The sequence below is a fragment of the Lysinibacillus sp. NPDC086135 genome, assembly GCF_044746345.1.
Lineage (GTDB): Bacteria > Bacillota > Bacilli > Bacillales_A > Planococcaceae > Lysinibacillus.
This window is the reverse complement of sequence record NZ_JBIVCA010000004.1, coordinates 57672-173014: the sequence shown is the minus strand read 5'-3', so window position 1 is coordinate 173014 and position 115343 is coordinate 57672. Positions and strand designations below refer to the sequence as shown.

At 34.3% G+C, this 115343-nt stretch carries 101 protein-coding genes, 1 tRNA gene and 4 pseudogenes (2 of these 106 cut by a window edge); 50 read left to right on the top strand and 56 right to left on the bottom strand.

Annotated elements, in window-relative coordinates; all coding sequences use genetic code 11:
- The 3 genes in view from ACIPKN_RS07710 to ACIPKN_RS07700 are tightly spaced (at most 23 nt apart) and all read left to right on the top strand, a layout consistent with a single transcriptional unit that may run on beyond the window.
- On the top strand, positions 1-16 hold the 3' end of the coding sequence (locus ACIPKN_RS07710; RefSeq protein WP_400934754.1) for a DMT family transporter. Its footprint begins 410 nt before the window's first position; the window shows 16 of its 426 coding nt (coding positions 411-426); its start codon lies beyond the left edge, outside the window; it ends in the stop codon at positions 14-16.
- Between the two features lie 20 nt (positions 17-36).
- Complete coding sequence (locus tag ACIPKN_RS07705) at positions 37-729, top strand: Crp/Fnr family transcriptional regulator (protein WP_400934753.1); 693 nt, start codon at positions 37-39, stop codon at positions 727-729.
- A gap of 23 nt (positions 730-752) precedes the next feature.
- Positions 753-1205, top strand: a complete 453-nt coding sequence (locus ACIPKN_RS07700; protein ID WP_400934752.1) for a DMT family transporter — start codon at positions 753-755, stop codon at positions 1203-1205.
- Positions 1206-1549: 344 nt separating this feature from the next.
- On the opposite strand, the gene ACIPKN_RS07695 is transcribed toward ACIPKN_RS07700, so the two are convergent.
- The 4 genes from ACIPKN_RS07695 to ACIPKN_RS07680 form a co-directional block, all read right to left on the bottom strand.
- Positions 1550-3043, bottom strand: a complete 1494-nt coding sequence (locus ACIPKN_RS07695; RefSeq protein ID WP_400934751.1) for a methyl-accepting chemotaxis protein — start codon at positions 3041-3043, stop codon at positions 1550-1552.
- A 155-nt stretch (positions 3044-3198) separates the two neighbouring features.
- Positions 3199-4296, bottom strand: coding sequence for a hypothetical protein (locus ACIPKN_RS07690; protein ID WP_400934749.1), 1098 nt, complete (start codon positions 4294-4296; stop codon positions 3199-3201).
- Positions 4297-4618: 322 nt separating this feature from the next.
- Complete coding sequence (locus ACIPKN_RS07685; protein ID WP_400934748.1) at positions 4619-4783, bottom strand: hypothetical protein; 165 nt, start codon at positions 4781-4783, stop codon at positions 4619-4621.
- A 33-nt stretch (positions 4784-4816) separates the two neighbouring features.
- Positions 4817-5260: a hypothetical protein gene (locus tag ACIPKN_RS07680; protein ID WP_400934746.1), complete on the bottom strand. Its 444-nt coding sequence runs from the start codon at positions 5258-5260 to the stop codon at positions 4817-4819.
- Positions 5261-5905: 645 nt separating this feature from the next.
- Between ACIPKN_RS07680 and ACIPKN_RS07675 the strand changes: the two genes are divergently transcribed.
- Positions 5906-6175: a hypothetical protein gene (locus tag ACIPKN_RS07675; protein ID WP_142506970.1), complete on the top strand. Its 270-nt coding sequence runs from the start codon at positions 5906-5908 to the stop codon at positions 6173-6175.
- 371 nt (positions 6176-6546) lie between these two features.
- Here ACIPKN_RS07675 and ACIPKN_RS07670 read toward each other — a convergent pair whose 3' ends face one another.
- The 7 genes and pseudogenes from ACIPKN_RS07670 to ACIPKN_RS07640 form a co-directional block, all read right to left on the bottom strand.
- The gene (locus ACIPKN_RS07670; RefSeq protein WP_400934744.1) at positions 6547-7245 is read right to left on the bottom strand and encodes a hypothetical protein; all 699 of its coding nucleotides are present in this window, start codon (positions 7243-7245) and stop codon (positions 6547-6549) included.
- A gap of 908 nt (positions 7246-8153) precedes the next feature.
- Positions 8154-8849: a hypothetical protein gene (locus ACIPKN_RS07665; protein WP_400934743.1), complete on the bottom strand. Its 696-nt coding sequence runs from the start codon at positions 8847-8849 to the stop codon at positions 8154-8156.
- A 797-nt stretch (positions 8850-9646) separates the two neighbouring features.
- Entirely contained in the window at positions 9647-12919 is a 3273-nt protein-coding gene (locus ACIPKN_RS07660; protein WP_400934742.1) for a S8 family peptidase, read from the bottom strand.
- A 520-nt stretch (positions 12920-13439) separates the two neighbouring features.
- Positions 13440-13736, bottom strand: a pseudogene (locus ACIPKN_RS07655) (lysostaphin resistance A-like protein); the annotation flags it as partial.
- Between the two features lie 60 nt (positions 13737-13796).
- A complete protein-coding gene (locus ACIPKN_RS07650) occupies positions 13797-14195 on the bottom strand; it encodes a nuclear transport factor 2 family protein (RefSeq protein WP_400934741.1) in 399 nt (132 codons plus the stop codon).
- Positions 14196-14199: 4 nt separating this feature from the next.
- Entirely contained in the window at positions 14200-15021 is an 822-nt protein-coding gene (locus tag ACIPKN_RS07645; RefSeq protein WP_400934739.1) for an MBL fold metallo-hydrolase, read from the bottom strand.
- Positions 15022-15180: 159 nt separating this feature from the next.
- Positions 15181-15801 carry a DsbA family protein gene (locus tag ACIPKN_RS07640; protein WP_142506977.1) on the bottom strand — a complete coding sequence of 207 codons (621 nt, stop codon included), beginning with the start codon at positions 15799-15801 and terminating at the stop codon, positions 15181-15183.
- A gap of 1053 nt (positions 15802-16854) precedes the next feature.
- Here ACIPKN_RS07640 and ACIPKN_RS07635 point away from each other — a divergent pair.
- The gene (locus ACIPKN_RS07635; RefSeq protein WP_400934738.1) at positions 16855-16986 is read left to right on the top strand and encodes a hypothetical protein; all 132 of its coding nucleotides are present in this window, start codon (positions 16855-16857) and stop codon (positions 16984-16986) included.
- 218 nt (positions 16987-17204) lie between these two features.
- On the opposite strand, the gene ACIPKN_RS07630 is transcribed toward ACIPKN_RS07635, so the two are convergent.
- The 5 genes from ACIPKN_RS07630 to ACIPKN_RS07610 all read right to left on the bottom strand — a co-directional run bounded on the left by ACIPKN_RS07630 (position 17205) and on the right by ACIPKN_RS07610 (position 23160).
- Positions 17205-18470: an MFS transporter gene (locus ACIPKN_RS07630; RefSeq protein WP_400934736.1), complete on the bottom strand. Its 1266-nt coding sequence runs from the start codon at positions 18468-18470 to the stop codon at positions 17205-17207.
- Positions 18471-18833: 363 nt separating this feature from the next.
- Positions 18834-20021 carry an MFS transporter gene (locus tag ACIPKN_RS07625; protein WP_400934735.1) on the bottom strand — a complete coding sequence of 396 codons (1188 nt, stop codon included), beginning with the start codon at positions 20019-20021 and terminating at the stop codon, positions 18834-18836.
- Positions 20022-20393: 372 nt separating this feature from the next.
- Entirely contained in the window at positions 20394-21065 is a 672-nt protein-coding gene (locus ACIPKN_RS07620) for an ATP synthase beta subunit C-terminal domain-containing protein (protein ID WP_400934733.1), read from the bottom strand.
- Positions 21066-21658: 593 nt separating this feature from the next.
- A complete protein-coding gene (locus ACIPKN_RS07615; protein WP_185903355.1) occupies positions 21659-21814 on the bottom strand; it encodes a hypothetical protein in 156 nt (51 codons plus the stop codon).
- A 392-nt stretch (positions 21815-22206) separates the two neighbouring features.
- Positions 22207-23160 carry a bile acid:sodium symporter family protein gene (locus ACIPKN_RS07610; RefSeq protein ID WP_400934731.1) on the bottom strand — a complete coding sequence of 318 codons (954 nt, stop codon included), beginning with the start codon at positions 23158-23160 and terminating at the stop codon, positions 22207-22209.
- A gap of 125 nt (positions 23161-23285) precedes the next feature.
- On the opposite strand from ACIPKN_RS07610, the gene ACIPKN_RS07605 reads away from it, so the two are divergent.
- On the top strand, positions 23286-24311 hold the full coding sequence (locus tag ACIPKN_RS07605; RefSeq protein WP_400934730.1) for an S-layer homology domain-containing protein: 1026 nt from the start codon (positions 23286-23288) through the stop codon (positions 24309-24311).
- A gap of 351 nt (positions 24312-24662) precedes the next feature.
- On the opposite strand, the gene ACIPKN_RS07600 is transcribed toward ACIPKN_RS07605, so the two are convergent.
- Together ACIPKN_RS07600 and ACIPKN_RS07595 are read right to left on the bottom strand one after the other, a co-directional pair.
- On the bottom strand, positions 24663-24788 hold the full coding sequence (locus ACIPKN_RS07600) for a hypothetical protein (RefSeq protein ID WP_400934729.1): 126 nt from the start codon (positions 24786-24788) through the stop codon (positions 24663-24665).
- A 74-nt stretch (positions 24789-24862) separates the two neighbouring features.
- Positions 24863-25753 (bottom strand): LysR family transcriptional regulator, encoded by an 891-nt coding sequence (locus ACIPKN_RS07595; RefSeq protein ID WP_400935052.1) that lies wholly within the window; start codon positions 25751-25753, stop codon positions 24863-24865.
- A gap of 113 nt (positions 25754-25866) precedes the next feature.
- Between ACIPKN_RS07595 and ACIPKN_RS07590 the strand changes: the two genes are divergently transcribed.
- Positions 25867-26424: a flavodoxin family protein gene (locus tag ACIPKN_RS07590; RefSeq protein WP_400934727.1), complete on the top strand. Its 558-nt coding sequence runs from the start codon at positions 25867-25869 to the stop codon at positions 26422-26424.
- 502 nt (positions 26425-26926) lie between these two features.
- Here ACIPKN_RS07590 and ade read toward each other — a convergent pair.
- Both ade and ACIPKN_RS07580 read right to left on the bottom strand, forming a co-directional pair.
- A complete protein-coding gene (gene ade, locus ACIPKN_RS07585) occupies positions 26927-28678 on the bottom strand; it encodes an adenine deaminase (RefSeq protein ID WP_400934726.1) in 1752 nt (583 codons plus the stop codon).
- A gap of 127 nt (positions 28679-28805) precedes the next feature.
- Positions 28806-29228 (bottom strand): pyridoxamine 5'-phosphate oxidase family protein, encoded by a 423-nt coding sequence (locus ACIPKN_RS07580; RefSeq protein WP_400934724.1) that lies wholly within the window; start codon positions 29226-29228, stop codon positions 28806-28808.
- 156 nt (positions 29229-29384) lie between these two features.
- Between ACIPKN_RS07580 and ACIPKN_RS07575 the strand changes: the two genes are divergently transcribed.
- The 3 genes from ACIPKN_RS07575 to ACIPKN_RS07565 all read left to right on the top strand — a co-directional run bounded on the left by ACIPKN_RS07575 (position 29385) and on the right by ACIPKN_RS07565 (position 31041).
- Complete coding sequence (locus ACIPKN_RS07575) at positions 29385-30014, top strand: YczE/YyaS/YitT family protein (RefSeq protein ID WP_400934722.1); 630 nt, start codon at positions 29385-29387, stop codon at positions 30012-30014.
- A 144-nt stretch (positions 30015-30158) separates the two neighbouring features.
- Positions 30159-30446, top strand: coding sequence for a PadR family transcriptional regulator (locus ACIPKN_RS07570; protein WP_185903372.1), 288 nt, complete (start codon positions 30159-30161; stop codon positions 30444-30446).
- On the top strand, positions 30433-31041 hold the full coding sequence (locus tag ACIPKN_RS07565; RefSeq protein ID WP_400934720.1) for a DUF2812 domain-containing protein: 609 nt from the start codon (positions 30433-30435) through the stop codon (positions 31039-31041). The genes ACIPKN_RS07570 and ACIPKN_RS07565 overlap by 14 nt, the downstream gene beginning before the upstream one ends.
- A 47-nt stretch (positions 31042-31088) precedes the next feature.
- Here the strand turns inward: ACIPKN_RS07565 and ACIPKN_RS07560 are convergent, their stop codons facing one another.
- The 31 genes and pseudogenes from ACIPKN_RS07560 to ACIPKN_RS07410 form a co-directional block, all read right to left on the bottom strand.
- A complete protein-coding gene (locus ACIPKN_RS07560; RefSeq protein WP_400934718.1) occupies positions 31089-31721 on the bottom strand; it encodes a 50S ribosomal protein L25/general stress protein Ctc in 633 nt (210 codons plus the stop codon).
- A 303-nt stretch (positions 31722-32024) separates the two neighbouring features.
- Positions 32025-32942, bottom strand: coding sequence for an S-layer homology domain-containing protein (locus ACIPKN_RS07555; protein WP_400934716.1), 918 nt, complete (start codon positions 32940-32942; stop codon positions 32025-32027).
- A gap of 123 nt (positions 32943-33065) precedes the next feature.
- Positions 33066-33770, bottom strand: a complete 705-nt coding sequence (locus ACIPKN_RS07550; RefSeq protein WP_400934714.1) for a YjjG family noncanonical pyrimidine nucleotidase — start codon at positions 33768-33770, stop codon at positions 33066-33068.
- A 474-nt stretch (positions 33771-34244) separates the two neighbouring features.
- Positions 34245-35204 carry a thymidylate synthase gene (thyA, locus tag ACIPKN_RS07545; protein ID WP_400934712.1) on the bottom strand — a complete coding sequence of 320 codons (960 nt, stop codon included), beginning with the start codon at positions 35202-35204 and terminating at the stop codon, positions 34245-34247.
- The gene (locus ACIPKN_RS07540) at positions 35204-35851 is read right to left on the bottom strand and encodes a sigma-70 family RNA polymerase sigma factor (RefSeq protein WP_400934711.1); all 648 of its coding nucleotides are present in this window, start codon (positions 35849-35851) and stop codon (positions 35204-35206) included. Before ACIPKN_RS07540 ends, thyA begins: the two co-directional genes overlap by 1 nt.
- 47 nt (positions 35852-35898) lie before the next feature.
- Positions 35899-36627: a pyrophosphohydrolase domain-containing protein gene (locus tag ACIPKN_RS07535; RefSeq protein ID WP_400934709.1), complete on the bottom strand. Its 729-nt coding sequence runs from the start codon at positions 36625-36627 to the stop codon at positions 35899-35901.
- 151 nt (positions 36628-36778) lie between these two features.
- Complete coding sequence (nrdF, locus tag ACIPKN_RS07530) at positions 36779-37789, bottom strand: class 1b ribonucleoside-diphosphate reductase subunit beta (RefSeq protein ID WP_400934708.1); 1011 nt, start codon at positions 37787-37789, stop codon at positions 36779-36781.
- Positions 37790-37808: 19 nt separating this feature from the next.
- Positions 37809-39902, bottom strand: coding sequence for a class 1b ribonucleoside-diphosphate reductase subunit alpha (nrdE, locus tag ACIPKN_RS07525; RefSeq protein WP_400934707.1), 2094 nt, complete (start codon positions 39900-39902; stop codon positions 37809-37811).
- On the bottom strand, positions 39899-40282 hold the full coding sequence (gene nrdI, locus ACIPKN_RS07520) for a class Ib ribonucleoside-diphosphate reductase assembly flavoprotein NrdI (RefSeq protein WP_400934705.1): 384 nt from the start codon (positions 40280-40282) through the stop codon (positions 39899-39901). The genes nrdE and nrdI overlap by 4 nt, the downstream gene beginning before the upstream one ends.
- On the bottom strand, positions 40279-40503 hold the full coding sequence (locus ACIPKN_RS07515) for a glutaredoxin family protein (protein ID WP_400934704.1): 225 nt from the start codon (positions 40501-40503) through the stop codon (positions 40279-40281). The genes nrdI and ACIPKN_RS07515 overlap by 4 nt, the downstream gene beginning before the upstream one ends.
- A gap of 39 nt (positions 40504-40542) precedes the next feature.
- Positions 40543-40953 (bottom strand): nucleotide modification associated domain-containing protein, encoded by a 411-nt coding sequence (locus tag ACIPKN_RS07510; protein ID WP_400934702.1) that lies wholly within the window; start codon positions 40951-40953, stop codon positions 40543-40545.
- A 23-nt stretch (positions 40954-40976) separates the two neighbouring features.
- Positions 40977-41165, bottom strand: a complete 189-nt coding sequence (locus ACIPKN_RS07505) for a hypothetical protein (protein ID WP_400934700.1) — start codon at positions 41163-41165, stop codon at positions 40977-40979.
- A gap of 363 nt (positions 41166-41528) precedes the next feature.
- A complete protein-coding gene (locus ACIPKN_RS07500) occupies positions 41529-41858 on the bottom strand; it encodes a hypothetical protein (RefSeq protein WP_400934698.1) in 330 nt (109 codons plus the stop codon).
- Positions 41859-42581: 723 nt separating this feature from the next.
- Positions 42582-42800: a hypothetical protein gene (locus tag ACIPKN_RS07495; RefSeq protein ID WP_400934696.1), complete on the bottom strand. Its 219-nt coding sequence runs from the start codon at positions 42798-42800 to the stop codon at positions 42582-42584.
- A 59-nt stretch (positions 42801-42859) separates the two neighbouring features.
- The gene (locus ACIPKN_RS07490) at positions 42860-42982 is read right to left on the bottom strand and encodes a hypothetical protein (RefSeq protein ID WP_400934694.1); all 123 of its coding nucleotides are present in this window, start codon (positions 42980-42982) and stop codon (positions 42860-42862) included.
- 458 nt (positions 42983-43440) lie between these two features.
- Entirely contained in the window at positions 43441-44193 is a 753-nt protein-coding gene (locus tag ACIPKN_RS07485) for a 3D domain-containing protein (protein WP_400934692.1), read from the bottom strand.
- Positions 44194-44337: 144 nt separating this feature from the next.
- A complete protein-coding gene (locus ACIPKN_RS07480) occupies positions 44338-48375 on the bottom strand; it encodes a PHP domain-containing protein (RefSeq protein ID WP_400934690.1) in 4038 nt (1345 codons plus the stop codon).
- Positions 48376-49818: 1443 nt separating this feature from the next.
- Positions 49819-51594 carry a DHH family phosphoesterase gene (locus ACIPKN_RS07475; RefSeq protein WP_400934689.1) on the bottom strand — a complete coding sequence of 592 codons (1776 nt, stop codon included), beginning with the start codon at positions 51592-51594 and terminating at the stop codon, positions 49819-49821.
- A gap of 262 nt (positions 51595-51856) precedes the next feature.
- A complete protein-coding gene (locus ACIPKN_RS07470) occupies positions 51857-52969 on the bottom strand; it encodes a hypothetical protein (RefSeq protein ID WP_400934688.1) in 1113 nt (370 codons plus the stop codon).
- 45 nt (positions 52970-53014) lie between these two features.
- Positions 53015-54643, bottom strand: a complete 1629-nt coding sequence (locus ACIPKN_RS07465) for a DnaB-like helicase C-terminal domain-containing protein (protein WP_400934686.1) — start codon at positions 54641-54643, stop codon at positions 53015-53017.
- A 12-nt stretch (positions 54644-54655) separates the two neighbouring features.
- The gene (locus ACIPKN_RS07460; protein ID WP_400934684.1) at positions 54656-55387 is read right to left on the bottom strand and encodes an RING finger protein; all 732 of its coding nucleotides are present in this window, start codon (positions 55385-55387) and stop codon (positions 54656-54658) included.
- 76 nt (positions 55388-55463) lie between these two features.
- Positions 55464-56441 (bottom strand): ATP-binding protein, encoded by a 978-nt coding sequence (locus tag ACIPKN_RS07455; RefSeq protein ID WP_400934682.1) that lies wholly within the window; start codon positions 56439-56441, stop codon positions 55464-55466.
- A gap of 137 nt (positions 56442-56578) precedes the next feature.
- Positions 56579-57559, bottom strand: coding sequence for a hypothetical protein (locus ACIPKN_RS07450; RefSeq protein ID WP_400934680.1), 981 nt, complete (start codon positions 57557-57559; stop codon positions 56579-56581).
- 150 nt (positions 57560-57709) lie between these two features.
- The gene (locus tag ACIPKN_RS07445) at positions 57710-58225 is read right to left on the bottom strand and encodes a hypothetical protein (protein ID WP_400934678.1); all 516 of its coding nucleotides are present in this window, start codon (positions 58223-58225) and stop codon (positions 57710-57712) included.
- A 570-nt stretch (positions 58226-58795) separates the two neighbouring features.
- On the bottom strand, positions 58796-59581 hold the full coding sequence (locus tag ACIPKN_RS07440; protein WP_400934676.1) for a hypothetical protein: 786 nt from the start codon (positions 59579-59581) through the stop codon (positions 58796-58798).
- 86 nt (positions 59582-59667) lie between these two features.
- A pseudogene (locus ACIPKN_RS07435) lies at positions 59668-59775 on the bottom strand (DUF2179 domain-containing protein); the annotation flags it as partial.
- A 1678-nt stretch (positions 59776-61453) separates the two neighbouring features.
- Positions 61454-61900, bottom strand: coding sequence for a hypothetical protein (locus ACIPKN_RS07430; protein ID WP_400934674.1), 447 nt, complete (start codon positions 61898-61900; stop codon positions 61454-61456).
- A 1023-nt stretch (positions 61901-62923) separates the two neighbouring features.
- Positions 62924-63319 (bottom strand): hypothetical protein, encoded by a 396-nt coding sequence (locus ACIPKN_RS07425; RefSeq protein WP_400934672.1) that lies wholly within the window; start codon positions 63317-63319, stop codon positions 62924-62926.
- A gap of 350 nt (positions 63320-63669) precedes the next feature.
- On the bottom strand, positions 63670-64692 hold the full coding sequence (locus ACIPKN_RS07420; RefSeq protein WP_400934671.1) for a phage lytic cycle repressor MrpR family protein: 1023 nt from the start codon (positions 64690-64692) through the stop codon (positions 63670-63672).
- A gap of 3 nt (positions 64693-64695) precedes the next feature.
- Positions 64696-66009: a ParB N-terminal domain-containing protein gene (locus ACIPKN_RS07415; RefSeq protein WP_400934669.1), complete on the bottom strand. Its 1314-nt coding sequence runs from the start codon at positions 66007-66009 to the stop codon at positions 64696-64698.
- A gap of 1491 nt (positions 66010-67500) precedes the next feature.
- Positions 67501-69945 (bottom strand): AAA family ATPase, encoded by a 2445-nt coding sequence (locus tag ACIPKN_RS07410; protein WP_400934667.1) that lies wholly within the window; start codon positions 69943-69945, stop codon positions 67501-67503.
- Positions 69946-70181: 236 nt separating this feature from the next.
- Between ACIPKN_RS07410 and ACIPKN_RS07405 the strand changes: the two genes are divergently transcribed.
- The 39 genes from ACIPKN_RS07405 (at position 70182) to ACIPKN_RS07215 (ending at position 111600) form a co-directional block, all read left to right on the top strand.
- Positions 70182-70694, top strand: a complete 513-nt coding sequence (locus tag ACIPKN_RS07405) for a hypothetical protein (protein ID WP_132359695.1) — start codon at positions 70182-70184, stop codon at positions 70692-70694.
- 73 nt (positions 70695-70767) lie between these two features.
- Positions 70768-71112 carry a hypothetical protein gene (locus ACIPKN_RS07400; RefSeq protein WP_400934665.1) on the top strand — a complete coding sequence of 115 codons (345 nt, stop codon included), beginning with the start codon at positions 70768-70770 and terminating at the stop codon, positions 71110-71112.
- Positions 71113-71215: 103 nt separating this feature from the next.
- A complete protein-coding gene (locus ACIPKN_RS07395; RefSeq protein ID WP_132359699.1) occupies positions 71216-71599 on the top strand; it encodes an HU family DNA-binding protein in 384 nt (127 codons plus the stop codon).
- Between the two features lie 455 nt (positions 71600-72054).
- A tRNA-Arg gene (locus tag ACIPKN_RS07390) sits at positions 72055-72131 on the top strand.
- A gap of 98 nt (positions 72132-72229) precedes the next feature.
- Complete coding sequence (locus ACIPKN_RS07385) at positions 72230-72484, top strand: hypothetical protein (protein ID WP_400934663.1); 255 nt, start codon at positions 72230-72232, stop codon at positions 72482-72484.
- Positions 72485-73159: 675 nt separating this feature from the next.
- Positions 73160-73414, top strand: coding sequence for a hypothetical protein (locus tag ACIPKN_RS07380; RefSeq protein ID WP_400934661.1), 255 nt, complete (start codon positions 73160-73162; stop codon positions 73412-73414).
- Complete coding sequence (locus ACIPKN_RS07375; protein WP_400934659.1) at positions 73414-73668, top strand: YonK family protein; 255 nt, start codon at positions 73414-73416, stop codon at positions 73666-73668. Before ACIPKN_RS07380 ends, ACIPKN_RS07375 begins: the two co-directional genes overlap by 1 nt.
- A 3-nt stretch (positions 73669-73671) precedes the next feature.
- Positions 73672-74856 (top strand): metallophosphoesterase, encoded by a 1185-nt coding sequence (locus ACIPKN_RS07370; RefSeq protein WP_400934657.1) that lies wholly within the window; start codon positions 73672-73674, stop codon positions 74854-74856.
- Between the two features lie 14 nt (positions 74857-74870).
- Positions 74871-75107 carry a hypothetical protein gene (locus ACIPKN_RS07365; protein WP_132359709.1) on the top strand — a complete coding sequence of 79 codons (237 nt, stop codon included), beginning with the start codon at positions 74871-74873 and terminating at the stop codon, positions 75105-75107.
- 260 nt (positions 75108-75367) lie between these two features.
- Positions 75368-75676 (top strand): hypothetical protein, encoded by a 309-nt coding sequence (locus ACIPKN_RS07360; RefSeq protein WP_400934655.1) that lies wholly within the window; start codon positions 75368-75370, stop codon positions 75674-75676.
- A 347-nt stretch (positions 75677-76023) separates the two neighbouring features.
- Positions 76024-76545, top strand: coding sequence for a hypothetical protein (locus tag ACIPKN_RS07355; RefSeq protein ID WP_400934654.1), 522 nt, complete (start codon positions 76024-76026; stop codon positions 76543-76545).
- Positions 76545-77300, top strand: a complete 756-nt coding sequence (locus ACIPKN_RS07350) for a hypothetical protein (protein WP_400934653.1) — start codon at positions 76545-76547, stop codon at positions 77298-77300. Before ACIPKN_RS07355 ends, ACIPKN_RS07350 begins: the two co-directional genes overlap by 1 nt.
- A 37-nt stretch (positions 77301-77337) precedes the next feature.
- Complete coding sequence (locus tag ACIPKN_RS07345) at positions 77338-78105, top strand: hypothetical protein (protein WP_400934651.1); 768 nt, start codon at positions 77338-77340, stop codon at positions 78103-78105.
- 94 nt (positions 78106-78199) lie between these two features.
- The gene (locus tag ACIPKN_RS07340) at positions 78200-78682 is read left to right on the top strand and encodes a hypothetical protein (RefSeq protein WP_400934649.1); all 483 of its coding nucleotides are present in this window, start codon (positions 78200-78202) and stop codon (positions 78680-78682) included.
- Between the two features lie 15 nt (positions 78683-78697).
- Positions 78698-79156, top strand: coding sequence for a hypothetical protein (locus ACIPKN_RS07335; RefSeq protein WP_400934648.1), 459 nt, complete (start codon positions 78698-78700; stop codon positions 79154-79156).
- 13 nt (positions 79157-79169) lie between these two features.
- The gene (locus ACIPKN_RS07330; RefSeq protein WP_400934647.1) at positions 79170-80129 is read left to right on the top strand and encodes a tyrosine-type recombinase/integrase; all 960 of its coding nucleotides are present in this window, start codon (positions 79170-79172) and stop codon (positions 80127-80129) included.
- Positions 80130-80235: 106 nt separating this feature from the next.
- Complete coding sequence (locus ACIPKN_RS07325; protein WP_400934645.1) at positions 80236-87273, top strand: phage tail tip lysozyme; 7038 nt, start codon at positions 80236-80238, stop codon at positions 87271-87273.
- Positions 87274-87873 carry a distal tail protein Dit gene (locus tag ACIPKN_RS07320; RefSeq protein WP_400934644.1) on the top strand — a complete coding sequence of 200 codons (600 nt, stop codon included), beginning with the start codon at positions 87274-87276 and terminating at the stop codon, positions 87871-87873.
- Positions 87873-88532, top strand: a complete 660-nt coding sequence (locus ACIPKN_RS07315) for a hypothetical protein (RefSeq protein WP_400934643.1) — start codon at positions 87873-87875, stop codon at positions 88530-88532. Before ACIPKN_RS07320 ends, ACIPKN_RS07315 begins: the two co-directional genes overlap by 1 nt.
- A 4-nt stretch (positions 88533-88536) precedes the next feature.
- Positions 88537-89178, top strand: coding sequence for a hypothetical protein (locus tag ACIPKN_RS07310; protein ID WP_400934641.1), 642 nt, complete (start codon positions 88537-88539; stop codon positions 89176-89178).
- A 15-nt stretch (positions 89179-89193) separates the two neighbouring features.
- Positions 89194-93201 (top strand): phage tail protein, encoded by a 4008-nt coding sequence (locus tag ACIPKN_RS07305; RefSeq protein ID WP_400934639.1) that lies wholly within the window; start codon positions 89194-89196, stop codon positions 93199-93201.
- Positions 93202-93212: 11 nt separating this feature from the next.
- Complete coding sequence (locus tag ACIPKN_RS07300; protein ID WP_400934637.1) at positions 93213-93692, top strand: PAAR domain-containing protein; 480 nt, start codon at positions 93213-93215, stop codon at positions 93690-93692.
- A 13-nt stretch (positions 93693-93705) separates the two neighbouring features.
- A complete protein-coding gene (locus ACIPKN_RS07295; RefSeq protein ID WP_400934635.1) occupies positions 93706-94863 on the top strand; it encodes a hypothetical protein in 1158 nt (385 codons plus the stop codon).
- Positions 94864-94880: 17 nt separating this feature from the next.
- Positions 94881-95639 (top strand): hypothetical protein, encoded by a 759-nt coding sequence (locus ACIPKN_RS07290; RefSeq protein WP_400934633.1) that lies wholly within the window; start codon positions 94881-94883, stop codon positions 95637-95639.
- A 124-nt stretch (positions 95640-95763) separates the two neighbouring features.
- The gene (locus tag ACIPKN_RS07285) at positions 95764-96363 is read left to right on the top strand and encodes a hypothetical protein (protein ID WP_400934631.1); all 600 of its coding nucleotides are present in this window, start codon (positions 95764-95766) and stop codon (positions 96361-96363) included.
- A gap of 21 nt (positions 96364-96384) precedes the next feature.
- Positions 96385-96717, top strand: a complete 333-nt coding sequence (locus ACIPKN_RS07280; protein WP_400934629.1) for a hypothetical protein — start codon at positions 96385-96387, stop codon at positions 96715-96717.
- 23 nt (positions 96718-96740) lie between these two features.
- Complete coding sequence (locus tag ACIPKN_RS07275) at positions 96741-97832, top strand: hypothetical protein (RefSeq protein WP_400934627.1); 1092 nt, start codon at positions 96741-96743, stop codon at positions 97830-97832.
- Between the two features lie 5 nt (positions 97833-97837).
- Positions 97838-99094: a discoidin domain-containing protein gene (locus tag ACIPKN_RS07270; protein ID WP_400934625.1), complete on the top strand. Its 1257-nt coding sequence runs from the start codon at positions 97838-97840 to the stop codon at positions 99092-99094.
- Complete coding sequence (locus ACIPKN_RS07265; protein ID WP_400934623.1) at positions 99095-100315, top strand: discoidin domain-containing protein; 1221 nt, start codon at positions 99095-99097, stop codon at positions 100313-100315.
- Between the two features lies 1 nt (position 100316).
- Positions 100317-101774, top strand: a complete 1458-nt coding sequence (locus tag ACIPKN_RS07260) for a discoidin domain-containing protein (protein ID WP_400934621.1) — start codon at positions 100317-100319, stop codon at positions 101772-101774.
- Between the two features lie 17 nt (positions 101775-101791).
- Positions 101792-102901 (top strand): discoidin domain-containing protein, encoded by a 1110-nt coding sequence (locus ACIPKN_RS07255; protein WP_400934619.1) that lies wholly within the window; start codon positions 101792-101794, stop codon positions 102899-102901.
- A 40-nt stretch (positions 102902-102941) separates the two neighbouring features.
- Positions 102942-103706, top strand: coding sequence for a hypothetical protein (locus ACIPKN_RS07250; RefSeq protein WP_400934617.1), 765 nt, complete (start codon positions 102942-102944; stop codon positions 103704-103706).
- A 1-nt stretch (position 103707) separates the two neighbouring features.
- Positions 103708-105105, top strand: a complete 1398-nt coding sequence (locus ACIPKN_RS07245; RefSeq protein WP_400934616.1) for a LamG-like jellyroll fold domain-containing protein — start codon at positions 103708-103710, stop codon at positions 105103-105105.
- Between the two features lie 44 nt (positions 105106-105149).
- Positions 105150-107459, top strand: a complete 2310-nt coding sequence (locus tag ACIPKN_RS07240) for a LamG-like jellyroll fold domain-containing protein (protein WP_400934615.1) — start codon at positions 105150-105152, stop codon at positions 107457-107459.
- Positions 107460-107490: 31 nt separating this feature from the next.
- A complete protein-coding gene (locus ACIPKN_RS07235; protein ID WP_400934613.1) occupies positions 107491-109419 on the top strand; it encodes a DNRLRE domain-containing protein in 1929 nt (642 codons plus the stop codon).
- 135 nt (positions 109420-109554) lie between these two features.
- Positions 109555-109995 carry a hypothetical protein gene (locus tag ACIPKN_RS07230; RefSeq protein ID WP_400934612.1) on the top strand — a complete coding sequence of 147 codons (441 nt, stop codon included), beginning with the start codon at positions 109555-109557 and terminating at the stop codon, positions 109993-109995.
- A 166-nt stretch (positions 109996-110161) separates the two neighbouring features.
- Complete coding sequence (locus ACIPKN_RS07225) at positions 110162-110347, top strand: hypothetical protein (protein WP_400934611.1); 186 nt, start codon at positions 110162-110164, stop codon at positions 110345-110347.
- A 30-nt stretch (positions 110348-110377) separates the two neighbouring features.
- Positions 110378-110788 (top strand): hypothetical protein, encoded by a 411-nt coding sequence (locus tag ACIPKN_RS07220; RefSeq protein WP_400934609.1) that lies wholly within the window; start codon positions 110378-110380, stop codon positions 110786-110788.
- A 53-nt stretch (positions 110789-110841) separates the two neighbouring features.
- On the top strand, positions 110842-111600 hold the full coding sequence (locus tag ACIPKN_RS07215) for a peptidoglycan recognition protein family protein (protein ID WP_400934608.1): 759 nt from the start codon (positions 110842-110844) through the stop codon (positions 111598-111600).
- A 52-nt stretch (positions 111601-111652) separates the two neighbouring features.
- Here ACIPKN_RS07215 and yfkAB read toward each other — a convergent pair whose 3' ends face one another.
- From yfkAB to ACIPKN_RS07200, 3 genes and pseudogenes are all read right to left on the bottom strand, one after another.
- A complete protein-coding gene (gene yfkAB / locus ACIPKN_RS07210) occupies positions 111653-112756 on the bottom strand; it encodes a radical SAM/CxCxxxxC motif protein YfkAB (RefSeq protein WP_400934607.1) in 1104 nt (367 codons plus the stop codon).
- Positions 112757-112843: 87 nt separating this feature from the next.
- Positions 112844-113101, bottom strand: a pseudogene (locus tag ACIPKN_RS07205) (recombinase zinc ribbon domain-containing protein); the annotation flags it as partial.
- 42 nt (positions 113102-113143) lie between these two features.
- Positions 113144-113590, bottom strand: a complete 447-nt coding sequence (locus ACIPKN_RS07200; RefSeq protein ID WP_400934605.1) for a hypothetical protein — start codon at positions 113588-113590, stop codon at positions 113144-113146.
- A gap of 29 nt (positions 113591-113619) precedes the next feature.
- Between ACIPKN_RS07200 and ACIPKN_RS07195 the strand changes: the two are divergent.
- Positions 113620-113859, top strand: a pseudogene (locus tag ACIPKN_RS07195) (radical SAM/CxCxxxxC motif protein YfkAB); the annotation flags it as partial.
- Positions 113860-114493: 634 nt separating this feature from the next.
- Here the strand turns inward: ACIPKN_RS07195 and ACIPKN_RS07190 are convergent.
- Complete coding sequence (locus tag ACIPKN_RS07190; RefSeq protein ID WP_400934603.1) at positions 114494-114637, bottom strand: hypothetical protein; 144 nt, start codon at positions 114635-114637, stop codon at positions 114494-114496.
- A 57-nt stretch (positions 114638-114694) separates the two neighbouring features.
- Positions 114695-115343: the 3' portion of an LLM class flavin-dependent oxidoreductase gene (locus tag ACIPKN_RS07185; RefSeq protein WP_400934601.1), read on the bottom strand. It continues 353 nt past the right edge of the window; only the last 649 of its 1002 coding nucleotides appear in the window; the start codon falls outside the window, past its right edge; it ends in the stop codon at positions 114695-114697.

The following is a 115343-nucleotide window of genomic DNA, read 5'->3' as shown; positions in this document are numbered from 1 at the left end:
TGTTTTTAATAGGTAGAAGTGAAAGTGGTGTTGGAAATGGACAGTAAATTGAGCTTAATTATTCATTATTTGAAGGCTTATAATATCTTTGATGTTTTTGCAAACATGAATATAGAATATTTTCAGGTAAATCATTTCAAAAAAGGGACTATCATTTGTGATAAAGACGATGAGATTAATCGTTTATATTTTGTTGTAAAAGGAAAAGTAAAAGTTTATACGATTACACCCGAAGGTAGGAAACTTATCTTACGCTTTATAAATCCTTTGGCAATTGTAGGAGATATTGAATTGATACAAAATAGTAAAGCACATAATGTCGTTGAAGTATGTTCGGATGTGGAAACAATTTCCATTTCTTTTGAGGTTATTAGAAAGACGATGTTGCATGACCCTATATTTATGAGTTTTTTGCTTGAGAACATAGCAAACACTTTAAAAGTATCGACTTGTTTTACGGCGCTTAATTTACTCTATCCTGTAGAGGTACGTGTTGCTAGTTATTTACTTTCAATCTCAACAGATAGTACGGGAAAAGAAAATAGAGAAGATATAGATTCTGTATCTGTATCAAGTATTGCAGATTTTATAGGAGTAAGCTACAGACATGTAATTCGAGTTTTACAAAAGTTTTATAAAGAAAATCTAATTGAAAAGAAAAACGGAGCCATTCTAATTAAAGATTTTTGTAAAATGAAAGAAATTGCCAAAAATAACATTTATGAATAATTAGACAGAAAAGAAGGTAAATAATGATAGGATTAATTTTTGCCATTTTAGCAGGTGCGTTAATTAGTTTGCAATCTATTTTTAATGCAAAGGTAAATGAAAATGTAGGACATTGGTTAACCACTTCGTGTGTTCTTGGCTTGGGACTTATAAGCTCATTTGTATTCCATGTTATTACAGAAAAAAGTTTTTTCATTAATCATCAAACCACAAATAATTTTTATTTTGTAAGTGGCTTGTTTGGTTTAGGGCTTGTCATTTGTATTATGAAAGCTGTTAGGCTATTAGGACCGGCTTATACTGTATTAATCAGTCTTATAACTCAATTAGTAATTGCATTGTGTATAGATACTTTTGGATTATTTGGATTGGAGAAAGTACCTTTTCAAATGAACAAAATAGTTGGTATAGGTCTGTTGGTAATAGGTGTTTTGATTTTTAAAGATTTGCTTCCTTATAAAAAAAAGGAAGTTTAAACAAAATAGTCTGCCAGTATTCGGTAATATTAAGTTTAATTAGGCTTATTTCATTAAATCATGTATACAAAGATATAACTATTTAATATAAAACAATGTTGCATGATTTGTTTTTAGACTAATAATGCAACATTGTTAATGTTTTATATTTGTTAGTTGAACAACTGATATCAATTAATTTAAAATGCTCATAAAATTTTATTTAATGCACATCCACACAATCATAATTTCCAAAACCGACTTTAAAAATGATTTGCTTCAAATTTCTTCGTCCATTGATACACCTGCTGATATGAAACACCATACGTGCTAACGCGGCAGTTAACTTAAAATCAGGAATTTTATTATTGCTTTGAAAATTCCACCAAATCCTGTGACATTGTACCAATTTCATCTGCTGAGGCATTCAATTGTTCTGTAAGAGCTGCTTGCATTTGCGCAAGCTCACTAATTTTATCCATATAGTCAATAATTGTATCAATGGAAACCTTTATTTGCATTAAACTTGATTCAATATTACCTGTTGCCTCAGCAGAATTAACTGCTAATTTTCTTACCTCTTCAGCTACTACACCAAAACCTTTTCCTTGTTCTCCTGCACGTGCGGCTTCAATTGCAGCATTCAACCCTAGTAAATTTGTCTGATCTGCTATCTCTCGAATAAAATTTGAGATAAGCTGTGTTTCATCTGCTAACCCTTTAGCATCATTGGCAGCTCCTGTTGTTTTTTCTTGTGTGTTGGCGAGTTCCTGTGCCTGCATTGTAATAGAATTAATACCTACAACCATTTCATTAATAGAAGCTGATAACTCCTCCATACGTGTCATCGTTTCTTGCACATTTTGCTCTTTCATTTTTTCATGTGTAATATCTCGAATCGTTCCTGCCACTCGCAAAGGAGCTCCCTCCCTATCACGAAGTGTTGTACCGCTTGCATGAAACCAGCGATATTCACCTGATTTTAACTGAAGGCGATAATCTACTTTAAATGGCGTTCTCCCGGAAAAGTCTAATAAATGTGCACTAAATGACTCTAATGCAAACTGCTTGTCATCTGGATGCAAGCGATCACTCCAAGAGCTCATGATATTCGGAAAATCGTGCTCATTCTTGAAGCCTAATGTTCTTCGAAATTGTTCACTCCACCAAAAGGAATTCTGTGGATTTAATGGATCGCCTTGATCTACAATCATATCCCATGGCGCTTCTATTAGAGCTTTATTAATTAAATCATAACGTGTTACATAGCCCTGTAATTTTTCCACTTTTATTTTTTTGTCATGAATATTCATCATCGTTCCTGTTATTTTATACTGATCACCTAGAAGAAGAGAAACTGTTCCTGTAGTCCGTATCCAACACTCTTGCCCATCACGAATGCATAACAAATGTTCCATATTAAATGGCGTTTGTGTCGCTAAACTCTCCTCTAACATCTCTTTAAAATCAGAACGATGCGCCAATGCAATTAACTTCAGAAAATCTTGAAAACTGTCTTTAATAGCATAACTATCAAATCCTAAGAACTCTTTTACTTCTGTCGAAACTGTAAATATATTGTTTGGATCATCCAAGCGTCCGTTCAACACTTGTAGTTCCCAAAGGCCCATTTCATTACTTTTCAATACATTATCCAATTTTTTCTGCAATTGCTCTTCAGATTCTTGCTGAAGCCTATTTACTTGATTTAAATTATGTACTAACTGTTGTAATTCTTCATTTGTTGAGGCTAATGTATACTCATAATCAAATTGACCCTGTTTAGCCAATTGCAATTGAACCTCACTCAATTTAATTAGATTACCAATTGATGTGTTCTGTTCCTTTTTTAAAAACATTGTTAGTTCCTCCTCTATGTGACTAAATCTCACGATTAATTCAAGAATATTTAGTTATGAATCTTAAATCCTGTTTCGTGCTTTCACATTATAACCGACAAAATAGTTAAAAAGCACTCAGAAAATGTTATATTCGTAGGGGGTTTACTTAGTGATTAGTGAGTTACGCTTGGAGCAAAATCATTGTTACTACTCTGATCACCATGATAGAAAATTACATCTCCATCTTGTAAGTTAAATGTATAACCATAAGTATCTTGGAAACTATGTGAAAATCCTTCCATATCACTCCATTGGTTCATCACTTTACCATGGATATATTGTAAATATGGATTTTGTACATCACCGTCTCTAATTGATTCAATATCGAAATTAACAATGATGTAACCGTCTTTTAAAAACATTCTATTGTTCTCATTTATACGTCCTACTACAGCCCCTTCAGCAATTTTTGCATCTTTCTCTACAACATAAGTCTTGGAAGGTAAACTATATTCGCCATACCATGTTTGCTCACGAGCCACGATGTCCTTTTTAGGTACCATCGTATTGTCGGGTACTGCATCTTCACCTGGTCCCATAAATGTTCGTAGTTTAGAGTTCAACATTTGCCAACTATACGGCCCAGTACGAATAGGTTCTTTTGACCATTTACGTATATACAAACGCATAAATGATGTTTCTTGGAATTTACTAGCTTCCTCCTGATACCCCTCAGTATCTGCATGACGGTAATAGTAATTTGCATTATCTATTAACTGCTTTTGTGGGACATTACGGAGTTTTTCATTCAAGACTACAGAACGGTATACTTTATCCTTTTCAGAGCCAATTCTTACAAAGTAATTTTCGTCATTATGATAATACAAATCAACTGGTCGTCTATTTTTCCCATCTTTGTTTACGAAATAGAATGTTGGCTTAATCCGAATGGCATCTGATTGGCCAAACATATTACCTTTCGTTTTCATATCGAAACGGAAAGTATAGCCCGTTTTAGTTGCTACATTTGCATAACCATTAGGATGGCTATTATGGTGTACAGGAAGTGTATATGGAAGTTCATTTCCTCTTAGAGCCCCATCTATTCCATTTTTCCCTACCCAATAGCTATTTCCTGTAGACGTAAATAAATCACCTTGTCTAAATACATTTTGCCAATTGTAATCTACTATATCAGTTACATGGAAATCGTATAAACGTCCAATTACATCAATTGCAATTTTGTCAGTAGCAATATGATTATCCATCATTCCATCTGGAGTGCGGAAATTAAGGTTTAAATTGGCTTCCTGCTCAGTAGGTTATTGCTACTAACATGTCCATCAGGTGCATTGATTGCGATAGCACGATAATCAATCGTGTACCCTCCTTCTGGTGTCCATACAGGTAAAAAGAATGTTACAGTCTCCATATCAATTGGTACTGATATCCATGTATTTTTAGGATAGAATCCTTGCTTTGTTTCCGTATAAACGTCAAACGGGAATTTAATTTGCTTATCTTTGTAATATTTAGCAAAATCGCGATTCCCATACCCCGGCTCGTTTAGATGTTGACCGACGGTTGGTAGTGTTACTTTAAACGGTCTATCTTAAGTGCTTGCTTCGGCACTTTGAACTCAGCTGTACCGGCTACAGCTGCGTTAGCAATTGCTAGAGCCATGAATGTTTTGCCTGAAGGTTTCACATATTTTTTAAAACGAGACTGATTTTTTCTATTACCCTTTTTTTGAGACAATATTATTTCACTCCTACTGTAGATTCAAAAGATTTAATTGACAGGTACATACTTAATTCCATACTCTACGCTACTAATAATTTCACGATCATTAATCCCAAAGAACAAATTCGAATTTATTTTAAATGTTGAAATCACATTTAAGACTTGCCCCTTTGTGAGATAACGCAAGAAAATACCATTGCGTGAATATACCGGAACTTTTGAGTTGGTAACCTCAATTTTCCCGAAGCAAATCTTTGGCTTATTATGATAAATATCCTTAACAAACCTACCATCTGCCAGCTCAGCTATCCCGTCCACAATAGATACAATTTCATGTGTGGTATTTCGTAAGATCCATTCATTTGGTATCCTAATTAACTCGCCCCCTGCTTTTTTAAAGACACTTGTATTCATTGGAAATGTAGCGAGTGCAAGAGGTGTTTTTTCTTCATTTTGATACAACTGCTTTTCTAAATTCACAATAGCTTGCATTTGTCTTCCCCTCCATTTTTTGACAATAAAAAACACCGCTTCAAATATGACCAAATTAACCAAATTATTGGTTAAGTCATAAAAGAAGCGGGGTGTTCCCGTCATTATATAATTAATTTGTAGCAGAAAATTAGTTTCTTTAAGCAACATTGACTATTACTTAATTATTTCTAATTTATCATATAGCCCTACTGAATACAATTATTATTATATTTAAAGGACGGATTGTAATATTAAGTGCAACACCCAGAAGTCAATATAAAGGAAGCCCAAAACGACCTCGTGTAGAATGTAGTTACCACACCAACATTCAAACGGAGGAATCGTTATATTAAAGATATTCAACAGCTAATGAGGCAATCACAATGGGACATAACAGAGTCAATTTCACTTCCCTTTAAAAAGCCCCCAAAGCGTAGTTTGGGGGGACATGTCTTTGCTTAACGTTGCAAATCCGCATAAACCTGATCTGACGGAACCCCATATATAGTTTGATTCAATAAATAAATATTGGTAAAATTAAATAATATTACCACATTATAACCTCTGACCAAAAAACATCGGTAAGAGGTATAGTGTTTTAAAATTATTAACAGGGAGAGAATTCAGAGACTATATCTGTTATTTTACTATTGAGGTGAAGAAATGGTTAGAAGAAGAGGAACCTATAAAATAAAAATTCGTAACAAGCAGCTTATATGTCCTGCTTGTCAGAATGACAAATTTAAACATCGAGAAGTATACCTGGAAATCGAAGAATTGTCGTTTAATGAGAAAAAGGAAAAGCTTATTTTACAGTCTTTTAATTGTACAATATGTGGTGAGACACGTATGTTTCAAGAAAAAAATCGATATGATCATGCAAACGGGGTACACATATCAATTATTGAATATACGGAAGTGAGTGAAGCATGAGTTATCTTTTTTTTCCGAAGAAAAGTCGGCTAAAGATGTTTAACGAAATTATAATTTGTCAATTTTGTACACATGACATATTTATACCTTATAGTGTGTATTTGAATGTTGAACAACCTGGTATTGGTGTTTTGCATGTTCGTTATTTATTAATTTGTCATCATTGTGGTAATACAAAACTTTTTGATGAACCGACTAGTTCTAATAAAAATAACGTTCCTTGGTCGTTAGAACAGTACTTATGAAAAAAATAAATAAACATAAGTTAGATTGCAAACAAGAATACTACCAAACGTAAAACATTCTACAAATGAAATAACCCTTCACCAATTTACCACAACGGATGGTGAAGGGTTAATATAAATTATTGACTAATCAAATACAGGATAAGCAGATTTAACTACCCAATCATAGTTCGAATAATTTTGAGATTGAAAAGCTGATCCTTTTTCTAAAACTACTCTTACAATCTGGCCGTTTGATGAGGAAGATTTAGCTTGTTTAGTACATGTATTTCCAGTACATCTAAGTTCTTTTGTACCATTTATAACATCCATGATTATGTCCTTAGTACCTCCAGGGTACCAAGCATATTGAAATTGGCTTTTTGGTACACCACCAATTTTAACTGTTCTATCAAAATCTCCGTTTGATTTTTCCATATGAAGTTTAAAAATATGACAGTAACCATAATGGTCGGATCCATATTTAGTGGGCAATACGATTTTAGAGCCTAGTTTAGATTTAGCACTTTGATCCGCATAAGTAGAAGTAGACAATGCTTGTATATCAGAATTTTCCGTTTTGTTTTTTTCTTCATTATTGTTATAAGTATTTTCATCTTCAATTATTACATATTCATAATTCTCATATGTATCATAGTCTTCAGTTTCGATATCAGTTCCGATACCGTAAAATGCAACACCTGAACTACTGCAATGGTTTTGAGCACCATTCTTTATTTGTACCTGAAACAAATCCCAATTAGCATTTGCTACTCCCAAATTAGTAAACCCAGACACTGAAAAAATAAGAATTGCCAAAGAAAAAATAGTTACAAATTTCTTCAAAATGTATTCATCTCCTTTTCTTCAAAATTATACCATAATATTATATAAGGGTATAGATGTTTGGGTTAAATACTCTAAAAAGGTAATTAGTATCCATAAAAACTCTATTTTTTTTAACAAATAAATGATAAATATTTTCAAATTTATCTTATGTGGACGATTTGTGTGTAAAAATTTTAATAACAAATTAGTAGTGATTGTAACAAAACATTTACCTTATACCTCATATCGTCCTGTAAAGATATTGTTACATTCAGGTTTAGCTTGATTGAAATTATTTTGGGACATTATTTAGTCCTGGAAGATGAATTCGTTTGAACATCATGTTGCTTATTTAATCCTTTTATACAAAAGCCCCTTGTATTTGTTAAGCAAAAACTGAGCCACTGTTAAGCTCTTCTTTCGTCATAGGGATGCCGGCATGCTTTTTAAGTTCAAAGAATGCCTCTTTAGTAAGTGTGTTTTTCTATCAATCTGAGAAAAATAGAATACATCCAATAGTGATTGCGCTCTCTATTAAAATTAGTTGGAATAAAAAAGTGAGTTTAATTCTCATTTAGTCAGAATAAACCCCGAAGCATGTTTCTTTAAACCATGTTTCGGGACTTTCTTTACCTTATTATAAATGGGTCATCTATTACAGCTCCCAAGATTTTCAAGGCTTGTTTCGCTGCGATACTAATGTTGCTTAGCGTTAGATTTAATAAGTGATAGTAATTTATTTATCATCTTTCCCACTCCTCCAACAAAATATCAGTTTAATTTCTAACTTTTTTCTGAAAAAAAAAATACACCGAGCCATGTCTTATAGACGATGTCTCGGTGCTTCCGTTTGCATCATAAAAGTTATGTTGTATTTGAATAATCTAAATTTATTATATTAATCCAAATCTCACAAATTATCAACTCTAGTTCGAGTTTAAACACGACATCTCGCAATATCCAGCTGCTGCTGCCTGTTTTTTAGTTGAATAAATTTCATTTACTTTGTAGTTGTAATTACAAGATTTAGACCAGAAACGGCGTTCATTATCTACTACACCCGCATATATAGGATTTTGATAATGTAATCGTGTACCTACAAAGGCGTACTCATTATAAGCAGTAGTATCAACTTTGTATGGATAGCCCTGTATAAATGCAAAAATGGAGATATCATCAACCGTGTTATACCAATCTTCTTTCGGTATCCGCGGTAAGGCAAACTTATATGTTACATCAAGCGCTTTCGTATAAACATTATGCTCATTAATGTAAAAAGCAAGGTTTTCTTGAACAATACTAACGATTGTTTGTCGTCTTTTTTGCTCAAATTCTTTTTCATTTTCCAGAAGCGGTATCGTAATCTCAGGATCCTCAGCTAATTCTGCTCTTTTCCCGAGGTACCACTCCTTTAACTCCGCATCATACACTTCCAGGTCATCATCAACCGTAAAATTAATAATATTTCCTTCATTATCTGCATAACTTAGGGGGATTTTAGGTAGCCACACTCGTTCTACTACACTGTCACCGCGTTCGTCTTTATATTCTTTATAAACATTAAGCAGCAATCCATCATAGTCTAAAATCGCAAAGACCGGGACATATCTGTTAAAAAACATGCGTCATTACTAATTTTCTCTAGCTTTGCGCATGCTCAAAAATTAAAATTGCTATAATTCATTAAATTATCATCAAAAAAAGTCTTAGATTAACTGTGAAGAGTGTAATTGGATACCACGCTTACAGAAAATTTAAAATATAGCAATCTTTTCGTGTTGGAGAAAGTTCTGGTGACAAGAACTTTTCGGGTATAAGACTCGGACTTCCAACAGTTAAATGCCTTGCTGCAACAATTAGGATATACAGTTCAAACAACACTATCTAACAATAAAATCAATTTTAAAATTAATTTTGTTAATCTATATTGCTTTAATATGTATTAAATTATACTGTTGTCAATTACAAAAATAAGTTAAGTGCCATACGATAAACCAGTAGAGGTTTCGCAAGGAAAGGAGGACTGTTTAAAAACGTCTTGTTCATTTCTTGATGAGAATTTGATACAAAAGCTAGGCAATTGTTAAAGAACTTAACTTTATTCTTCAATTATGCCTCTCATAATTCCGTGACACCCGCTTTAAAGTAACTTAAAACCGTATTCATCTCACCACCTATAGAGGTGGGAAACCTCTGTTCCGGCCTCTACACTTTCGATATAAAAAATATTTGCTGAAAGAAGTTAACCAACTTTATTGTTACTTAATATCTCCGCTTCAATTTAGCAATTTTATTTTTCAAATTTTTATTATTCATGTACAAAAAATTTTTGATTTCGAATATAAAAGAAGTCCCCTAGATTTTTCATCATCTAGGGGACTAAAATAGTGTCTCTATTACACTATCTTTTATGCTAATCTTATATTAATTCAAATGTATAGGGTTGTGTACTAGCTCTACCGTAAGATTCACTTACTTCAATATAGTATGTTCCTTCATCAAGTTGGACTGTACCTACTTCAGCATCACCAGCTCCGTGAAGATCTAAAGTCTCTACTGTTTTTCCTTTTGTATCAATAATACGAATAACACCATCTAGTGCTTTTTCTGTTTGGAGAGAGAAGAACACATCGCGCTTGCGGTCATTGTGAAATTCAAAATAGTCCTTATCACCAAATGGAACACCTGCATTTAAATATTGAGTAGCAACCCATTTATTGTCTTTTTCCGTAAGTATAGTTGACTTTGTCGGTATACCGTTAACTAACTTAGAATCTGCATCTTCATCTACTCTTTTATGATCAAACAAAGTTAAAGTATATGGTTGAGTTGATACTTGTCCAAGTGCTTCCTCAACAGCAATAATATAACCGTGATCCTTTTTAGCTTTAAAAGAGGTATCTAAGTTGTTTTCACCTTGTCCAAATGGAATTAATGTATCCTTTTCTTTCCCATCAAGTACCATATTACCGTTTGTATCTTCATAAAGAAAGCCTGAAAGGGAGCCAAAAAGTTCCAAGTCCTTTTGAAGCTCTTTAGGTAATTTATCTAGCTCTTCATTTGTGAATGGTACGGAAGAAACTTGAAGACTCATGACTTCATCTTTACCCTGATGTTTATAATAATAGCCATCCATATCATCATGATAAATGAGATGATTTTTATAACTGATACCAGGTTGAATCATTTGAAGTGCTTCTTTATTATCTCTATTATAGGCTTCGGGAATAGCTGCTACTTTACTAGTTTTAAGTGTATATGGGTCAGAAGAACGCTCACCAAGATTGGCTACTTTTACAACATAGCTTTTGCCCTTTTTCAGTGCAACTGTCTTTGTATCATTTTCATTGTTTGTTGATGTTAATGAAGTAACTGGAATTAATTCATTTTTTTTCTCATCATATTCATATATAGTACTATCTAGTACTTGATTCATACCTTTTTTTAATTGGAAACCATATAAGGCATCTTCTTTAGCTGTTAATAAGTGGTAATCTTCATCAAATTCTGTTTGGAAGTATGCTTTTTGATTTTGACCAATATCAAAACGTATCGCATTCTTCATAATTAAATCTACGTCTTCTGGATTTCCAGAGCCATCTTGAGGCATGAACTTTAATGGAAGCCCATCTTCATCTTTAGGAATGGTAACGATTTCACTTGTTAATGTGTAAGGAATGATTGATTCACTTATAGTTTCTTTAGTTTCAACGCCGCTAAGTAACGGGTTTCTATTAGTTACGCTTATTACATACTTCTCATCAGGAATCGCATCGACAACAAGGCTTACTCCGTTGCCTTTATCAGTTCCGTAGGATGCTTGGATTGGTTTTGCTTTACCTAAGTCCTCTATTAGATACAGTTCCAAAGACGCTGTAACACCTGGAATATCAGATAAATCAAATTTCAGTGTCGTTGGTTTATTTACTGTAAATGTAAAATAATCTTGGTCTCCTTGATGATCTTCAGAAAGTAGGGTATAGTTTTTCCCCGCTGTACTAAATGGGAATTTTTGAATCTTCTCCATATGCTCCATATCTAGTGAATCAATTGGCAATTTTTTAATCGTTTGAGCTGTGAAGACGTAGTTAGAATCGCCATTTGTGTTATAGCCGCCATTATAATCTTTAACTCCAATAAGAAGGATTCCCTTTTGATCTGCTTTATATAGGTATCCTTCTTGCTTACCTACGCGGACATCGTTCACGTTGATAGGTTCTACTTCTCCGTTGTGACCTTCAGAGTAGAAGTACAAATCAAATGCATAATCGTATTTATTTGCACCTTTTAATGTCAGTTGAGCATATTCATTTGCTTCTAGATCTACCTTGTACCATTTCTTTTCGTCCGGCTGCTTGAATTCACCTTTTTCCGTATTCAATATATTCTTTTTAAGGACTTTTGCGTTTTTCATACGCTCTCCTTTTGTTTCAGAATACTGTTTAGGTAAATTTTTCAAGTCGAATTGCAATGCTTTTACAGGATCGACAATCCCATGTCCAAATGTAAGATCATAGCCCTTCTTACCTAAATCCTTTGCAGTCATTTCAAGAATTGCTTCTATTTCATGAGGTTTTAAATTTGGATATTTTGATTTTAGTAGAGACGCTATACCTGCAACTACAGGAGATGCCATAGATGTCCCACTATCTACTTTAAAGGATGATCCTTTTTTCTTATCATAAAATGTACTGTATATATCTTCCCCTGGAGCTACTACGTCAACTGACGGGCCATAGTTTGAATAGTAGGACAGTTCATTTCTATCATTCGTAGAACCTACGCCAATAACGCCTTCGTAAGAAGCAGGAAAGGAGTAATCATCTGTCGATTCATTTCCAGCCGCTGCAACAATAGTAATTCCTTTATCAATGGCTTTCTGAACGGCATCCTTCAGTAGTGAATTATCTCCATAGCCGCCAACGCTCATGTTAATAACATCAGCACCTTGCTCAATAGCGTAAAGGATTCCTTGTGCAATATTGAAATCAAAGGCTTCTTCTTTTCCATTAAATACATCAATCGGAATAATCTTAGCATCCGGATTAATCCCATGTCCCCCAATGCCATTATCTTTTGCCGCGCCAATAATTCCTGCTACGTGTGTTCCATGGCCATCAGGATAAGATGTATTGGCAGGTGCTGCAGCATTATATGGTGGAAGCACTTGAGATTTTAGATCCGGATGTTTAAAATCCACACCACCATCGATAACGGCTACTTTTACCTCGTGATTGCCTGCTAATTCTAGAGCCTTATCAATTTGAAGTAGGTTCAAATGATACATATCCTTTTTCTTTGGATCTTCTCCTGTGTTAAAGGAATGATACACGTAGCTTGGGGATACACTTTTAACTCCTTTTTGCTTGGCATAATATGAAACCGCTTTTTCTAAAGTTGTTCCTTTGTTTAGTTTGATAACATCGTATCCTAATGAAGGAATCGATCGGATCACTTTTGAGCCAATGTTTTTATGTACATTCTTATCAAGACCTGAATGTTTGACGATAATGGTATCCTTACTAATCCAATCCTTTTGATTTTTCAATGTTTGTTCCTTATTGCTAGCTAGCTTCACTAATTCTTGGTTCTTCGCTGTTTTTTGTGGTGCTTCAGCAAAGGCAGAAGTAGTAGGAACCATTAGTGCAGCAGTAGCTACTATAGCAATTGATTTTTTAACCCAGTTCTTCAACTGTTTTACCTCCTTGAGTGTTTTAATGGGAGTCACATCAGTACTACATTGAATGAATGATAGATTTTCATTCAATATAGTGTAAGTATATTGGCATATCCTTATAGTAAAATAATGGGCTCCTTAACAAAATCTTAAAAACTGAATAAGAGAGTTATAGTAGATTGGAATAAATCGAATTTCTTTGATTGATTTTATGCGTGGGTCAGCTTGCTAGGACATTACCCGAGAATTTACTTATTTTTCAATTTTGAATCCAAGGAATAGCAACTTATGTAGAGAAAACCGGCAATGTATATGCAATATAGAAGCCACTTAGACATTTTTGATTTCCGTGCAAATGTAACATCTCTGGGTATGGATGATACAGGCTTAGCTTTTTTCTTATTAATTATTCTTGTACCGATATTTACCACTATAAAACACCTCATGCTCTAAATAGACTCAAAGAGGTTAAAACACAAATAAAAGAATAAGGCTGTCCCAAAAGTCGTTTCATCGACTTTGGGACAACCCCTTCTTAAAATAAAGAAGCCGACATATTATTCATAATATGAAATAACATAGCTGGAATAATAGAGTTTGTTTTTTTACATAAAATCGCCATTAATAGTCCCATAGAGAATGTAAATACCATTACTCCAAGTGAGTATGAATGAGCAATTCCGAAAAAGAAGCTTGTTAAAATGGCTGCAATCCAAAATGGAAAGCGTTCGGAGAGGAAGTAAAGTATAAAACTACGGAAAATGAGCTCTTCTAAAATAGGTGAGAATATTGCAAAGCTGATAAGTGATAATATTGGATATTGATTAAAAACAGGGTAGCGTCAGGAAAATGAGATGATCCTGACGCTACCCCCAAGTAAAGTTACAAACAACTAATTTGAATTTAATGCATTATTGACAGTTGCGCTGTCCACGATTTGAATAAATTTTTTAACCTTATCATCCTCATCAAATTCATATAGATGGCAAAAGTCTGCTATAAATGATTTTCCTGTTGCTTTATACGTCCCACTATATTTTCCGTAGACGATAACCGTGTGATTATTAAACGCATAGATTTCATCTTTTGCAGAATAGCCATCCCATTCGGTTCCAAGGCGTTCATGTACGTTTTTCACTACGTCATTTGGACCTACATAAGTACCCGCATAAGGAAATCCAGCAGCTTCTGTCCAAGATACATTATCACTTAAATACGTTTTGAAGGCATCCAATTTGCCTTCACCCGTTAATACATATGTTTCATGTAATAATTTTTGATATTTATTCATAACATTACCCCCAAGGAATTTCTTTCGTTACAACTTTAGCACTTAATGCTAATACGCCTTTATTTGCATAGCCTGGATATGCTGCTTCAAGCTTTGCAACAAAATCCGTAGAAGTTTTACTTACTTCAGAAGATTTAATTGCAGTTTTTAGATAATTGATAGTGGCAATAAGTGCTTGATTATCTAAAGATTTTTCAATTGAACCATGGCTTGGTACGATTATGTTAGCATTTAACCCTTGTAACACTTTCAAGTTCTCAATCCAAGATTCCATTGCTTCTTTTTCGCTAGTATCTGCTAAGAAAACATGAATTTCATTGAATATATCAATGCCACCAATCAATAATTTTAATTCCTTGTTAAATAAGCTTGTTCGGTAATTATCTAAGCCTACAAGTTCAAATGTTAAACCTTGAAAGTCAATAGTTTTTTCTGCTAACACTTGAGGCAATACAACATTACTTGGTGCGTTTTCTCCAAGTGCATCTTTCCAAACTTTTAATTTCCCTAAGACAGAATGAACAATATGTTCAACAGTAGATTCTGTGGCATACGCAATGGCTTCTGGATACGCTGCTTTAATACTTTCTAATCCAAAGTAGTAGTCAGGATCTCCATGAATAATAAAAATTTTATCTAATGATAAGTTATTTTTTTTCAAATAATCAACAATTTCTTTCGAATCGGATTGCGTAAATTTCGTATTTATTAAGAATGCATGTCCTGCCTTTTCAACTAAGGTTGCAGTCACCATAAAACTTTTTTCTTCAGAACTAAATATCGTCAATTTCACATCATTTTGATTTATATCGATTGTTTTAATCATAGAATTTTATCCCCTTTTTGGTGAAGTTATTAGCAATGTAGTTTTATTAGTTGCAAATGAGTTATAAATACCCTTACTTCCATAAAATCATTACATTTTTTCTCTTCTTTGTGAGAAAGTATGTGTATTTAACTATAGAAACTTAAAATTGAACCCTCTTTAATACAAATTTTTAAAACGCTCTTCAATTTTATCCGACGTCATTACTCCGCCACCAATTGGAATTAATTGATTATCCTTGTGTAGAAGTAAAGAAGGATAACTAGTTATACCAAGTTGTTGAACCTTATTGAAATCATTTTGAACTTCTAGTATAGTTTCTTCGGATTTTAGCCGCTCTAGCACTTGTTCAGGATCCAAATGATGATCAATAGCTATCTTACGATATGTTTCAGGATCGCTCAGACTTTTCCCATCATAATAAAACGCACTTTGCATAGCTGAAGTAAATTCTAACAAACGGTTCGGTGCTAATGAACGTAAAGCTGAAAAGCCAATTGCAGCATCTATTGAATTCATAGTAAAAGTACCTTCTGACAACAAAGCCTGATATGAAGGACCAAATTCTGCACCAGTAAGTTGATTAATTCTTTTATTACCTTCTGATATATATGAGAATTTTTTTATTGGTAGATTATCTAAAAATAATCCTCCGGATAAAACAGTTAACGGCATTTCAGGGTGATTTTTGTAAAAACCTCTAATACTTTCTGAAAATCCATAGCACCATCCACAATATGCATCCCATACATATATTAGGGTATCTTGTTTTGTCTCCATTAAAAACGCCTACCTTTATTTTTTATTATTAACCAATCCCGCTGCTACTTATCAGCTAAGCTCGTTGAATTGCATCTTTTGTAATCTATTGTGCTTTTTCAGGCACATTATTATGCCTTCAACATCTATTGCTCAAAAGAAGGGACACCTAAAAATTTCATCATTACTTAAAGATTTCGAGCCCCATTTCTATTTTTGCAGCTTGACTTCAGGAGTAGAAAGCACCACGTGCTTGAATATACAGTGCTCTTCCACCTGTAACAATCGTTGTTACACCCTGTTGTAACTATTATAGTTACAACGAGAATAAAAGTCAATTCTTATTGACGCAAAAATCAACATTCCTCTATAAATGTTGATATATCAACGGTTTAAGCATTTTCAAATTGGTCAAAATATTTTTAACCACAGTTTACATATAATCCTTTCTACTTCTTCAATACATAGTAATCAAGTGAGTACTCTTTAGAATATCTAGATATAAAAGTAAATCTTTTATAAAAAACATTTTTAGGTTAACTAATTCTTCAAGGTTGAAAAAATAGTAAACCATAATGTACTAAACTCGCCTCATATCCGTCCTAAAACGCCAAGGTTTTATGGGTTCTTTTCACCAAAATGAAAAAGAAGAATGGCACAAATTTGTAGTAATAGACGCTGAAACAAAAAAGATACTTCTTAGAGGAAACCATTATCAGCTTTACGATAATCCTTCATCCATACTATCCTTGTTTAAAATGGCGAAAAAAATAAAAGAAGTGTAAGAACTATATGAATTAATTAAACAGACTAAAATCGTTTCCACGGTAAAACACTATGCATCTTTTATCAAACTGTTCCATTAATAAAATAACGATGTAATGATATAGATATATTTCTCATGGTTATCAAAAGAAAAAAGTTTGTTATATTTCTTACCTTCGATGTTTGTTATTGTAGTTTGTGTGAGAATCTACGTCTTAATATTTGTAGTCATGCTTGAACAACTACTTTTAATTTTTGTCAATGAATACAATTTTATAACGAGGAATTAGATTTAAAAATTATCAAGGAATGAACAAATTAGAACAAGTAACTAATGAATTACTCGAAGCGGGATATACAATCGAGGAAATGAAAGCATCCTTTAATGAGGTGATTAAGGAATCTAATCAAACAGAAGCAAATGATAAAACAAATAGCTAATTACATAGTTATTTATTTTTAGTAAGAGGACAAGGTTCTTTTGATTTACATTTCGGAGTACCGAATGTCAACAAAGGAACCTTAAATTAAGTTGTTTTTTTATAAAGTTTTATTTAAATTCACTCTATATTCTTGATTTTCCACTACAAGTTTTAAAACATTGGTTACTTTGAAACTATTTAAGTAACCAATAAAAATTTTAGTATCAATAATTTATCTCAAGTTTTTCTTGACCAAATGACAACTGGAATAAGGATTAAAGATAATAGGCCTCCAGTTAAAGATAATGTTGCATAGCTTGCATTAGCTACTACCATGCCTGAGAGAGCACCACCAGAAGCCCCTGCTAGTGCAACTAAAACATCAATTTTCCCTTGTGTTTTTGCTCGAGTGGACGGCTCAGTCGAATCGACTATTTGAGCAGTACCACTAATTAAGCCAAAGTTCCAGCCTAACCCAAGTAAAGAAAGAGCTACGATTAATAGAACCATAGAATCACTCCGTGCGAATGCTGCTAATAAACCTGCACATAACAACGTCACTCCCGAAGCTATACTCATGGTTGTTCGTCCAATTTTATCAACAAGAACGCCTGTTACGAGCGACGGAAGATACATGGAACCTACATGAAATCCTATAACAATTCCAACCTCCGATAAGCCATGACCATGATGTTTCATATGTACTGGTGTCATCGTCATGATAGCAACCATGACAATTTGAGTAAGTACCATAACGGTTGCACCGACTGCAAGACCTCTTTTGTTGATTGTTTTATGAAAGGATTCCGCCTTATTTCTAAGTTCCAGTTCTTGTTTGTGTGCTTCTATCATTGTTGCAATTTCTAATGGATCAGGACGCAACAAAATAAAAAGTACTAACCCAGCCAATATAAAAGCTATAGATGATAATATAAACGGTCCCGCAAGGGGAGGAACCCCCATTAAAAGTGCAAATCTACCCATACTTTCTACTAAATTCGGACCTAAAACAGCGCCGAAAGTCGTCATTAGCATTGTCGTGCTGATAGCAGTAGCCCGTTGCTTTTCATTAGCTAAGTCTGTACCAGCATATCGAGCCTGTAAATTTGTCGCTGTCCCTGCACCATAGATTAGTAGAGAAGCGAATAATAAAATCACACTATTCATCAAAGCAGCAATTACTACACCAATTGCACCAAGCCCACCGACAAAAAAGCCGGTTGATAAACCTGTACGACGTCCATAACGTTGTGATAGTTTCCCTATAATTAAAGCTGCACCCGCCGACCCTAAAGTAAATAAAGCGGAGGGTACTCCTGCATAGGCATCTGTTCCAAGCATTTGTTGAGCTAAAAGAGCCCCTACTGTAATACCTGCTGCAAGCCCCGCCCCACCAAAAATTTGTGAGAGACTAACAACGATTAACACTCGCTTATATAAGTTCTTTAGTTTTTCGGGTGAATCAATATATGTATCCATTGTTTCCTGTGCTTTTCCAAGCATGTTTCAACACCTTCCTTCTACTTTCCTCTACATCTGCACGAAGAAAAATCTTTCTTCTGTACCGGGGACAAAAAACGAAATGACGTTAATTAATGGTACGGTCTCGTCTATATTCGTTCATATACACAATGTATCAGTTTTTTTATAAACTGCAACATACATCAAAAAAGAGTGGACTTTCCGGATACTCGAAGCACCACAAACCTTTTTGGTTTTAGTGCATTCCCTATCAGACCACACGCTTCCCCTCACTTAAAGGATTGGGCTTTCCCGTTCGGAATATCAATAAAAATGTAGACTTAATTAAGCTATAAGAACTGCCAAAGCATTTTACAGATTTGACAGTTCTTTTTTTGTTTATTTTTAATGAGCATGCATAACAACACTCTTTTTCTTAGAAAAGAGTAAAAAAGTGATGGTTAAACTTAGACTAATAATACCAAAAACAAGTCCCAATCCACTTAAACCAACTAAATCTAGCATCATGCCTGTTGACAATAAGACGAACTGAAAGATGACAGAATCAATCATATTACGGAATGAGAAAAATCGCCCATGAAAATCTTTTGGCACTTGCTTTTGAAAAATCACCATTGTCGTCGGGAAAAAACAGCCTACTGAAAAACCAAAAACGCCAAAAGTTGCTAACGCAAAGAATTTAATATCCGATAATAGTAGCATTAGCTCCATCGAACCGATAATAAATGCTAATGTAAAGAGTAGTGTTCCAATATTCACCCGCTCCGTAAATAATTTCAAAGTTGCTGCTCCTAGCATGAAGCCTATGCCCTCAACTGTATATAATAATCCTGATATTGTCGTTGAATGGTGAATCTCAGAAATTTTCATAATAACTAAATTAAAGGAGCCTAAAAATAATGTTGGAATTAACATTAAGACAAGTGTCATTAAAACAACCGGGTGCTCCTTCACCATCGGTAACACTTCTTTAAAGTCTCCCTTTTCCTTAGATGTTAGCGATTGATTTGCCGTTTCATCTAATTGTAGGAAGTTCGTAATAACAAACATCAACATATAGACAATAAATGAAATGATGTACAACCATTTCAGCTCAAAGAAACTTAACATGAATCCCGCTGCAGCAGTACCAATAATCCTTGAAATCGTTCGTGCATTCATTTGCCAAGCATTTAATGTAATTAAATCCTTATCCTTTACAATCATTGGAATAATAGATTGTAAAGCTGGCATATAAAAGGCGGCTGCTATTTGCAACGTAATTAAAAAAAGAATCATCCAAATAACCGAATTTGTATAAAGTGCCATAAACATAAACACAACACTTATAATTCGTCCTACACTAGCCCACTGTACAACTGTTTTCTTCATTGACCTGTCAATAATACGCCCTGCCAACGGACCTACTACTAAACCCGCCAATATACCGCTAGAAATAATTAATGATTTGCGAAAGTCAGAGGGTACGACTTCTTGCATAAAAGCAAGATTTCCTATAATCCCAGCCCACAAGCCAAGACCTACAACAAATTCACCTAATAAAATTATCCATACATTCCGATTACGCCACATGCTATATCTCCTTGTTGTATCATTAATTTATAAATCGTAACAAAATTACAAATATTAGTACATAGTCATTTTAACTAATTTCATTATATGTATGTCTTGAATATATTTAGTTCTTTAATTATGGAATATCGCTTTTTCGATTATATCAGGAAAGCGATAAAGAACATATTATCAAACATGTCCGTATAGCTTTAAAAATTTGCAAAAAAATTTAGATAAAAATCACCTCTTTAGTTTTTCTTAGAGGTGATTTAATATTGAATATTAAAATAAACTTGAAGATTATGAAGAAATGTACTTAAACATACAGGTTAGATTAGTTGAAGAAGAACTTTAAAAACAATAGAAAAGGCCTTTTTCCCTATTCTAGAATTATAGCCTCCCAATAAACACTAATTCTGATGCATCTCTAGAATCTAAAGCACCGTTCATAATTTCTTGTACATCATTCAAAGTATCTTTAAGGCTGACAGATTGGCCCGGTTTATTTGTTAGGGGCTCAGCAGTATAAAAAGGCTGAGTTAGATAGGCTTCAAGTCTCTCTCCTCTTTGATATGTTTGTAACTCAGAAGTCGGAATCCGTTCAATCCCACTAACATTCACTAATGAACGGAGTTCCCGATAACGGCGAAGAAGTTTTAAGGCTTTTTGTTGAATTGTGAAATGTTCCTGATCTAAATGTGCTCCTTCGAGAACAGTTGATGTTGAACTAAGAGGATTAACGGCTGGATAGCGGTGTCTTGCAGCAAGGTCAGCATCAAATTGCCAAAAAGTTTCAAGTGGTCCATAAGGTAAATCTTCATCAACAACTTCGCCTGTCAAATCAACGAGGAAAGTTGTAACAGAATGAATTCCAATCCCTTGAAGATTCTCCTGCAGTTGTTGGATACCTCCTGTTATAACATGGGTTCTGTCTGCAACGAACATAATGTCTTTGTCTCCACCAATATTCGCAATACACTCATACGTGTCTTCAATGGTGTTTGTAATGATTTCTACATTTTCTACAAGATCATTTAATCCTTGATGTTCACCTTTAGGCATTAAAAGGATTGTTTTATATGCTTCATTTTTAAAACGCTAGAGTAATTCTGCTAAAACTACGAGCTGCCCCATTCCAGGGCTGCAACCAAACCGACAGTACCTCCTTTTGCTAAAGGAGCAAATAAACTCCATATTGTGAATTAAACGGCGTTATATCGCAACAAAAAATTACTCTCTAAAATAATATTAATTACTTTTTGGAGTAAATTATGTAAGAGCTATTCAAACTTATGGAAGAGGTACATTAAATGAACGACTAAGTTGCGTGCAGTTTAAACATACTTCCTAACAGAAGCTTCAGTGCAACAAAGGTATCAAAAATAATCAAATTTTTTTTATAATGAATTTTATCTGCCACATAAATAAGAGCATGTTTTGATCAATCTTTTTTCAAAACATGCTCTTTGAATTTGCCCTTATATCAAGGTTGATATCGTTAATTTTATTACAAAGCTACAGTCTGATAGTAGATAAACGTTATGTTTTTACATAAAGCTATTTAGCAATTTTTAATCGACAGACCCGTTATTTAACATTTTATGAGGAGCCTTAAAACTAACACTACGTAACATTAGAAAAATCTCGTTTTCAATTCATATTAATTTTTTTACAAGGCGCCGCCAGCCTATCCAGAAAATAATGACCATCATCCCTGCACCAACAGACTCTGTCAGTTTCCATAAAAGTATAAGAATTAGCAAAATAATTAACGGAAGAATCGTTAGCTTTACATCATCTAACTCTTTCATTCATGCACTCTTCTTTCTTAAGTGACATAATTAGTACTCAAAATACTTCCGACAAGCATAAAACACTAAAATTTCTTGTATAAAAAGGGCTGGTGTTAACTCTCAAATTTATAGTTCTGATATGAAATATCTCCCCCATAATCCTACATTTAAATAACATGGATACTGCTTATCTTCATCATATTCTGAAGGTAGCATAATGGAAACCTCATGTTTTTTTATTTTCACTTCATGATCTTGCAGCAAAATTTTTAGTGTCTTTTCTTCTTTTTGTAACAGCTTCACCATCATTAATTGTCACAAAAATGATGTAGCATTCTAATAACTGTCGGGATAGCAGCTCTTACATACTCGCTTCCTCTCGAACATTCGCGGATATTTTTACATTTAACCTATAGTAAACCTTCCGCATATTTCAGCTGATACTTTTCCATTACTCGGCTAAAGAACGAGGCTAGAACTTGCTGAAATAGCATACCAAACACCACAGGCATAACCGTTTCTGCGGGAAAGTATGTAGTCGCTATTACAACCCCTACAGCAATATTACGCATCCCTCCTGTAAAAACGAACATCGTAACAATGCTTTTATCCTTCCAAAGCATATGCCCTAATACTAAACAAAAAGCATATCCTGATACAGCTAGTAGAAATACGACCAAAATAACACTAACAAGCTCCAAGTTAATATTTTTTATATAAGGGGCAATTGCACTACTGTTAATCATTACAATACTAAATAAGCTAAGTTTTGAAAAAGGGGCTAATTTCTTTCCTAATGTAAGCTCAATTTCACCTTTAGTAAACTCATTTAACGCTACACCTATAAGAGAAGGCACAACAATCATCCAAAGTAAATCTAGAATGAGACCAACAGTATCAATTTCGATTGATTGCCCTACTACAATATGAAGTAATGCTGGAATGACAAAGGGCGAAATGAGTGTATCGATTAAAATAATTGCAAGACACAATGCAAGATGCCCCCTACAAATACTAACCCAAATAAAGCTAGTTACCCCTGTTGGTATAACGACTGCTAAAACAAAACCAATTGTCAGCAGATGATCGTGAAAGATCATGTTTGATACAAAATAAGCCCAAATTGGCATGAGTAGGTGTAAAAATGCAATAACAATTACTATTTCTGTTGGGTATTTTTTAAGATTTTTTATTCCTTTAAAATTCATGCTTAAACTACCTGCAAATGTCATAAAAGCGAACAGCCACGGCACTAAAAATAATAGCTGATGCCCTACGTTCTCAAACAACACACCAATTACTAAGCTAAACGGTGTTAAAATAGGCATCCATTTTTGGAAGTATTTATTTAAACCATTTAACATCTCTTTTTATTCCTTCTTTCATAAAAGAATAGTTTTCTTCAGTCTATAAACTAAAAAAATTTGCAGTTTATATCCATATCCTTCAAACTATTAACATGACTAGAAAGAAAGGATGACTGAGTCTAATGAAAAAATTAGTGTGCACTTTATTGCTTCCCCTACTTGTTGTGGCAACTGGATACACTGTACAAGCTGCTGGCTTTAAAGATGTGCCAGAAGATCACTATTCCTATGAAGCCATCATGTGGGCAGAGGAATACGATATCGTTAATGGCTATCCAGACGGTACATTTAAGCCCAATGCAACAATCACAGAGCAACAATTCGCAAAACTACTAGCTAATTTTTATGAGCTTGAATCACCGTATGATGAGTTAAAAAAACAAACCCCTACTGCAAACGGGTCTGACGAATATTACAATCGTCTTGCGAGCTACGGTGTTCCATTAAACGGATATTTTGATAATAATATACGCGCAGCTAGTGTGAAGCGCGGTGTTGTGGCACAGGCAATTACACATTTAGCTAATGGTAAAAGTGGATTAGATCAATCCATACAATTTTTACTCGATTATTACATTTCCACTGGACAAAACTTTCAGTATGAAAACCGCAATTTACAGAAGTTTTTTGGCGTAACTAACAATATGACACGCGCACAAGTCGTGACAATGCTACACCGTATGGATGAAAGAAATTTTTATGAAATTTCAGAGGACGCACAGGCAATACATGAAAATACGAGTAATGCTTCTTTAAATACACGAGCAAAAAATGGGCAAAGCCAGCTAGATAAAACGATGCAGCTGACAACACCTTCTAATAGTGCTTGGGATGGTAACTATTCGTATTACTATAAATGGGGTACAGGCACAACTGATTTTAATCGTCGTGATGCCTATATTTCAAACGCAACAAGCAAAAGCTTTAAAATATTTATTACTGCCAATGATGGGACAGCTGCAGGGAGTGTCGATGGGACAGCAACTATTACTTCTAGCACTAAGGCTGTGATGAACAAATCCTCAAACGGCAATCGTTGTGTAGTAGAATTTGAGCACCTTAATAATGCGCTTAAAATTACCGAGGTAGATTGTCGCACAGAGCATGATGAAGGAACTAATTTTTCTGGTACTTTAAAGAAACAATAAGTTTTTCATAGGCCCGAAGAATACTCATAAAGGAACACCTTTGAGGTACTTTTATAAATCACAATAATACTCTTTCTTAGTGAAAAGAACTAAAAAGTGCGAATGGATAAAAATATTCATTCGCACTTTTATACTTATTTTAAACTAACGTCTTTACCTTTCAATAACGTCTACATAACAATGCGTTGTATTTAGCGTACTAAAGAAAGCGAAAACAGAGCGAATTCTACGGATTTGTAGATTCTCTCTGTTTTCTCAGAAACCTTTTATTTTTTATCTATGCGATCAAAAACATATTTTTCAACAGTAGGTTTACCTTTAAATACAACATAGCGTGTGAGTATAACTTCTTTATCTTGAACAGTTTAATTCAAATGGTGCCTTCTCTGCCGATATCGATTTTAATAAATCTTTTAATGCTAAAGAAGCAACAAGTTCGATGTCTTCACCATCATAATGATAATAGGATACACTCACCAAGTCATCGTTATTACTTTTACAAACAACAGGTGACCTAGATCTTTTATCATCAGTCAGGGTATAACAAACTCTTAAAACTTCTTATACATCTTCATAGCAATCTCTATAAAATCAGCGAGATATGGAAATATGTGTTTATCCTTATGCCAAGCGATATCCGTAAAAATATCAGCTAAATTCATGGATATAGTCAGTTCTTTTAAGCGATTGTTTTCTAACTCCTTCTCCACCACCATTTTGGGCAAGAATGTAATACCTAAGCCAGCCATCACACATTGCTTAATAGCTTCAATACTTGCAAATTCAATCATTTGTATTGGTAGCGCACCTTTCTGCTGAAGCTGTACTTCCAATTGATTGCGGTAGGAGCAACCGCTTTCCGTCAAAAGCATCGTTTCATTTGAGAGTTGCTGTACAGAAAATACCTCTCTGTCCACATTGCTATTAGTAGATGCACTGACAAATACTAATTGCTCTCGAATAAGTCGCTCACGATGTAACATAGGTGTTTCCTTATATGCATCTGTAATAAACGCTATATCAAGCTTGCCTGACTGCAATAAATCTTTGGCGATTTCGGTCGTATTGACAGGCTTAAAAATGATTTTTACTTGTGGATGTGCTTTCTGAAATTGTTGTAAAATACTCGGCAGACGGTACACACATTGACTTTCCTGTGCACCTATTTTTAACACCGCTTGTGCTTGTTCATTTACTACAGCTTTTTTCATATCTACATTTAAATCTAGCATTTTTTGAGCATACTGTTGTAATCGCTTGCCCCCCTCTGTAAGGGTAATACGTTTTCCAAGCCTCTCAAAAAGGACTACATCAAGCTCTTCTTCAAGCGATTTAATTTGTGCTGTTATACTCGATTGAGCATAGCCTAGTAGCTGTGCAGTCTGGGTAAAACTTAACGTTTCTGATGCTGTTAAGAACGTTTGCAGTTGTTTAAGATCCATCTTCCCCACCTCTAAATCGTTTTTTTCGATATATTCCATCGAAAGATTCTGCTTTATCGATAATAAATATAAGTTTACACTTGTTATAGCCTGAAGAATAGAGGAGGATTGTTATGAACATTACAGCTTTTATTGGAAGCTCTAGAGTAGGTAGTAATAGTGAACAACTAACTGATTATGTATTAGATGGCATAAATCATGTAAAAATAGATCTAAAAAATTTAACGATTGAGCCCATTAACGATTTACGTCATGATAACAATGGCTTTCAGTTTGTAGATGAGGATTATGATCAAATTATCCATGCGTTTTTAACAAGTGATCTCGTTATTTTTGCAACACCAATATATTGGTACAGCATGTCGGGAATCATGAAGAACATGGTAGATCGACTGAGTCAAGCTATTCGAGATGAGCGGTTTCCACAGCTAAAAGAGAAACTACAAACTACAGAAGCCATTGTTGTTGCTGTTGGTGGTGACGATCCATATATAAAGGGTTTACCAATGATTCAACAATTCCAATATATTTTTGACTTTTTAAAGATGCCGTTCTCCTCGTATATTATCGGTGAAGCAAACAAACCTAGTGAAATTATTCATGATGAACAAGCACTGATGCAAGCATCCATATTAAATAAGAAATTAAAAGCACGTATTTATCCCATATAAAAAACGACCTGAAAGCGGCTATGCTTTTAGGTCGTTTTTTATATGGTCGAGGAAATCTTGGTGAATGTTACAGCGCATTAAATTGATGTGATTTCTGTTCCAGGTTACTCGCTTTCGGACAATATTACCATTTGGTGAAGTTTCGTTATTTTCACTATAAATAAGACTAACATATCAAAAGAACATACTAAGTAAGCGATGTGGTTGATTGGAGTGGAGACTGAGCGACTCCTTGGGGATCAGCGTCACAAATGAGACCCTGCAGCGTAAGCGAAGCGGCTCATCGGACACCCCCTGGAAGCTTTGCTCTGTGCGAAGGCAAAGCGTCAGCTACAAATGTTTTTTCTGTGCGAAAGCGAAGCGGCAGCAACAAATGGTTTTCTGTAGCGAAAACGAAGCGTCAGCTACAAAGCGCTCAGACGGAACGGAAATCCCCCCTCGTTTTGCCGAAATGGCATAATTATTTAATAGGACACTTTAATTTCATTGAGATATTCTAATGTTAAACTTCCGCTTCTACCGGAATATGTTGGAATGTTGTCACATCAAATAGCCCTGTATCTGTTAGCTTTAAAGCAGGGATAACTGGTAATGCGACAAATGAAAACGTCAATAAAAAATGAAAATCTAGTGTTGGATTGAGCTCGTGTAGGGCGTTATGCAGACTTGCTAATTGCTTCTTCGCCTCATCTGCTGGTGCATCCGTCATTAAGCCCCCAATTGTTAATGGCATTTCCGCTAATATCTCACCATCTGCTACTATGACAAAACCTCCTTGAATTTCTTGAATGCGTGACAGAGCAAGTAACATATCTTCATCATTCGTACCTACCACTAATGCATTATGCGAATCATGGGCTACAGTAGTGGCCACTGCCCCTTTTCGTAAACCAAAGCCCTTCACAATACCAAGACCTGTGGTATGCAAATTGTGATGCCGCTCAATCACTGCTAGCTTTAGTAAATCCTGTTCAACTGAAGGTACAAATACGCCATCTTTCACAGGTACATCTATTACTAAATGGTTCGTAATAAGCTGATTTGGTATAATTTCCAAAACATTCGCCTTCGTACCTTTATGGAATGGAATGCTAAGCATGTCCTTCGTTACATGCGGTAAATGTACAGAGCGATGAATATGTGCAGGTACAATGGGTTCAGTACGATTCGTTAACATCGCACCGTTTTCAGCAACCTTAATACCATTTTTCCAAACTGCCTTTGCACGCATATTGTCGATATTCTCGATTAATACAAAATCCGCCTTATAACCTGGTGCTAAAACGCCTCGATCATATAAACGATAGCATTCAGCTGTATTAACAGTTGCAAGCTGAATAGCCTGCAATGGCTCCATCCCTTCCTCAATGGCCATTGCGACATCAAAGTTAATGCTACCTTCATCCATTAACTCGTCAACGTATTTATCATCGGTACAAAAGCCAAAACGGCGAGCGTTTGTTGCATTGACAGCAGGCAATAAATCACGTAAGTTTTTTGCTGCTGAGCCTTCACGAATTAATACATACATCCCTTGCTCTACACGATCAGTAGCCTCCTGTGCCGTTACACATTCATGATCTGTATGGATACCAGCAGCACGATAGCCCGTAATTTGATGACTATTTAAGCCCGCACAATGTCCATCTATAACTAAATTAGCCTGTTGTGAAAGAATAATCTTTTCAAGCATGCTGGCTTCACCATTTAATACTGCAGGGAAATCCATGACCTCCGCTAAACCTCGAACATCTTCGTGCTTTAAAAACGGCTCTAAATCAGTAGCTGTCAGCGTTGCCCCTGCATTTTCAAAATGTGTGCCCGGAACACAAGATGGCAACATAACAAAAATATCCATATCTGCTTTTTTGGCATCTTCTAGCATAAACTGAATGCCCTCCGCACCTGCAACATTTGCTATTTCATGAGGATCTGTAATGACTGTTGTAATGCCATGCGGGATCAGTATACGGCTAAATTCTGCAGGTGTTAACATCGATGACTCAATATGTATATGTCCATCAATTAAACCAGGTACAACATATTTTCCTGCGCCATCCTCTTCGTTTTTAGCTTTAAATCTATTCATTGTATCAAGCGCCACAATTTGCCCATTGTTAACGACAATATTTGCTTTTTTCCACGTCAATGTAAAAACATCTGCAATTTGTACGTTACGTAAAATAAAATCCGCCTCAATTTTCCCTTGCGATGTTAAAATATTTTGTGCAAGCTGTTGTAGTTTGTTTGGCATTCTTTGCACTCCTTTGTTCTTTTTTGAATTATCATGCATGAACACTCGCCTAATTTCAAGTTAAGATTTATCATGTAACACAGAATATTTCTCCATCTTCGATAAATAATCAAAAAACGACCACATCTTAATGGTCGTTTGTAAATTCGAGTTCTTTAGGTGGCTCCCCTTTTTTATTCATCAAGCGCATACGAGTTGGTTCGATTTTTAGTGTAATCATTTCATCATGATTACCAACGAAAATGTTTGTAAAAAATTCAGCTAATTTATTTTTTATTCCTTCCTCTAGAATTTCTGTTAGCTTTCCTTCAATTTCAACATACGTATCACCAAAGCCTCTATTTTCGTATCCATACAATATATGTGTATATGGATTTTTACGAAGCTCCTCCATTTTTTCAGAATGTTTATTCGTTACTGTATATAATACAAAATCTTCATGTTGGAATGTCATATAGCGTGAGTACGGTTTGCCATTCTCAACTGTTGCCATCGTTCCTATTTTTTCACGATTTAAAACTTCTAGTATTTCATCTCGCACAGAGGTCATATCATCTCATCCTTTCTTATCCCTACTATTCTGTCCTTATTTAGCTTACCTAATCCTATTTTTTGAAAAATGTGAATTGACAATATTCGATTCATTTTAAAATCTATTGTTATAATAATTTGTTGAACAACATGAATTTTTAGAATGAGGGTTATAATGATGAAGCAAGCATTTTTCACACGGTGTCTGTTCTTCTTAACGGGTATTTTGCTTTTATCCTTAGGTATAACATTGACAATTAAAGGTCAGATTTTCGGTGTTGGTTCATGGGATGTGTTACATATTGGACTAGCTAAAACATTAGGATTAACCATTGGTATTTGGTCCATTCTCATCGGGCTAGCCATAATAGCGTTTGATATAGTAATTACAAAGAAGTTTCCACTGCCGGGTACGTTTATAGATATGTTTTTAGCAGGAATTTTTATTGACATTTTTAACTATTTGCTTCCTGATATAGATGGTTTTTGGATGCAACTTCTTTCATATGTATGTGGCTTACTATTACTTGGCTGGGGTTGCGGTATGTATATGGTGGCAAATTTAGGGATTGGTCCTCGTGATTCATTAATGCTTTTAATGGTCCATAAGCTTGGCTGGAGTGTCACACGCTCCCGAACAACTATGGAAGTAACTGTCGCTTTAATCGGCTTTTTACTAGGTGGTCCTATCGGCGTTGGTACGGTACTAATGGCTTTCGGACTCGGACCGATTGTACAATTTGCTTTAACGTATAATGAAAAATTATTTATGAGATGGACTGGCGTGAAAAGCGCTGTAGTATAGGCCTACAAGACAATGCAAAAGTGCATTGTCTTTTTTTATTCGGTTGCAATATACAGTTCAACTATATATAATCGAACTATATAGTCGAACTGTATACGAGGTGAACTTGTGAAAAAACATAAATTACTCCCTTTATCTGAAACCATGCATTATATTCTACTCGCCTTACGTGAACCATTACATGGTTATGCAATGATGCAAAAAATCGAAGAAATGAGCGCTGGTAGTGTAAGGATTGCTGCTGGTACTATGTATGGCGCAATTGAAAATTTATTGAAATATCATTGGATTTCGCCTGTAGAGACCCATGATACGAGGCGTAAGGTTTATCAAACAACAGCTGAGGGACTAGAAATACTAGCTGTCGAACAACAAAGATTACAGCGAATTTTATCTTTATATGAGGGGGCTGATGGACATGAAAAAGTTTAAAATTTTTTTTGATATCGAAAAGGAAGAGCAATGGTTAAATCATATGTTGTCCAACGGGTGGGTTTGTACAAATGTAAGTTCTAGCGGATTTTATACATTTAAAAAGACAGCTGATCTTGAACAAATTATCCGTATTGATTATCGGCAAGATCTTCGGAGTGAAAAACGAACTAACTATAAACAGTTATATGAGGATTTTGGATGGCAAGCATTAAAGGGAAAATCGTATGATGGTACCTATTATTGGTTAAAAAGAAAAGATGGCAACGATGAATTATTTTCTGATAATGATTCGAAAATTTCTAAATATAAACGATTAATGAAACATTCCAGCAATTGGGCAGTGCTATCTTTTATATGGTTAATGATTTTTTATTCCAATGACCATTATTATTACTTTTTCAATATAAAAGATGCTTATTTTACGCCAGGTTTATGGGATGCAAAGGGTTATGATTTTCTATTTTCTTTTTTATTTGAAACACCATTCGCCATCATACGCATTATCCCACCATGGCTATTTTTAGCAACTGGCAGCTTGTATCTAATCACGTATTTCCGTTATCGCCATTCCATACACAAGCTTATAGCATAAACTATAAGGAGCCACTTATCGAATGTAAGATGGCTCCTTTTTTGTTTCTATTTTTCTGAATCAGATGGATTTTTCCCAGTACCCCCGATTACTTCAGGGGTCCCATCCACTATGTCTTCCTGCACATTTTCAGCGGCAGGTGGTGTAATCGTCACTAATGTATAGTCATCTTCCTGTAAAATTTCAAAGGAAAACTGTTGACGAATATCTCCTACATAAAGTGATGTCCCGATGGCTACTCCAGTCACATCAATCTCTATTGTTTCAGGAATTTCTGTTGGACTTACTTTTATTCGAACTTCACGATTAGGCTGTAATAGGAATCCACCATCTGCAACTCCAATAGCATTACCAGTAACCGTTACAGGAATATCAACCTCTAGTTCCTCTGCCATATTAATGGACTTGAAATCTACATGCTTAACATTCCCCTTTAACGCACAGCGTTGTACTTCTGTTAACACTGCATTGATCTGTTTACCGTCTACATCTAATTGAAAAACATTTTTATTGCCGAATTGAGCTAATATTTTCGCAAATTGTCTGGCATCTAGTGATATCGCTGTTGATTCCATTTGATAGCCATATACAACGCCCGGAATAGCACCATTTTGTCTAAGTTGAGTTAATGATGATTGTTGCCCTTTATCGCGCTTTTTTATAGTTAAAACAGTATTCATCGTATATTCCCCTTTCATGGAAACTAGTCTCATAAAAGGTTTTGCCCGTTCTATAGATTTTTATACATGAGCACTATGTATAGCTTTATTTGAAGTTCGCGCCGGTGCTCTAGTTCTTCTATACGTTCCATTGAATATAATTTACTAGCAAAAAAGCCGAGACGTTGTTATGCTCGGCAAAATTTATCTTCATTCAGGCAAATGTTTTCTGTGCGAAAGCGTAGCGTCAGCAACGATTGGTTTCTGTGCGACAGCAAAGCGTCAGCAGCAACGATTACGCTATGGCGAAATTGATAATATAAATTACAATCTTCCAGCTGCGCTTAAAGTCATTGCTAACATTTTAGCAAACTCTCCACGGGTAATAAATTGATTTGGCAATAGATTTGTATTGGTATCTAGAGCACCGATTGCATACAAAGTCTCAGTATGACGCAATGATTCCTCTTGGAGATAGTAGCTATCCTGATAAGGTAAAATCACATACTCTTCTTCTTGGACAAAATTAACAGCTTCTAATGTTCGACCAAGCATTAAAATTGCCTGCTGGCGTGTGATTTTTCCATTTGGATCAAATATAGTTGGCGTTTTTCCGTTTATGATTCCTAGCGAATGCAAGGCACCAACATAACCGCTATACCAAGATTTTTTAGCATCTATGTCTTTGAATTGTTGTGTTTGTACTTGTTGAAAGCTAAATGCGCGAGTTAATAATGCACTAACTTGTGCACGTGTTAGGGAATCATTGACACCAAAGTTATCAGCTGTTTTACCTTGAACGATGCCCCTCCTCGATAAAGTACTAATATACGAACTATACGTTGATCTTCCTATATCACGAAAATAATTAGGCGGTGAATTATCAAATTTCAATTCTGCATTATTATGAATAGTGGCAATTACTCGGTCATTTAAATCTCGATAAGCAACCGGCTCCAATGCCCCCTTTTTAACAACTTGTTTTAAGACCCCATCCTGACCATTTTTAAAAATTTCCACTTCTAATGGCTGACGGTTATTGACAATATTTGCTTTAACACTAAAAATATCGCCTTTTTCTGATGCATTAATTGTAGCACCATATGCAGAGTACACCGTCATATTTGGCGTTTTCATATGTACATAACTAGTTGGCTCTTGATAGGCATATGCCTGCATTGGAATGGCCAATGATATACCTAACAGTCCAACCAATACACCCTTTGAAATTTTTCCTTTCATCTTATTTCTCCCTTCTTTCATTTAACACAATCATACTGGATTTAATTATCCATAAACATTGTATTTTTATAAAATTCAATTGTTCGAGCTTACGAACAATTGAGGCGTAGTATAAATATTTACCTAAAAAATCGCCACTTTGTTATCTAACAACAAGTGTAAATCATGAAGCTTTTTAATTTCATATTGTGGTTCAATATCGCTTGTATTTTCTATATCACGTATATTAAACCAGCATGTATCAATTCCAGCTTGTAGTCCTCCTTTAACATCAGATGTTAAGGAATCACCAATAATCAAGGTTTTATCTCTATTTATATTATCGATACGTTCAAAAACATAATCGAAAAAAGCGGGCATTGGTTTTTGATAGCCTGTTTGCTCCGAGATAAAAATACCTTTGAAAAATTGTGCTAAATTTGCATCCTCTAGTCGTTTATTTTGGGTAATTGTTTTACCATTTGAAACGACATATAACGCATAGTTATCTGCAAGCTGTTCAATTACCTCGTAGGCACCGTCTACATAATGATGTGCCTCTTTCAAATATTTTTGAAAAATCGCCTCAAAATGCTCTCCATCAACTTCTAAGCCGAATTCCTTAAAAGCAATTGAAAATCGAGTGTTATGTAGTGCTTCTTTAGACACCTCACCACGTTCAAAAGCACGCCACATAGATTCATTAATCTCTTTATAACGAGCAATCATCGTTGGAGTTACTGCAATATTTTCCTGTTTAAATAAACGGTCAAGTGCTGCATTTTCAGCTAAGTCAAAATCTAATAATGTGTCATCCACGTCAAACAATAATGTTTCATACTTAGTCATGTCATTTCCTACTTTCTTTGGTGCTGTATTACCATATCATTCCTACTATCATAACGCTTTTTTAGAAAAATAACAGTAAATTTACCCACCTATCAACTTTACGGAATTTTAGAAATAATCACACAAGAAAAGCTATGAAAAATATTTAAACTATTTTTCAAAAAGAAAAAACCTAGAATAACTAGGTCTTCGGCTTCTTTGGTGGTATAGAAAGTTTTACACATACGAAACGGTTAGTGTCACCTAATACAACAGCTTTAGAATCTTCAAGTATAGTAAGTAACAGCTTCATCTACATAAAGCTTGATGTTTTTTCAAATGACCTCACTATATACATTAAGAACTTTTTGCTCAAAATCAAAGTCTATTTTTTCAAAACTTATCACTTCAAATTTTGGTAGCTTTTCTTCAGTTTCTTTGGTTACTGTTTGTTTCTCTCCTTTTGATACGCCAAACTCATATTAATTTCTCCTTTTATATAGCAATTTCGTAAGAGAATCTACCATTATGTTTGTAATCTTGAACCTTAATATCATTCATTGTGAAGTCATAGAAGCTTTTTACTTCAGGGTTAATCCAAATTGTAGGAGGCTCATGCAACTCTCCCTTAATCTGTTTCTCGATAGTCTCTAAGTGCCTGTCATAGATATGTGCGTTATCAATGTTGATACACAACTCACCAACTTCATGACCTGTCACCTGTGCGATTAATCGGTGCAAAATTGAGTATTGATAGATGTTATAAGGGTTACCTAATGCCATATCATTAGAACGGATATTTACAGTAAGTGCCAACTTACCATCAAACAGTTGCCAATGTGTTTCATACACACATGGTTGTAAAGCCATTTCTTGTAAGTCTTCTACACTCCACAGAGTAGTTTTAATTCTACGTGAGTGAGGGTTCTTTTTAAGTATGTACAATAAGTAATCCACTTGATTTAAGTCAACATACTCTATGTATTCCTCACAGTAAGCCACAGCGTTCTCAAATTCTTCATCCGTAAGAACTTCATCAGGCTTCTCAGATAGCTCTCCATTTCGAACCATCTCTAGGAATGTTCTGTCAGCTATAATTCGCTGGTATTTGTTTCGAAGTTGCCAACCGTAAGCATTTCCGATTGTTCCATCTTTAAGCTCCCATTCATCCCAAACGTGACAGCCCATTTGCTGTAGGTCAAAGACTTCGTTAGACATTTTCTGCCAAATCCAAAATAGTTCTTTGATTGGGTCTTTCAATGGCACTCGCTTTGTTGTTAACACAATAGCACCTATACTATTGTCAAACTTCATCTGTACATTGATAATCGCTTTTGTCGGTGCTTTCTCTCCATCTTCATAGACAGTTCGTACATGCTCAGGACTATCCATAACACCATTATCAAGAATCTGTTGAATAATAGTGTTGTATTGCTTATCTGCTGTTTGGTACATTAATAATCTCTATTCTTCAAAAATTTTCTCAAGCGATTTTTAACTCGAATAGCTTTCTGAGTTTTTAATCGTTGACTTATTGCGTTAGGGTGCTTGCCAAAATGTTTGGCAATCTCCCTCATTGTTTTCTCTTTTGTTCTAGCAATAAGAATATATAACAATTCATCATCTATATCTTTATCTGCTTTTAAGAACTCAATAACCTGCTGCTGAAGCAAGTTACCTTCTGCAGTTTCGCTAGTATTTTCATTTGCTTCTATGGTGTTGAGGAAAATTACCGCTTCTTCCTCATTGCCATTCATATTAAGTGGTGTATCTACACTCACAACCTTAGCTAAATCATATGATTGAGTATTAACTGTGCGTAGTGATTCTTTCTTTGCATTGGTAGAAATAGACCATGATATACAGTTGATTGCATACGTTCTAAATGAACTTTTTCTAATAGGCTCAAAAGTTCTGATTGCATTTAGTAGCCCTATGTTTCCTAGTTGAACTAAATCATCTAGGTCAAGCATATGAGCTGTACAAAAGTATTGATTATTAGGAAACTTTCTTCTAACTGTAGTAATAACTAGTCTTCGATTTAATAGAAAAACCTCTTCTTCTGTTAGGCCTTCCCACTCTGTATTAGAGAAATTTTGCATATCGTTTACCTCTTAGAAAAGTTGCAGGGTACCCCCCTGCTAATACATTAAGCTTGAGCTTGACGTAAAACTTCTTCTTTCAATTTTTGCTCAGGTGGGAAGAACTCAGGTGATTTAAGGACTTTTCCATCCTCGCGATATTTAGGGTGCTTTTTACCATTTTCGTCAGTGAACAACTTGCTCATGTTAGAAGCATGGACAATTTCGAATAGTTGTTGTGGTAGTACACCTAATTCCACAAACGAGCCTTTAAGGAAGTAGTCTAAGTCTATTAGAGCGTCTGCCATTGCGACGATACGCTTAGTATTATCTTGGATGAATTCAGTTGCTAGTGATTTCTTATATGCTTCAGCTAGACCTTCTAAGAAAGCATAATAAAGTTTAGCGAACTGTTCTTTGTCTTTTGCGCAAGCGTGTAGGAACTCAACTAATTCCTCACCTGCCCAAATTGTGCGTTTTAAACCTCTTTCTGCTCCAATTGCAGTTGGGCTCTCAGCTACAGGGTGATTAAAAGCACTTTGGAACTCTTTTACGAGTGTAAAATGGCGATTTTTGTCAAACTCTTTACGAGGATGTTTCTCCAACACGATTAAGTCATACAGCTTGGATTCAATAAGCTCTGTTGTACGTTGTTGAAGCTCTTTATTTGTATCAACAATGACTTCAATTTTTGCTGTTTTATTTTGGAAGTTGATATAAGATACTCGCCCTTCAAATTTTTGCTTACGGTCAAAGACAATATCTTTTACCTGTGGTTTTACAAATTGCTTTTGCATAGATTATTCTGTATCTCCTTTGATGAGTTGTTTTATTTTATCTTGAAGCTTTTTGTTGGCTTCGAGCTCTGCATTAGTGTTATCAGCGTTTTGATCGAATGCCAACAACGTTTTTAATTAAATATTATTATATTATTTTTGATAGCGCCAATTAAATATTGATCCCTTTAAAGTAGAATGTTTCGTCAGTAATAGGTGCAACATTAGCCATTGTATAACTATTGCCCTTTTGCGAGAAGAAATCATGTGTCACTGAATCAGTACGAATACCGTTCATAACAATTGGGTCTACTTCTTCGCCAGGGAACATAGTATCTAAGCCTAAGTTCATTAGAGCTTTGTTTGCGTTGTAGCGCACATAAGCCTTAACCTTACCACCTACCCCTGTTTCAGCGTACACATCATCTGTGTACTTTAACTCATTCATATAAAGGTCTGCTAAAAGCTCATAGCCCCAAATCTTTAATTCATCCTGAGTTGCTTTATCAAACGTCTTAAACATTTCCTGAGCTTCGTAACCTACTGCAACCCCATGAATTGATTCATCACGAACGATTAATGAGATAACCTCAGCACTATTTTTGAGTATCCCATGCCCCCCTAAGTAAAGTGGATAGAAGAACCCTGAGTAAAACAGGAATGATTCTAACATCACAGAAGAAAAATGTGCTTTCCATAGTGAAACATCATCATCTTCTTTAATAGCTGAGTAAATTGCTTCAATCTTCCTCGCTTTATATTGAAGATATGGATTGTTCTTAACCCATTCGAATACTTCATCAATCTGAGAGTTCGTTGCAAGTGTTGTAAAGATATAGCTGTATGATTTAGCATGAATTGCTTCGAACGCACCAAACAATGAGTACAATGCTTTCTGTTGTAGGTTTTTAACAAAGCGTGAAAGCTCATTCATTCCTACGTTTGTTTGAATTGTATCTAATAAAGTAAGCCCTGCTAAAACTCGCATATAGGTTACTTGAAACTCAAATTGCTTCCAACCTAAAAGATCTTTAGATACCGCTACTTCCTCAGGCAACCAAAACTGCTTGACCTGTTGTTTCCAAAAGACTTCATGTAAGCCTAATTGTTTGTTCCAATTGACAGCTTCAAAGACTTTTTCAAATCTTTTTTGTATATACGCTCTTTCCGATAATACTTTCATTTATCTATAACACCTTCTTTTATACTGAACAACTTTCACATTCTTCAATTGTTTGCATACGTTGTCGCACGTAGTAGACTGATTTAATCCCTTTTAGCCATGCGTAAATATACACTTTAGCTAACTGTTCTGTTGTCCAATTATCTTTAATGTACAATGTCATTGAAATAGCCTGATCAACGTGTTTCTGAGCGATTGCGTAGGAATCAATCATCTTAAACATGTCCATATCGTATGCTTCAACATAAAGATGTTTGTTGTTATTATCAAGGTAAGGCATGGGGTAAATTGTTCTCGAATCAGCGTAGTCTCGCACTTCTACACGCTCTGTGATTGGTGACATTGAAGCACTTGAGCTTCTAATGTAACTAATTGAACCTGTAGGTGCAATTGCCAATCTGTATGCATGGAACATACCATGTTCTTTAACTTCTTGAGCTAATTTTTTCCACATGGCAATAGTGATGATTGGAACATTACCTAGCGCCTGTTTAGCTTTTTCAGAAGTAATTACTAGTTCTTTTCTGTAGTAATGCTCGAAATATTCACCACTTGCGTAGTCAGAATCTTCGAAACGATAGAATGTCTTCTTACGTTCCTTTGCAATCTCTACAGAAGCCTTAATAGAGTAGTAGTTTAATGCTGTGAAGAAAGCGTCAATGAGCTCGTTGGCTTCCTCGCTTCCATACATGATACCCTGAGAAACAAAGTGACCATGAAGGTTCATAACACCTAATCCTACTGAGTGCATTTCTTGGTTAGCACGAGCAACCGCAGGCACATTGTTAATGTTAGTTAATAGAGAAACTTGTGTCAGCATCCGCATTGAAGCGTTAACTAACTTTTCAAAGTCTTCTTCTTTAACTGCATTGTGAATATCAAGTGAACCTAAGTTACAACTTACATCAAGACCAATAATATCTACTTCATCATAATCATTGATTTCAGAGGTTTCCATTAATTGCATGATTTCTGTACATAGGTTAGTGATTTTCACTCGCCCTATCTTTTTCAGTGGGTGTGCTTTGTTGACATTATCATCAAACATTTCGAATGGATAACCACTCTCAATCTGAGATTTCTTAATGTCAGTGTACAACTTACGTGCATTAAGGCGTTTCAGTTTTCGAATATTAGGATTATCAAGTAACTCGTAGTACATGTCAGTAATCGAGATTTCAGACATAGTTTTACCATACTCATTCTTAATATCATAAGGAGAGAATAGAACAATATCCTTATCCTGACGAGCTAACTCGAAGAAAATATCAGGGAAAATGATACCTGTACTTAAAGTAGCAAGGCGAATCTTTTCATCTGCATTTGGTTTCTTAGCGGAGATAAAGTCCTCAATATCACCATGAAACACATTGAGCCAAATAACGCCTGAACCTGCTCGTTGACCTAATTGATTCGCATATGAGAATGAGTTCTCTAGCAACTTAGCAACAGGTATAACACCTGACGCTCGGTTCTCAATGCCTTTGATTGGGTCCTTTGCACAACGTAAATCAGTTAGTGAAATACCAACCCCCCCGCCTAGCTTCGATAGCTGTAGAGCATTTCCTATATTGTGAGCGATTGAGTTCATGTTGTCTGCCATAGCAATCTTGAAACATGACACAAACTCACCGCGAGCTTTTTTACCAACATTAATGAAAGTTGGTGTTGCAGGTTGGTAACTACGCATTAAGTAATGAATCCAATCCTCAGCGTCTTTACGCTTACCTTGAGCTAAATATAAGGAAACTATAGCCATTCTATCTTCATATCGCTCTAAGAAGTTGTTTCCATCACGAGTTTTTAGTGCATATGAGCTGTAGAACTTACTAGCACTCATAAACGTTGGGAATCTAAACTTATAATCATAAGCTAGTTTGAAGATTTTCTTAACAAACTTAAATGAATATTTGTCTAAGAATTCCGTTTCATAATAATTCTCACGCTTTATGTAGTTAATCTTTTCTTCAAGCGTATGGAAGAACATTGTTTTACGATTGATCTCTTCAAAAAAGAAGTCACTTGTAGCTTCTCTGTCCTTCTCTCGGTCAATAATACCCAATGTTTTGTAAGTATTAAGAACCTCGTTGTTTAACATTAAATAATTTTTCAAACTTGTTCACCTGCAATCATTTTTCTATAGCTACTGCTAATAGTTGCTATATCATCCTGATTACCTCGTAGATCAATCATGCGTATTATTGGAACTCTTAACCACTGAGAGATCTCAATAGCAGAGCCACAAAAATTCTGCTTTCCAAAATTTGTGTTACCACTTGCGATTACACCTCTAAGATTTTCCCTATTTTCTTCATGTGAAGATAGGAATTGTCTTACTACCTCAGGCGCTTCCCCTAACTTATCTGTATAAGTTAGCAAGTAATAGGGGTCTTGAACAATAGTACTAACTGTAATCTCCATTATAGGAATAGACTTATCTAGTCTTCCCACAATATCTCTCACGTTACCAGTTCTACTAGCGTAGGCTATCATGCCTTTTGAGCAATGAGAGCCTGAATTGAAGGAACGTCAGCATAATATTGACCTTCAGCAAGTGCGATAGGTAGGCCCATGAATCCTTTTTCCTTAAGCTCCGCTTCTGCTTTTTCATCAAAGTCTAAGTTGACTTGTTTGTATGCCACCTCTGCTGAATCAAGAAGTGTTTTGATTAAAGTACACTTTGGGCATACTGTACGTGTATAAAGAATAATCACGGTAAAAACATCCCCTTTAAATATATAATTATATCTCTTTTAACAGTTGAACGTAAAAGTTGTTGATCCTAATGTTCGTTTATCTTGAGTTGTATCTTCTTTTAATGCTTTTTCGATTGCTGTTGCAACCTCTTTGTCAATTTTATCTATAACTTTATGGTTCATTTCTTGCATTTTACGATAACCTAAGATCGCGTACCCTGCTAGGTCTAATAAAGTATCTTCGATAGCTTCATCTGACACTTGGCGAGCTTTATTTTCTTTGATTAGATTTTTGAATCGACTAAGTTTATCATCTAAGCGAATAGCTAATGAAGATAATCCCCATTCGTCAATGTTTTTGTCAACATTGTTGCCATAATCAGCATTCTTACTTTTAAGTGTTTCCACTAATTTAGTAGTGATAATTTCAACTTCCGTTGCGAACCTTTGAGCGTTATAGTTTGTCATATTTCTCACCGCCTCTAGATCAATTAACAACAATTGATATCATTATATTTCTTTTGATAAGTTTTATAAAATACTTGGTCATATTTTTCTAGCAAACCTATCTTCCACCAATTTACAAACGTCTCGAAAGTAACACCATGCCTATCAAGAATCTCATTCTCAACAAATATATCACCTAACCAATCCAATGTTTCGTCAGTTAATTTAGCCATAATATTTCACCTCGAAAGAAACAGAGTATTTACCTAGTAGCCTGTCATAAAACCTCTTCCAAACTCTCTTTTGAGAGGGAGAAGCAGAATCACGCTCTAGTTGTGCTAAGTGTTTGCTCCTTCTATCAAGGATTGAGTTAATCATAACTTGCTCTTGATCGTAAGTTAACATAACATTATGCACCTTTTGTATAAATTTGATTAACCTTTACTAATCTTTCACTTCGATATTTTAATATGAAGTGATATGCCATATATGCTTTGAAAATATAATTGCTTCCTCGATGTTAAGGAGATTCTACTCTCCATTAGTTACTTATCTATATCAACGGCTTTAACTGTGGCTCTTATTGATTTAATAACTTATTTCAGTGTTTTTCTGTGAAGAACTACGTTAGCTTCTCCTAAAATTGTAGATAGCTTTTCCACAACATCTTTGTGACCATTTTTGTAAAGAGCATGGACCAAAGAACTATAAGCATCTTTTAGCTCTTTTTTCTCAAAGCCTTTGTATCGGTACAGATTAACCCCATTTTGAAGTGGTGTTTTTTCAATAATATGACCTTCCTCATAAAGCTCTGATAACCTTGCTCTAAAACTAGGTGATATTTTAATCAATTCAGTGTTTGTTAAACCGCTTGGTGTGTTTTGTAGTGCTTCAAGCACTTTTTGTCTAGCTGTTGTTCTAGTCATTTCTTATGCTCCTAACCAACCCTATTTGTATTCTCCCAATATTACTGATATTTATGGCTATTAAGATAGACCATACTATAAGAGTTGCAACAAATCTTAACAAAGCCTCAAACTGCTTATATTGCCAATGCTTTAGTAGCACCTGATTGGCGCATTTCAATTATCGACATAACTCTTGTCAACAGCTCCCATGAATAACAATTAATAACCTGCTACATAAAGCGCAAGTGCTTCACCTGAAACACACTAGTATTTAATAAGAATCATATTGTTTGCAGCACTTCTCGAATTTTATTCACATAGCATTATTATGTCACTTTTACGAATTTATTTTAAGCTCTTCCTGTATTAAACAGTACAGCTCTCATTACATTTGGAAGTGCTTAACCAAATTGACCCTTAGTAATCTTCGCTAATGTGTCCGCTTCTTCTTCTATTACATCGTCATTGAATGACCTTCCTAGTGCTTTATGAATTTCGTACATGTCTTCGTATTCTTCTATGAGTTTACCTCCAACATAACTAGGCATTTATCATGCAGTTACCTACACATTGAAATAACAATCTCTTGTTCTCCATTGTGTAGCTTATTCATAACATATCGAGGTAGATATATCACCTTCATATCATGTCATTATATTGTTTTTCATCCATTTTATTAAACGTGAAACTCTGAATCTATTACGTTTCATAGATTTCACCTCCTCCCAAAAATAATGTCTATCACTTTTGTTTACCCCATCTTTGACTGAACTTTTCAACTTGTGACATTAATTCTGTACTTTGTTTTTCTTCTTGTGGGGTAAAAGGAATAATATCAGGGTGATTTTCCAAATCAATGACCTTTGCTAGTGCTTCACAATTGCGTAAGAAGTACTTGTGATTAGAAACCTTCTGAGATGTGCGTTGCATTCTTTTAATGGCTTCATTACACTCATTCATAAATTTGTAATTTTCTTTGATAAAGTTTTGAGCTTCTACTAAATTAATCAGCGATTATTTCAGTCTTCTTCCATTTTTTTAGCTAAGAAAAAGTTTTGCTCTAAAGTTTGCATTAAACTTATTGGATTAAGTGATTGCCATTGTTGCGGTTCGTTCTTTTCTTCAATTGTTTCATCCACCATATTATAACTTTACTCTTATATAATTATATTACTTTTAATGTATTAATTGAGCGAGAATTCTCATCTGTACAAATGAGTTTATTAATCACTATAATATATACATATTATCATATTACTTTTTTAAAGTAAATGTTTTTCCCAAATATTTTAAAGTTCAGTAGTAGCTAAGCTTAGTTTCATCATGACGAACCCCTTTAAATTGAAGGAACGATACAGCTGGTTAACCGTCAGCGTTTTGTAAATTTCGGAAATACCGTATTTTACAAGTGAATCCATTTACACCCAATAGATAGCCCTTTTAATCCACGCTAGTCAGTTCATCAATTAATTATTCAATAAGTTGCTCTTTATTCACCATAGTGTTTCTCCTTAAACAAAAATGGGTATAGAGGAAAATTTCAACCATAACTCAATATCCGAATTTTATTATTATATTACTTTTATGATTTTTTTTGAAACTATTTGCCGTTTCTTATCACTTTAACGTAAACAGTATGTCTACCTAAATTATAAGCTGTTTGTTTGTCAGCTACAAGAATATCAACCTTGTGACCTTTGATTGCTCCACCAGTGTCCAAAGCAATTGCTCTAAATTTCTCGTAAGGTGTTGAAACCTCTACGATAGAGTACAAAGGAATAACAAGAGGGTCTACAGCAATTACTCGCATACCATCAACATAAATCGAACTACGAACATCATAGCCTGTTGCTGTAACACCTGAGCAACCGTTACAATATGGAGTGTAGTAGCTACCATTGAACGCTACACCATTAGTTGCTAGAGCTTGTTTTTGGGGTTGCGCATTTGTTTGTTGTTTTTGGTATTCTAATTGCTTTTGCCTCGCTATTTCTTTTTGTTGCTGTAGCATTGATTGACGCTTGCATTCAGCTTCCTCACGTGCTTTACGCTCTGCTTCTTCTTTGGCTTTGCGTTCTGCTTCAATCTTTGATAAACGAGCTTCTTCTGCTAATCTTGCTTTTTCATGCTCGATTCGCACTCTTTCTTCTCGTTCATATTGGAGTTTTTCGCCCTCAGCTTTGATTTCTTTTGCTGACTGTTCAGGTGATTTAAACGTTGGAACTAAAGCACTTGAAGGTAGCTCAATTTGTGTTTCTCCTTTTGTTATATTCGGTGCTTCTATTTCATTGCATGTTACATAAGAAACTAATGAAATAAAAACTAACCCTCCTGTCACTAGAGTTGATAACATTACTTTTGATACCTTAGTGTTTTTCATTAAACTTGTCGCTAAATTCTACGAAATCTTACTTTGTCACATTTGAAACATAGACATATGTCCTGAATTTCATTTATAGAATATAACTTCCTTCCTTCCTTTAGTAAGAATAGGAGCCTAGTAAGCTCTTGCTCTTTCATCTTGAAGAATTAAGTCACCGTTTTTCTCAACACCTAGTATTAAGTTTACAGTATGTTGAACCTCTTCACCTTTGACTTTGTAAGTTTTCAATACAAATTGTTCTTCTCTGCGGAAACCATTAAGCAACACTAGATTGCCGCGAATGAACCACGACTTCTCAATCACTTCTTTTTTCTCACCTTTTTTGCGTGAAATCTGTTTATCATAGTAAGCGAAATTTCCTGCATATGTTTTCACATTAACAACGCCATGAGGTGTTAAAACAGTAATTGTATGTCTTGTTTTGTTTCGGTCAAGTACAGTACCAACAATAGTAAAGACCTTCTGCTCAGGAATGGTTTTATCATTGAACTGCGAATATCCTACTACTACAGGTTTTTCATCAAGTTCGAAGAAATTAACAATGTTGTATTTCTCCATATTCACATTCATTAACTCATGATCATTCTCATAATATGAGATAGAATCCATTTCCCATTTAGATACTGAGCCTTTAGCTGTTTTGTACCACTCTCTCTTAAACATGGCTTCATTATAAAGTTTGATAAACTCTTTCGTAGTTATTAGCTCTTTGAAAGGCTTTATCTTTTCATTATACTCTTTAGTGAATTGTTTCTCCGAAATCTCAAGAGTAACATAATTATATCCACAGATAGAACTACCGTCAAATGTTTTCTCATAAAATTGCTTGGCACTTTCATCTAGCCCTAGAATCTTATCTTTAGAAAACCCTGTTTTACTGCATTTGTTTGGTACTTCTTCCACTCGAACTACACTCTTTGAGATATATTCTTTAAAGTTGAATAGCTCTTTATAGATATGCAAATCAGGATTATCTAACAATCCTAAATCAATGATAGATTTCATGTTTTGCATATTCAAGCTCTCTTTTATGCCGATTTCTTTTAATAAAAAATCTCTCATAATATCTCTTGGTTGACCAAACTCATTAAATGCACCTGCTTTAATGAGCTGTGTAACGTGTTTCTTTTGTACCAGCTTTCCAACATACATACGCTCGTAAAAGTCGTCAAATGAAGCGTAAGGACGATTAGCAATGATTGTGTGAGCTATTTCATCACCGATTCCTACAATACCTTTAAACGAGAAGATAATACGCTCGTTTACAATATCAGGTACAAAGCCGAACTCAGCTCGATTGATTAATGGTTGTGATACATTAACACCGCGACCTTTCATCTTTCCTATGGCTTCTGCTACTTTACCATAGTTGGTTGACTTCTGTTTTGCCTCTTCTTCCACCTCCAAAGAGCCTGAGTTAACTGTTAGGCACGCTGTTTGCCAATACAGAGGATTGTAGTAGTAGGATAGATTCGCTTCAACCATAGCTATCAGAGTATACGCTAGAGTGTGAGGAATCGAAAAAGCGTAACCTAACATTCGGGAAATCTGTAACCATAGATACTCGATTACTTCATCACGGGTTCCACGTTCTCTTCCCCATAAGAATAGCTTTTGTTTTACTTCTTCCTGTACATCTGCCTTTTTCTTGGCAATACTTTTACGAAGGTAGTTAGCTTCTTTAACAGTGAATCCTGCTATGTTTTCATCCATAGCCATAAGCATTACTGCTTCTTGTGTATCAGCTACACCGTTTAAGGCTTTTAGGTACTTCTCAAAAATAGCGACTTCTTCATCAGTTAAACCATATTGGTGCATTTCTTCATACCAAAGATTAATATCATTCTTGTATCGTATGAATGTATCAATTGGTTGTTCTTCGCCATCTGACATAAGTCGCATGATAGAATTCAATGATACAAGCTCAATAAGGTTTTTAGGTTGAGCTTTCTTGATAACAGCCTGACCTAATTGAGTTGAAAACTGGAATAAGTCAATTATCTTATCTTCACCAATCATCTTAAATAACTCAGGGTTAGTCTTATCAATAATTTCAGGATGGAAGTATTTCTCGAATGTTTTTCGAAGTGTTCCTTGCCACTCAATTTCTCCATATTTTAACAAGAGTTCCATACACTCTTGAATCTTATCATTACCCTCAATTGTAAGAACATCGAACTTGATAGCTCCACATGCCTGACTATCATCTAAGTTAAACTGTGTGATAGGTGTTCCATTTGGTGCTTTCATCATTGCGTTCATCTTGGTGTATTCTTCATTTAGAACTAGTACACCACCTGCATGGATTGAGCGTTTGTTGATTAATCCCTCAACCTTTAAAGCTGTTTCTCGTAGTCGTGGATACATGTCGATTTCATCAATAAGTTGTTTGATAAGTTTTCTACCTTTTTCTTCATTACCATATAGACAATCTTTCAGTGACCACATATCGCCACGTTCTACAGGAATAAGTGAAGCAATATATAAACCTACATCACTATCAATACCTAAACCACGACAAGCTGTTTGAACCGCAGATTTTGCTTTCTCAGTACCGAAAGTACATACTTGAATAACTTGTTTCTTACCAAAGAAATCTCTCATTCGGTCAAAGAGGAAGCCTTTTTTAGTTGAGGATACATCAATATCAATATCCAACGCTGAAATATCAGGTTTAGACTTATGTAAGTGCCGCCAATGGGGAACTTCAATACCATAAAGCAATGGGTTTACTTGAGTAACGTCAGTTAAGTAGTTGATTAAAAAGGCTACAGCAGAACCTCGCCCTGCACCCACAATTGAACCTTCTTCTCGTGAAGCGTCACCGCAATCGTCACCCCAAATTATCTCAATGATTTTAGCAACTGTAACATAATAACTGGCCATTGATTGATTTAGGATTATTGACATTTCCCACAGTTCTTCTAGCTCTATATTTATTCGAGCCATTACTTTATGAAATGCTTCTTTTGACATTCCACGATAAGGAATTTTCTTTTTGAAGCCCTTCTCGATTAAATGAATCAAGTATCTATCTTGTTCATTTTCAGAGAGTGCCATTTTCTCAATGTAGCCATATTTCTTATAGCCACCTTTAAATAGGTGAGTCACCTCAAACTCAGGTAACTTAGCAACAGGAATGATAGTGTCACCCTCAATTGTATAGTCGCAAATCATTTTTCCTATAGCCATTGTATTTTTCAAAGCTTCTTTGACAACATCTTTGTCTAAATAGCTCATTTTCGCATAAATCTCACTAACCTTGTGCAAGTAAGTGTGAGCATAAAATGAATCAGTCTCACGTTCATCTTGCTTAGAGTTTAGGTATGCTTCATGAATTGGCCTGTCCTCAGGTCTTAGATAGTGAGCGTCATTGGTGATAATTAGTTTTAAACCATATTTTTGTGCTAACTTGATAAGTACTTTGTTTACTGTTAATTGCTCATAATCAGCACTAGGTTGTAGTTCAAGATAAAAGTTATCTTTACCATGTAGCTCAATGTTCCACTCAATAAACGATATTAACCTTTTTATATTATATTGTTTCTTTTGTTCATCTCCTTCTAAACGTGCCTTATCAGCTTCTAGGATATAGATAGAGCTTTCAGAGCCCAAGCAAGCAGTCGTAGCAATCAGTGTATCAGGGAACTGTTTTACAATCGCTTCTAGGTCTTTTTTGACTGTTGGTACACGCTCCATTGTACCAGTGTAAAATGAGTTCTCCCATGCTTTTGAGGATAAAATACGGAGAGCTTCATGACCTTCTTTGTTCTTAGCTAAGAGTAGATAGTGAGGGAACTTAGTTATACCTGATTGGTAGTTATCTCTAACTTCTTCTAAGCTGTCAACAAGGTATATCTCGTTGCCTAGAATCAATTTAAAGTCTTTCCCTATCTTACCCGTTTTCTTTAGCTCACGAACCGTCTGAATAGCTTTCACATGTGCTGATAGGGCTTCGTGGTCAGTAATGGCCAAACCTTTAAGACCAATATCCCACGCTGTCTGAATAAGGTCCTTAACAGAGTTGATACTATCTAATAATCGTATGTTACTAACATCTGTATGTGCGTGAAGCTCGATACGACAAGTACATTCACCTTCACATGTACATATACAAACGTCTATTTTGTGTAGTTCACAAGTTTTGCACATTTCATCTTCTCCAATCAATATCAATAAAAATAGCTATAGCATTACGCTACTTTTGTTAATCTTTTGCTATTCTTACTTTTGTCTTGTGTTTTATATAAGCTCAAGCTTTCTTCGCACAATCACGAAAATCATTCCAACTGCTTTTGATATTTCAGTGATGTTTTTTGATTAAAGTAATACATGTCTTAAACATAATTTACTGAATCTTTCGACTGTTCACCCCGACCACAGACAACACCATTTACAATGTCCTCCAACCAATCAAGCTCAGGCAATATTTCATTTGCTAAAATTTATTAGTGTCTAAAACTTACTTTTCCCCTATATTTTTCGAGCCAATCCCAAAACTTATCTTGTTCAACATCAAAACTATAGTCATTGTATGCAGTTGCAATTCCATGTTTCTTAAATTTTTTTGCAGGTAGTCCATAGTTCCTTATCCAACATCTTATAACGCTTACCTCAGCTCCTATGATTTCGGCAAACTCTTTGGTTGTCATTAATCCTTGAGCAAGCCTAGGATCTTGACTTCCTAATAGTTTAGTTGCAGAACATTTAATAGCTTCAACACTTCTACGTAAATATTCGGCATCCCATAATTGGTTTTAATCTAATCAAAATAAGAATTAGCTTATTCTTATCTTTATGTATTTTATTTGTCGTTTCCATCTCTTTCATAACACTAATTCACTCATTAATAAAGCAATTTCTAACATGTATTGCATCACGATTCTTTTGACTAAATATCCTACTTGCTCACAGAAAATTTTTTTAGTAATAAATTCAATTTCTTTTTTTGACCATACATTTTGTAAGTTGTATTTGCTCTTGTTGCTCTCTTACCCCCACACATTTAACATTGTATATAATATTGTTATTTTTGTAAATAAAAAGAGTAGGTTTTCCTACTCAATTTAAAGATTTTAAACAGTTTTTTGAAAGGCAACGATAAAAGTTTTACAATATCTGAGAACCAATCATTTTTCACTTTTCTTATTCTTCTTTACGTGTATAGCTTTCTTCTTATTCTTCCAAAATCTCATTTGAATACTCATCTTTATGATTAATTTTACAACCTATAAATTCTTCATGTAATGATACTCTATTTCAACATCTTTTATTGCGAATCCTGTAGTAATCCCATCTTTTGTGAAAAATCAGATTTTTCCACACTCACTACGATTGGGTCTTTACAATCGATGAAGCCTTTTAGAACATCAGCTTGACACCCCATCACGAAAGACTCATATCTTTATAGACCTCAATCTCACAGATAAATTTACCTATAATCAAGTTAGCTTTCTCCTGTGATTCTTCTGACCATCCATCTAGTATAATTTTACTTACCATGTATGTAAATCATCTTTCATTTCACTTATAAAACTTGCTATTATAATTCTTAAGAACATCGTAAAAATAATAAATAATTCAATTTTATCATTTTTACCAATTGAATAAATCATCTACATTGACTTCTTCAAATAGCGTAAATTTTGCTTTTTCACCTATTGCCATATCTTCAATTAGGAACTGCGGTGTGCTTTTTCCCAAGAAATGGTTCACGCTCAAGCTTCCAACAATTGTTAGTTTAACGATATGACCGTCTTCCATCAGGTCAAGTAAGCGTCTATCGCCTGTGAATTGTAGAAACTTGATATTGTTGTGATACCACTCAATCATGTTTGAGCTTGAAGACTTTTTAATCCTGTTTGTATCTACTTCAATATCAATTGCAAACAATGGCTTGCTTACTCCCTTGCCCCAAAGGTACTCATGCTCATAAACTTTATCAACTAGCTCAGTAGTTAATTGACCATCTTCTAAATAGAAATCAACATCAATCTTCTGCTCACCTGTTAGATTTTGTTCCTCTAAAGCATTATTAATGGCACCATTCAAACTTAATAATGAATCTTTTGAAATCTTAAATCCACAAGCATTTTGGTGTCCACCTAGATAATCAAACAATTTCAACCCCTCTAGGAAGTCCTTAGTGTTCTTCATAGTGCCATCATAACCACGTAGAGATCCTGAAAAGCGCTCTATCTCGCTATCCCACACTAACATTAGGACAGGCTTTCTATACTCTCCTGCTAACGCTCCAGCAAGATAGCCACCTAAGTCTCGGTCAAATGATTCTTCTAGCTCAATCAATAGAAACGCATTTTCGTGAAGATTCTTTTCTACAATCTGCTCCTTGATTTTGACAACCCATTTTTCACGCATTGTCTTTTGACGCTTATAAGCGTTGACACATTGTCGAGTTACCTTTTGTGGTAGGGTCTCACTTTTTTTAGAGCGAGGATTCACTGTAGCTTGCTCAATACCTCTAAAAGCATTGAATAAGTCAACCTTTTCCTCGGGTTTCCCTACTCGGATAATACCGTTCATCTTAGGGATAACACCGAAAGCCAATGTGTGAGGATATACACGCTTAAAGTCACCAATCTGTTTTAAGATGATTTCCTTTAAGAACTCGTTTCGTATATCCTTTAATCCTTCATACACTAAGTAACGTGTCTCAGGACTTGTTAAGTCCATGCTGTCAGCGATATTGCCAAGCGCAACAAGGTCTAAATACTGTTCTGCTTCCATGTAGCCATATTCATCATCAAGTGCCTGTAAAAACTTGTATACGATTCCTACGCCTGATAGAGCCTTGTTAGGATAGTTATCTGATAGTTGGTTGTTAACTACTAGAGCAAACTCTGATTCACCATTCTCAGCTTCGTGGTGGTCAAGGATTAAGATAGGTATTTCATGTTTTTCACAAATGAGATACTGTTGTTTGTAATCACTTGTCCCTGCGTCAGCTACGATTAATAAGTCAATAGCTATTTCCTTATGTAGCTCTATAACCTCTCTCACTTTGTCCTCTGTGATACCATGTTGTTTACCTTCATGGAATAAGAAGATAAGTTCAATATGAGGGAATAGATTCTCGATATATGAAGCAAGAATAGCTGAACTTGTGTTTCCATCAATATCACTATCAATGATTAGTACAACTCTTATCTTTCCCCCTTCTACTCGCCCTCTGTTCTCAATCTCTTTGAACAGCGCTACAGCTTCCTTCATGTTTTGTAAGTTTGAGTAGTGAATTTCATCACTTGCTTTAGGTTCTAATAACCTCTCTTTGTCTGAAATGCCACGATTCCCTAGAATAACTTCTAGAAAATCATCCGTGACAATATTGGATGTGCTAATTAACCGATACAACAAATTCACTCTCCAATTATACAATTATATTACTTTTAAATAATCTTTGCTGCTTCTTTTTTTCGAAATTTGGAATCTCTTTACTTTTGCACCTAGAACTAAGATTCCACCTTCAATATCTTTGATATTTTCCTTTACTTTTTTTCTTTTTCAGAATGTTAAGCAGCCAAATCTAATTTTTGTTTCTTTATCTGCGTAAGCAATCTGCATTGCATTTTCTACTGATTTTTCAAATATCTTAATTGCTCTTTCCATTGTGTTATTATTCCTTTGTGTTAATAGTTGTTCTCATTTTGAATAACTCAACAAAAACCTCTTTACCTTTATCAGAAGGTGAGTCCTTTAAATCTAGCAGTTTCCACCTGTCCCATATCATACTTACCTTTGTGTAGCTACTAAACATTGAACAAAGTCGCTCTAGTTTTTCTTCATATATGTTAGCCTCTTTTGTGTTGAGAACAGTGAACTCTTTATCTAGCGCAATAATAACTTCCTGTACGCCTAAGTTAATTAACATTTCCACCTGTTGTTTACTAATATTACTACCACATAGAGCTACACTAAAGTTCTGATTAGGAAAGTAGGTTTCAAATTGCATTACTGACTTCTCAGATTCAAAAATAACTACTTTTCGAATCTTTTTAATGAAGTTTTTGTTTTGATACAATCCATAGAGATTTTGGAAAGTTGGATAAGAATACTGTACATTCTGTATCTTTAGTGGAATGTATTTATATCCATTATCAATGTCCTCGAAGTTTAATGACCTAGATTTAAGTCCAATCAACTTACCTGTGTCATGGCTTCTGTGAGGAATAACAATTCTATTTGATTTCTCATAGTACATAATCTCATATTTTTTCATTGTTTCCTCACTGATATTGTCAGATAAGAACACTGGGTGGGGTTTACTAGAAAACAATTTCAAAGTATATTCGCTATGTACTTTCATTTCAATATTGACAGGCTTTTTAACCATTAAACTATCAAGCCAATCTAATTCTTCTCGTCTACTAACATAAGAATGACCAAAACCCTCAGGTCTAGTTATGTACTCATTTGTCTTTCCTAGAATTCTTAAAATCCAATTAATAGCACCTGTCAGATTAATTTCCACGCCTTTTAAAGCATAGTTTTTAATTACTAGGTCAAATACATCAAAGTTACTACCGCAATCTGTATAACAACGAAAAATCATATCATTAATGTAGTAGTATAACTTCATCTTTCCATCTGAAATGTTATGACAAATGGTGTTAGTTATAATGTGACCTTTTTCTAGGTGTGATTCAATGTGTTGAACCCCTAACTCTGTCAGAATTGTCTTAATTTCTTCAATTGTTAGTTCACTTTTTAACATATCTTTGTCATACATTTCAATCACCTAGTCCCCAAATAAATCTCCAATGCCACCTTCATCTTAATAGCTATTAGTTTCTTTTATGATAGCTATGATATCTTTTTCATCTTCTGCATAGATGTTAAAAACACTTGTTTCTTTATTTTCATCATCTTCTAGGAACTGTTCAACCAAAGTTGGTGTAATATCAGAGATAACCTCACCTTTATAGTTAGTTACAAATAAGTCAGTCATTCGTAGAGTGCCTAAATTAAAATGTACCCAAATGCGAATTAACTTCCACTTGTTACCACGATTCTTATAGATGTTGATTGTGTGAGTAGGTTGCAAATGGAAACCTAAGTTAGCAGTCTTTTTAATTTCATCAAACAACGCCTCATCTTGAGTTGTAAGAGGGATTTGAATTGCCCCTAAGTCAAGTTTGTTGACTATAGATTTAGAGCCTTCTAATGCCGATTGATCTAATGCACCTTGTTTCCATGTGTCATTAAGCTGAGTAGATGTACCAATCCAAACATTGTAGCGATTACAGATGTTCTTTAATCGTATTGACATGATACGCAATACTTGGTGCTCTTGAAGGTTACGTGCACCTTGTTTTGCTAGGCTATCAAACATCTTTAATGTTGAATGCATATAGTCAAAACCAATATATTGTACACCATTTTTGTTTACATGTTTCTCGATTTCATGTTCAATATCATCATCATCAAAGTCAAATAATTCTTCGAACCATACAGGTGTTTGTTCTAAAACTTTGAAAGCGTGTTTTAAACGCTTAATTTCTTCGTCCGTTAGGTCATTGTTATGAACCTTATCTTCTTCAACATCAGCAATGAAACATACCGCAGGAATCTTAATTTCTTCTTCCTCTAACTCAGTTGAGATAAATAGTCCACGCCCTTTGTTGTTGGTTTTAACCCACTTACCATCAGTATAAATATCAGTTACACACATATTTAAGATGTGGGCTAATAGCGAACGAGTTTTACCCGAACCTGAGTTACCTGAAATACAGTAAAGCTTTCGCAATCGTGCGCCACGAGAAGCTGTGTTAAGGTAGCCACTTGTTAAGTTAGCGCCATAGCTTAGAGCTAGTGTTTTCTTGAAGAAAATATCTCGAATATTCTCGGATAAGTGACTGCCGATACCTTCTTTTTCAATCATAAATTCAGACTTAATATCAATGATTTTGCTGTCTATGTGTTTCACTATGTCAACTACAGTCAATTTATTGAAGCGTTCTGACTGTTCTTCTTCATCTTTAAGCTCAAAAACATCAACATCATAAATGTCTGAAATATCAATACCAACCTCAGTATAGTGTCTAAGCAATGAAAACTTTTTAACTCTGTTATAGTGATAATCGAAGTTATCAGGCTCATTTAGTTCCATCACTCTGTCAACATATTCGTCACCGCCATTGTCCTTATATATTCGGTGTTGGTTAGTAAATCCTTTTAGTAAATAGGAGTTAATCTCAAACTTACCAATCTTTGAGACACCTTCACGATAAAGCTCATTTATTGTTGTGAATAAAATCTTATGAAATCTCTCAGGGAAATCATTCGGTGTTAGCTTATATCCACTAGATAAACTCAACACTTCATCCGGTTCATTCAGAAGTCTAGCGAATATTGGAATATAAGCAAATTTATCTTGTAGAGCTAAGAGTGTTTTATTACTCATTTCCCATTCTCCTTACATACTGCTTAAATCATAGCGACTTACTCTATTTGCCTTAACAGGGGCAACAGCTTTGATTTTTACTGTCTTGTTATTTATTGTGACGTTGTTGGCTGAGTTTCCTGCTTGTCTTAGTTTTTGGTGATAGCTCTTGGCTTTCTCGAAATAGAAAGGTATAAGACCTAATCCTACACCCTCTTTAGTAGGAACTTTTTCAACATCAAACATATACTTTAATGTCACTAGCATTGCTTTGTATGAGTAACCTCGTTTATTGTGATAATCAGTTATTTGCTTTAACATAAAGCCTGTGGGAAACTCAACATTGTATTTCAATGCAATATAATCAAGTAGTTCCTCTCGGTTTTTCTTTTGTCTTTGTATGCTCTCATAGCAAGCTTTGTGATAAGTTGCTGTGCCAATATCAAGAGCGTCTACGTCAAGGGGATTGACCTTCTCTTTACACTTAGGACAGGTTCTCACCCTAACCTTCACTTTAAACTTCTCACTAGATTGGTGATATTGCTCTAAGCAACTTTGATGAACTGTTAAGCTACCACGCTTCACAATATCCTTTTCGCTTTCAAACTCTCTATTACAGAAATTACATGTCTTCTTTTCCTTATGTCCCTTTTCTGATTCACAGGCAACATGGAAATAACCACTACTCTTTTTGATAAAACTAGATACATCATTCTTGTTGATTTCTTCTTTGCAAATTTTGCACTTTGGTAATGCGCTTGCCATAACTTACCACCCTTTTCAAGTGACAATAGAGAGTGCTATCTCCAACACTCCCTACCTACATACCATTACGCTATTTTTATAACGTTTGTTTTAAATCGTAAGCAACTAAAGAAAGTTGTTCTACTTGCGATTCTGTCACATCTTTAAGAGTGCGACCTTTTCCTAAGTGTAGTTCCACAAGATTGTTCATTGTTTTCTTCGCAACGTTAGCGCCTTGTTTTTCAACTAATTTAGCTGTAAGGTCTTTGATTTCAGCTTTTAAATCTTCAAACGATAGTTGTTCTTCCTCGTATAAGTTAACACCTTTTTCAACTACTGTTTTTTGACCTTTTTCAACTTCTTCTTTTTCAATAGCGTCAGCGATTGCTTTCACTAGGGCTTCATATTCAAATTTGATAACAGGTGGTGTATGTTTGAAACGTGAACCCGCTTCAAAATGTTGTGTACCACGTAAGAATAATGCTGTTTTAGATTCACCTTCACGATCGATTGACTTAGCGTAACCGATAATGTCAGCCATTGACAGCACGATACCACGAGGTTGTTTTGTTAATGTCGGTACTGTTTTTGAATACTCTGCGCCATCTTCTGCTGTAATCGTTTGTACTTGAGCATGTGAAATCATTACAAGACCATAACCCATCATTGGGATAGAGCGTAACACTGTATCGAACTCGTCACGAACTAATTTATAGCCACCACCGTAAGGAATATCACCAATTTTATCTACGCCTTCACGTTGAAGAATGAACTTCTCGCATGAAGCATAAGATAAGTCTGCTGTATCTACAATAATAGTTTCAAATTTTTCTTTAACTTGAGCGTTTTCAAGTTGTCGTAATACCTTCTTGAAGTCAGCCCACTTAGTAACGTTTTGTGCCATAACACCCGCAAGAGCGTTATAGCCTTTTTCAAACGCTAGTAATAAAGCTTTGGGAAATTGTGAAGCTATAGTTGTTTTACCAACCTTTGGCTCACCGTAGATTACTACTATTTTTTCACGAAGGTCACGAGAAATTTGATGCGGTTGAATAGCTAGTAAATCGATTGTCATTGTTCAACTCTCCATTTTCTGTTAAAATTTATTCAATAGAAGAAGGTTAAAAACCGCCTATTCAGAAAAGAAAGTGGCGATTGTCAACCTTCTTTTAATTACCTAAATCTAAGATATTATTACATCACTTAAAAGAATTAATCTTCACCAAATAAATCATCTAAACCATCATCTTGTTTTTCATTTTTTTTAGCATTTGTTGGTTGAGAACCATTACCGAAACCTGCTGTTGGTTTTGGCTTATCATCAGTTTTTTCTTTCTCTTTTACTGCTGATAAATGACGCTCACGATTAGCTAATGCTTCTTTAAGAAGTGAAATGTCGAATACTTCTTTGTGAACACCTTCTTCGTATAATGTACCGCCTGTTGCGATAAACTCACGAGTACGCTCATAAGTTACGTCAGTTTTGTTTTCCCCAAAACCTGATTCAATTACACGTTCGATTTTTTTAGACTTGTTAACTAAATCACCGTAAATACGCACAGAAGCACGAGCTTGGAAGTTGTCAGTTAAGTAGTCTTTACCGCCTTGTGGCAATGTTTCACCTGTTACAAATGTTAATGGAATTATTTTACCACCATACAAAGGAACGTAAAGCTGAATTTTTAATCGACCTGTTTCATTTTCGTCTTTATCTGTTTCGGCTTTAAGTGATTTCACGATTCCCTCAATATCAAACTTAGCTTTTGGATTGAAATCTTTTGCTTCGCCTTTGTAGCGAGTAGGTGAATATCGACCACTAATTTTAGGGAATGATTTAACTTCTCCATCATTGCCTTTGTACTCATTTAGAGTTAATTTACCTTGACATTCAATACGTGAAGGCTCACCTTCTGATACTCCTTGAGCAATGTCAGCAACAGTAACTAGTTCATTCATGATAGTAGTTAAGGCTTTGTAGTTTTTGTTTACTTCGCCTTTTTGTGTAAGCTCTTTTGCGAAGTAAGACACAACTTGAGTTTCTTCCTCACTGATTTTAACAGTAATGTCACCGCTTATACATGTGTAAGGCTTACCTATATTGTCTTTGAACTCTTTCTTTTCGAGTGTTGATTCTTGAGCGTAACCAACTATCTCAATTTTGTTTAATGCTTCTCGTAATAATTGTTCTGCCATTTCACAATCCCCTAACTTTTAAATTTTATTATGCTTTTAGTAAAATACAAACTAGCTACCATTAGATACTTCAGCATTATATCATTATGTTATTTTTATAAAGTGATTTTAATAACCCTTTGATAAATTATTATGTTTATCAATTTATTATTATTTTGGCTTTATCATTTTGCTCAGTACCTCTTGCTCGTATTTCTGTAATCCAGCGTGATTATACATGTTGTACGCCATACGAGCCATAATGTATGCGTCACGCACGTTATCTGAGTGGTGTTCATAACCCCACTTCTTATACAGTGGTAGCACTAAATCTTCCTTCTTTGCGTTCCCTATGTTGCTTGCAAACTTTTTCACCTGACTTGGCGTAGCGTCAGTATAACCGAACTTTTCAGTGAAAAGCATAGCTCTAATTAACCAACCTAGTCCATATTGGAAGTCTACTGCTTTACCCTTAGCACCGTAAGCAAAACCTTCAATAACAACTTTGTCATTTGGTTGCAAGTACGATTTAATTTGTTTTGCTATTCCAATCATTCTAGCAGGGTCTTTTGTAGCTGTAGCTCGAATTTCTTCTTCTACAACTACCTCACCATTAGAATCAAGAATAACAAAACCTGTTTTAGTTGATGGGTCAATGCCCACGAACCTGATACTTTCTTTAGTCAAATTCCTTTTCTCCAATCAATTCCAAAATGTGTCATTTAAGATCTTCATTTCCCTTTCGATTGTTACAAGTTCCTCTGACTTCATAACTTTTGAGCTAACCTCTCTTATGCTAATTACTTTGTCATACATGATTTCATATGACTCAAGGTGTGTTCAGACAGTTTCAATATGCTTATCAAGTAATTTTGACACTGTGAAACACTGCTTGATAGTTGCGTTTTGAAACTCCAATAGTTCTTTACTACTTCTCAAGTGAACCTTATAGTTCATATCATAGATAAGAAAAATACATTTGTTATTATATACTATTTTATGGTTTTACCCAATGAAATGTCTAAAATTTTAAAATTCTAGATTATTCAAGTTCAAATAAATTGTCTACTCGTTTTAGGAGACAATACTATAAACATATCTCTTTTTATAGTTAGAACAACAATCATTATAAATACAGAACCCACTCTATCATTATTAGTGACACTTTTGGGTGAGCATAAAAGAAGTTATACCTCACTTTCTGAGTAACCCAACGCTATACCTACAAACAAATCATATAATTATATTACTTTTAAATCAACTTAAAAATGAAGACCAAATACCACCTGTTGCACGTTGTTTAAGCCATATAGTCTTTGTTGTAGCCTTAATAGCATGGAACAACAGACCATATAATGAATCGGCTTTACCTCGTTTATAGGAATTTATAACACTTAGAATACATTGGTAGTATTCATTTGAGTAATCTTCAATTTGAATAGCTTTATCAACTTTAGATTTAGCTTTATAAATAGTTCCTGCTAATTTATAAATTTCATCTGCGTCAAAGAAAGGGGCTAATACTCGTTGTAATGTTTCAGGTAATTTCTTTACTAATCCTTTTTTAATTAAAGATTCCTTATCAGCTTCTTTTAAAGAAAGACCCTCTTTTTCTGTATCATTTGTTTTATTAATATTTTGAGTATTGATAAGAGTATCTTCGGGTGGACATTTGGGTTGGACATTTTCTTTAGCTGGTTGAATTACAATGATATTACTGCTTTGTCGCTTGTCACCTGTAGCTCGTTTTGTTTTAAACTTCTTCACAACGTTCAATTCTACTAATTTAGAAATAGATCTTTGAACCGTTTTATAGCTTATTTCTAGGCTCTCCGCGATTCTTTTCTGACAAAGGTAGCTCACCCCTACATACTTGCAAGACCACTGTGAAATGAAGTCTAGGACAGCATATGTTGATTTAGTTAATTGCTCCTTATTTAAGTGTTTATGCGCCATTACGGCTTTATTCATTTCTTCTATGGATGGGAATAATTGTAAAGACTCATATGTATCTTGTGTGTGTTGTAGTGTAATTATTGTCATGTTGAATAGCCCCTAATCATCTATTAATTAAAAGGGTAGGAAAGCCCACCTTTAATGAATCTCCTTTTTAGTGAAACTACCACCTTTTACTTCTGCAACGACTTGATTACTGTTTTAATTTTAATCTCTTCCATTCTAGTGATTACACAAGTTATCATCTGCATTGATTCATTTGAGTAGCCACCACAAATTTCTGATAAAGTTACGTTCGTCCTAAACGAGCTCGATAACCTAAAGTCCGTTTACCAAAGTAGTGTTGAGCAGGAGTCCAAAGACCAAATGCTCAAAAGAATGTTAATAATACCCATGCTGTAAGAATCATATTCACTGTTCCATGCTCTCTAATAACCTCAACACTTGAGCCACAGCTACTAAGAATAGGCTTTTTAACGTATGAGCTATTATCTAAGTTGAATGGGAATTAGTGCGTTGTATGTTGGTGTTACAAACTAGAAACAATTTCTGCTTCCTCAGGTGTTCGCTCCCTACTTATGTAATTTCCATAGGACAGCAAATGTGCCACATGTTTTAATAGTTCAATCCCTACTTTTTACCCTTTTCATTCTCGTATATATCAAGAACTTATAAGGATAAGCAGGTATGGTAATAATATCCATCTTATAATCACTAGGTTCATAAGCACCTCCACCCACTTCGATAGTCAATTCACCAAAAAAGAACTCAATACACCTATAATTGAAATCATCTTTCTAATAAAGTCAACTTGGGGCGTATCCCCAAACGTCTTGACTGATAATTGAAACTAGCTTTTGTTTTGTTAGACTTTCATCTTCTGCATTTTCATTTTTTACAATTTCATTATTCATAAAGAATGATTCCAATTTTAAGAGTGGTGTAACGTTGTTTAATTCAATTTTCTTTGATCATTATTAGTATCAATGAAGTCAAGCGACTTAACACTGTATCAAAGCTCAAATAATCTAATTTAAGGAAGGGAACTAGCATACTAGGATAACCTGCTTTACTATTTCATCTTGATTTAGTGTTGGAACATACTCCTTAACCTTAACCTATAGCTTCTCAGAAGCGTATTTGATTTCCTCAATCCGCTCCTTTGGCAAAGTTAAAGCTCTATATATACCATACTCAAATTCAGGAAGATCAATAAAGAAGTCGGAATGCTTGTATAAGAATATCTTTCTACGCTCGTAATACTTAGCTACCACCCTTCTAATAACTTGCGTTAGTTTTAAAGCTATTATTGGTTGTATTGTATGACTTGTAATCAGTTGAGCTAGTCATAGCGTTATGAGAGCTATATGTATAATCATTCAAGAAAAGGAACAAAGCTTGTACCACTTTTATTGAGCTACCGCCACCGTTACATTCACAATTATATGAACCACCTCTCTGTAGCTCATTTTCCTTACACTTGTTAGCTACAGGACTGTATTCAATCTTCCGCAACCCACTCTGATTCACTTGGTCACCTAATATTTATGTTGTATCAGGCTCACTCGTAAACCAACAAGGTTCATTGTCAAAACCCTGCTCCTGCTATGCATGCATACTTCATCTTTTTACTTATCAAGCATTCTTCTTATTCCATCATAATGTAATTATATTATTTTTAAAAATTAAACCAAAAACATTACATGTCATTATATTTTTTATACAACGAAAAATCAAGAAATTTTTAATAGTTTATTTAAACCAATCTTTTCTATTTGTCTAATTCCCAACTAGTCATAGTGGATTTACGCTTAATAGGACTTCTGATTTTCTAAATATTTTTAACTAGGATTCACATAGCACCGTAAGCCTACCATTTATATACATCATCTTCTGTTGGCATTGAATAAGCCAACAGAACATCTATAGCTATACCTATCAAAGCTCTCCATAAAACGCTTACACTGTATCATCTTTCATGTGTGGATCTGAAATTTTTTCAGTATTCCTATAAAAATCGTTAAATAAACATTTATAAGATATTATATCATTACTTATATCGCGACTTTCCTGAAGTTGATTGACAATCTCTTCTCCTTTATTTTCTAGACCTCTTTTTGTTTTACTTCTTAGATTGCTCTGCTCTAGTTCATAGGCTATCTTTATTGCCCTTGACTTGACCACTAGTTGTTTTAAATTAAAGCAATTGATTGCTTCTCCTAAAAAGCTGTTGACTCGTTTTCCATATATCACTATTTCATTTATTAAAAATTGAAATTGACTCTCAGTATAGTTAAAACCACGATTAGTTATTATCATTTTTTTAATATATTCTTCAATTTCTTCATCTATCAAGTCTTTCTGATAGCTATGAAGACTTTCATATAAAAACATCATCTTATCCATTACCTTTCATTTCTTTCTTATATAAGGGTTCTAGGCATAGACGTGGTAGTCCGTTCCCAAGTCTATCCCTAGTAACACCTATATAGCTTATGACTTTTAGCTCACTGTTTGTGTTGTGTTGCATATAGGTCATATGAATTGATAGAAACTAATATTTCCGATCTGAAACGGATACTCTAAGAATCTAATCATTACTAATACACACAAAACCGAATGTATGTTCTATTTAAAGCAATTTTTTTGCCATTACCTTTAACTTCAACTGTGTAGCTTACAGATAAGTTGTTGATAATAGCAGTTTCTAGTTTCTTTTTATTACGTTGTTTTTTGTTTGTTGTCCTATCCTTCGCAAGTAAAATTGCTATTTTATCAGAAATGTAGTCAGCACTTCTGAGTAGTTTAAACCGATTTTTGTGAAAACAAAAAAATACCTCACACAACATTTCTGTTAGTGCAAGGTATTTTTAGAAAATAAGATAAACACACTTCTGTTACAATACCTTGTACTATGTTTTGGCCAATATGAAATTGATATGAATAACGTCTGAAAAACTTTATCGATGTTACATTGGTGTGTTTGATTTCAACACCCTCAACTTATGTAGGTGTACTTCCACTCCAACTTTTAAAAAGCCCCGTCTTAAAATGAAATGAGTTCGGTATTACATAAGGGTTACTTTAAGATATTTTATTCACTTCAGTTTGAGGTGCTGTTTAATTTCAACTTGCAACCAATGTACATAAGCATAGTACGAAAACATACCACTTAGAATGAATTTTAGATGGTCTAAATGTTTATCGCTATTTTGTTTATCATAATGGCAAACAACTCAAAAATAACTGATTTAAAGCTCTTAATCTTCAAATGATTCTTAAGTACTATTCTAGTACCCTTTGTATACAAAATGATTGTATCGGCAATAATAGAATTTTTCTGTGATACACAATTAGTGTTAAAAACACTAACCACTTTCATAAATCATAAAATGATCGACTTACTATAAAGGTTGATTAGTCATTTTGCTACTTTTTTTGGCAAGCTAAATCGAGCAACGCTTCAAGTGTTTTTGGATTGTATAAGATAGTGTCAATGTCAGACAGTTCCACTACTTCAATAACACTCAATGACTCAAGAGACTTAAACTCAAAAAGTTCGCCATTATCACTTTCAAAATGAACACTTTGTAAATTTTCAAATACTTCTTTTTCTTCTTTAAAAGCTTTCATGTCTCCAAAAATCAAGTCAACATAGAACTCGCCATTGTCTTGTTCTCTATTTTCAATTGGATAACTATGGAATTTTTCCTCTGTAGTTAATAAAATAAGCATTTGAGCATATTCAAATTGCTCCATCAACTCGTCAAATTTCTTACTTGCATGTGTTTTCATCATTAATCGAATACTAATAGGATGTGCCATTGTTTAGTTTTTCCCCCAACGATATGTTTTATTTTCTCTTTTGAAGGTATATGTAACTATTACTAGAAACGCTTGCCCTATTAGTTACTTTTGACAACATAGTCAATTATAACATCTTGATAGAACATAAACAAGGGCTTCTGTGTCAAAAAGCTATACTAGTAGTAGTCATTTTATCACATATACGCTTGTCGATCCTTAAATATTATTATATTACTTATATAAACATTTAACAACCGACAACCAAATATGTTAAAATTAACAACCGATCGTCGTTTAAGGTGTAGTGATAATTTAATATCAATGTTTTAGTGACACTGTGGAAGCACAATGCCACTAAAAAGAATGTATCAATCAGAATATTCAACACCCTCTAGCTCACTATATAGTTTCCCTAACTGCTCATTAAATATTTTTCTTTTTAAGTCAGTAATATTTCTATAATAGTCTTTCCCATTTGATGTTGCCATAATAGTATCGTAATGCTCTCCAATAGTTAAAAGCTCTGTTTTTCCTAGCTTTCCACTTTGTTTGAACAAAGTATATGCCATATACATCATACCACTTTGAACAATGTCTTCAGCAGTTAAATAGACATTACCAAAGAACTCTTTAAAGAATACAAACTTTCTAGTGATAAAATGTCTGTCTAATACATTACCGCCCTGTCTTCCTTTTTTTGCTTTCTTAAAAATATATTCATATTCATTAAAAGGGGTCTCTATGATTTCATCTTGATTGTTTGTTCTATATGCTGTTTGTTTATCTGCCAAAATAAGTAATTTATAAAGATCTTCGCTTATTCTTACTCGTCTAAATTCTTTAGTTCCTTCGTCATATACGTCTGCAACATAGTAGTCTTCTGAGCCTTTTTCCTCTATCACATGAAGATTTTCTTTTTTTAATGTTAATAACTCACTAAATGATTTACCTTTGATTCCCTCAAATAAAGCTAGTAACAATGCTTGGTCAGTGTAGTTATTTAATTCATCTAACATGAACATTAATTCCTCTTTGCTGTAGCGCTTGTTTTTCTCCTTTGCTACTACCTCACTTGCAAGCTCTGAATAGCTTTCAAACTCATAGAATGGGCTTGTAGTTGTCATATAATCAATATATCGTTTATAAGTATTAATATGATTGATAGCACTTGTTATTGTTGAACACTCAGCGCTTAATAACATTTCTTTTATTTCTGCCCCTGTCATTTCTGACATATCTTTATTTGCTTGAAATTCAAAAGGTGCTACTTTTAGAAATTGCCAATAAATTGTTAACTGACTATCAACTGATTCATATTGATTAATAAATGCCTTTTTTTCTTCACCGTTATATAATTTATCAAATTTTAAAACATTGTTTTGAATTGTCATTATCTATTTCCCCTTTAGCTCAATATCATCAAATAGTTTTATTATGGATTTTTCAATTTTATTAGCCACCTTACCGTTTACAACTATTCCATAGTCTTTAAAAATCTTATTTTCCCTATTGAAGTCTATACCACTCAAAATATGATTGAGGTTGCTTAAAGGTATGTTGTGTTCTTTCATTCGCTTTGCTAATTTTATGTGTCCTACGAACATCTTGTTATAAAACATTAAGTTACCATTGTCTAGTTGTTCTAAATCTTCTTGGAAGTAGCCAAATAAGTAAGTAAAGTACTCTGATAAATAATTATAAATTCCAAGTGCTTCGAGTTTATTTTTCATTTCAAAAGTACTGTCAATTGCATTGGATATTACAGCGTAGCTCACTAGTTCATTGGTGCCTTTTCCTAGTCTGTCTCTAGACGTTATTCTATCCTTCAATTCGCTATCTATGCGCAATTGTTGAACTACAAAGTCAGCGTATCTACTTGCTTCAAGTTCCTGTATTCTGCTCTTAGGAATAGGGTTAGCTTTTGCTAATTGGCTCTGATAGTTCTGAGCCTGTTTCGTTGTGAAATTAAAAAGAAGTCCAATAAAATTAAAATCCAAATCTTTATTCACTGAGTAAGCTCTTAAACAAGAAATCGTTCTGTGCATACCATCTAATATATCCAAACGTGTTCCGTCTGTTATTGTTAGAGTTCTTTCTTTGCTATTATAGATTAATTCTTCACTCTCATTAGAACTACCTAGACTGGCATTATACACAATATTTGTAGGAACTAACGTACCGTTTAATAAGTGCTTAGTAATTTCTTTGACACTATTTTGATTGATAAAAGGGGCTTTGATAACTCTTTCTTTCCTTTTTACAAATTTTGGTTGCCTTTGAACTTCAAAATTATAATTCAGTTTATTACTATTATACAGTCTTGCTATGAATTTATAATCAATTGGAAAAACATAACTACTTTGACCAATCATTGTTACATCATGTATCACAATTGGATAATCTATATAATCATTTTGCTTTGTGTTATAAAAAACTCTAATATCGTTCAATTCATTTTTATTAAATGTTTTTTTAAGGTCAAGACTCTCAATACCAAATTTTAAAAATATTTGTTCACCTATTAGTGCTATTACCCTTATATCTATTTCATCAAGTGTGTCAATATCATTAAAGTATCTTTGAAGTTCCCCTTTATTAATACCATATATCGCTAATTGACTTTCTACTTCCCTTCTAGTTTTATTATTTTCATGTATTTTATGAATGTTATCTTTAACTGATTGGATAAAGTCATTGTAAGCACTCACAACAATATGTCTCCCTTCATGCTATATAATGCATTTCTAAAAACTATTATATCATAACATATTATTAAGTTACTCACAATAACTATTTCTAATTAGAATGGGCTAGATTACGCTTATTTTGAATCTTCTTAACTTATTTTTTCAGTCCATTTTTAATCACCTTTCCCTATTCCACTCACTAAATTATATTCAGATTAACAACATCTCAGTCGCTCCATCCAACTTAATTACCATTAATGTAAATATAAAACTTCAATAAAATTTTGATTTTTTTAGTTTACATAAACCTTTCAGTATAATTTACAGTAGCCGAAAACCTATTTTTTCTATATTTATTGTATCTTTAGGAAGTTTGGTTATAAGCGCTAATTCTGTAAATCCTTTTCGAGAAACTTCTTTTATCGCTGTTATATACGTTAGCTGCTATGATTGAATAATGTCTACCAAAAACAATATCGAAGAAATTTGATATGTCTATTAAATTGTTTCTATTAAGTATTTTCTTTTCTTTGCTCCTGTTGTTTTAAGAAATTGTTCAATTGAAATTCCAATGCTACTGTTAGTCATTCTAATAATATTTGCAACTACCATATAAACACACAATCGAAAATATTATTATATAACTTTAAAATCTACTATATTTTTGATATGAAAGTTATTTAATAATGTTGTTTTTTCAAAAGTTTTTTGATTCGTTCCTTAAAATCTGAGTTACAACCACATTCGCAATTTTCATCACCTTCTATATATATTTCTAATCGGGCATTATTTACCACAATTTCAGCATTAATAAAAATTCTTGTAGTGGAGATGGTTCTTGTGCGTATATGTTTGTAACCAAACTTGTTCTCAAATTCAGTGTAGTATATACTAACAGCTTACCTAGCATTTTCACTTGGTACTTTAGATATCCTTAAACATAGAACCCATCAAAACCAATCTAAGGACAAAACACACAGCGAGTAAAATCAAATATATTAATCGAAAGCAAATCATCCCTAGAATATGCCTTACCCTCACGAATTTATTGAAAAGCGGTCTCTTACACACATAGCGACTATTAAACTTAGCAAAAATCTTGTGCTACTTCATAGCCAAGGTATGACAAAGTTGTAACTTCGCTTCACCTCATGTTGCTGATCGGAAAATCACGAGTAGTAGATGTTAAACCTAGTATCTAATAACCCCTTTTTCTTGCTTATATAATCCATCCGCTTCTCTGGTTTGATTTACAACTCAAGGCGAATTTCTTATGCCTATTTTCTTTCAACTTCCCTGTTGCTAGTAGTTCACCAAACAATTCAAAAGGGTTAATATCTAGGTTTAAGAAGTTGTTAAACAAGTCTTAATCTATTTGTATAAATCATTCTCTCCTTAAAACTCAAAAAGTGACGTTCAGGCACAGTACTATACTTTTTTTGTATATAATTATATAATTTTTGAGGTTTTACTATTAATTATCTTAGTAGATGATTGCAACAGTGCGTAACCTTATTGCAACTTAGCGACTTGCTTAATTACTGTTTCTATATCTCCTTTAACTTTGTGTAATTCTCTAATCATATCACCTAAAAATGTTTGACGGTTTCCACTAGCGTCTGTTCCGATTGCTTTGACTAAAGCAGATGATTGTACAAGTAATACACATTTCTTTGAAGCACGAGTGATTGCTGTATAAACCCACTGTCTACATAAAAGTGAATATGCAGAGTAATCTAATACAACTACTACGTTTTTGATAGTTGAACCTTGTATGCGGTGACAAGTTACAGTATAAGCTAGTTCCAAACTATCGAGTTCTGATTGTTGGTAAATTTTAATTCCTAGTCCCTCGAAGTTAATCACCAAGCATTGAACTATTTTATTTGTGTTATAGTCCATTTTCTCAAACACATCTACAACTATCCCCATGGTACCATTGAATAAATCACCAGTGTTTGATGTTGAAATACTATCATAAAACTCAATTCTTTCCTCGTCAGTTTCCAATGTTAATAAGTATTCCTGAATCTCATTTTCAGTTAACTCATTGTCTCGCACATTATAATAATGCTCTAAATCATCATAGTAGCTGATTTCGTAGCTATTGCCCTTTACAATAACCTTGTCACCTTCCCTGAAGTCATATCCATTGTAAGACACAAATGGCTTCTCTAGGTCATTAAAGATTGATTGAGCTAGGTTATTAATTGCTTTTGCTGACATAGCACCACGTTCTTTCATAGCCACAACAACTTGGAAGTCCATTAGATCTTGAGGTGTTTTGATATTCTTTGCTTGACCTCTTAAAACTCTCTCAACGTTTTCGGGCATATCTTCTTTGTTTTGATAGTTGACCATAATCATGTCTTTGTTCTTTCCAAACTTTATCATGCCCTCTTGGTTAGCAGAGCAAACTTGAACACCTTCACGAATCTTTGTAGCTAATTCAATGATTCCTGAATCTTGGGCTTGACGGTGAACTTGATTTAACTCAATAGTTTTGAAGTATTGTGTTTGAAGTAAATCACGAAGCACATCCCCATGCCCAATACCTGAAAGCTGACCACTATCCCCTACTAAAATTACCTTAGTACCATCTTGAATTTTAGATAACATTTGGCTAAACAGTCCTGCATCTACCATTGAACTTTCATCAATGATTATTACATCATAGAATGATTTACCATCACCGATTTCTTCATCATCTGACTTCTTAACACCAATTCCAAACGTGCGGTGAATTGTTGCAGAGTCAATATCTTTCGATAAAAGAACCTGTGAAGCTTTACCACTCAATGCACATGCTTTATAAGTAAGGCCTAAAGAGTTTAATACCTCGACAATCCCTTTGACTACAGTGGTCTTACCTGTACCACCTTTACCATTTATAATAAACACACCGTGCAGAACACTCTCACGAATAGCATTTTTTTGCTCGTCAGTATATTTTACATTTAGCGCCGCCTCAGCGTCTTTGATTGCTTCATCAACATCAAAGCCAATTGGTGCTTCATATCTAGTAGCAAGTCTCAGTAAATTTCGTAATGTGTTGCGCTCATTGTTGTACATAAGAATAGAAGAAATTCTCTTATCCTCCTGTTGCCAATAGAAGTTTTTCTCACCATCCTCTGACTTCATATAGTTGCGAATATATGTGCCATTAACATCTAGTTCTTTGATAGCTTGTTCTAGGAACTCCCGCTCATTGACCCACGAATGCCCTTGATTTGCAATTTCATTAAAGTAGTATTCTGAGTAAGCCTTAATGCGTTTTGAACCAAACTTATCTTCCCCACGCATGAGAGCTACGTTGTCAATTCTTTTGAAGCTTAAACCTGAAACGATACATAGATAATATAAAGATTCTTTTGCTTTGAATAGTGCAATTGTAGAATTTCCAAACTTCTCAACAATCTTATTCAACATTCTCCCTGATGGGTTCAAGTCAGCAAGTTTCGCCATTAAAGCTCCTAAGTCTTTGTTTCGCTTGATTTCTCTCTTAATCTTTAGAGCTGTAGCTTCCCCGAAACCCTTTATTGTAGTTATATCAATTATATCATCTTTAATATCATCTACAATCATATTGTTAGGAAAGGCTTCAAGAATTAGCTTTGATTGATACTCTGATAGAACAGCTTGTAGGAAGCGCTGTTGTGCTTCTACTGTGTCAAGTGCTTCTATATGAATACGAATAATCTCATAGAACTCACCATACTTAGCGTCTGTCTGCAAATCTGATACTTCAATGTCATATTCTTGCCCCACATTCATAGCCAATGGAATGTTACCTCTAATAACAAAGTTGTTATAGCGATTCAGCTCAGGTTCGAAGTCACCCTCTATCTTAGTTGGTGCAACGCTCACAATGCCCCACATGCTTTCTTCCTTATAGTACAGCACCTTTGCAACCTTGACTTTTAGGCGGTTAGTATTTTGGTGTAAAATGTTTGGCAATTTTATCCCTACTTTCTCTTGAATATACTTAAACGGAACCTTTATATGTCGCTCCTTTATTTTATATAATTATATTACTTTTATAAACATATTTATATTAAAAACATATATAATTAAAAAATAATATATTTTTCAAAAAACACATCCAAAAATTACGAAATAATATATAATGACTAAAGTCGAAATCAACTACAAAAGGTTGGTGAAGTTACATTATATAGGAAGGAAGATTTAGCATGACACACATTACTAGTAAGGACTTAATGTTTCAACCCTTCGTCATGAATGACATTGGCGTGGTTGAGCTTTTAATAGAGTTTAGATACAAATATGATGATAACCTTTTCTTAGGCGGCGGTAGCACACTTGACGTTACAGGGGTTAAAGCTGTTAATCAAGAAGTGATAGCGACTTATGCTTCATTGGATAGACTAATCAATCAATGTAACTTCACGGATCAACAGTTACTTCTTATTAAAATGGTTGAAAAAGGCTACACCCATAGAGAAATCGGTGAAGCCATAGGCATTGAGAATCAGAATGTCAAGAAAGCGCTCAAGACCGTTTACAAAGCAGTCGTGAAAGAGAATGAGCGTCAATGGCGTAGAGTGATCTACACAAGCACTCTAGGTTTAAAAACAAAACAATGTAACAAGTGCGGTGAACACCTACCTGCAACAAACGAGTTCTATAGTGACAATAAATCAGCAAAAGACCGGTTACTTTCCATCTGTAAAACATGTCGCTAAAACAGCTTGTACAAAAAAGTATTGCAAATGTCACTTCCCACCGCCTTAAAGAATGAGAGGGTTAATTAATAAAATGAAAATTTTACTACCACACCTAACAGTGAACTTAGATAGTTCGCTAAATTTAGCACAACGCAAGCAAGTCATTGAACACCTTCTTAACGAAGAAATTGAATTTCTAGCTCAGACAATGACATTAGAAGAATATCTATTGTTTACTTGGGAAAAGCAAAACACTAAAGTAATTTTGGATATGTTCGCTTACTACCTCACTAAAGAGGAAAAGAATCTAGAAGTCTTATCTCATAAGAAAGTAAAGGAAATTAGCAAAGGTTCAGAACGCTATAGTAACTTCTCTTGTCTATCAGAAGAAGATAAGGAACAACTAGGAATCACTACTAATAGTAGTGAAGATTAACTTATAACAAAAGTAATATAATAATATATAATTATTTATTTACTGTTCCAAAGGCGGTAAAAATCACATTTTATTTTTCAGAGAAAAAGGAGCTTATAACCAAATGGCTAAATTAGGTCGTACAGATTTTATTACAGGAATCTTAGCTGAGGAACTACAAGCTACACTACCAACGGTGCGTGTATCAAAAGCGTTAGCTAAAGATATCTTAGAAGGTGACACAGATAGCGTAGAAATCCAAATAACAAAAGACTTCGGAACAGCAGTTCTTGATTCAGTAGAAAAAGCATATGTTCGTGCTATCGTTGAAAGTCAAGTTAATATTGGTTTTGGTACTTTAGGTCAGTTCAAGGTTGAAGTAAAACCTGAGCGTACTTACCGTAACCCTCAAGGTGGTTCACCAGTGGTTAAACCAACTCACTTGGCTACAAAGTTTGCTGTTTCTAAAACTTTCAAAGAAGTATTAGAAAAAACAGTTATTAACTAATTCAGTAAATGATCGGTGTGATACTGTGTGAATTTCACCTTTTTTATTCGGATTTTATTAAAAAAACCACTATTTTCAAATTATTTCGATAAAACAGTTTGTTAAAGTAATATAATAATATAACATGATATACAAGGTGAGTCACTTACCTATTTAAGCTACTGCTAATAAACTTATTGAGCGCAAGGTGTTATTCCTACCTCTTTAACATCTTGCGAACATATGAGTAAGATAATAACTAAACTCACAAACAAGACAAACAGATTAATTAGAATTAAGTAAACATCTGAGACCCAATCAAGTACTACAAAAACAACTAAAAGAACTTTCGGTGCTACCTACCCTTCGCAAGATAAAGTGAGAAGTTCTTTTGATTTCATAACTTAAACCTCCTTAGAATCAAAGTTTGAGCGTAGTTCTTCCCTTAACTACGCTCAATGCTGAAAATCAAATATGCGTCATTAGCTCAATGGATTAGAGCAACAGGTTTCTACCCTGTCGGTTGGGAGTTCGAATCTCTCATGGCGCGCCAATAAAATTTTGGGCATTTGACGTGGACTACGCCACTCGATTTTCTTTCGAGTATTTAGAGTTTCGAATACCCTATGCCCTACCAAAAAGGATATAACTATGAATTACTATATTTTAACATATGAAACTAACAACGAACTAGTTAATGAATCTTACTTGTATTCTAAGGAATCTGACGATAGTATAGATAACCGTTGGAAGGAAAGAGCATTTGAAATAGCGTTGGATAGATATTTCGATATTTATGATGAAGAAGCAGAGAAGCTTGAGATTTTTGCTTCAAACACAGCAATATCGAAAGATGATTACACAATGTATAGAATAGATGGTTTAAAAAAATTAGAGTATTTATAAAAAATTTTATCGTATCATTGCATGTTCGACCACTGCCTAATCAGCCAACAGGATTGAATCCTTATTTCACCTGTCTAATAAGCAAGCCTCTGTTCAACGCTCACCCCACTATGCGCTCGATTAGATAGTGACATTACATCTGCTTTTTATTCAAAAAACAACAGTTCGATTCTGTTCCTGAGCTTAATCTTATGTAGCTACCAATTGCGTAAAAGAATAGACAGCAATTCTATTATTCGCAGGTTAAAATCCTGTAGGTTGCTCTATGGAAGTTGGACAGAATGTCAACTGTTGCAAAAGCAGAGTAGATTCGAATCGTATCACCCCTCATATTACATCTTATATTCAAGAAACAAAGCAAAGTTAATAAAATTTTTCGTTTACTCTCCTTTCGCTTTGTTTCCTGAATATAGGGTGTGATTCAGACACAGTAACCTTAAAACAATCTAAAGAATCATTATTATTCTTTAGGGTGAATGTGTCTACTACACAACTGAATATTAAGACAATCAATTCACTATTAGAAAGGCGTAACTATTCTGATAGTGTTTTTTGTTGTAATTGGGGCTTAATTTAGTGATAAAACGTTAGATTCCTAACCCAAAATCATTGGTTCAATCCCACTAGCCCCTACAATAAAATATTGAATTTACTAGAGCAAAGGAGAAATAAGAAATGTTACACATTAGAAAAATTAAGACTATGTATGGTCTTAGATATGCAGTAGTTGACTTATTCACACGCTACGCAGTAAAGCTTGATAAATTTGGCAAGTCTGTGAAGAAAAACGGAAAAGTTGAATACGATAAAATGCAAACTTATCACGCTGTAGATTACAGTGGTGGCGTTGCTATCTTCCCTGTTACACCAAATGGTTTATTACAAGCGAAAGCTGTTCAAAAGTCAGTTAAAGCAGGTGCTAAGAAATAATGGCAAAGCGCACTAACTCAATAAAACTAAAAGGTAAACTTGATATTGATTGGACTTTAGGAGAGTTAATCGTAACTGATTCTGTTAAAGATGGCGATTTCAAGTATAGCCTAAATAAATTACTTGAAGAATTTAACGGTAAAAACATCACTCTTTCTATCAAAGAAGAAGATTCAATTGCAACTATTAGCAAGTTCAATGTATCTTCTGAAACAGATGGAGAACAAGAAGAAGACTTATTTAAGGAAGATTAATAGATGAATACTAAACAACTTCCTAATGAAATCGTTGAAGAATACAAGTATCGAATCTGTGAGAACAAAAAGCTTCTTGGTCTTACATGGGAAGGTATTAGTGACCTTCTTAACAAAGAGCTTAAACTTAATTTCGGTGAATCATATTATCGCAAATGGTATAAAGCTTTCAAACAAGGTAAAGATTACGCTATTAAGCAGAGCGCTAATACCTCTGAAGAACTAGAAGAATTAAACGACAAAATTAAAGAGCTTGAGATTGCTAAAATGCAAGTTCAAGACCAAAAGCGTGAGTACAAACAATTTTTACGCCACGAAGCAAGATTGGATAATTTGCTTAAAAAGCTGATTGACTCTATTAAAGATGAAATCAACTACGCTAGACCACTTAACTACAAGAAAGCAGATGTTAAATATAATGGTGACACATCTCTTACTTTAATGTTATCAGACCTTCACAAAGGAATGGTAACAGATAACCATTGGAACACATTTAATGAAAAAGTGTTCTATGAACGCATTGAACAAACAATTAATGAAATAATAGCTTATCAAGAGTTAACTGGAGCCAGAGAGCTTCATATCATGCAATTAGGTGATTTAATTGAGGGCAATCTACACCGCCTTACTAAGATTGGTGAAACAGAAACAGCAGTTGAGCAAACTAAGTCAGTAGCAGAAGCGTTGGCTAGACTTGTTGCTATTCTAGCAAACTACTTTGAAAAAGTTAAAGTTTACAGTGTCAAAGGTAATCATGACAGAATTTCTTCTCGCAAAGAGGAGGAAATTAAGACTGAAAGTTTTCATGATTTTGTCACATGGTATATGGGAGCTCGTTTAGAAAACTTGCCGAATGTTACTATGATGGACAACAAGTATGACAGCGAAATCATAGTAGCAACAATCTTAGGTAGAACTTACTTCGGTGTTCATGGTCACTTAGATAACTATAGCAAAGTGATTCAAGACCTAACAATGATGATTCAAAAGTTCCCTACTGCTGTTTTCGCAGGTCATATTCACAAGAATTTCGAGAATGAGATTCATGGCGTAGACCTAATAGTAAATGGTGGTTTCGCCGGAACGAACAACTATTCAAAAGACAGTCGCCTACTTTCTAAGGCACATCAAAAACTACTATGGCTTGATAGAAATGGTCGTAAGGCTACATTCTATATCAAGTATTAAGGAGCATGAGAACAATGGAAGAAACAAAATGTCAAGTATGTACAACATATGAAGCTTTCGAAAATTTAATTGAAATCGGCACTGAACCTAAGCAAGCCTTTCATATTGTCGTATCACAGCTAATTGCAAGCACGTTAGAAACAGCTATTGAAGAAGCATATGACGAAGGTTATGAAGTAGGCTTCAAAGAAGCTTCTAATGATATAGCTGAAATCGTTGGTTCATATGCGAAAGCTGTAAAAGAAGCATAAATTACAAAAACTACTGCTAGATCTAAAAAACGACTAGAAATTAATCGTAATGATTTAATCGTTTTTCGATTAGCAACTACAAATTTAGTTTTAATCTCCCAGTCGCACTAGCGAAAAGTTTGAATGAGCTAAATTTAGCGTTGTTCAATACATTACTTTAGCTGAGCTAATTTCAATGAAATCAACTCCCCCCGCTTCTTAAGGACTCATATAGCGTTGCTTATGTAATAGAATTATTTAATATCAAAGGATAACACACAATGATTGCAAAATTAGATTATTTAAACTATATGCACTCATTAAAAGGCTCTATCTTTAAGATTTTGCCACTATATGAGGAAGGTGTTTCTACGCTACCTGACCACATAAATTCAGTTATTTTTGAGGTTCATAACGTAAAAGAAATCACATCTGAATATGATGGCGCATGGATTGTTCAAACTCATGCTATTCTTAATGGATTGCTTAAAGAGTGTATTAAAGAGGACAATAAACCATTCATTAAAAGCAAAGTGTTTGGAACTATTGACACGATTGAAAAACAAATTAAAAAACTAGAACAGGAATAATGTAATGTTCAGCGCTTATAGAAAAAGGGTTCGAGCTAATGATAACACAATTTATGACTTATAAAATTCCACAAAAAGACAAATGGTGAACTATATCTTAGATTCTCCTTCCCTATCTTATGTTTTTATTGATATGCAGGAAACATTACCAATCCCTAGTATCGTAAATGACATTAGACCTTTTTATGGGCGTAGATTTTCCTAATGGTTCAGTTATTGTAAAACTACCTTAGAAAATCACATTCCTGAAATTAACTCAACTGTAACCATATATGAGTATAAGTATCAAGTTGCTGTATTAACAGTATTGGTTACATTGAAGTCCAGCTGCAAAGGATTCCAATAACATGATTAAACAAAGTTCAACAGTAGAGTTCTTCTCAAACATATATCAAATTTTAATCACTGATGAAGAACTAATGAGATTATTAAAATATGAGCCTAAAGGATTTGACACTCAAGAAAACTACCATCCCGACCCACTTGACCCTGAGTTACCAAACTTAGTAGACATTGAAAGTGATGATTATTGGAAACTAGTTGACGAGAGAGTTGTTTTAGGCGAAAAAACCTCTGACCTAATAGAAAATAAACTATGCAAGATTTACATTTACGAAGGTAGACGTAGACCTGTAATTGAAAGCTATCTAGTAGCACAACAAGAGGTTAACATTGACATTTTTATTCATGAATCATTTGACAGAGATTTAAGAATATCTCGAATATCTGACAGGATTAATGAGCTGATAGCGTTAGAGCGTATTGCAGGCTTTGGTAAGCTCGAATACAAAGCAGGCAACCCTCGTGAAGCACCAACACATTATAGACGCTTCTTACATCAATACACAATGAGTGTGAGTAAGAAATAATGCACCACATTGAAAATTTAGACTACGATAAGAATTTATTTATTTTCGGTGAAACAGTAAATACAAAATTTGGTTCTATCAGATTTTTAACCTATCGAGAATATCTTAGTCATGCTGCTGAGATAAATCTTATCGCTCAAAACTCTCTACACATCTACTACAACTATAGGAATCAACTTAAAGAAGCTATGGCAGATGAATCAAGTTTAAAAGCCTTAATGGAAATCAAGGAAGCAGACCTATTAGAGATTGTTCTTAGTACACGACAGTTGTTAAATGCTTATTTGAAGATTTTTCAATTAGTGTTTGATGGAAATGAAGAAATACAATACGAAATAATCTTTGAATCTAGTGAGAGTTTTCACTTTGTCAGAAGATTGATTATGGATATGAATGTAATCACAGAAGACAAGGTTTCTCCTAACGAAGAAATTCAAAGAGCTATTGAACGCTCTAGAAGATTTAAACAACAATCCTCACAGGAGCAGACATTTGTTGATATTGTTACTTCTATTGTCGCAAGTACAAGTAACAGTTTTGATGATGTATGTAGAATGAACATTTTTCAAGTTTACGCTATTTATGCTCGTGTTGGAGCTATCTATAACTATCAGACATCTACCCTATTTGCCACCGTTGCAGAGAAGGTAAACATTGAATCTTGGAATAAGCATATTGACTTATTCAAATTAGAAGATGATGTAATATCTAAGAATGAATTTGACAAGAAATTTGGTGGGCTACTTCAAATGTAGCTCATACACAATATAAATAAATGGAGGAATTTACTCAATGGGTAAAATCGTAATTCAAGACACAGCAGATGTAACAATCACTGACCTAGAAACAGGTAAAGTGGTACTAAACGCGGAAGCGCAGTTAGCAGGTATCAAAGGCTCTATCTCAGAAGAAGACCTTAAAGGTGGTATCGGTAACAAAAAACTATACAAAATTCGTACTGACAAAGCAATTGATTTAGCAATGCGTTCAGCAGTAGCAGATATTGAGTATTGGGCAATGACTCAAGGTGTAGCTGTAGAAGAAAACAGTAAAGGTCGATTCACAGCAAATACTAAAGGTATTGTTGTTGTAGACAGCGCCACTTCTGCAAACGAAATCGTATTACCTGATGGTGCTATCGTAGGAACTAAAGCACAAGTTGAACTACCTGATGGTACGCAAGAGACTTTAAATGTTGTTGTTTCTTTAACAGACAAAACTAAGAAAGCTGTTGATTTAGCAGGAGCTACAGGCACGTTCAAAGCAGGACAAGAGTTACATGTATTCTATCAAGAGGAAGTAGAAGGTCAAAGAATTTCTATTGATTCTACTAAGTTCGCAGGAAAATACAGAGTAGAAATGAAAACAATTGCTTATGACTTAGACACTGCAAAAGTAAAAGCAGATATTCTATTTGATTTCCCTGAAACAATCCCTAGTGGTGAGTTTGACATTTCATTAGAGAACGGTAATGTTTACACACCTGAAATCAATTTCGCAGTAATTAACCCTAAGGGTGCTGATGAAATGGGTTCAATCCTGCTTAAACCACGTAAATAAGAAAAATAATAATATGTTATAAAAACTAGGGCGAGAGGTCAACCTCTCCCCTTTTTATTTCTAAACTATTAACCGATAAAAAGGAGATTTTACCATGACAGCAAAAAGACAGTCACCAATTAAATTAAAAGATATTCTAGCAGAATCTAAGAAAGTAGATGTAATGTCTACGTTCGTAGTTGACCCTGAGACTAAAAAAACAGTTAAATATAACGAATACTTTGACCGCACTCAAGTTGAGAAGCTAACTCTTGAGCTATTCAACGATATGCAGTACGCAATCGAAAAAGAATACAGTTTCTTTGAAAGTGAAGAACAACTAATTAAATATGAGCTATTGCTTATTATTAAACACTTCTCTCACTTTAAAAATGAAATCGGTGACACGTTCGAAGAAAAGATTATGGCAATGGAAGCATTAATGAAGATTGGTTTATTTGACCTTTTCTTTGATGAAATTTTTGACCAAAATCAGGTTGGAGAAGTAATCGAACGTGTAAACAAGGTTGCTGAAAAAGCTGTATTGGCTCAAGAAGCAATTAATGAAGCATTGGAAACAAAAGGAGATTTTAAATAAGTTAGGGTGATGTAATTGCCTACATTCAGTAATATCAAGGATTTGGAAAAATATGTTCAAGGTAAAGTGAAGGAAACCATTAAAAGCCCACAAGTTCTAAACGTGTTTAGACACGCAATGGTAGATTCTGTTTACACAGAAGTCTATGACTATTATGAGCCTAGATATGATGCTGGCGGTCTTTCTGACGCTAGAAATATGGTATTTACAAAACATAAACTTAATGGAAATACCTTCGCTTCTGACTTTGAAAACCTCACTAGTGATTCAATGGATGGCTATTTTATTTCAGAGCTAATCGAAAATGGTAGTGATGTACAGCACACCTCTAGCAATTCTGAGAATGGTTGGTATAACCCTGATGAAAAATGGGCTGAACCTAGACCATTTGCAAACGCAACAGCAGAAAAGCTAGATAAAACTACTTATAACAAACACCTTAAAAATGCTTTAGAGCAAGGTATCAACAATTGAAGGAGGTGAGAAAATGGCAATTAAAATACCTCCTGTAACTACTGAAGAATGGCTTGAATGTAATGAGTGGAATAGAAAGATTGTTGATAAGTTCTTGAAACAACAACATCTATCAGATAAAACACTTAAACAATATACAAGCGCATTAAAAATCTTTGTGAGATATGTTAAAGATGAATTTGACAACCGCCCTATCCACAAATTAAAAGCAAGACACGCTTTAGATTATCAGAATCACTTAATGTCATTAGAGTTATCTTCTAATGCTGTTAAGTTCAAACGATCAGCAGTAAGCTCACTTTGTAACTATATTGAACTTTATTATGGCGAAGACTACCCTGAATTTAGAAATATCTTCAACAAGGCTATTCCCTCCCCTCCTAAACAGCTTGTGAGAGAAAAGAATATTGTAGCGAAAGAAGATATTGACAGGCTTATTGCAGAGCTTGAAAAAGAAGGTGAGTATCAAATGATTGCCTACTTCTTATTAAGCTACAGCACAGGCGCACGTAGAGCAGAAATTGCTCAGATGAAAAAAGAGTTCTTTGATATGCCTAAGGTAAAGAACAAAGACTTTTACGCAACACCTCAAGTTCGTGGTAAAGGTAAAGGTAAGGTTGGTAAACCGATCAAACTGATGTATAGCGAAGAAGCTAGACAAGCTGTTTTAAAATGGCTTGAATTTCGTGGTGAAGATGATAACCCGTATGTTTTCGTTCGTAAGTTTAAGAATGGTGAAACAAAAGAACTTAGTCCCGACGCTTTCAATGCGTGGTTTACTAATAAGTTCAATAACATCTTAGGTTATAAACTTACACCTCACGCACTTAGACGCTCAAGAGCGACACACTTAGTAGTTGAAGAAGGAAAAGACATTAATAAAGCTAAGGTGCTTTTAAATCACATCTCTACTGAAACAACATCTATCTATGTTATAAAAGATGATTCAGATGAACTAGATGATATTTTCTAATACTTTGAATTACATCCCTACCCTATTTCGGTTAGGGGTTTACTTGAGGGTTTTAGACTGCAACAAAATAGTTGCACAACGACGAATAAAGAAGGAGCTAAACATTTTGAGTATTACAAATAACGAAGTAAAGTTTTTGGTTTCGTTAGATATTGATAAAGATAAATCCAAAAAAAGGATTGATACATTCTTATCTAAAGAAATGAAAGATAAAAAACTAACTTTTGGTGTAAATGTTGGTGCATCTAATAAAAACATCAAAACATTTTTAGACAAGCATAAAAATAAAAACATTAACCTTAGTTTTGATGTTGCAGTTGGACAAAGTAAAGCAAACATTCAAACTTTCCTAAACAACCAAAAACAAGCTAAGAAATCTTTGATTTTCTATGTAAATGAACAAGCAACCCAAACTACAGTCAAAAGTGCTTTAAAGAAAATTGAGGTGCAACCACTACATATTTCTTTTGGTGTGAATTATCAACAATCTAAAGCTAATATTAACAAATTTATAGAGACTGTTAAAGTAAACCAAAAACCAATTGAGCTTATTCTAGAAAAAAAGGCTAGTGTCCAAAACATTAATAAAAGCCTAGAACAAATTATTTTCGCTAAGGTAAAAGTAAAACTAGAACTTGCTAAAGGCGCATTTAATCATATTAAAGACACTGTTGAAACGAAAGAACTACAAGGTCTTAAAACTGTTATGGAGCTTGATGTTGAAAAAACGAAGCTACGCATTTCAGAACAGATTAATAAAATGTCTTTACCGAAGTTCAAAATTGATGTTGTCGCAAATGTTACACCTGTCGTTAGCTCAAAAGCAGTACAAGCTACTGTTAAAGAAGCCCCTTCTAATGTAAAAGAAATACCGTCACCTCCTACTGACTTTAATGGAACTATTGGAGCACTTAAAGAACTCCGCTCTATTCTTGTAGATATTAATACTAAAGTGACTGACTTGAAAAAAAATACGTCTGAAGATACCAGTTTGGAAAAACTACTCTCAGACGGCGGAGCTAAAATTTTAGAGATTCGCGAAGCAATTACTTCAACAAAAGAAGCATACGCAAATTTTAAAGGTGCAAACAACGAAGCAACAGAAGCATCGAACAAAGGATCTAAAGCTGCTAATATATTATCTTTGGCTTTTGGTGGTCTCGGTGCTACTGGTATGGTAGCAGGCTATGCTATTCAGTTTTTTACTGCTTGTTATGTGGAAGCTAACAAAGCTAAGGAAGAACTTAGAGCTAAAAATGAGCAAGAAATAAAATCATACGCTGATAATGAAAAAGCCATTGATAGTTTATTAGTTAAATATGACAATCTTTCAAAAGAAAGCAGAAATTTAAATAGCGTAGGAAAAGAACTAGATTCTACAAAGTATAAAGAATTACTTGACACTCAAAATGAACTAGGTAAATTAATGCCTGATTTAGTTAAAGGTGAAGATGAATATGGTAATAAAGTCCTCATTTCTGCTACACAAGCAAAAACTAAAATTGAAATTCTACAGCAAGAGCTTGAAATTCAAAAGCAACTTAATGAAGAAAAAGCTAAAGAGGAACGAGAAAAGTCAGAAAAGACAGCTAGAAAAATTATTAAGAGCGCTAAAGGCGATGAAGAAGATAGTTTAGAAATAGCTTATAACTTCGCAAGTCAACTAGAAGGTTTTGAAAAGAAATATGCAGAACTTGGAAAAGGTTTCGGAAGTGGATTCCAAATTGAAGAAGGATTTTTCCAAAACTCTTTAAAAAGCATTGACGATGTTGCTTTAGCAATCGACAAAGTAAATCTTGCCATAAGCAAGAAAAATGAACTTAACTACAGCAGTCAAGAACTTGGACAACTAGACACTATTAAAAAAGGGTTACAAGAACATCATAAGCTTCTTCTGCAAGCTCAAAATGATATTCTTACAGGTATGGGTGTTCTTAAAACAGGTGTTGAAGCAGACTTAAACAGCACATTAAAAACTTTCGGTGACTTCTCTAAAGAAGGTCAGGAAGTATTCGAAGATGTTGCTGTTAGTGTTATTAATCTATCTGAAACTGAGGATGGTCTAAACGACTTTAGTAAAGTAATCACAGATGTATTGCAACAAAAAAACTCAGGTGTTGAGGAAAACTTCAATGAGCTTGCAAAAACCATCAATGATGTAAAAAACAGTGGTATCACTGATGCCAAAGAGCTTGAAGCCAAGTTTGGTGGAGCAATGGACAGCATCAAAGAGAAAATTCTACAGGCTATGGTCGATTCAGGTTTCGACAAAAAATCTGTTGAATACGAGGAGATGGAAAAGACTCTTAATGATTTAACTACCTCAACTATTGACCATGAAAAAGCTGTTAAAGAGCTTATGAAAACTGATGGATTATCAAAAGAGCAAGCTGAGGAGCGCCTTAAAAAAATTGCTGAGGGTGTTGAAACAACCGATGAAGCTACTAAAACAATGAATGACTATGTTGCATCAATCAAAAGTTTCGAATCTCTAGGAGAGCAGTTACTTGGTGTTACTGAAAAACAAATCACAGAAACAAATGATTTAGTTGGTGTTTACAATCGCCTTACAAATGCAACTAGTTTATCAACTAGAGAAAACAATATACTATCAGAAGCTACTAAAAAGCTTACAGCACTCTACCCTCACCAAGTTAGAAATGGTAAGCTTCGAATTGACAATATTATAGCTGAGAACAAGATGAATGAAGTTCTTCGTGAATCATATAACAATATGGCAGAAGAAAAATACAATTCAGAAGAAAGCGCAACTTACGATTCTGCTCTTGGTTCTATAGCTCGTATTGACAACATGAAACAAGAGCTAATAGCACTAGACGCTGTAATGGCAAAATACAGGGAACGGAATTTAGACACTAATGGCAAAATCATGGAAAAGGTAAGCAAAGGAGAATTATCTTTACAATTTGCCACTGGAATGATGAAACAAATCTATGAATATAATAGCAAAGTGGCAGAGCTTGATGAAGCTATGGCAGGTATTAACTCAACTATTAATGACCTTAGCACTATTAATAATAAATACTCTAAATCTAGTGATAAAGCTAGTAGCTCTACAAAAGAAGCTACCAAAGAAACATCAGAGTTAGATAAAGTTTCTAAAAAGTATGCTCTAACATTAGAGAAGATTAACACAGCTTTAAAAGAAGTTGAAAGCAGACAAAAGAAATATCCTACTTACTCTAAACAGTATCGACAAGCTCTTGCAGATGAAAACAGATTAATTCAACAACAAAATGACCTACTTAACCAAAAATTAAAAGACCTATCAGGTGTTCAAGGTACTTCTAGTGGCTCAAGCTATACTACGTTTGGAAATGTTACGCCAAAAGGTTGGTCAGGTAAGATTACCTCTAATTGGGCTACACGAGCAGACAACCACAAAGGCATCGACATTGATGGAGCAATCGGTGATTTATTACAATCCAATGTCAAAGGAAAAGTAGTAGCAAAAGGAAGCGACAGTGTTTCAGGCAACTATGTTTATGTTATGGATTCTAATGGTCTTAAACACTTCTATGCTCACTTAGATAGTATCGCTGTTGCAATTGGTGATGTTGTTGATGTTGGTACTAAGCTTGGTACTATCGGTAACACAGGTAATGTTGTCAAAGGTAAAGGCGGTGATGGCTCTCACCTTCACTATGGAGTTAAACAAGGTAACACTTGGATTGACCCAACTAGCTACGCTCAAAGCGCTCGTAGTGGCGTTCAAACGTATTCTCAAACAAAAGCTAGTTCAGTTAGCTCAGGTAGTTCAGCACAAGCCACAGTTTGGAACTTCTTTAAATCTAAAGGACTTAGCGATAGTGCTGTTGCAGGGATTATGGGGAATATTCAACAAGAATCTAGCTTTAGCTCTACAGCAGGTAGAAACGCTGAGGGTAGCGCTTTTGGTATTGCACAGTGGCGAGGTAGCAGACTATCAGAACTTAACTCTTTCGCAAAGAGCAAAGGCACTAGTGCAAACGATTTAGGAACGCAGTTAGACTTCATGTGGAAAGAGCTTCAAGGTAAGGAAAAACAAGCCCTACACTCATTAAACAGAACACTAACTGCTACAGAACATGCTTCAAACTTCAATATTCTTTATGAGCGTAGTGGAGAAAAAGCAGGTAGCAAAGGACACAACAACAGAGTTAATTATGCAAACAACGCTTACAACACTCATGCAGGCTCAGGAGCTACAGCAGGTGGTGGTTCAGGCAATGATGATTACGCTAGAGCGCAATCTGAATCAGAATCTATTAGACAAACTATAATGGCTAATAATGATAGAATGCAAGAAAATGACTTCAAAGCTATCAAGTCTCAAATGGAATCTTACAAACGAAATAGAGATATTGAAGACTTAGGTATTGCTAAACAAGCAGAGCTTCAAAAAAACATGCTTGAGTACAACAAAGAGTACGAAAACAGCGTTAACAAACAATATACTGCGGAACAACGAAAGCTGAAAAGCTATCAAGATGAATACGCATATATTCAAAAAATGTATGACTTAGGTGGATTAACTGACATACAACAAGACGAGCTACTTGATAAAAGACTTGAGATACAACAACAAATGTTGGAGTCTCAAAATCAAATCAAGGAATACTACAATCAAATCATTAGCGGGAAATTAGCAGGCTTCGACAAGAAAATGGATGATTATTCCAAAACTCTTGAGTGGGAAGAAGTTAAGATTCAGGCGCTTGATAAAACAAGTGAGCGTTACACTAAAACACTTGGAATCATGGCTAACACTCGTAAAGGTCAGCTAACAGCTATGAAACAAGAGCTTGACTATATTAACAAAGTGTTAGGCAAAGGCAATCTTACAGTTGAAATGTATCAGGAGCTTACACAAAGAGCAAGTGAATTAAAGAAAGAACTAGTTGAAGTTAATCAAGCTTTGCATCAAGTAAACTTCGAAATGGTTCAAGCTGTTTCTATTTCTCATGACCTTAAAATTGATGATATTGATTTTGAAATCAGTTACTCTCAATTACTTAGAGGTTCTATGGAAGAAGGTTCAGGCGAATATAAAGAAGCTCTTGAGTTTGAATTAGAAAAGCTTAAAGAAAAATATGGAGAGCTTGAGCAAAAAGGCTTGGATACTGAAAAAGCAATGAAAGGCTTAGACTTTGGCTCAGAAAAGCTTCAAGAACTTGAAGAACAACTTGAAGAAAACAAACTAGCCTATGCAGGGGTTGCAAATCAAATTTATGAAACTGAGAAAGCCATCAAAGACTTCACAAAAACAATTGAAGAAAGCAATAAGGAAAAGCGTAAAGACCTTGCAGAACAGCTTATAGACACTTTAAAAGACGCTATAAAAGAAGCTCAGGATATTCAAATGGACGCTCTTGACAAGCTCGTTAAAGCTGAGGAAGAACGCCACGAAAAAGTAATCAAGCAATATGACGATGAACTTGAAGCTTATAGAAAAATCATTGATGCTAAACGCAGAGGGATTGATGATGCTGATAGAGATAGAAGTCATGGTAATAAACTTGATGAACTTAATATTCAAAAACAAGAATTGCAAAACAAACTTAATCTTCTATCCAACGTAAATACTTACGAAGGTATAAAAGAAAAAGAAGAACTGCAAAAACAAATTGCGGAAATTGAAAAGCAAATCGCAGAAGAAAAGTATCAATATGAGAAAGACCTTCGTGAACAACAGCTTGACGATTTATTAGATAAAAAAACTGAAAACATTGAAGACTTAAAAGAAAAAGAAGACAAATACTCAGAAGATGTTCTAAAGTCTCTTAACAGACAAAGAGAATATTGGGAAAAACATTATCAAGACTTGCTTAATGACGAAGCTACGTTCAATAAGATTAGAAAAGAAGCTTCAAAAGGTCACTATGATAAAGTTAAAGAGCTATACACTAAATATACTGATGAACTTAAAGCTAGTTTACCTGACCTTGAAGATAGATTCGATGGTACATGGAAAGTTGTTGGTAGGTCTATTCGTGAAAACGTAATCAACGAAATGGATAGAATGTTAAAGGAAATTAAAAAAGTTGAAGATGGAATTGAAAAGGTTAATAACTTAGCAAACAAGGTAACAGGCAACTATGGCAGTAAGATTCCTAATACTAACCAAACAGCAGAAAACGCCAGCAAAGGCAAGAGTCTTAGCGAAGCTGATATGAAGGTTATTTTAGCTAAGTTCATGAATGAAAAAATCGCAGGTTCACTTGACCCTACAAAAGATGCAGTTAGAATTAAAAACATCAAAGACAAAGCTGATAAACTTGCTAAAGAAGGTAGAGCAGAAGATTCTACTTACAACGCAAACCAATCATTAGGTTCTATTTTTGATTCAATGTCAAAAGAGCAAATATCTAGTATCGGTAATTACTTCCAAAATAACTCTGATGCAAGTGGCTTCATGACTCAAGAGTATTTAGACTACATCAAAGAGTTTGGTAAAACAGCGTCGGCAGGAAAGGTCTTATCTCATGGTGATAAACAAGTTATGCTTGCAAAATACATGAGAGAAACACTTGTTCCTAAGGCAAATAGCCAAGCTAAAAAAGATGCACTAAAAGGAACTTCTGATAAAATTGCACAGTCAGGAAGAAGTAACCTTTCTTTAGTTTCAGCAAGCACAAGCTATGACCAAGCGTTCAGTAAGCTCTCAGGAAAACAACAAGCAGAGCTAGGTCAGTATATGATGGATAACGCAGGTGTTGTTAGCTTCCCTGAGCTTCGTTCAATTCTTACTGGATATGCAGATGGATTAAGACGAAATATCACTAATGACTTTACTGGTGCTGACACAGGTGGTATGACTACGAGCTTTGGTTCTACAGGTGGTACAGATGGTAAGGGTGGAAAACTAGCCCTTCTTCACCAAAATGAGCTTATATTTAACCCTGTTGACACAGAACGCATGTTACGCATTTCTTCTATCATGGACAATGTAATGCGAACTATCAACGGTGCAATCGCCCTCCCTACTCAACCAAAGGTAAGCACAGTTAGTACACCAACATCAACAGATAACTCAACTGTTGTTCATGTCAATATTGATAAGTTCAATGGAACTAAGAGCGATATTGATAAATTGGGCGACCAAATTAAAAACAGACTATTAAGAGAGAAAGGAAAACGATAAATGAAACAATCAATACAGTTTATGTATGATGGTATTTCGTCTGAGGATATGGGAGTTTTTATTGCTTGGAGTGACGATGGTCTATTCGAAGAAAACTTCCTCCCTAACAGACAAATCATCGAGAAAAAAATAGCAAATCGTGAAAAACCTTACTTTCAGAGAGTGGAACATGAACCACTCTCTTTTAGTTTGTCTTTTGCTATTGCAGATTGGGAAAACAAAGACACACTAAGAAGATTAGCTCGTTGGTTCTTCCAACCACATTATAAGCCATTGGTATTTGATTCAAACCCAAATAGAGTGTTTTATGCAATGTTCGAGGGTGATAGTCAACTATTTCACAATGGATTAAATGAAGGATATATTGAATTAAATATTAGATGTGATTCCCCTTACAGCTACTCATTTGAGCAAATAAAAGAAAACATTGAACTTCGTGATATTAACGTTGGCACAAGTGTTGTATTAGATGATTCAAATTTCTTCTTGGGAGATATGAGTAATATGCAAATTACATCTAATGGTTTAACAATAGACACTACCCTTTCAACATGGGGAAATGTCTATGCAACTACTAGTAATTGGGGAGGAATAACTTAATGGAAAAAACTAATGGTGGATTAGGACTAGATATTACTACTAATTCCACATTTGATAATGATGATATAAAAGAAACGATTGTTAACTATGGTAAAAATTTTTCAGCTATCGAAAAGTATTTAAGAGAATCAACAAGCTCACCTAATAACCTTGCTGATGGAAAAAAGGTTGAAAAAGGAAAGATTATTTGGAATGAGAATCCTGTAGTCGGTAGTTATGTTGGTTGGGTAAATATTCGTGAAGGTAAACATGCTCCCAATTGGAAACCAAACGTTAAATACACTGTAGGTCAAGAAGTCAAAGCACTACCTGATAACGGAAATATCTATCAATGTGTGACAGCAGGAAAAAGCATGGTTAATACCCCTACTTTCCTTGTTGAAAATGGCGCTGAGTTTTATGATGCTATCGGTAATAAATGGTTTCCTGATTACAACTACAAAGTTAATGATGTAGTCTTCCCTACAAATGGTAGTAAGTTATATTACTATATTTGTGTAACAGAAGGTTTATCAGATACAAGCGAACCTACATGGTCAGGCATTTCAGCAGGAACTACATTCGTTGACAATTCTGTTACATGGCGAAAAGAAGTAAATATTAAGTGGAAACAAGTTGGCACTTCCTCAGAATTTAGACCATTCGGTAAGGTTGAGTGATATTATGACTAATTGGTCAAGATTGAGTGTTCCTAGAGGTATTTATACCTCCCCTCCTTTCTTCATTTCAAATGACTTAGATAAATATATTGCGAATATCAAAGAGACACTAATCAACATTCACAACCAAACAGTAGAATACTATTTTAGAATTTCCTATGATAAGAATGAATGGACTGATTGGAAAAGAATGTATATAACTTCTTATGACCTCTTAGATGAATATATTTTAAAAGGTTTATATATCCAATTTCAGATAGTCATGGTTGCTGATAATGAATCAATTAAGCCTTATTTACAATCCTTTAAAATGAATCTAAAACCATATGGTTTCTTAGAGAATACAGGTGACTTCCCTATCAAACCTAAGTTATGGATAAGAAAGAAAAACGGTAAAGGAAATATTGCAATTATTAACTTTACAACAGGTCAAAGAGTTGAGTTTAAAGACCTTAATAACAACGAAGAAGTATATATTGATTGTGAGAATGAGGAAATTGTTTCAAGCAATCAAGTTAACGGTGTTTATAGGTATGATTCACACAATGATGAATACTTAGAGCTAATTCAAGGAAGCAACTATATCACATCTGAGGGTGATTTTGACCTTGATTTTAGACACAAAGCAATACTACTACAAGAATAATCAGGAGGAATGACAGTGAAGATAGGTGAAATTGATTATAACCTAAAACTACCTAAGAAAAGTCTTTTTTTATGTAAACCAAACAAAAGTACTATCGCAAAAATTAATGAAGCCTATGATGTACAATACTACACAAAGTTAAGTACAGTTAATGAGCTTTCATTCAAAATTCCAACAATCATTATTAAAGATGAAGTTCCTATGGATAACCCAAATATCGAGCGTATTAAGCACCGATATATTTTTAAGTATGTTGTTGGTAATATGACTGAATATTTTCTTTTCAATGAGTCTAATAAAGGATATGGTGATGAAGATTATATTGAGTATAGAGCTTACTCGTTAGGTGTTCAATTAGGCGATAAAAATGTTCGTGAATACGAAAAAGTTGGTAACTTAAAAGATGTTGCAGATGGTGTTCTTGAAGATGTTTACGGTAGCTTGTTAGAAGTGCCTATTAAACGTTGGACTGTCGGTTATGTTGACAACTACTTCACTACTTCTGAAACAGCAGAAAGAAAATACAATGTAAGCTCTATGTCCCTATTAGAAGTTATGTATGACATTGCGACTAAATGGAATGCTATAATCAAATGGAACACTGAGGATTTAGTAATCGAGTTCCACAAAGCTGAGAATGTAGGATTAAATAAAGGCTTTTACATTCGTGATGGTAAATACTTAGAAAGCTTTGACCTATCAGTTGATAGTAGCACAACAGTTACTCGCCTAAGAGCATTTGGTTCAGAGGGCCTAACATTCAGAAAAATAAACCCACTAGGAGAAGACTATATACAGGACTTCTCTTTTTATATGTATCCATTTGAGTATGATAAAGAAAACAAAAGAGTTATTAAAAGCTCAGACTACATGAGTGATAACTTATGTATTGCACTAACGAAGTATGAAGATTTAGTGAAAAGCTTAGAAAGTGACTTCGAAACTATCTCTAAGAAAATAGAAGCTCTACAAGCAATCCTTACTATTGAATCTGATAGACTTTCTAAAATAACAGTAGAAAGAATGCTACTAGAAGATGAAAGGGATGTTCTTTTAGCTGATTTCCAAACTGATAAGAGTCTTTGGGGTAAAGATGGATATAACGACAGAGGTACTAAAGATGGAACTGAAAGACATGCTGAGGTAATTGAATTACTTAGAGCAAAAGAGATTGAAGAATCTAAACAAAAAGCAGTTGTTGACAATGCTAGATTCGATGTACAAGATGCAGAGCGTGAAAAGCAAGTCCACTTAGATAAACTTAAACCTTCTATTAACTTCACTAATGATGAATACGCAGAGCTACAAAACTTTATCATCGTCCAAGAGTATACAAATGACTCTATCACCCACCCCGAAGATTTGATGAAAGAAGCTAAAACAATCTTCAAACAAAGTCAAGAACCAAAGATTCAATTAACTGTAAGCATTATTGACTTCCTCTCAGTTATAGAGTGTCAAAATGATTGGGATAAGTTAGGCTTAGGTGACAGTATCAGAATACGATACGATAGGCTCAAAGTTAATATTCTAGCAAAAATCATTGAAATCAATTATGACTTTGAGAATTTTGAAATCTCTTTAACTATCGCTAACGAGAAAGACCTCAAAGATGGTAGCGCATTGTTGATGGACTTGCTAAATAAAGCAGACCTCACTTCTACTATCGTGTCGATGGACAAAGATGGTTGGAATCTATCGAAAGAAAACAACGGTAAAATCAATGAAATTATCAACAATAAGTGGGACTCATTAAAAAATGCTGTCCTAGCAGGCTATGACCAACAAATAACTATCTCAGAGCGTGGTATCATCGTTAAATCGCTTGACGATCCTGATAGTTGGTTGGTTATACAAAACGGCTTCTTGGCTATCACAAATGACCGTGGTAACACATGGAAACACGCAATTTCAAAAGACGGTATTTGGGGTGAATACATCTTCGGCAAACTTATCTCAGGTGTTAATTTATATATCGAAGATGAATCAGGAGCTTGGAAAACTCAAGGCTCTCGGACTACTATCTACAATGCAGATGGTAAAGAAGTTATGTGGCTTGGTCTTGTTTCTGAAAACCTTCGAGATCAATTTGATAATATTATTCGCCAAGAAACAGGAGAATGTTTCGGTTTAAAATCGTGGAACACTGTAACAAAAATCGAAGTAACTGACTGTGTTGGCTTCGCTATCTCAAGATGGAAAAATGATGATTGGCAAAAAGTTATGTGGGCTAACCATGACGGAACACTTTATACGAAAGCTATGGTTGCGGAAGGAATTAAGATTGTTAATAATGTTGGCGACCTTATCCTAGACGCAGAGAACAATTTCTTTGATGTAAGTATATTCGATAAAATTGTTGCTGACGGAAAACTAACAACTCTTGAAAAACTACAGATTACTACAGAATTGCACCGCATACACGCCGACTACAAAGCCCTTCTCAAACACGCTGACAAATATAATAAAAGTGAAAGAGACAATGAAACAGACTTTGATGAAGCATGGAATCAAGATGAAGGTAGATTCCCTACTACAATATCTGATATTGAGAGATACAGCACAAAAGACCTCATTGAAAAATATACAGCTCTTGTAAACTACCTATCTCAATTCCTCCCTATTACTAAAAAAGGTATCATTAGAGATGAATTTCTTGAGATTGACCAAAAACACCCTCTGATGGAAACAACGAGTGAGATTGCTGATAGAGGTTACTTTATTCAAGTATTTAGAGACTATCATGATGCATCAACAAAGCTTAAGCAAGCTATAGAGGATTCGATTTTCTATTCAGGTATTAATATGGGAAGCTACTATAACAACCTTATGATTGGTAAACAAGGTTTCGTAGCTGTCAGAAATGATGGAAGGTATCGTGCTTACCTTAATGCTACCAACGGTCTTGCTCTTGAGAAATGGGAGCTTGGGAAATGGGTTAAGAAGCTCTACGCTTCGTTAAATGACCCTTTATGGGATGATGGCACATTGATTGCAGAAGGTCTTGTAACTAAAAATCTACGCATTGTAGACGCTCATATGAACGAAAAAATCACTTTTGATTGGTATAAAGGAATCACAATTAAAGGTGACAACAACGGTGCTATAATCTACCTTAATGCTAATGATGGTATTAAAATCACAGTTAATGGAGATAGAAAGTTTTGGGTTGGTTTGGATGGTAGACTTTATGCGAAAGACATTACTACTCACAACCTTAAAATTGTTGACGGTAATTTAGGTGAGAAAATTGTTTTTGACCACCAAGAAGGTATTACAATCTATGGCGATAACGCTGACATCTTCTTAAATGCCAATGACGCTATTAGAATTAAAACTAAGAGTGGCGAAGATAGATTTTGGGTTGATACTGATGGCTCACTATTTGCTAAAAAGTTATACATCATGGGTGATGACGATGAAATGATTGAAGATATTGATGGTTCATATATCTCTGACTTAACAGTTAACAGTCTGAAAACACTTGGTAAAGGCAACACAAAACAAGATATTATTCATATCGCTAAAAACTTTATGAAATTTAATACCTTTTTCTCAAATAGTGAAAAAACAAAACTAGAGTTCACTTTTGAAGGTACAGGCGATACATCCTTCCCTGTTATGATTTTCGGTGCAGGAAATGGTAGAGGTTATGGTAGTGGTTCTGAGCAAGCAAAAATCTACAAAGACAATAAAAAGTTTGCTATTGAATATGACGCACCTAATGGAGTTATGACTAAGTTCTACTTCAATGAAACTGATACAGATGATTCAGGTCAGGCAGTTTACTTTGAATCTAAAGGTGGAGTTCGATTCCACTCTGATAAAAAGTTCGTTGCAAAAACTGATTTATATGAGTTTTTCAGAGTTGTTAAAGGTCAAGATGCTAAAATGCAGTTTGGTCAATACTCTTGGATTTCACTTGAAAATGACAATCTAATGATTCGCTTTGATACTAACAACTATATCAAGATTTCTGCAAGTGGTATAGAACTCAAAGGAACTAAGATTAGCTTAAACTAGGAGGATTATATATGGCAAATATAGCTTTACAAGACGCTACAATTGCGGAGTCTACTGCAAATGACCATATCACCTATAGCATTGAGGAATATCAAGGTAAAACTCCTGATTATTGTGTTACATGGAATCAATTTGGTCAGTGTATAGATTGGGATTCTAAACCTATCTATAAAGATGTGAACAAACAAACTAGCGCAACAGTCAAAGGAAAAGCAGTATCAACAGTTACCAATGTGACTATTCAGGGAAAAGCACCGATAGTACAAGGTGATAAAACAACAGAGAATGACACATATAACATACCTAGTGGTGGCACATATGTTAGTGGTTCTCATAATAACGCTCAAGGCACAGTAACAGTTGGCAATAGTAGAAATGTTTTCATCAATGGTAAATCAGTTGCTATTGATGGTTCTACTGTCACAACACATGCAGGAACTAGCTCTAAAATTAATGGTGGAACTAGTTCTACTGTAACAATAGGTTCATAAAGAAGGTGAGAATTTGGCAGTAACAAAACAACCCATTAATTATTTAGAATTTAACAACCCTATTCATATCGTTTGGCGAAAAGGAACACCTAGCGACCCTTTCGTTGATAGACTAGACATCACTCGTATAGTAAATCAACGTATTGCTCTATTAGAGATTCCTGATGAATTGTATCGAGTAAGGATTGCAAACATGTTTGAAGTAAACTACGAGAAGTTTATAAAAAGTAGTTTAGGAAAAAACGAGTTCTATTGTGACTATACAAATGGTTTTGTCTACTTCAATGGTGACAGAGAAGCTGAGACAGTTTCTATTGTGTATAAAGGTAGAGGTGTCATTCTATACCCTTCTAATCGAATTATTCACTATGATGGCACTAATAGCACAGAGACATTATACAAAATCATTGAAGAAGCAAAATCTCAGATTCAAGAACTAATCGGTCAAACAGCAAACTTTGAAGAAGTTTTAGAGAATATGATTATCGCTACAAACTTAACAAAAGATGCTACAGACATTGTTCTTGAAACAAATGATAAAGCACTACAATACATCGAGCTAGTCAAAGACGCTTATGAGACTACTGTATTAATCTATCAACCTTATGTACAAACACAAGATGATATAGCTAAAAAATACCCTTACCCTCAAGTTGGTTGGACTGTTCAAGTATATGATACAGGTATTCGCTATAGATGGAATGGCAAAGATTGGATTCCTATAGATGCATTAGGTGGTAATATCCCTAAAGCTACTGATGAGTATGATGGTCTTATGTCTAAAGAACACTACATTAAAATGGAAGACATTAGTGGTGAGACAGATTATAGAACTATCGTTTTCATTTGCCCTCAGGAAATTATACAAGGTGTCCAAGACCCTCATGTAGTATTCCCTCACAACGGAGAGCTTTTAGATATTAAAGCATTTGTCTCAAAAAAAGGTACTGTTGATACTTTGATAGATGTAGAATTATCGAAAGATTTCGATAATTGGTCTTCTATTATTGATAAACCTGTTTCTATTAATGCAGGAAGCCATAAAGATAATAGATTACACAGATTAAAAACAATAAAGATTAAAGAAAATGACGTTTTCAGGTTGAATGTGTCTAATATCAAAACAGACGCTTACAACCTGACAGTAAATATTAAAATAAAAATTGATTAGAGAGTAGGAATTTAATTATGGCAACAACACCGCCTGAGGTATCATGGTATGAAGGAACAAATGAATTTTCTAAGAAAATAGACTACACAGTAAATTATGGTACTGTAGATGCTGACTCACCGTCACCAACTAAAGTATTCTATATTTGGAATAACCGAGCAGGTAAACAAGACTGCTCTAAAATGGAAGAAGTAACATTTACAACTCGTGACCGAGATGGTGGAGATGGAAGTAAAAATGGAAACATTGTTCAAGCAGTTATGGATTGTTGGTTTAATGTTCGTGTAGATAGCCTAAATGAACAAGAATTCTTGCCTGTTGGTAAAAGTGGTGTTAAAGATAAAAATAGGTCAGGTGTTAAAGACTTAGGAACAACAGGAACAACAACAAACGTAAATGCTTCTACTGCCCAAGTTTGGTCTGCTAAAAAAGATTTAGCATTAAACACTTATGTCCAACCAAAAGAAGCAAATGGTTTTATTTATAAAGTTGTTAAAGCAGGAAGAACAGATGATGTTAATGAACCAAAATGGGCAAATAATGAAGCAAACCCTACATTTGATGGCTTAGATATAGAATATCAAGCTATCAAAATCGAAAAGACACCTAAAACTAAAGAAATTTTAGGTTTGGCAAATGATACGAAGGAAGATGGCTCTAACGCTCACTTAGCAGGCGGTAACTTTGTTCAGATTTCTGTGTATGCAGATGTACCAGTTGATGCTTTAGCAGGGAAAAACCTTTTATTACAACGTGTTTCATACCGTTACGTATAAAAGTAACATAATGATATTTAACAAGTAAAATAATAATTTTACAGGGCTAGGGGCTTTCTCCCCTACCCTATTTTTTATGGATTTTTTAATAGAAACTTTCAATACAATGAAGGAGATTGATAAAATGTTATTCACAAATGGACAAAATTTACAAGCAATTGGTATTCCCTTTAATTGGAACGCTGATTATGTAAATGGTAAAAACTATGCTGAGTATGACCTACTTACGCATGAGAAAAATGATTTTTATTTAATTCAGAGAAATCAGGTTATTCGTTTTGGTTTGTTTGGTCAAGGGATGAAATTTTTCTTCGAAATGTCAGATGGTTCATTCAACCTAATGAGAAGAAGAATTGAAGTTGAGTATATTGATGAAGATGGAAAAACTTATCATTTAACAACAAATTTCGAAAACAAAGACCTTATCACATATAAAGAAGCTTACGCTGATTACAGTAATGTACAAGGTGTTCAACGCTCAAATATCAAGTCAATTAATTTTGGCTACAAAACAGTTTATAAGAAAGATGATGTGCAACTATTCTTCCAACCTGTTGTTTCACTACCATTTAGTGATAGTGCCTTTATTGAGGTCAAATTAACATCAAACAAGGATATGAATGGCTATTTGGTATTCAAATCAAGAGGGATTGAAGTAGAACGCTTCTATGCCCCTTTAGAAGCCAATAGAGCAGGTCAGATTAATTGGGTAATCAAAAACTAACGTAAAGAGAGGAAATGCACTATGAAACGATTTTGGCTACGTCTTCCCGATAAAAATAATTCCTTAGAAATAACATCTACGAACAATAAGTTATCAACATTTGAATCATCAACTGAGAAGGTCTACACAGTAGATACAGGGAAATACTCACTAGAGAAACTAAGAGATAATCTTGTTAGTAAAGGTTTAGATGCTAGGATTGGAGAAATAAAATATTCTAAAAATTCTAAATTTATTGTATTATTTTTAAACAATTCATTCACAAATGTAAGTGGTAGTTTTATTACTTTCATTGGTGGTATAGAGTCAATTGATACAGGAGATAGACTAGAAGGAAACATAATTCATATTTAAAAATCAGGAAAGGAAGATACTCTATGACAGTTATAGGCGGTAATTTAGAACGCAAAGAGATAGGATTGCCTATTGGTGTTTCAGGAACACATAACAATACTGAAATCAATAAGTCAACAGGACACCTTCAATTAATGCAAGTTGATGTTGATGGTCAGGGAAACCCTATTTACACCGAACAAGGTTCTTGGACTTCTGATGTAGTTGACTTAGGCGATAAGTTTAAGGACTTCGAAAAAGTATTTACCACTAAAACAAATAAAGGAGCAAGCTCTTTCGCAGTACTAACAAGGATTTCAGATAATGGCAGGGATTGGTCTGATTGGACTGCTATAGCTATGGATGGAGCTATTCAATCTGATACTAAACAATTTATTCAAATTAGAATAGATTTATTTGCAGGCTTTGTGACAGATGAGTTCATTATAACAAAGTCAGATTTTGAAGCTAATCCTTTTGTTGAAGAAATACAAACCACAGCAGGAGGATATATCGTTCCTACTTTGACTTCAAACACATCTGCTAGTACTACACATGGTATTGCATTTGCAGAAACAGAATATCACTCAGGTAGCTACCCTGCTTGGAGAGCATTTGACAATGTTGACCAACCCGAAGGATATATAACGCAAAATGGTATTCTTAGTGGATACTTAGGCTTCGTTTTCAATAGTGCAATAAAGATAAATAGATACAAGGTAAGAAGTATTGGGCAGGCAAACATATTGCCATATATGATTAAAGATTGGGTTCTTGAGGGAAGTTTTGATACAACAAATGGTCATGATGGAAAGTGGATTGAGCTTGATAAAAGAATTCATACTTTCACTACTATTAACACAGATGCTATATGTGATTTCAATAACACTCAAAGCTACAAAGGCTATAGAATTAAATGGCAAACAAACAATAGTGGCTCAAGTTATTCAGAAGTTGGAGCATTAAACTTTTATAAAGAGTCTAATACATCTCTCAGGCTAAAAAGAGACTATGTTTTTGACATGGAATTAGATTCAACATGGTCAGATACAGGAAGTTTACTCAGAAAGAAAATCACTCGTGATGATTGGATAAAAATTGATAGCTTGAATCCTATCTTTAAAGAAGGTGTTTAATTGTAATGAATATTATTGATGCAAGATGGACTAAAAACTCAAGTTACACTGCCACTAACGCATCTACAGAAGTGATGAATACACTAGGTGGTAGAAAATTAGGAGAGGGTGTCTTTTATTTTGAACTCACTACTCCTGATAGTGGGAGAATGATAAACAGATGGATAGGGTTTGTTTCAGTTGATGGAACTAACTATAATCAACCTAATTCATACCAAATACTTTGGCAACCACAGTTGGATACAATCTATGGAATTGAGTTAGATTTAACATCACCTTCGACACCTAGATATAGGTATCACATGAATGGTGGAAGCTTTAGCTCACTTATAGACATTAAGGGTTCTAACGGTGTGCCATTATCTATAATAAAACCTGCTATCGGTTCAGCAGATGGTTCTAATAGCGCAATCCCCTTCACTATTAACGCAGGGCAAGAGCCATTTGCATACCCATACAAAGCACCTAACCTATATTCATTTGATGGAAAGAAAAAGATGCATAATGAAAACAAAACTCTTGTTTTACATGATGGCGAGTATAAGAAGTTTAACCCTAAAATATTAGGTAAAGACCCAACTATTAATGCAGTACCAAATATGACAAGTGATACTAGCCCAAAAGGAAGAGTAACAGCAAGGGGTGCTTATGACCCTGCTTGGAAAGCATTTGATAGAAATAACTCAACATATTGGTATGACAATGGCTCTAGTGCAAGCGCTCCATCATGGCTTCAATACCAATTTGACTCTCCAAAAATGATAAATAAAATTACACTAGCATCCCTATCAATTTCAGGTAGCTTATATGGATTAAAAGAATTCACTTTGTTTGGTAGTTATGATGGCTTAAGCTATGACAACCTTCTATCTGTTAACAATCATCCTAACAGCAATGCTAAAGTAACCTATGATTTCAATAATAGCAATGAGTATTTATTCTATAAGTTACAATTTGGATTAAGTCACCATAGTTACTATACATTAGTCAGTTCCTTTGAGATGTATGAAAAAGATACTCTTGATATTCCTGCTTATTGGTCAACAGTATCTTCTACTCTACCTACTTCAACTAAGTTCTTTGAGGAAGGTATGGACAACCTCTCTCCCCTACTAGAGCGTACAACTACAACTTTAGAGCCAACTGAAATGACACAAAGAAATGACATTTTATTATCAGGAGAAGTTGGTAAAACATTTAGTAAAACCATTGACTTAAACAAGTATTTTGATATTAGAAGTATAAGAACTGGGGTGAGATAGATGAATGTAATAGTTTGGTATGACATTATAATGACTTCTAGTACTACACCTGCTCCTTATAGTGTCACAGCATCTTCTAAATACAGCAATAATTACGATGGATGGAAAGCTTTCGATGGTTTGATAAATAATGATGATGGCACTGCTCGATGGCTAACATTGAATGGCACAAAAATCGGTCACATCATAATAAAACTAGACAAACCAAGTGTAGTAAACGCAATTCAAACAAACACAACATCACTTTTTGAAGTTCAATATCCAACTAAAATTGCTATATATGGTTCTAATGATGGCTTATCTTTTATAAGATTATCAGATTTAAACAGACCTATATCATATATTTCAGAACAATTGTTTGTTAATGAAACACAGTTCTTATACTATAAAATAGAAATTTTACAGAATAATGGTGGAGAGTATACAGGTTTTTCAGAAGTAAAACTAGGATATGAGAAGAAACCTGAAAACAAAACTCTTATTTTACATGATGGTGAATACAAAAAATTTAATGGATATATTCCTTCTATACCTCCTAGTGTTAGCTCAAAAACAATTATTCCTGCTATGACTTCCAATACTAGCCCAACTGGTGAAGCATTTTCAAATAAAAATTCAGGAAGTGCTTTCCGCCTTTTCGATGGAAATCACTCTTCTGCATATCCGATGAGCTATAGACAGCAGGATGCAATTATTGGATACAATTTCATGAAAGAAGTAAAGATAGTTAAATATGGTATAATCTGCGCTAAATATTATGGTCTTTCTGCATGGAAGTTTGAAGGCTCAAGTGATGGTGTAAATTGGACTACATTGGATTCTCAAACAGGTCAAAGTTGGAATGAAGGTGGAGAGAAAATTTATACAATAGCTTCTTCTAATTATTATGAGAGATATAGAATTAATTTTTCTAAAACTCAAAATTACGAAAGCACTTCTTTTTATGAGTTGAAAATGTATGAGTATATTGAAGAAATACCATCTATCCCATACTATTGGTCAACAGTTTCCTCTACGCTACCAAACTCCAAAGAATTTCTAGAAAAGGGAATGGACAATCTTTCTCCCCTATTTGACCGCACATTAACAACACTAAATACTATGGAAATGACCAATAAAAGTGAGATTTTAGATGTTGATGAAATAGGAAAAGTATTCAGCAAAACAATTGATTTAAAGAAATATTTTGACATTAGAAAAATCAGAACTGAGGTGGAATAATTTGCCAAAAATAACTGTTGGCGATAAAAAACTGACATTTAATAATATCTTTTATGTTGATTCAATAAAAGGCTCAGACACAAATGATGGTTCATTGTCTTCTCCTTTCGCAACAGTAAATTATGCTGTTTCAAAATGCGCTACAACAGGTGATGCAGTTTTTGCAAAAGCAGGTACTCATGATGTCACTAGAATTGCAGGAACATATGATTCAGGTGGGCTTTGGGATGATAATAAAGCAATTTCATTCATTGGCGAAAGAGGGAAAACAATATTTTTATGTGATGGAAGGAAACATAACGGTAGAGATACGCACTGTATTATGTTTAAAAATGAAGGAACAAGAGCTTATCAAATTATTTTTGATTTTCACACAGGCAATGGTAATAGAACCCTTAATTACGAAACCTCTATTTGTTATGTAGATGGTTCTAGCGTTAGAGGCGAAGTACACAATTGCGTTATAAAATACAGTACAAATGTAGCGCCAAGCTTAATGTATGGAAACAGCGCTTCATCTACTATTAAGTTTGTAAATTGTGTTTTTGATGTGCAAAAAAATTTTACTAGTAGTTATACAGGAATAGGTTCAACAACGTTAGAAAACTGTATTACAAACTTCACTTTTTACGAAGAAGGAACAAGACTAAATGTATACAACAAATGTTCCTTTGATTCAAAGTATCACATCTCAAACTATAATGAAGTTAATCTAGGTATTGGTGTTTACTCAGGACTATACCGTTGGGTTGCTGATAGATATTTATTTAAATCAAAATCTAGAGGATACTCTTTTGAAGATATTGAGCATAATTATGACTTTATTTTATCCTCTGATACCTCCCCTTCCCCATTCTCTGTGAGTTCTAGTGGTATCTATGGTGATGCTTACCCTGCTTGGAAAGCTTTTGATAGAGATATTGCAACTTCTTGGTTAGCGCCTAGTGGAAGCACAACAAACCAATGGATAACTCTTAATTTTGGTGAAAAAGTGAATATTGATATGGTTAGTATTCAAGGTATTTCTTATGCTATAACTTCTACATATGTAGTAACAGCTAATCCTAAGAACTTAAGGATTCAAGGCTCTAATGATAATGCTAGTTGGAAAGAGCTATACTACGCTACTGGTTTAACTTGGACAAAAGAAGAAATAAAAACCTTTTCATTTGATAACTATGAAAAATTTCAATATATAAGAATTTTTATTGAATCTAACAATGGTGCGCCATATATAGGGATAAGCGAAATTAAGTTTGGCTTTAAGATGTTAAAGTCTTATAAAATACCAACTATTTCGCAGAGGAATTTATCAGATTATGGTATGACAATTATACCTCCTATGGATAGAATTGTATTTGAAGATAATCATATATTACAAGATAATGTCTCAAAAAATGCGGAAGGTTTTTGGGTAAAAAAATTAGATAGAAAACCTTTGTGTATCAGTTTTAATTAGAGAATAGAGGTGAGATAATGAATTGGTATTTAAAAATAGAAGGCTCAGGTGGAGGTACTAGTGGTAGTGGAATACTTTATATTGAAGTGTATGACCAAAAAGGCAATCTAGTAAAGTTAACAAAAAGTGATGTTGTTGAAACTAACTGTAACACACGAAACGCTGACGATAACTATGTCCATATGTTCCAAACAAGAGGTTCTTTACCTCCATACAATGGTATTGCTAGTGGAATTTTTTATACTATAAAGCTTCCTGATTATGTTGAGGGTTTTGAAAAAGTATTTGTAAAGAATTGGACAAATACTTCTTATGAAGTTAGAGATATTAAAGTAAGTGTTTCAAAAAACAATATTGAGTACGAAAAAATCTTTGATGATACTTTTAGTATGGCAGAAGGAAAGACAATTTTACAAAATTATTCTTTAGGAACACATAGACTATTATTACAATCCAACAGTAAAATCTACTCTATAGAATCAATTGACACAACATATGAAACTAAAATGACTTCCAATACTACCCCATCTCCATACCAAATAACATCTAGTGGTGATTTCAATTCATCCTATGCTCCTTGGAAAGCTTTTGATGGTAAAAACACTGAATACACAGACTCATGGATTACAACAAGTGGAAGTCCTTTAGGGTGGATTCAAATAAATTTTGGAACTAGGAAGAGATGTAACAAACTGTCTCTTACAACAAGAAACTATAGTGACAGTAACGCCACTGCTCCTAAAGAGTTCAAAATTTCATGTTCTAATGATGGATTATTATGGAATGAGTTAGCACAAATCCAAAATCAAACAGGTTGGAAACAAAATGAGACTAGGATATTTGAATTTACTAATGAAAGAGCTTATCAATACTACAGAGTTCAAATAACAGTAGCAAACTCAGCGTACTATTCTGCTATTGGTGAGTTGGTCTTTGGTTACAAAGGTGTATCTCTAGTAACTCTACCTAATAAATCAGTTAGAAATTTCTATAGTTATGGCAAAAGAGATTTCGAAGGTCTTAATAAACCTATAAATAAAGTAGACCATGTTTTACAAGATATTGAACCAAATACTATTATAACGAAGAAGATAAGCAAGAAACTACTCAGCATTAGTTTTAAATAGTGCTGAGTTTTATTTTTTAAAAATAGAAACAGGTGATAAAATGAAAGAAACATATGTGATAGAGCTTTTTGATTACTTTTCCAGCAATGGTGCAACCATTACTGAAATAGAGCTTTATTATGGCTCTAAAAAAGTTAATTATCGTGTATTAGATGCATACGATACAGTAACAAAAGGAGTTCCTCATTACTGGAATGACACCTCTTATTGGGGATTTGATAGGCTATCAAACAACAACAAAAAATATACTAACAATTCAACAGGTGGAGATTCTTCCACACTTTTCATTTATAGTTTAAATTCAACAGCAGGTCAAGGTAATTGGGCTAGGTTTTCAATAGAGACAGATGATGTAATAACTAAAATGGTCATATGTTTAGGCTCCCCTGATGGGAGAATACCCAAAGAAATAACTATCTTTCGTGTGAATGGTAAATATAGCTCTACTTTATTAAATAGCAGATTAACAGATGGTTTAAAAGAAATAGAAAAACTCAATTTAAACAGCAACATCTTAGCTCCTATTGACTTTGAAGTGAAAGTTAATGAGTATGGTTTCTCTATTTATAGTGATATAACAAATGAATATTATTCTCTATCAGATAACACCCTCATTCACCTACCTGACAACTCTACTAAAAACATGATTTTACATGGTATTGAACAAGGTAAAGAAATTCAATTAGATGTTCCTTTTGATAAACATAGATACTTTAATGACACACCTGTCGCTAATGTAAGTGGTAAAGTATTTACACATGATATTGGTAAAATCAATACATTGAATATAAGAGAGGTGAAATAATATGTTAGGTCAATCATTGCCACAGCCTGAAAATGGTTGGAGAAGATATAATGATAATTATACTAGATTACATTATGTAGGAAGTTGGGCATATGGTGCTAACACTAGTTACTATCAAGGTGATAGAACTTTGTCTAATAAAATTGATGACTATGTGAAAATAACATTCACAGGCTCTAATATTCGTATAATAAGCGCAATAGGAGCAATAGGAACAGAAACAACAAATTCATCTCAAATTGATGTGAAGATAGATAATAATCCAATTGAATCTTTTTCTATAGTGTCTACCACTTCTTCTGCAACATTGTTTCAAGTAGTAGTTTATGAAAAACTAAACTTACCTCAAGGCATTCATACTATAACAATTAAAAATAAGCAAAATCTTAATTTCACTTTGGACGCTATTGACATAGATTCAAATGGGGAACTATTAAGACATGATTACTTTGAAACAGACTATGAAGAACCAATGCGTAAGTATGGTATCGCATGGTATGACTTTGATGAATCAAGTGGAAACACTATAGACAAATTAGGCAGTGGATATGTTGGTACAATTACAGGTGCAACAAGAGTTAGTGGTTGGAATGGTGAAGGAAATGCACTAGATTTTGATGGTATTGATGATGTGTTAGTACAAACACTAGGAAGTAGTGCTGACATACCTTCTACTGGTGGTTTAACAATGCGTTTTAAATTTAAGTGTAATACCAATAAATCAACAGATATGTATATGGTGGCATCTCTTAATGCTTTTACAACTCAAAAAGGAATGACGATATATATAAACAACGGCAAAATCGGTACTGCTTGGTCAAATTCTGGTGGAAATTTTTGTTATTATATTGTCTCGGAAAATACTTATATAGATAATAAATGGCATGACTTATTTCTCTCTTGGGATGGGTTAAAGGACTCATTGGTATACTTGTTTATAGACGATATGACAAAACCTATTGCTAAAGTTAAAGCAAATTTTAACAACAATGGACATCTATATCCTAATTTTAATATTGGCAGACTAGCTGGTGTTACTAATGGATGGTTTACTGGTCAAATTGATGATTTCCAACTCTATGATAAAGCTCTCTCCCCTTCTGATTTCACACAAAAACGTTTAGTAGTTAAAACCTCAGACAATAAAAACCTTGTTTTATCCCCTACTTCAACTCGTGTAAAAGAAATCCCTAACACAGAAGAATATATGATATTAGCTCAAGGTGGAATAGTTAGAGAGATTGATTCAGCAGTCGATAGACCACCTATTGATTTTACTAAAACTACAACTGAATATGAGATTGTGACTAATAATAAATCAGCATTAGGCAAAGGTAGAATGTTTACTATCCCTATTGGCAGTTATTTTAAAACAGCAATGATTGAGGACAACTATTAAGTTAGTTGTCCTTTTAATATAGAAAAATATTGGAGGTCAATACAATGGCTAATAGTAAAGATAATTTAAGAAAATATGGTAAAGCATTTATTGGTTTTGATGAAACTAGTGGTAATTCTATGGATTCCATAGGTGGTTATACAGGAGCATTAGTAGGTAATCCTACTCGTGTTGTTGGTTGGAATGGTAAAGGATACGCTATGAGCTTTAATGGAGCAGACCAAAGTGTTTCCTTTCCACCATCAATCATACAAATAGGAAAACCTATTGTGATTAGATTTAAAATCAAAATACCTAGTATACCATCATCAAATAAAGCTGTAATGGGTAATTTAAGAGGGGCAGGTTACAATGGTTTCAGACTTGGCATACTCGGTGGTGTAGGACAGCTATATATTTATGCTTCTGATTCTGTTGGCGTCACTCTTGATACCAATGGAGTTGGAAAAAATATTTGTGATGATAAATGGCATGATATAATGATAGAATTTTTACCCAATAAAACAGTGAATTATTATGTGGATACATTTAATAATCCTGAGTATTCTACAACTCAAACAAGAGGTTTCACAACAGCATTTGACCTTAATTTAGAATTGTGTAGACGAGTTTATCATAATGATATTTATTTACAATGCCAAATAGATTCTATAGAAATCTACGATAGAGTAATCTCCCCTATTCCTGATAAGTATTTAATTCAATACAATTCAGATTATAAATACCACGATGGCACTAATTGGCAATCAACTACACCAACAGAAGAAAACTTCATTGAGTATGGTATGAACAATCTTGACCAAATCAAAGAGAAACAGTGGAAAGAGCTGTCAGGAGATAAATCAGTAATTATGTGGTCTGATTTTGAGGATAAACAGTTCACATCTGTTGTATTAAATAAAAATGAGTTCAAAGCACAGGACTTATTAGGTGACAAGCCTCAAGCAATCTACTACACCGACTCAGACACCTCTCTAATCGCTGTAGAGACAGGTGTTGAGCATTACAGTGTTTATGACTATATCGGTGAACTACCTACTGTAGTGGTTTATACAGAGTCAACAGACGATATTATCGTATCAACAAAAGTTGAACCATTCAACATCTACGAAGAATTTGGTGATAGCGTTGAGGTTCTTTACTACACAGATGATGAAGATGTAAAGGAAGCTGATTTAATCCTTGAAGCGAATTGGTCTCCTGTCGATGAATTGGAAGGTGACTTCGAGGTTGTAACATGGACTGACGAAGCCCCTGAGACAGCTCAGAGAGCGCTTGAAATAAAAGCAGTACCCAAACCTCAGTTCATCAAATTAACAAGCCCTAAACGTGTGTATGGAGCTTTAGCCGATGTGTTTGTTAATGACATATCTAAATCATATCGTGATGAAGCTCGTTACTTCATAGCAGGTGAAAAAACTGACAATTGGTATGTTTGGAGTAAAGCAGAAAATAAGTTTGTGGTGACTGATACCTCTACTGAGAAAGCAATCATGAAAAATGGTATGACACATAAAGAACTGAATAGCATTGCTGACAAGCAATGGCGCACATGGAATAGCGAATATCTTAATATTGGTATATTCCTAGTAGACAACCCTCGTGACACTATCAAAACAATTGTTGAGACAGTTTCATTTGAAGACTACCTACCTCGTAACACTACAACTATCAAAGATACAAGTCTTTATATCTTAAATACTACAGCTAAGATTGATATTTCCTTAGATGGTAACGTTCTAAAAGGTATTTTAAGTGATGATGATTTAACTCGTGTTCAATATCGTGTCCTATTAAATAATGGTAACTACTATCCTAGTGATGGTAGCTTTACTAAGTTAGGGGAATCACCTCAAAACATTGAGTTAGTAATCGGAAGTAAAGACATTAGGATTGATGATTGGAATACTCTTAAAATAGAATTTCAAGATTTCTATGGCACTACTGACTTTTACTCTACTAGGTTCATAGGAACATACTCAGGCCTTATGTTTAAAGATATATATGGAAAATACTTCTCAAGTGAAATTGGTGAAGTTCTACAATATCTTGACTTTGGCATTATCATTGCAGGTCAAACTACTATTGAGCATGAGATTATTCTTAAAAACCAATATGGGTATGATGTTGAGAATGTACATCTATATGCTAACACAGCAAACTTCCCTACAGGTATGACTTGTGAGTTTAGTACAAGCCAATCTCCTTTCATTCCTCAACCTGATTTAAGACTAAATGGTGTACTAAAAAATAACGAAGAAAAACAATTCTTCATACGATTAAAAACAGAATTAGGTTCAACGCCTGACGCTAACGGTTCATTCGACATTATCGTGAGAGCAGATAAAGCCTAATCACAATACAATGTGATAAGGAAGTGTAATTATGGGAGAAAATAACTCTCTAAATAATGGAGAACTACTGATTGATGTACAATCTTTCAGTAGTTCAAATGGAACAATTATTGATATTGACAATACTGTTGATACAATCATTGAGATAAAACCTACAAATAATTTCAAAGCAAAATATACACTTATTGCTGTAGGGAAATCAGAACAAGATGTTGAAATTATACCTAGAGCGATTGGAGAAAACACTAGAAAAACAGAACTTATTTCTCGTGCAATAGGCAAATCTGAAAAAGATACTTATTTGAACATTGTGTATGGTGATAAGTCACAAGTATTTGCTGAAATTCAACCAATTGGACATTACAATCTAGAGGCTGAAATTGAAGTGCCACCTCATAATAAAATGTTTGCTATCTATGAAGTACAACAACCACCAATAGTTACAGATATATTTAATCCTACTCAAGATGCATTTACAAGAGAACAGGTTTCTTACCAATCTATTAACTATGGTACAAATTCATCTATGATTGTTGGTCGAAGCACAGAAGATATTTATCGCTCATTTGTTCAATTTGACTTATCTTCAATTGATAAATCATATGTATTAACAGAATCTCATTTACGCTTATACTACAAAGATACAGCCCCTACTAACTTAAAGTTAGAAATTCTAAATGCAGATAGCTCTTGGAGCGAAACAAATATTACTAATCTCAATAAGCCTAACCCTATTAATCTAATATCCAATGAGTTTACAATAAACAAAGAAAAAGGTTATATCGAATTTGATGTACTTGATATTATTAAATCTTGGATAGCATTAAAGATAATTAATAATGGCTTCATTATTCGTTTGTCAAATGAAACTGAGCATGGTCAAACAACGTTCTACACTAGAGAGACTAAGCTCCCACCTGAATTAGTTGTTAAATACTTTGATTCAAGAATTTTCTCAACAGGTAGAAGTCAGCAATTAACTGAAATCTTTGTATATAAAAGAAGAGAGTCAGTAAAGAATGCTGAAATTACTGTTGACTCTGTATTTACTTCGAGAGATAGAGTTGCTGAAATTTATGTTCATAGAAGAGAAGTACCTTTATACTCAGAACAATTTGCTGAAATCGTTGTAACTAAACCTTATGTATGGTCACAAATCATCTCTGCAATTCGTGATGAAAGTATAACATTTGCTGAAATTGGCGCTAGAGTATCTAGAGATGATGATAAAACACTAGCTGAAATAGCTGTCAGCAGACCTGTTGTATTAGCTGAAATTACTAATACTATATGGAGAGATAGCACACAAGAAGCAATAATAAACGTAACAAAACCTTCAATTCATGTAGAAATCACTGTTCCTACTCATGATAAGAATCAAGTAGATATAGAAATTGAAATTAATGAAACGTGGTCTTCTATTACTTATGCAGAAATCAGAGTAGACAAAGACAAAATAAAAACTGAAATCACACCTAGAGTTAAAGATGATAGTTCACCAAGAACAGAAATTAGCGTTTCAAAACCAAAGGTTGAAATTGAAGTAGAGGTTAAATATAGAAATAATATTTGGGTAGAAATCGAACCAAACATTATATCTGATGTTGCTACAGAAATCATTGTAACTAAACCTTATGTTGAAGCTTTTGTCATTGTACAGCGATACGATGATTCAGAGCAAGATACAGAAATCTTTGTTAAGTACGCTAATGATGTCCCTACTGAAATTGATGCAAAAGTTGTAAGTCAGGTTGATACTATCATTGATATTAAAGCTGTATCACAAGTTTATGTTGAAGTTTCTGTAAGTAAAGTTAAAGTAAACACTGAAATTACTGTTCCAACATGGACTGGCAGTACAACATTCGCTGAAATCGAGCCACGTATTTTAATGGTAAACGAAGTTTATACTTTGATTAATATTGGCTCTAAAGGTGGAGCTTATGCATTCATCATTTAACCTTATAAACTACCTTAAAATAGTTTTTATAGATTTTTTGAAACCGTTTGTAAAAGTAGCATAATTATATATAATACATGATAGAGGGGAAAGTTGACTTCCCCTCTATTTTTTGAATGGAAAGGAATAAATATCATGATTTTAGTATTTAAAAACTATGAGTTAAAAGCTTTTGGAGATTTTCTATATGAGCTTTCATTAAAAGGTAAGGATTCTCGTATGCGTTCTCGCTTTATTGCAATCTTGGAGGAGCAACTACGATTAATTTCCAATGAGCGTGAAATTCTTTTAAAGGATTACGCTAAGAAAGATGATAATGATGAACCTGTTCGTGACAAAGATGAAAAAGGTCAAGAGTTCGTTATCCTTGAGGATAGTACTTCATTCAACCTTGAGGTGTCTAAATTAATGAATGAAGATTTTATTATCGAAGTTAAAAACGAGAAAGTTGAAATGGTTAAAGCTATTCAACGTGTTGTATTTGAAGTTGACAAAGAGTTCTCAGGAATTGAAGCAGAGCGTTACAATCGCTTCTGTGATATTTTAGAAACAGTTTCTTTTGAAGAAACTGAATAAAAGTAACATAATAATATGTCAAAGAAGGTGTAAACATGTCATTGCTAGTAAAGTATCTCGCCTACCCTGACAAAATTGATGAAGTTCGAGTTGAACTTGGTTCTCCTGAGCAGTATTAAAGCTGTAGAGAAAGTTCCTTTGGCTGAGGTTGACGAACGATTGCCACATGAAATTAGTAGTAGACAAAAACTTAGTAAACAACACTTATGAGGTTATGCTTGAAATTCAAGATATTACACCTGAGGACAAAGAGCAAATCCATGATTTCGGTGAACAAACATTCAATATTGGCGGTAAGCTTTATGAAACTATTGAAGTTGAAAAAGAAGTAGGTATTGCTGAAACACCTTAAGTTGAAGTTGTTAAAGTACCTAAAACTGAAATGAAGGAAGTTGAAGTTACTGGCCCTGAGACTCAGGAAGTAACAAAGGAAATGAAAGAAGTTCCTGTATTAGACTCTGATGGCAAACAAGTGAATGAAGATGTAGAAAAACCTGTATTAGACAAAGACGGTAAACCCGTAATGGAGAGACACCCTATAATTGCTACCCCCTCCGACAAACGTCAAGAGCTAATGCTTATGTGGTTAATCCACGCTGTTGACATTGCTGAGAAAGAGTTCGGTAGTAAAACAGGAAGCTTAAAGCTTTCATACGTGTACAAAATGTTTCTTGGTAAATACGGAATACTTGGCATGTTTATGTCTCAAGCAATCTTTGAGAGTCTTGTGAACAAAGCCTTAAAAACTATGGAAGAAACATTTAAAGAAGCACTCAATGAGTTACCTAAGTAATTAGGTGGCTCTTTTTTAAATTCAAAAAAAATATTAATCGAAGGTGATTTTATATGTTAGAAATTAAACAAATACTAGTAAGCTCTGCTAAGTATTCTATCAAAGCACCATACAAATTGATTCCTGAGTATATTACAGTTCACAATACAGCAAATGACGCACCTGCTGTGAATGAAGCACGTTACCACAATAGTAATAACAATCAAGTTTCATTCCACTATGCTGTAGACGACAAAGAAATTATTCAAGTCGTTCCTACTGATAGAAACGCATGGCATTGTGGTGATGGTAACGGAAATGGTAATCGCAAAAGTATTGGTGTTGAAATCTGCTACTCTAAGAGTGGTGGTGAGAGATATGATAAAGCTGAGAACAACGCAGTTGAGCTTGTAGCTTATCTATTAATGAAACATGGTCTAGGTATTGATAAGGTTCGCAAACATCAAGATTGGTCAGGTAAATACTGCCCACACAGAATCCTAGACAGAGGAACTTGGAAGGACTTCTTGAACCGTGTCGAGAAGGCTCTTAACAAGCTTAAAGGAAAAGGTGAAGCAAATACACCACCTGCTAATAACGAGCTGTACAGAATTAAGTCAGGCACGTTTAACACGAAGCTAGAAGCTAAGAACGCTAAAGCTAAGGTTGCTAAAAACAAACTTGCTAACATTGACTATATTACAATCCATGAAGACAAAGGTAAGTTCTACTTCCAAACAGGTACTTACGTTAATGAAACTACTGCTAACCAATATCTTCAAAAGATGAAAGACTTAAAGATTATTTGGGTAGGTACAATTCTAAAAGCGTAAATAACAGAATTTTCAAAATCCCCTTAACTTAGTGTTAAGGAGATTTTTTTGTTTATATTACTGAGCCACTTTTAAACACTTTATCAGAATAATACATATTTTTTACAATTATATTTGCGCCTAAGCATTTAACAGCAGGACAGTGACAATTAATACTATTAGATATATTAGTGTTTAACCATCTTTTATAAATATCTTTTAATGACTCTGTTTTTATGTTGCCTAATGCTGAACCATCATCTGAGAAATCTGATACAGAAATATCACCTGTGAAAATATTTAAGTTCATTCGTGAGCGACCATCTACATCATTTCTTATTGTTGTATTAGATGTATTATTAATCTTATCTAATAACGCTAAATCACGTTGGTCAGAACTACAAGCATAGAATGGCAACGTGCCAAACAGTATCCAAATATTCTCATTTCTAAAACCTAAAATATTGTTTACTACCTCTCTATATTCATCAAGGCTTATTGTCTCTAAATCACTTGCAAAATCACTTGCATACATAGGGTGAATTTCATGACGCTTACACAACATTTCATTTGCTACTTCACTATGAATTTTTTCCATATGAGGAACTGTATTGCGATTTAACATTGTTTCTGCTGAAACAAACATGCCACCTTTTGACAGTTCTCTAGCATTATCAAAAATGTTTCTATATAACTCTGCCCTTTTGTTAACAGGTGGTTTTTGAGACATCATAGAGAAACCTGTTTCAACAAATTCTTTTTCGTCACACCAATTATGCGAAATGTGCATTACATCAAGATAAGGCGCAACCATTTCATAATGTGACATAGGTAAAGTTAAGTTTGAGTTAATTTGCGTTTTTATCCCTCTGCTCTTAGCATATTTCAGAAGTGGAAGTAGATTCTCCCTTATGCCACGTTTGGTTAAAAGTGGTTCTCCACCTGTGAAACTCATTACTCTAAGTGTTTCTACAGTATCTAAATGTTTTATTAATTCTATGGTAGGAATAGCTTCATCTTCTTTAGTTTGCAATGCGTAACCAACTGCACAATGAGCGCAACGCATATTACAAAGATTGGTTGTTGTAAATTCAATATTAGATAAAGTTAGTTTTCCATACTTATCAATATCATGATAGCTTTCCCATTCATCATAGGGTTTCTGTAAAGTGTTCATTAAAAAAATCTCCCTTTCTACTCTATGATTTTCTCATAGATAAGGGAGATTTTAAAGAGTTTAGTTCATACTTATTTGGTTCTTTTTCTAGAATCTATAATTAATTTTATATGCTCCTTTTTCATCTATTATTACAATACTCTCTATAAGCTTTTCTGCTTCCTCTTTGTTTTTTATTTTAAACCCTGTCTTCTCAAATATTTCGTTGACAATATCTTTTTCTTTAATGTTCTTCGTGATACATTCGCCTTTACCTTTTCTGTATATCATTTTTTTACATTTGTAATAAGTGGTTCTTATATTTTTTCTTCTTAGCATTGGCTCTCCACAACTACAAGTAATTCTATCTTTGAATAAATTTTCATTATCCTTTGCCTTAGTTTTTGCTTACCACCTATCGCCTTTCGTAGAGTTAATAATTGTCTCAACTGCTTCAATATTATTTATCATTTTTTCAGGGTGCTTTTGACAAAGGTAGTTTACAAATCCCTCCATATCTGTTTCAGCAATATTCAACATTCTTTCCATAGTTTCTATTCCTAGTGGTTTTTTACTTCTTAGCTTTTCAAGTGAATAATAGGATAATTTATATACCTCAATTACACAAATGGAATTAATTGACTTTTTAATCAAATATTCATCTTTGAAGTAACGCCCTTTATAGCTCTTTAAATCATCTGTATCTATCTCATAGGCATTATCTATTTCTAACAGTCTATCAAGCGAAATAAGGTACTTTTCGAAGCTCTCATAGATAAATGACGAAATTTCATCTGTGTAGTCGTAATAATTGAACGTTATACCGAACGAATCTGTTATATCTTTTGCAACCATTGGAGAACCGTTGATGTCTAAGAAATCCGCGCTCTCGCTTAAATGTCAATATCTTTACAGGTGATGTCATTGTAACAGACTTTGGCGACACACCTGCGCTAGGCAATATTGTGAACGACGAGTTACCAGTGATTTTCGATAAATGGATGGCAACAGATTTAGCGAAATCACTAAACTGTCACTGTCCAGCAGTAAAATGCTTAGGCGTTCTTGTTCAAAATATGTATTATAAAGATACAAAATTTGTTAGTGGCTCTGCTAGAGTTTAAGATAAAAAATGTCCAATGCAAATGTATGCATTGGACATTTTTTATAAGATTTATATTACTTTTACCTTAAGAATAATACACTAATAAATGTCCGAGGCAGGCAGCTTCTTGCGAAAAAGTGATAAATAGAAGATTACTACTTTAGTATGTGAGATCAATTTACTTTTTCACCATTCGATCGATAGGAGCATTCAAACTTGCTAATTCTCTTTTAAAGGTTTTAATACTTATTTCTGAGATGAATTCAGACTTTTTATCCTTTCAATCTCTTCTCTCGATAAGCCTAATAAATTCATTAGTTCTTCAAATGGCTCATGCCGTTAAGTAAATTTTTTCACTGTATTCGCTCCTGTTTACGACCTTGTTCATATCCGTGTGCTCTTCCCTTTTTGATTCCATCAATGTAGCGGGAGCGGGCTTCTTCATATACTTTAACCGTGACTGGTAAGCAAAAATTGTTTCGGGATTAACTAGTTTCTTCCCATATATCAAATGCTGCACGTAAAATTTCATCTTTCATAAGCTAACGCCTCCTATATATCGCTACATATACTTTCTTATTGCGACCATCGATCATACCAAGTAATAACAACCATCGATTTAAAATGTCATCAAGAGCATCCATAAGTTTATATCAAAAAAGCGATGTTCCCGTACTGAACATCGCTTCTTTTTTGTTATTTTTTATATTTCTACCACCACAAGAATTCAACTCTATTTTTCTTGATAATTTGTTGTACTGCATTTTTTCAAGATTCATAGATTTTTTCGCTAGCATAATCAAAGCTATCCTTGTTGATTAATAGGTTTTACATAAGTACTCCCGCCACTAATCCTATGTGGTTCCTATTAATTCCTTTGCAATTAATTTGAAAGTATTCATGCGACTTTCTAGTGCATATTGATTGCAGTTTAGCATCACTTCGTCAAATCCATAAAGCTCTTGCTCTGCTACTAAAAATTCAGCGACTTCTTTCGGTGTTCCGACCAGATTGGCTTTTCGATTATTGGCAATTGTCATTTTATCCAACTCCGTAAGTGGATAATCCTTTGCTTCCTCGGGTGACATCGCTTGAATGATTTGTCCCTTCATGAGATGGAGACGTGTAATATCAATCGGTTTCGCCAAATATTCCGCTTCCTCTAACGTATCTGCAACTGTCGCAGCATAAGTAACGATAATTTGTGGCTTCTCCATATAATAGGAAGGTATAAAGTAATCTCTATACGTATCAAATATATCCTTTGACATATTGCCAGTGAAAAATTGTGCATATGAATAACCTACACCTAATCGACCTGCCTGCATAGCGCTTTGACCACTTGATCCAAGTAACCAAGCTTCAGGTAATTGGATATTCACTGGTGCCGCAATTACTTGATCATAGACATCTTCCCCTGTTTTTTGATTATTCATCAGTTTTAATATTATTTCGAGCTTATCGTATTGCTCTGTAAATCGTTGTCTCCGTCCCTCTGCTAGT

Excerpts from the sequence above, each read along its gene's own strand:
- ACIPKN_RS07705 (WP_400934753.1), top strand. The coding sequence starts at position 37 with ATGGACAGTAAATTGAGCTTAATTATTCATTATTTGAAGGCTTATAAT.
- ACIPKN_RS07700 (WP_400934752.1), top strand. The coding sequence starts at position 753 with ATGATAGGATTAATTTTTGCCATTTTAGCAGGTGCGTTAATTAGTTTG.
- ACIPKN_RS07695 (WP_400934751.1), bottom strand. The coding sequence starts at position 3,043 with ATGTTTTTAAAAAAGGAACAGAACACATCAATTGGTAATCTAATTAAA.
- ACIPKN_RS07690 (WP_400934749.1), bottom strand. The coding sequence starts at position 4,296 with ATGATGGATAATCATATTGCTACTGACAAAATTGCAATTGATGTAATT.
- ACIPKN_RS07680 (WP_400934746.1), bottom strand. The coding sequence starts at position 5,260 with ATGCAAGCTATTGTGAATTTAGAAAAGCAGTTGTATCAAAATGAAGAA.
- ACIPKN_RS07675 (WP_142506970.1), top strand. The coding sequence starts at position 5,906 with ATGGTTAGAAGAAGAGGAACCTATAAAATAAAAATTCGTAACAAGCAG.
- ACIPKN_RS07665 (WP_400934743.1), bottom strand. The coding sequence starts at position 8,849 with ATGTTTTTTAACAGATATGTCCCGGTCTTTGCGATTTTAGACTATGAT.
- ACIPKN_RS07650 (WP_400934741.1), bottom strand. The coding sequence starts at position 14,195 with ATGAATAAATATCAAAAATTATTACATGAAACATATGTATTAACGGGT.
- ACIPKN_RS07645 (WP_400934739.1), bottom strand. The coding sequence starts at position 15,021 with ATGATTAAAACAATCGATATAAATCAAAATGATGTGAAATTGACGATA.
- ACIPKN_RS07640 (WP_142506977.1), bottom strand. The coding sequence starts at position 15,801 with ATGGAGACAAAACAAGATACCCTAATATATGTATGGGATGCATATTGT.
- ACIPKN_RS07635 (WP_400934738.1), top strand. The coding sequence starts at position 16,855 with ATGAACAAATTAGAACAAGTAACTAATGAATTACTCGAAGCGGGATAT.
- ACIPKN_RS07630 (WP_400934736.1), bottom strand. The coding sequence starts at position 18,470 with ATGCTTGGAAAAGCACAGGAAACAATGGATACATATATTGATTCACCC.
- ACIPKN_RS07625 (WP_400934735.1), bottom strand. The coding sequence starts at position 20,021 with ATGTGGCGTAATCGGAATGTATGGATAATTTTATTAGGTGAATTTGTT.
- ACIPKN_RS07620 (WP_400934733.1), bottom strand. The coding sequence starts at position 21,065 with ATGCCTAAAGGTGAACATCAAGGATTAAATGATCTTGTAGAAAATGTA.
- ACIPKN_RS07615 (WP_185903355.1), bottom strand. The coding sequence starts at position 21,814 with ATGAAAGAGTTAGATGATGTAAAGCTAACGATTCTTCCGTTAATTATT.
- ACIPKN_RS07610 (WP_400934731.1), bottom strand. The coding sequence starts at position 23,160 with ATGTTAAATGGTTTAAATAAATACTTCCAAAAATGGATGCCTATTTTA.
- ACIPKN_RS07605 (WP_400934730.1), top strand. The coding sequence starts at position 23,286 with ATGAAAAAATTAGTGTGCACTTTATTGCTTCCCCTACTTGTTGTGGCA.
- ACIPKN_RS07595 (WP_400935052.1), bottom strand. The coding sequence starts at position 25,753 with ATGGATCTTAAACAACTGCAAACGTTCTTAACAGCATCAGAAACGTTA.
- ACIPKN_RS07590 (WP_400934727.1), top strand. The coding sequence starts at position 25,867 with ATGAACATTACAGCTTTTATTGGAAGCTCTAGAGTAGGTAGTAATAGT.
- ade (WP_400934726.1), bottom strand. The coding sequence starts at position 28,678 with ATGCCAAACAAACTACAACAGCTTGCACAAAATATTTTAACATCGCAA.
- ACIPKN_RS07580 (WP_400934724.1), bottom strand. The coding sequence starts at position 29,228 with ATGACCTCTGTGCGAGATGAAATACTAGAAGTTTTAAATCGTGAAAAA.
- ACIPKN_RS07575 (WP_400934722.1), top strand. The coding sequence starts at position 29,385 with ATGATGAAGCAAGCATTTTTCACACGGTGTCTGTTCTTCTTAACGGGT.
- ACIPKN_RS07570 (WP_185903372.1), top strand. The coding sequence starts at position 30,159 with ATGCATTATATTCTACTCGCCTTACGTGAACCATTACATGGTTATGCA.
- ACIPKN_RS07565 (WP_400934720.1), top strand. The coding sequence starts at position 30,433 with ATGAAAAAGTTTAAAATTTTTTTTGATATCGAAAAGGAAGAGCAATGG.
- ACIPKN_RS07560 (WP_400934718.1), bottom strand. The coding sequence starts at position 31,721 with ATGAATACTGTTTTAACTATAAAAAAGCGCGATAAAGGGCAACAATCA.
- ACIPKN_RS07555 (WP_400934716.1), bottom strand. The coding sequence starts at position 32,942 with ATGAAAGGAAAAATTTCAAAGGGTGTATTGGTTGGACTGTTAGGTATA.
- ACIPKN_RS07550 (WP_400934714.1), bottom strand. The coding sequence starts at position 33,770 with ATGACTAAGTATGAAACATTATTGTTTGACGTGGATGACACATTATTA.
- thyA (WP_400934712.1), bottom strand. The coding sequence starts at position 35,204 with ATGTACCAAACAGCAGATAAGCAATACAACACTATTATTCAACAGATT.
- ACIPKN_RS07540 (WP_400934711.1), bottom strand. The coding sequence starts at position 35,851 with ATGCAAAATTTCTCTAATACAGAGTGGGAAGGCCTAACAGAAGAAGAG.
- ACIPKN_RS07535 (WP_400934709.1), bottom strand. The coding sequence starts at position 36,627 with ATGCAAAAGCAATTTGTAAAACCACAGGTAAAAGATATTGTCTTTGAC.
- nrdF (WP_400934708.1), bottom strand. The coding sequence starts at position 37,789 with ATGAAAGTATTATCGGAAAGAGCGTATATACAAAAAAGATTTGAAAAA.
- nrdI (WP_400934705.1), bottom strand. The coding sequence starts at position 40,282 with ATGATAGCCTACGCTAGTAGAACTGGTAACGTGAGAGATATTGTGGGA.
- ACIPKN_RS07510 (WP_400934702.1), bottom strand. The coding sequence starts at position 40,953 with ATGACAAACTATAACGCTCAAAGGTTCGCAACGGAAGTTGAAATTATC.
- ACIPKN_RS07505 (WP_400934700.1), bottom strand. The coding sequence starts at position 41,165 with ATGGCTAAATTAACTGACGAAACATTGGATTGGTTAGGTGATATATTT.
- ACIPKN_RS07500 (WP_400934698.1), bottom strand. The coding sequence starts at position 41,858 with ATGACTAGAACAACAGCTAGACAAAAAGTGCTTGAAGCACTACAAAAC.
- ACIPKN_RS07495 (WP_400934696.1), bottom strand. The coding sequence starts at position 42,800 with ATGAATGAGTGTAATGAAGCCATTAAAAGAATGCAACGCACATCTCAG.
- ACIPKN_RS07490 (WP_400934694.1), bottom strand. The coding sequence starts at position 42,982 with ATGGTGGATGAAACAATTGAAGAAAAGAACGAACCGCAACAATGGCAA.
- ACIPKN_RS07485 (WP_400934692.1), bottom strand. The coding sequence starts at position 44,193 with ATGTTATCAACTCTAGTGACAGGAGGGTTAGTTTTTATTTCATTAGTT.
- ACIPKN_RS07480 (WP_400934690.1), bottom strand. The coding sequence starts at position 48,375 with ATGTGCAAAACTTGTGAACTACACAAAATAGACGTTTGTATATGTACA.
- ACIPKN_RS07470 (WP_400934688.1), bottom strand. The coding sequence starts at position 52,969 with ATGTATGACAAAGATATGTTAAAAAGTGAACTAACAATTGAAGAAATT.
- ACIPKN_RS07465 (WP_400934686.1), bottom strand. The coding sequence starts at position 54,643 with ATGAGTAATAAAACACTCTTAGCTCTACAAGATAAATTTGCTTATATT.
- ACIPKN_RS07460 (WP_400934684.1), bottom strand. The coding sequence starts at position 55,387 with ATGGCAAGCGCATTACCAAAGTGCAAAATTTGCAAAGAAGAAATCAAC.
- ACIPKN_RS07455 (WP_400934682.1), bottom strand. The coding sequence starts at position 56,441 with ATGACAATCGATTTACTAGCTATTCAACCGCATCAAATTTCTCGTGAC.
- ACIPKN_RS07450 (WP_400934680.1), bottom strand. The coding sequence starts at position 57,559 with ATGGCAGAACAATTATTACGAGAAGCATTAAACAAAATTGAGATAGTT.
- ACIPKN_RS07440 (WP_400934676.1), bottom strand. The coding sequence starts at position 59,581 with ATGACAATAATTACACTACAACACACACAAGATACATATGAGTCTTTA.
- ACIPKN_RS07430 (WP_400934674.1), bottom strand. The coding sequence starts at position 61,900 with ATGGATAAGATGATGTTTTTATATGAAAGTCTTCATAGCTATCAGAAA.
- ACIPKN_RS07425 (WP_400934672.1), bottom strand. The coding sequence starts at position 63,319 with ATGGCACATCCTATTAGTATTCGATTAATGATGAAAACACATGCAAGT.
- ACIPKN_RS07420 (WP_400934671.1), bottom strand. The coding sequence starts at position 64,692 with ATGACAATTCAAAACAATGTTTTAAAATTTGATAAATTATATAACGGT.
- ACIPKN_RS07405 (WP_132359695.1), top strand. The coding sequence starts at position 70,182 with ATGACACACATTACTAGTAAGGACTTAATGTTTCAACCCTTCGTCATG.
- ACIPKN_RS07400 (WP_400934665.1), top strand. The coding sequence starts at position 70,768 with ATGAAAATTTTACTACCACACCTAACAGTGAACTTAGATAGTTCGCTA.
- ACIPKN_RS07395 (WP_132359699.1), top strand. The coding sequence starts at position 71,216 with ATGGCTAAATTAGGTCGTACAGATTTTATTACAGGAATCTTAGCTGAG.
- ACIPKN_RS07385 (WP_400934663.1), top strand. The coding sequence starts at position 72,230 with ATGAATTACTATATTTTAACATATGAAACTAACAACGAACTAGTTAAT.
- ACIPKN_RS07380 (WP_400934661.1), top strand. The coding sequence starts at position 73,160 with ATGTTACACATTAGAAAAATTAAGACTATGTATGGTCTTAGATATGCA.
- ACIPKN_RS07375 (WP_400934659.1), top strand. The coding sequence starts at position 73,414 with ATGGCAAAGCGCACTAACTCAATAAAACTAAAAGGTAAACTTGATATT.
- ACIPKN_RS07370 (WP_400934657.1), top strand. The coding sequence starts at position 73,672 with ATGAATACTAAACAACTTCCTAATGAAATCGTTGAAGAATACAAGTAT.
- ACIPKN_RS07365 (WP_132359709.1), top strand. The coding sequence starts at position 74,871 with ATGGAAGAAACAAAATGTCAAGTATGTACAACATATGAAGCTTTCGAA.
- ACIPKN_RS07360 (WP_400934655.1), top strand. The coding sequence starts at position 75,368 with ATGATTGCAAAATTAGATTATTTAAACTATATGCACTCATTAAAAGGC.
- ACIPKN_RS07355 (WP_400934654.1), top strand. The coding sequence starts at position 76,024 with ATGATTAAACAAAGTTCAACAGTAGAGTTCTTCTCAAACATATATCAA.
- ACIPKN_RS07350 (WP_400934653.1), top strand. The coding sequence starts at position 76,545 with ATGCACCACATTGAAAATTTAGACTACGATAAGAATTTATTTATTTTC.
- ACIPKN_RS07345 (WP_400934651.1), top strand. The coding sequence starts at position 77,338 with ATGGGTAAAATCGTAATTCAAGACACAGCAGATGTAACAATCACTGAC.
- ACIPKN_RS07340 (WP_400934649.1), top strand. The coding sequence starts at position 78,200 with ATGACAGCAAAAAGACAGTCACCAATTAAATTAAAAGATATTCTAGCA.
- ACIPKN_RS07330 (WP_400934647.1), top strand. The coding sequence starts at position 79,170 with ATGGCAATTAAAATACCTCCTGTAACTACTGAAGAATGGCTTGAATGT.
- ACIPKN_RS07320 (WP_400934644.1), top strand. The coding sequence starts at position 87,274 with ATGAAACAATCAATACAGTTTATGTATGATGGTATTTCGTCTGAGGAT.
- ACIPKN_RS07315 (WP_400934643.1), top strand. The coding sequence starts at position 87,873 with ATGGAAAAAACTAATGGTGGATTAGGACTAGATATTACTACTAATTCC.
- ACIPKN_RS07310 (WP_400934641.1), top strand. The coding sequence starts at position 88,537 with ATGACTAATTGGTCAAGATTGAGTGTTCCTAGAGGTATTTATACCTCC.
- ACIPKN_RS07300 (WP_400934637.1), top strand. The coding sequence starts at position 93,213 with ATGGCAAATATAGCTTTACAAGACGCTACAATTGCGGAGTCTACTGCA.
- ACIPKN_RS07290 (WP_400934633.1), top strand. The coding sequence starts at position 94,881 with ATGGCAACAACACCGCCTGAGGTATCATGGTATGAAGGAACAAATGAA.
- ACIPKN_RS07285 (WP_400934631.1), top strand. The coding sequence starts at position 95,764 with ATGTTATTCACAAATGGACAAAATTTACAAGCAATTGGTATTCCCTTT.
- ACIPKN_RS07280 (WP_400934629.1), top strand. The coding sequence starts at position 96,385 with ATGAAACGATTTTGGCTACGTCTTCCCGATAAAAATAATTCCTTAGAA.
- ACIPKN_RS07275 (WP_400934627.1), top strand. The coding sequence starts at position 96,741 with ATGACAGTTATAGGCGGTAATTTAGAACGCAAAGAGATAGGATTGCCT.
- ACIPKN_RS07270 (WP_400934625.1), top strand. The coding sequence starts at position 97,838 with ATGAATATTATTGATGCAAGATGGACTAAAAACTCAAGTTACACTGCC.
- ACIPKN_RS07265 (WP_400934623.1), top strand. The coding sequence starts at position 99,095 with ATGAATGTAATAGTTTGGTATGACATTATAATGACTTCTAGTACTACA.
- ACIPKN_RS07255 (WP_400934619.1), top strand. The coding sequence starts at position 101,792 with ATGAATTGGTATTTAAAAATAGAAGGCTCAGGTGGAGGTACTAGTGGT.
- ACIPKN_RS07250 (WP_400934617.1), top strand. The coding sequence starts at position 102,942 with ATGAAAGAAACATATGTGATAGAGCTTTTTGATTACTTTTCCAGCAAT.
- ACIPKN_RS07245 (WP_400934616.1), top strand. The coding sequence starts at position 103,708 with ATGTTAGGTCAATCATTGCCACAGCCTGAAAATGGTTGGAGAAGATAT.
- ACIPKN_RS07240 (WP_400934615.1), top strand. The coding sequence starts at position 105,150 with ATGGCTAATAGTAAAGATAATTTAAGAAAATATGGTAAAGCATTTATT.
- ACIPKN_RS07235 (WP_400934613.1), top strand. The coding sequence starts at position 107,491 with ATGGGAGAAAATAACTCTCTAAATAATGGAGAACTACTGATTGATGTA.
- ACIPKN_RS07230 (WP_400934612.1), top strand. The coding sequence starts at position 109,555 with ATGATTTTAGTATTTAAAAACTATGAGTTAAAAGCTTTTGGAGATTTT.
- ACIPKN_RS07225 (WP_400934611.1), top strand. The coding sequence starts at position 110,162 with ATGAAATTAGTAGTAGACAAAAACTTAGTAAACAACACTTATGAGGTT.
- ACIPKN_RS07220 (WP_400934609.1), top strand. The coding sequence starts at position 110,378 with ATGAAGGAAGTTGAAGTTACTGGCCCTGAGACTCAGGAAGTAACAAAG.
- ACIPKN_RS07215 (WP_400934608.1), top strand. The coding sequence starts at position 110,842 with ATGTTAGAAATTAAACAAATACTAGTAAGCTCTGCTAAGTATTCTATC.
- yfkAB (WP_400934607.1), bottom strand. The coding sequence starts at position 112,756 with ATGAACACTTTACAGAAACCCTATGATGAATGGGAAAGCTATCATGAT.
- ACIPKN_RS07200 (WP_400934605.1), bottom strand. The coding sequence starts at position 113,590 with ATGGTTGCAAAAGATATAACAGATTCGTTCGGTATAACGTTCAATTAT.
- ACIPKN_RS07190 (WP_400934603.1), bottom strand. The coding sequence starts at position 114,637 with ATGCTAGCGAAAAAATCTATGAATCTTGAAAAAATGCAGTACAACAAA.